General features: G+C 52.5%; 102 protein-coding genes, 1 tRNA gene and 1 pseudogene. 46 read left to right on the plus strand and 58 right to left on the minus strand.

Going from position 1 to position 115,343, the window contains the following annotated elements; translation table 11 throughout:
* The 3 genes from QJQ48_RS10275 to QJQ48_RS10285 form a co-directional block, all read left to right on the plus strand.
* Window positions 1–515 (plus strand): hypothetical protein (locus QJQ48_RS10275; protein ID WP_346291140.1); only part of this gene is annotated, 515 nt, incomplete at its 5' end.
* Window positions 516–678: 163 nt separating this feature from the next.
* Entirely contained in the window at window positions 679–1,068 is a 390-nt protein-coding gene (locus QJQ48_RS10280) for a VOC family protein (RefSeq protein ID WP_346291141.1), read from the plus strand.
* A 247-nt stretch (window positions 1,069–1,315) separates the two neighbouring features.
* Window positions 1,316–1,906, plus strand: a complete 591-nt coding sequence (locus QJQ48_RS10285) for a sulfite oxidase-like oxidoreductase (RefSeq protein ID WP_346291142.1) — start codon at window positions 1,316–1,318, stop codon at window positions 1,904–1,906.
* A 17-nt stretch (window positions 1,907–1,923) separates the two neighbouring features.
* Here the strand turns inward: QJQ48_RS10285 and QJQ48_RS10290 are convergent, their stop codons facing one another.
* The 4 genes from QJQ48_RS10290 to QJQ48_RS10305 form a co-directional block, all read right to left on the minus strand.
* Window positions 1,924–3,201, minus strand: a complete 1,278-nt coding sequence (locus tag QJQ48_RS10290; protein ID WP_346291143.1) for a phospholipase D-like domain-containing protein — start codon at window positions 3,199–3,201, stop codon at window positions 1,924–1,926.
* A gap of 120 nt (window positions 3,202–3,321) precedes the next feature.
* Window positions 3,322–4,104, minus strand: coding sequence for a DUF4058 family protein (locus QJQ48_RS10295; RefSeq protein WP_346291144.1), 783 nt, complete (start codon window positions 4,102–4,104; stop codon window positions 3,322–3,324).
* A 21-nt stretch (window positions 4,105–4,125) separates the two neighbouring features.
* Entirely contained in the window at window positions 4,126–4,608 is a 483-nt protein-coding gene (locus QJQ48_RS10300; RefSeq protein ID WP_346291145.1) for a hypothetical protein, read from the minus strand.
* Window positions 4,609–4,789: 181 nt separating this feature from the next.
* The gene (locus QJQ48_RS10305) at window positions 4,790–5,245 is read right to left on the minus strand and encodes a pentapeptide repeat-containing protein (RefSeq protein WP_346291146.1); all 456 of its coding nucleotides are present in this window, start codon (window positions 5,243–5,245) and stop codon (window positions 4,790–4,792) included.
* A 123-nt stretch (window positions 5,246–5,368) separates the two neighbouring features.
* On the opposite strand from QJQ48_RS10305, the gene QJQ48_RS10310 reads away from it, so the two are divergent.
* From QJQ48_RS10310 to ureC, 6 genes are all read left to right on the plus strand, one after another.
* Entirely contained in the window at window positions 5,369–6,079 is a 711-nt protein-coding gene (locus tag QJQ48_RS10310; RefSeq protein ID WP_346291147.1) for an endonuclease III domain-containing protein, read from the plus strand.
* Between the two features lie 105 nt (window positions 6,080–6,184).
* A complete protein-coding gene (locus QJQ48_RS10315; RefSeq protein ID WP_346291148.1) occupies window positions 6,185–7,117 on the plus strand; it encodes a hypothetical protein in 933 nt (310 codons plus the stop codon).
* Window positions 7,118–7,632: 515 nt separating this feature from the next.
* Window positions 7,633–8,193: a YHS domain-containing (seleno)protein gene (locus tag QJQ48_RS10320; protein ID WP_346291149.1), complete on the plus strand. Its 561-nt coding sequence runs from the start codon at window positions 7,633–7,635 to the stop codon at window positions 8,191–8,193.
* 86 nt (window positions 8,194–8,279) lie between these two features.
* Complete coding sequence (locus QJQ48_RS10325; RefSeq protein WP_346291150.1) at window positions 8,280–10,853, plus strand: ATP-binding protein; 2,574 nt, start codon at window positions 8,280–8,282, stop codon at window positions 10,851–10,853.
* A 14-nt stretch (window positions 10,854–10,867) separates the two neighbouring features.
* Window positions 10,868–12,433: a hybrid sensor histidine kinase/response regulator gene (locus QJQ48_RS10330; RefSeq protein WP_346291151.1), complete on the plus strand. Its 1,566-nt coding sequence runs from the start codon at window positions 10,868–10,870 to the stop codon at window positions 12,431–12,433.
* 114 nt (window positions 12,434–12,547) lie between these two features.
* Window positions 12,548–14,257: an urease subunit alpha gene (gene ureC, locus QJQ48_RS10335; protein ID WP_346291152.1), complete on the plus strand. Its 1,710-nt coding sequence runs from the start codon at window positions 12,548–12,550 to the stop codon at window positions 14,255–14,257.
* A 103-nt stretch (window positions 14,258–14,360) separates the two neighbouring features.
* Here the strand turns inward: ureC and QJQ48_RS10340 are convergent, their stop codons facing one another.
* The gene (locus tag QJQ48_RS10340; RefSeq protein ID WP_346291153.1) at window positions 14,361–14,663 is read right to left on the minus strand and encodes a hypothetical protein; all 303 of its coding nucleotides are present in this window, start codon (window positions 14,661–14,663) and stop codon (window positions 14,361–14,363) included.
* A 308-nt stretch (window positions 14,664–14,971) separates the two neighbouring features.
* Between QJQ48_RS10340 and trpS the strand changes: the two genes are divergently transcribed.
* Both trpS and glgA read left to right on the plus strand, forming a co-directional pair.
* A complete protein-coding gene (gene trpS, locus QJQ48_RS10345; protein ID WP_346291154.1) occupies window positions 14,972–15,982 on the plus strand; it encodes a tryptophan--tRNA ligase in 1,011 nt (336 codons plus the stop codon).
* A gap of 135 nt (window positions 15,983–16,117) precedes the next feature.
* A complete protein-coding gene (gene glgA / locus QJQ48_RS10350; protein WP_346291155.1) occupies window positions 16,118–17,587 on the plus strand; it encodes a glycogen synthase GlgA in 1,470 nt (489 codons plus the stop codon).
* Here glgA and QJQ48_RS10355 read toward each other — a convergent pair.
* Window positions 17,584–18,531 (minus strand): metal ABC transporter solute-binding protein, Zn/Mn family, encoded by a 948-nt coding sequence (locus tag QJQ48_RS10355; protein WP_346291156.1) that lies wholly within the window; start codon window positions 18,529–18,531, stop codon window positions 17,584–17,586. The genes glgA and QJQ48_RS10355 overlap by 4 nt on opposite strands.
* A gap of 135 nt (window positions 18,532–18,666) precedes the next feature.
* Here QJQ48_RS10355 and QJQ48_RS10360 point away from each other — a divergent pair, with 135 nt between their 5' ends.
* The 3 genes from QJQ48_RS10360 (at window position 18,667) to QJQ48_RS10370 (ending at window position 22,673) form a co-directional block, all read left to right on the plus strand.
* Complete coding sequence (locus QJQ48_RS10360) at window positions 18,667–19,407, plus strand: metal ABC transporter ATP-binding protein (protein ID WP_346291349.1); 741 nt, start codon at window positions 18,667–18,669, stop codon at window positions 19,405–19,407.
* Window positions 19,408–19,558: 151 nt separating this feature from the next.
* A complete protein-coding gene (locus tag QJQ48_RS10365; protein ID WP_346291157.1) occupies window positions 19,559–20,452 on the plus strand; it encodes a metal ABC transporter permease in 894 nt (297 codons plus the stop codon).
* A 205-nt stretch (window positions 20,453–20,657) separates the two neighbouring features.
* Window positions 20,658–22,673 (plus strand): putative bifunctional diguanylate cyclase/phosphodiesterase, encoded by a 2,016-nt coding sequence (locus QJQ48_RS10370; protein ID WP_346291158.1) that lies wholly within the window; start codon window positions 20,658–20,660, stop codon window positions 22,671–22,673.
* 288 nt (window positions 22,674–22,961) lie between these two features.
* On the opposite strand, the gene QJQ48_RS10375 is transcribed toward QJQ48_RS10370, so the two are convergent.
* On the minus strand, window positions 22,962–23,141 hold the full coding sequence (locus QJQ48_RS10375; RefSeq protein WP_346291159.1) for a hypothetical protein: 180 nt from the start codon (window positions 23,139–23,141) through the stop codon (window positions 22,962–22,964).
* A gap of 203 nt (window positions 23,142–23,344) precedes the next feature.
* Here QJQ48_RS10375 and QJQ48_RS10380 point away from each other — a divergent pair, with 203 nt between their 5' ends.
* The gene (locus tag QJQ48_RS10380) at window positions 23,345–23,578 is read left to right on the plus strand and encodes a helix-turn-helix domain-containing protein (protein WP_346291160.1); all 234 of its coding nucleotides are present in this window, start codon (window positions 23,345–23,347) and stop codon (window positions 23,576–23,578) included.
* Window positions 23,579–23,799: 221 nt separating this feature from the next.
* Here the strand turns inward: QJQ48_RS10380 and QJQ48_RS10385 are convergent, their stop codons facing one another.
* The 3 genes from QJQ48_RS10385 to QJQ48_RS10395 form a co-directional block, all read right to left on the minus strand.
* Complete coding sequence (locus QJQ48_RS10385; protein ID WP_346291161.1) at window positions 23,800–24,036, minus strand: type II toxin-antitoxin system Phd/YefM family antitoxin; 237 nt, start codon at window positions 24,034–24,036, stop codon at window positions 23,800–23,802.
* A 92-nt stretch (window positions 24,037–24,128) separates the two neighbouring features.
* The gene (locus QJQ48_RS10390) at window positions 24,129–25,691 is read right to left on the minus strand and encodes a tetratricopeptide repeat protein (RefSeq protein ID WP_346291162.1); all 1,563 of its coding nucleotides are present in this window, start codon (window positions 25,689–25,691) and stop codon (window positions 24,129–24,131) included.
* Window positions 25,692–25,693: 2 nt separating this feature from the next.
* The gene (locus QJQ48_RS10395) at window positions 25,694–26,350 is read right to left on the minus strand and encodes a hypothetical protein (protein ID WP_346291163.1); all 657 of its coding nucleotides are present in this window, start codon (window positions 26,348–26,350) and stop codon (window positions 25,694–25,696) included.
* A gap of 268 nt (window positions 26,351–26,618) precedes the next feature.
* Here QJQ48_RS10395 and QJQ48_RS10400 point away from each other — a divergent pair, with 268 nt between their 5' ends.
* Complete coding sequence (locus QJQ48_RS10400; RefSeq protein WP_346291164.1) at window positions 26,619–27,074, plus strand: Fur family transcriptional regulator; 456 nt, start codon at window positions 26,619–26,621, stop codon at window positions 27,072–27,074.
* Between the two features lie 13 nt (window positions 27,075–27,087).
* Here QJQ48_RS10400 and QJQ48_RS10405 read toward each other — a convergent pair whose 3' ends face one another.
* Window positions 27,088–28,152: a Fe(3+) ABC transporter substrate-binding protein gene (locus QJQ48_RS10405; RefSeq protein ID WP_346291165.1), complete on the minus strand. Its 1,065-nt coding sequence runs from the start codon at window positions 28,150–28,152 to the stop codon at window positions 27,088–27,090.
* 174 nt (window positions 28,153–28,326) lie between these two features.
* Between QJQ48_RS10405 and QJQ48_RS10410 the strand changes: the two genes are divergently transcribed.
* Window positions 28,327–30,798: an alpha/beta hydrolase family protein gene (locus QJQ48_RS10410; RefSeq protein ID WP_346291166.1), complete on the plus strand. Its 2,472-nt coding sequence runs from the start codon at window positions 28,327–28,329 to the stop codon at window positions 30,796–30,798.
* A gap of 16 nt (window positions 30,799–30,814) precedes the next feature.
* On the opposite strand, the pseudogene QJQ48_RS10415 reads toward QJQ48_RS10410, so the two are convergent.
* From QJQ48_RS10415 to QJQ48_RS10465, 11 genes and pseudogenes are all read right to left on the minus strand, one after another.
* Window positions 30,815–31,237 (minus strand): annotated as a pseudogene (locus tag QJQ48_RS10415) (aspartyl/asparaginyl beta-hydroxylase domain-containing protein); the annotation flags it as partial.
* Between the two features lie 147 nt (window positions 31,238–31,384).
* Window positions 31,385–31,606, minus strand: coding sequence for a hypothetical protein (locus QJQ48_RS10420; RefSeq protein ID WP_346291167.1), 222 nt, complete (start codon window positions 31,604–31,606; stop codon window positions 31,385–31,387).
* Window positions 31,607–31,666: 60 nt separating this feature from the next.
* Window positions 31,667–32,275: a DUF3318 domain-containing protein gene (locus QJQ48_RS10425; protein WP_346291168.1), complete on the minus strand. Its 609-nt coding sequence runs from the start codon at window positions 32,273–32,275 to the stop codon at window positions 31,667–31,669.
* A gap of 51 nt (window positions 32,276–32,326) precedes the next feature.
* On the minus strand, window positions 32,327–32,917 hold the full coding sequence (locus QJQ48_RS10430; RefSeq protein WP_346291169.1) for a hypothetical protein: 591 nt from the start codon (window positions 32,915–32,917) through the stop codon (window positions 32,327–32,329).
* Window positions 32,918–33,015: 98 nt separating this feature from the next.
* Entirely contained in the window at window positions 33,016–34,230 is a 1,215-nt protein-coding gene (locus QJQ48_RS10435; protein WP_346291170.1) for a M20 metallopeptidase family protein, read from the minus strand.
* Between the two features lie 327 nt (window positions 34,231–34,557).
* Complete coding sequence (gene bioD / locus QJQ48_RS10440; protein ID WP_346291171.1) at window positions 34,558–35,244, minus strand: dethiobiotin synthase; 687 nt, start codon at window positions 35,242–35,244, stop codon at window positions 34,558–34,560.
* Between the two features lie 64 nt (window positions 35,245–35,308).
* On the minus strand, window positions 35,309–37,204 hold the full coding sequence (locus QJQ48_RS10445; RefSeq protein WP_346291172.1) for a protein kinase domain-containing protein: 1,896 nt from the start codon (window positions 37,202–37,204) through the stop codon (window positions 35,309–35,311).
* Window positions 37,205–37,275: 71 nt separating this feature from the next.
* Window positions 37,276–37,443, minus strand: a complete 168-nt coding sequence (locus tag QJQ48_RS10450; protein ID WP_346291173.1) for a hypothetical protein — start codon at window positions 37,441–37,443, stop codon at window positions 37,276–37,278.
* Complete coding sequence (locus QJQ48_RS10455) at window positions 37,421–39,970, minus strand: EAL domain-containing protein (RefSeq protein ID WP_346291174.1); 2,550 nt, start codon at window positions 39,968–39,970, stop codon at window positions 37,421–37,423. Before QJQ48_RS10455 ends, QJQ48_RS10450 begins: the two co-directional genes overlap by 23 nt.
* A gap of 187 nt (window positions 39,971–40,157) precedes the next feature.
* A complete protein-coding gene (locus QJQ48_RS10460; protein WP_346291175.1) occupies window positions 40,158–40,340 on the minus strand; it encodes a hypothetical protein in 183 nt (60 codons plus the stop codon).
* A gap of 366 nt (window positions 40,341–40,706) precedes the next feature.
* Window positions 40,707–42,017 carry an aminopeptidase P family protein gene (locus tag QJQ48_RS10465; RefSeq protein ID WP_346291176.1) on the minus strand — a complete coding sequence of 437 codons (1,311 nt, stop codon included), beginning with the start codon at window positions 42,015–42,017 and terminating at the stop codon, window positions 40,707–40,709.
* Window positions 42,018–42,725: 708 nt separating this feature from the next.
* Here QJQ48_RS10465 and QJQ48_RS10470 point away from each other — a divergent pair.
* Together QJQ48_RS10470 and QJQ48_RS10475 are read left to right on the plus strand one after the other, a co-directional pair.
* Entirely contained in the window at window positions 42,726–42,890 is a 165-nt protein-coding gene (locus QJQ48_RS10470) for a hypothetical protein (protein ID WP_346291177.1), read from the plus strand.
* Between the two features lie 575 nt (window positions 42,891–43,465).
* Window positions 43,466–43,930: a cupin domain-containing protein gene (locus tag QJQ48_RS10475; protein ID WP_346291350.1), complete on the plus strand. Its 465-nt coding sequence runs from the start codon at window positions 43,466–43,468 to the stop codon at window positions 43,928–43,930.
* Window positions 43,931–44,016: 86 nt separating this feature from the next.
* Here QJQ48_RS10475 and QJQ48_RS10480 read toward each other — a convergent pair whose 3' ends face one another.
* The 4 genes from QJQ48_RS10480 to QJQ48_RS10495 all read right to left on the minus strand — a co-directional run bounded on the left by QJQ48_RS10480 (window position 44,017) and on the right by QJQ48_RS10495 (window position 48,913).
* Window positions 44,017–44,166: a hypothetical protein gene (locus QJQ48_RS10480; protein WP_346291178.1), complete on the minus strand. Its 150-nt coding sequence runs from the start codon at window positions 44,164–44,166 to the stop codon at window positions 44,017–44,019.
* A gap of 139 nt (window positions 44,167–44,305) precedes the next feature.
* The gene (locus QJQ48_RS10485) at window positions 44,306–46,771 is read right to left on the minus strand and encodes a branched-chain amino acid ABC transporter ATP-binding protein/permease (RefSeq protein ID WP_346291179.1); all 2,466 of its coding nucleotides are present in this window, start codon (window positions 46,769–46,771) and stop codon (window positions 44,306–44,308) included.
* 2 nt (window positions 46,772–46,773) lie between these two features.
* Entirely contained in the window at window positions 46,774–47,643 is an 870-nt protein-coding gene (locus tag QJQ48_RS10490) for a branched-chain amino acid ABC transporter permease (protein ID WP_346291180.1), read from the minus strand.
* A gap of 16 nt (window positions 47,644–47,659) precedes the next feature.
* Window positions 47,660–48,913, minus strand: coding sequence for an ABC transporter substrate-binding protein (locus QJQ48_RS10495; RefSeq protein WP_346291181.1), 1,254 nt, complete (start codon window positions 48,911–48,913; stop codon window positions 47,660–47,662).
* Window positions 48,914–49,163: 250 nt separating this feature from the next.
* Here QJQ48_RS10495 and QJQ48_RS10500 point away from each other — a divergent pair, with 250 nt between their 5' ends.
* The 4 genes from QJQ48_RS10500 to QJQ48_RS10515 all read left to right on the plus strand — a co-directional run bounded on the left by QJQ48_RS10500 (window position 49,164) and on the right by QJQ48_RS10515 (window position 51,996).
* Window positions 49,164–49,559, plus strand: coding sequence for a resolvase (locus tag QJQ48_RS10500; protein WP_346291182.1), 396 nt, complete (start codon window positions 49,164–49,166; stop codon window positions 49,557–49,559).
* Between the two features lie 286 nt (window positions 49,560–49,845).
* On the plus strand, window positions 49,846–50,031 hold the full coding sequence (locus QJQ48_RS10505; protein WP_346291183.1) for a TLTLP motif-containing protein: 186 nt from the start codon (window positions 49,846–49,848) through the stop codon (window positions 50,029–50,031).
* Between the two features lie 191 nt (window positions 50,032–50,222).
* Window positions 50,223–50,741, plus strand: a complete 519-nt coding sequence (locus tag QJQ48_RS10510; RefSeq protein ID WP_346291184.1) for an inorganic diphosphatase — start codon at window positions 50,223–50,225, stop codon at window positions 50,739–50,741.
* A gap of 334 nt (window positions 50,742–51,075) precedes the next feature.
* The gene (locus QJQ48_RS10515) at window positions 51,076–51,996 is read left to right on the plus strand and encodes an MBL fold metallo-hydrolase (protein ID WP_346291185.1); all 921 of its coding nucleotides are present in this window, start codon (window positions 51,076–51,078) and stop codon (window positions 51,994–51,996) included.
* A gap of 46 nt (window positions 51,997–52,042) precedes the next feature.
* Here the strand turns inward: QJQ48_RS10515 and QJQ48_RS10520 are convergent, their stop codons facing one another.
* The 5 genes from QJQ48_RS10520 to QJQ48_RS10540 all read right to left on the minus strand — a co-directional run bounded on the left by QJQ48_RS10520 (window position 52,043) and on the right by QJQ48_RS10540 (window position 58,761).
* Window positions 52,043–53,326: a glycosyltransferase family 4 protein gene (locus QJQ48_RS10520; RefSeq protein WP_346291186.1), complete on the minus strand. Its 1,284-nt coding sequence runs from the start codon at window positions 53,324–53,326 to the stop codon at window positions 52,043–52,045.
* A gap of 458 nt (window positions 53,327–53,784) precedes the next feature.
* Window positions 53,785–55,503 (minus strand): dynamin family protein, encoded by a 1,719-nt coding sequence (locus QJQ48_RS10525; protein ID WP_346291187.1) that lies wholly within the window; start codon window positions 55,501–55,503, stop codon window positions 53,785–53,787.
* Between the two features lie 97 nt (window positions 55,504–55,600).
* Window positions 55,601–56,896, minus strand: a complete 1,296-nt coding sequence (locus tag QJQ48_RS10530) for a Glu/Leu/Phe/Val family dehydrogenase (protein ID WP_346291188.1) — start codon at window positions 56,894–56,896, stop codon at window positions 55,601–55,603.
* Window positions 56,897–57,019: 123 nt separating this feature from the next.
* Entirely contained in the window at window positions 57,020–58,060 is a 1,041-nt protein-coding gene (locus tag QJQ48_RS10535) for a S66 peptidase family protein (protein WP_428843043.1), read from the minus strand.
* Entirely contained in the window at window positions 58,060–58,761 is a 702-nt protein-coding gene (locus tag QJQ48_RS10540; protein WP_346291190.1) for an N-acetylmannosamine-6-phosphate 2-epimerase, read from the minus strand. Before QJQ48_RS10540 ends, QJQ48_RS10535 begins: the two co-directional genes overlap by 1 nt.
* A gap of 75 nt (window positions 58,762–58,836) precedes the next feature.
* On the opposite strand from QJQ48_RS10540, the gene QJQ48_RS10545 reads away from it, so the two are divergent.
* The 4 genes from QJQ48_RS10545 (at window position 58,837) to ltaE (ending at window position 62,113) form a co-directional block, all read left to right on the plus strand.
* Window positions 58,837–59,346 (plus strand): DUF4112 domain-containing protein, encoded by a 510-nt coding sequence (locus QJQ48_RS10545; protein WP_346291191.1) that lies wholly within the window; start codon window positions 58,837–58,839, stop codon window positions 59,344–59,346.
* A gap of 111 nt (window positions 59,347–59,457) precedes the next feature.
* Entirely contained in the window at window positions 59,458–60,021 is a 564-nt protein-coding gene (locus QJQ48_RS10550; RefSeq protein WP_346291192.1) for a Uma2 family endonuclease, read from the plus strand.
* Window positions 60,022–60,209: 188 nt separating this feature from the next.
* Complete coding sequence (locus QJQ48_RS10555; protein ID WP_346291193.1) at window positions 60,210–60,947, plus strand: SDR family oxidoreductase; 738 nt, start codon at window positions 60,210–60,212, stop codon at window positions 60,945–60,947.
* A 119-nt stretch (window positions 60,948–61,066) separates the two neighbouring features.
* Window positions 61,067–62,113, plus strand: a complete 1,047-nt coding sequence (ltaE, locus tag QJQ48_RS10560; RefSeq protein ID WP_346291194.1) for a low-specificity L-threonine aldolase — start codon at window positions 61,067–61,069, stop codon at window positions 62,111–62,113.
* On the opposite strand, the gene QJQ48_RS10565 is transcribed toward ltaE, so the two are convergent.
* A complete protein-coding gene (locus QJQ48_RS10565; RefSeq protein WP_346291195.1) occupies window positions 62,110–62,679 on the minus strand; it encodes a hypothetical protein in 570 nt (189 codons plus the stop codon). The genes ltaE and QJQ48_RS10565 overlap by 4 nt on opposite strands.
* Window positions 62,680–63,137: 458 nt before the next feature.
* Here QJQ48_RS10565 and QJQ48_RS10570 point away from each other — a divergent pair, with 458 nt between their 5' ends.
* Entirely contained in the window at window positions 63,138–63,620 is a 483-nt protein-coding gene (locus QJQ48_RS10570) for a pentapeptide repeat-containing protein (RefSeq protein ID WP_346291196.1), read from the plus strand.
* 60 nt (window positions 63,621–63,680) lie between these two features.
* Here the strand turns inward: QJQ48_RS10570 and QJQ48_RS10575 are convergent, their stop codons facing one another.
* From QJQ48_RS10575 to QJQ48_RS10595, 5 genes are all read right to left on the minus strand, one after another.
* Window positions 63,681–64,310 carry a precorrin-8X methylmutase gene (locus QJQ48_RS10575; protein WP_346291197.1) on the minus strand — a complete coding sequence of 210 codons (630 nt, stop codon included), beginning with the start codon at window positions 64,308–64,310 and terminating at the stop codon, window positions 63,681–63,683.
* 253 nt (window positions 64,311–64,563) lie between these two features.
* Window positions 64,564–65,379, minus strand: a complete 816-nt coding sequence (locus QJQ48_RS10580; RefSeq protein WP_346291198.1) for a TPM domain-containing protein — start codon at window positions 65,377–65,379, stop codon at window positions 64,564–64,566.
* 132 nt (window positions 65,380–65,511) lie between these two features.
* The gene (locus QJQ48_RS10585; protein ID WP_346291199.1) at window positions 65,512–66,099 is read right to left on the minus strand and encodes a DUF948 domain-containing protein; all 588 of its coding nucleotides are present in this window, start codon (window positions 66,097–66,099) and stop codon (window positions 65,512–65,514) included.
* A gap of 12 nt (window positions 66,100–66,111) precedes the next feature.
* A complete protein-coding gene (locus tag QJQ48_RS10590) occupies window positions 66,112–66,444 on the minus strand; it encodes a YtxH domain-containing protein (protein WP_346291200.1) in 333 nt (110 codons plus the stop codon).
* Between the two features lie 103 nt (window positions 66,445–66,547).
* On the minus strand, window positions 66,548–66,868 hold the full coding sequence (locus QJQ48_RS10595; protein ID WP_346291201.1) for a hypothetical protein: 321 nt from the start codon (window positions 66,866–66,868) through the stop codon (window positions 66,548–66,550).
* 178 nt (window positions 66,869–67,046) lie between these two features.
* Between QJQ48_RS10595 and QJQ48_RS10600 the strand changes: the two genes are divergently transcribed.
* Both QJQ48_RS10600 and QJQ48_RS10605 read left to right on the plus strand, forming a co-directional pair.
* Complete coding sequence (locus QJQ48_RS10600) at window positions 67,047–69,200, plus strand: S-layer homology domain-containing protein (RefSeq protein ID WP_346291202.1); 2,154 nt, start codon at window positions 67,047–67,049, stop codon at window positions 69,198–69,200.
* A gap of 47 nt (window positions 69,201–69,247) precedes the next feature.
* Entirely contained in the window at window positions 69,248–69,982 is a 735-nt protein-coding gene (locus QJQ48_RS10605; RefSeq protein ID WP_346291203.1) for a hypothetical protein, read from the plus strand.
* Window positions 69,983–69,999: 17 nt separating this feature from the next.
* Here the strand turns inward: QJQ48_RS10605 and fghA are convergent, their stop codons facing one another.
* Window positions 70,000–70,851, minus strand: coding sequence for an S-formylglutathione hydrolase (gene fghA / locus QJQ48_RS10610; RefSeq protein ID WP_346291204.1), 852 nt, complete (start codon window positions 70,849–70,851; stop codon window positions 70,000–70,002).
* A 138-nt stretch (window positions 70,852–70,989) separates the two neighbouring features.
* Here fghA and QJQ48_RS10615 point away from each other — a divergent pair, with 138 nt between their 5' ends.
* Window positions 70,990–72,111, plus strand: coding sequence for an ATP-grasp domain-containing protein (locus tag QJQ48_RS10615; RefSeq protein ID WP_346291205.1), 1,122 nt, complete (start codon window positions 70,990–70,992; stop codon window positions 72,109–72,111).
* A 75-nt stretch (window positions 72,112–72,186) separates the two neighbouring features.
* Here QJQ48_RS10615 and QJQ48_RS10620 read toward each other — a convergent pair whose 3' ends face one another.
* Together QJQ48_RS10620 and QJQ48_RS10625 are read right to left on the minus strand one after the other, a co-directional pair.
* Entirely contained in the window at window positions 72,187–74,457 is a 2,271-nt protein-coding gene (locus QJQ48_RS10620; RefSeq protein ID WP_346291206.1) for a GumC family protein, read from the minus strand.
* A gap of 170 nt (window positions 74,458–74,627) precedes the next feature.
* Complete coding sequence (locus tag QJQ48_RS10625; RefSeq protein ID WP_346291207.1) at window positions 74,628–76,073, minus strand: SLBB domain-containing protein; 1,446 nt, start codon at window positions 76,071–76,073, stop codon at window positions 74,628–74,630.
* A gap of 304 nt (window positions 76,074–76,377) precedes the next feature.
* Here QJQ48_RS10625 and QJQ48_RS10630 point away from each other — a divergent pair, with 304 nt between their 5' ends.
* Window positions 76,378–78,138 carry a serine/threonine protein kinase gene (locus tag QJQ48_RS10630; RefSeq protein WP_346291208.1) on the plus strand — a complete coding sequence of 587 codons (1,761 nt, stop codon included), beginning with the start codon at window positions 76,378–76,380 and terminating at the stop codon, window positions 78,136–78,138.
* Between the two features lie 80 nt (window positions 78,139–78,218).
* On the opposite strand, the gene QJQ48_RS10635 is transcribed toward QJQ48_RS10630, so the two are convergent.
* The 11 genes from QJQ48_RS10635 to QJQ48_RS10685 all read right to left on the minus strand — a co-directional run bounded on the left by QJQ48_RS10635 (window position 78,219) and on the right by QJQ48_RS10685 (window position 90,665).
* The gene (locus tag QJQ48_RS10635; RefSeq protein WP_346291209.1) at window positions 78,219–79,001 is read right to left on the minus strand and encodes a WecB/TagA/CpsF family glycosyltransferase; all 783 of its coding nucleotides are present in this window, start codon (window positions 78,999–79,001) and stop codon (window positions 78,219–78,221) included.
* Between the two features lie 477 nt (window positions 79,002–79,478).
* The gene (locus QJQ48_RS10640; RefSeq protein ID WP_346291210.1) at window positions 79,479–80,735 is read right to left on the minus strand and encodes a glycosyltransferase family 4 protein; all 1,257 of its coding nucleotides are present in this window, start codon (window positions 80,733–80,735) and stop codon (window positions 79,479–79,481) included.
* A gap of 54 nt (window positions 80,736–80,789) precedes the next feature.
* Complete coding sequence (locus QJQ48_RS10645) at window positions 80,790–81,959, minus strand: acyltransferase family protein (RefSeq protein WP_346291211.1); 1,170 nt, start codon at window positions 81,957–81,959, stop codon at window positions 80,790–80,792.
* A 360-nt stretch (window positions 81,960–82,319) separates the two neighbouring features.
* Complete coding sequence (locus QJQ48_RS10650; protein ID WP_346291212.1) at window positions 82,320–83,375, minus strand: NAD-dependent epimerase/dehydratase family protein; 1,056 nt, start codon at window positions 83,373–83,375, stop codon at window positions 82,320–82,322.
* 50 nt (window positions 83,376–83,425) lie between these two features.
* Window positions 83,426–84,682 carry a glycosyltransferase gene (locus QJQ48_RS10655; protein WP_346291213.1) on the minus strand — a complete coding sequence of 419 codons (1,257 nt, stop codon included), beginning with the start codon at window positions 84,680–84,682 and terminating at the stop codon, window positions 83,426–83,428.
* A 30-nt stretch (window positions 84,683–84,712) separates the two neighbouring features.
* Window positions 84,713–86,104 carry a CDP-glycerol glycerophosphotransferase family protein gene (locus QJQ48_RS10660; protein WP_346291214.1) on the minus strand — a complete coding sequence of 464 codons (1,392 nt, stop codon included), beginning with the start codon at window positions 86,102–86,104 and terminating at the stop codon, window positions 84,713–84,715.
* 15 nt (window positions 86,105–86,119) lie between these two features.
* Window positions 86,120–86,647 (minus strand): KdsC family phosphatase, encoded by a 528-nt coding sequence (locus tag QJQ48_RS10665; RefSeq protein ID WP_346291215.1) that lies wholly within the window; start codon window positions 86,645–86,647, stop codon window positions 86,120–86,122.
* Between the two features lie 38 nt (window positions 86,648–86,685).
* Window positions 86,686–87,528, minus strand: a complete 843-nt coding sequence (gene kdsA / locus QJQ48_RS10670; RefSeq protein WP_346291216.1) for a 3-deoxy-8-phosphooctulonate synthase — start codon at window positions 87,526–87,528, stop codon at window positions 86,686–86,688.
* The gene (kdsB, locus tag QJQ48_RS10675) at window positions 87,525–88,262 is read right to left on the minus strand and encodes a 3-deoxy-manno-octulosonate cytidylyltransferase (RefSeq protein WP_346291217.1); all 738 of its coding nucleotides are present in this window, start codon (window positions 88,260–88,262) and stop codon (window positions 87,525–87,527) included. Before kdsB ends, kdsA begins: the two co-directional genes overlap by 4 nt.
* Entirely contained in the window at window positions 88,259–89,263 is a 1,005-nt protein-coding gene (locus QJQ48_RS10680) for a KpsF/GutQ family sugar-phosphate isomerase (RefSeq protein WP_346291218.1), read from the minus strand. The genes kdsB and QJQ48_RS10680 overlap by 4 nt, the downstream gene beginning before the upstream one ends.
* A 715-nt stretch (window positions 89,264–89,978) precedes the next feature.
* Window positions 89,979–90,665, minus strand: a complete 687-nt coding sequence (locus tag QJQ48_RS10685; RefSeq protein ID WP_346291219.1) for a GDSL-type esterase/lipase family protein — start codon at window positions 90,663–90,665, stop codon at window positions 89,979–89,981.
* A 172-nt stretch (window positions 90,666–90,837) separates the two neighbouring features.
* Between QJQ48_RS10685 and QJQ48_RS10690 the strand changes: the two genes are divergently transcribed.
* The 6 genes from QJQ48_RS10690 (at window position 90,838) to QJQ48_RS10715 (ending at window position 93,838) form a co-directional block, all read left to right on the plus strand.
* Window positions 90,838–91,068: a DNA-directed RNA polymerase subunit omega gene (locus QJQ48_RS10690; protein ID WP_346291220.1), complete on the plus strand. Its 231-nt coding sequence runs from the start codon at window positions 90,838–90,840 to the stop codon at window positions 91,066–91,068.
* Window positions 91,069–91,075: 7 nt separating this feature from the next.
* Window positions 91,076–91,648, plus strand: a complete 573-nt coding sequence (locus QJQ48_RS10695; protein WP_346291221.1) for a hypothetical protein — start codon at window positions 91,076–91,078, stop codon at window positions 91,646–91,648.
* Between the two features lie 7 nt (window positions 91,649–91,655).
* Window positions 91,656–92,018: a DUF1818 family protein gene (locus QJQ48_RS10700; RefSeq protein ID WP_346291222.1), complete on the plus strand. Its 363-nt coding sequence runs from the start codon at window positions 91,656–91,658 to the stop codon at window positions 92,016–92,018.
* A 105-nt stretch (window positions 92,019–92,123) separates the two neighbouring features.
* The gene (locus QJQ48_RS10705) at window positions 92,124–93,305 is read left to right on the plus strand and encodes a D-Ala-D-Ala carboxypeptidase family metallohydrolase (protein ID WP_346291223.1); all 1,182 of its coding nucleotides are present in this window, start codon (window positions 92,124–92,126) and stop codon (window positions 93,303–93,305) included.
* A gap of 84 nt (window positions 93,306–93,389) precedes the next feature.
* A complete protein-coding gene (locus QJQ48_RS10710) occupies window positions 93,390–93,686 on the plus strand; it encodes a hypothetical protein (protein WP_346291224.1) in 297 nt (98 codons plus the stop codon).
* Window positions 93,687–93,764: 78 nt separating this feature from the next.
* Window positions 93,765–93,838 (plus strand) — tRNA-Pro (locus QJQ48_RS10715).
* A 63-nt stretch (window positions 93,839–93,901) separates the two neighbouring features.
* On the opposite strand, the gene QJQ48_RS10720 is transcribed toward QJQ48_RS10715, so the two are convergent.
* The 3 genes from QJQ48_RS10720 to hetZ form a co-directional block, all read right to left on the minus strand.
* Entirely contained in the window at window positions 93,902–96,199 is a 2,298-nt protein-coding gene (locus tag QJQ48_RS10720) for a transglutaminase TgpA family protein (RefSeq protein ID WP_346291225.1), read from the minus strand.
* 140 nt (window positions 96,200–96,339) lie between these two features.
* Window positions 96,340–97,230 (minus strand): PatU, encoded by an 891-nt coding sequence (locus QJQ48_RS10725; RefSeq protein ID WP_346291226.1) that lies wholly within the window; start codon window positions 97,228–97,230, stop codon window positions 96,340–96,342.
* 187 nt (window positions 97,231–97,417) lie between these two features.
* Entirely contained in the window at window positions 97,418–98,581 is a 1,164-nt protein-coding gene (hetZ, locus tag QJQ48_RS10730) for a heterocyst differentiation protein HetZ (RefSeq protein ID WP_428843041.1), read from the minus strand.
* A 323-nt stretch (window positions 98,582–98,904) separates the two neighbouring features.
* Between hetZ and QJQ48_RS10735 the strand changes: the two genes are divergently transcribed.
* From QJQ48_RS10735 to QJQ48_RS10755, 5 genes are all read left to right on the plus strand, one after another.
* On the plus strand, window positions 98,905–99,387 hold the full coding sequence (locus tag QJQ48_RS10735; protein ID WP_346291228.1) for a hypothetical protein: 483 nt from the start codon (window positions 98,905–98,907) through the stop codon (window positions 99,385–99,387).
* Window positions 99,388–99,436: 49 nt separating this feature from the next.
* The gene (locus QJQ48_RS10740; protein ID WP_346291351.1) at window positions 99,437–100,042 is read left to right on the plus strand and encodes a DJ-1/PfpI family protein; all 606 of its coding nucleotides are present in this window, start codon (window positions 99,437–99,439) and stop codon (window positions 100,040–100,042) included.
* A 209-nt stretch (window positions 100,043–100,251) separates the two neighbouring features.
* Window positions 100,252–101,199, plus strand: coding sequence for a hypothetical protein (locus tag QJQ48_RS10745; protein ID WP_346291229.1), 948 nt, complete (start codon window positions 100,252–100,254; stop codon window positions 101,197–101,199).
* A gap of 182 nt (window positions 101,200–101,381) precedes the next feature.
* Entirely contained in the window at window positions 101,382–103,790 is a 2,409-nt protein-coding gene (locus tag QJQ48_RS10750; RefSeq protein WP_346291230.1) for a CPBP family glutamic-type intramembrane protease, read from the plus strand.
* A 166-nt stretch (window positions 103,791–103,956) separates the two neighbouring features.
* Window positions 103,957–106,128, plus strand: a complete 2,172-nt coding sequence (locus QJQ48_RS10755) for an ATP-binding protein (protein ID WP_346291231.1) — start codon at window positions 103,957–103,959, stop codon at window positions 106,126–106,128.
* 50 nt (window positions 106,129–106,178) lie between these two features.
* Here QJQ48_RS10755 and QJQ48_RS10760 read toward each other — a convergent pair whose 3' ends face one another.
* Both QJQ48_RS10760 and QJQ48_RS10765 read right to left on the minus strand, forming a co-directional pair.
* On the minus strand, window positions 106,179–106,613 hold the full coding sequence (locus QJQ48_RS10760) for a GNAT family N-acetyltransferase (RefSeq protein ID WP_346291232.1): 435 nt from the start codon (window positions 106,611–106,613) through the stop codon (window positions 106,179–106,181).
* 35 nt (window positions 106,614–106,648) lie between these two features.
* Window positions 106,649–107,311 carry a pyridoxamine 5'-phosphate oxidase family protein gene (locus tag QJQ48_RS10765; RefSeq protein ID WP_346291233.1) on the minus strand — a complete coding sequence of 221 codons (663 nt, stop codon included), beginning with the start codon at window positions 107,309–107,311 and terminating at the stop codon, window positions 106,649–106,651.
* Between the two features lie 393 nt (window positions 107,312–107,704).
* On the opposite strand from QJQ48_RS10765, the gene QJQ48_RS10770 reads away from it, so the two are divergent.
* Window positions 107,705–109,225, plus strand: a complete 1,521-nt coding sequence (locus QJQ48_RS10770; RefSeq protein WP_346291234.1) for a sensor histidine kinase — start codon at window positions 107,705–107,707, stop codon at window positions 109,223–109,225.
* A 98-nt stretch (window positions 109,226–109,323) separates the two neighbouring features.
* Here QJQ48_RS10770 and QJQ48_RS10775 read toward each other — a convergent pair whose 3' ends face one another.
* Both QJQ48_RS10775 and QJQ48_RS10780 read right to left on the minus strand, forming a co-directional pair.
* A complete protein-coding gene (locus QJQ48_RS10775; protein ID WP_346291235.1) occupies window positions 109,324–110,919 on the minus strand; it encodes a sodium/glutamate symporter in 1,596 nt (531 codons plus the stop codon).
* A 224-nt stretch (window positions 110,920–111,143) separates the two neighbouring features.
* Entirely contained in the window at window positions 111,144–111,293 is a 150-nt protein-coding gene (locus QJQ48_RS10780; protein ID WP_346291236.1) for a hypothetical protein, read from the minus strand.
* A 14-nt stretch (window positions 111,294–111,307) separates the two neighbouring features.
* On the opposite strand from QJQ48_RS10780, the gene gcvH reads away from it, so the two are divergent.
* Entirely contained in the window at window positions 111,308–111,700 is a 393-nt protein-coding gene (gene gcvH, locus QJQ48_RS10785) for a glycine cleavage system protein GcvH (protein WP_346291237.1), read from the plus strand.
* Window positions 111,701–111,842: 142 nt separating this feature from the next.
* The gene (gene gcvP / locus QJQ48_RS10790; RefSeq protein ID WP_428843044.1) at window positions 111,843–114,824 is read left to right on the plus strand and encodes an aminomethyl-transferring glycine dehydrogenase; all 2,982 of its coding nucleotides are present in this window, start codon (window positions 111,843–111,845) and stop codon (window positions 114,822–114,824) included.
* Window positions 114,825–115,343: the final 519 nt, after the last annotated feature.

A 115,343-nucleotide genomic window follows, 5' to 3' on the forward strand; every position in this document is an offset into this window, starting at 1 on the left:
CCCTTGACCGTGCCCGTGCTCTTGCCCGTGCCCTTGACCTTGACCTTGCCCTTGCCCTTGCCCGTGACCTTGCCCTTGCCCGTGACCTTGACCGTGACCGTGCCCTTGCCCGTGACCTTGACCTTGCCCTTGACCTTGCCCGTGACCTTGTCCTTGCCCGTGCCCTTGACCTTGCCCTTGACCTTGCCCGTGACCTTGCCCGTGACCTTGCCCTTGCCCGTGACCGCGATTTAACAACTAGTAAGGACTTTGAAAAAATTAGAGCCTATTCTGTTCTAACATCCATAATTTGGGATTTGTTACTGTCAATCAACCAACGCGCTCTCAGCAACAAAAGATTCTTGAAGAGATTTAGTATATCGCAGACTGATGTTTCTAAAAGAGTACGTGAGTGTGAGAAAAACAGTAATTCGGCCCTTAAACTGTATGTGTTCTTTGTACTTCTCGATGAAAGACGAAAAGGAAATATGCCTGCTTGGGAAGGAATTCGGATTGTGAGAGAGCGAGTCAACTAAACAAGTGAGCCTCAAAAAATACGGTAGGGTGCTGTCAGCGCAGCGTGACGCACCCTCTAAAGCTTGTCTACGGTTGTAACAGCCTATAAAGATTGCTCAGAGTTAATTCTTTCTTAGTACATGCGAACTAAGATGAGCCTGTTCATTCTTTGAGGACTGGGTTATGAGCGATCGCTTCAAGCAACACGGTGCCCTGAGCTGGTATGAGCTGACAACCTCAGATGTGACTGCCGCCCAGCAGTTTTATCAGACGCTATTTGGCTGGGAGATGAAACAGGGACCCGTCAACGGTGTTGACTACACAGTGCTTTCCCTTGACGGGCAGGACATTGGCGGCATGATGCAGACGCCGCCAGACGCCCCCGCAGATATGCCACCTCACTGGGGACTGTACATCACGGTTGATGATGTCGATGCCTCAGCTCAAAAAGCGCTAGATTTGGGTGGCAAAGTTTGTATTGAGCCGATGGACATTCCTGAGGTTGGCCGCTTCGCCCTGATTCAAGATCCCCAGGGGGCCACGCTTTCAGTGATTAGCTATAAAACCGTTTAGGCTATCCGTCTGAGCGTCCAATCAGCTAAACAGCAGCGGCCTGAAAGATTTCATCTACAGTCAGCCCCAGATCTGGAAAAATAGCCGATTCAAGCCGCTGCTCCGAAACCAACCGTCTTCGGGCACCCAGGTAATAAACTCTTCAAAGCTGAGAAAACGGCGGTTGGCTGCTTATACCATACCCTCAACCTGCTGGAAAGTGCAGTAGAGTTCTAATATAGCTGGCTGTTGCTTTTCTCTCTGCCCTATGAAATTTTTTACCAAGCCTGGGCCGGAACTGGCCGATCGCGTCCCCCCCGGACAGCACCTCACTAATGGCTTTCCGGTGCTGACCTATGGCGATACCCCCAAAGTTGATACGACTGACTGGTCGTTTGAGGTGAGCGGTTTGGCAGCGCCCCAAACCTTCACCTGGGACGACTTTATGGCAATGCCCCAAAGTGAGTTTACGGCTGACTTTCACTGCGTTACCACCTGGTCAAAACTTGATGTCCAATGGCGCGGCGTCAAGGTGACCGACTTTATGCAGCAGATTGAGGTTGATCCTAAGGCTGTGCACGTGATGGAGCACTGCTACGGCGGCTACACCACCAATCTGACCCTAGAAGATTTTGTTCGACCAGAAAACTTCTTTGCTCATACCCTATTTGATCAGCTGCTACCCGCTGAACACGGTGGCCCTATGCGCCTAGTGGTGCCCCATCTCTACGCCTGGAAAAGCGCCAAGTGGATTAATGGCCTGGAGTTTTTGGCAGAACAGCCCCTCGGCTTCTGGGAGCGCAATGGCTATCACCGCCGGGGTGAACCCTGGGCCGAAGAGCGCTACAGCGATCGCTAAGCCTTGCCCTCGAAAGGCTAAAGCTGCCAGTAGATCAGCAGGCTGCAGCGGCCATAGAGCTTTTTCCAGAAAGAGCGCGATCGCCAGGTAGATAGCTCAATTAGCTGGCTTTTAGTAAATGCCTGGAGAAAAAGCTGCTCTAGCTGCTGGATGACCAGCGGCTGGGCGGTGGAGAAGTTTAACTCATCGTTATGGAAAAAACTGCGCGGGTCGAGGTTGGCGCTGCCCAGGCTCACCCAGTCCTGATCAATTAAAATCAGCTTGCCGTGCATCATGCTGGGCTGATATTCATAGATTTTGATGCCGTTTTGCAGCAGCTCGCCGTATAGCTCTCTAGACGCGTAGTAAACATAGGGCTTATCGCTAAGAGATCCCATCGTCAAAATACGCACGTCAGTTCCCTGCCGCGCCGCTTTGATCAAAATTTGGCGGGTGTTTTTGTCAGGTAGCAGGTAGGGACTGGCAATCCACAACCGCTGCCGGGCGGAGAGCGCATAGAGCTGAATCAGGGCGCGAATAGAGGAGCCGCGATAGCTGGGGTCTTCCCCTGCGGTGATCAGCAGCGTTTTACCCTCGGCTGCCGTCTCTGCTGGCCAGTCCTCCATCGCTAAATCTGCGTTCTCGCCAGAATCTAGCCAGTGCTGTAAAAAAATACCCCGTAGTCGGGTAAGCACCGGGCCTACAATGCTGACCTCTGTGTCCAGCCAGGGTTCGCTTTCGCCATTTTCGACGCCATCCCACATATCTGAAATGCCTGCCCCGCCGACCAGAGCCTTCGTCTGGTCAATCAGCAGCAGCTTGCGGTGGTTGCGAGCCAAAAAATCGGTGGGCGATCGCCAGCTAAACGAGTTGAAAAAGCGGACGGCAATTCCGGCTGACCGCAGCTTCTGCCAGTAGCGCTGGGGTAGCGATCGGGCGCCGAAGCTATCAATCACGAGCTGAATCCTTACCCCTTTTTGAGCCTGATCAATCAGGGCGGCGGCAAAGTCATCAGCCCGCTTGCCGGGGGTCATGATGTAGGTTTCAAACTGAATGGAATGGCGGGCACTGCGAATAGCCTTGAGCCGCTCGGCCTGAACTGTGGCAATGTCAGACCAAAAATGAGTGATTTGCCCCGGTAGCTCAATCGAGTCAGATAGGCTGGCGATCGCAGCCATGAAGTGCTGATCTTGAGGGCTAGGAACGTGCTGCAATGTATAGCTCGGCTGCCGCCGGAAGGCGCCGCGAAAATAGAGCACCAGCAGGACGGCCAAAGCTAAAGCGCCAACAATCCCGATCAACCATCCTAAAATCACTTCGGCTTCCTCTGGCCTACAGGTCTTTATAATCTCCTACTTGGCTTTTAAATGGAGGCTCATAGCCAACGCGATCGCCAAGCAATGCCTGCACCTTACTGAATCACAGCGGATTATGTGCTAGCCAAAAGAAATATTTTGCTTCAGGTCGTTTACCCATGCCTCGTCTCCGGCAGACACAGCAGGCTGAATTGCTTGGCTGTAGTCAATCCGCAAATCAAATCCGGCCCGTTCATAAACGCCGTTGAGACAGTCATTGAGATTTAGCAATGGTTCTGAGTCCCCTGACTTCAGCGGCAGCGGAAAAATAGGAATTGACTCACGTAGGCTAGACGCATAGAGATCTGCCTGCGGGCGATCGTCGCTGCGGCTAATTAAAATCCGAAAATCACTAGCGGATGGACTGCCCTGAATGGGCATGGGTTTACCTGCTCGCAACAGGTCAATTTCGACTAAATGAGTCAAGCTGGCTAAGATTTGGTGACGTTTGCTCAAATAGGCATCACGTCCTGCGCCAGGTCGTTTGTTTTTGGGTGACAGCAGCTCCAGCACCGTGATCACGGCCCCAGTTTTAACCTCCCGGATTTCTAGGTAGCGCTCTTGGATCTCGGCAGCGGCTGGCAAAGTCACGGTCAGCGGGGATGCTGCTGGCAGCGTGGCTGTCGGGGTAGTCTCTGCTGGGCGGCTGTCCGGTTTAGAGAATACCGATACGTCTGGAATCCCTACTAGAACACTGTCATCTGCTTCTGCTGTGTAAGTACGCTTTTCTACAGCGACGTAGTAGTGCGGCCGCAGCGGCAAGGCGATCGCGTCTGCGATCGCCACAATCAGGCGGCTGTGAACTTCAGACCAAAAGTCAGGATGTTCTAGATAGGGATTCATCCCTGGGAAAGGAGATGGCATATGGGGGCTGGCCCAGGTGTTTTACTGATACACAATCAGGTCTTGTTCAGGGTTGACGGCGCGATATTGGCGGTAGTCAGCAAAAGAACCGTTGAACTCTAAATCAATATCGACTGCGCTGCCGATGCCATTTTCGATCCGCACGACGCTCACGACCGAGTAATCGCCGCTCGCAACTTCGAGCGGACTGCCGCCGCGAAACACAAAGCGAAAAGTTTCTGGGCCAAGCTGTTGACAGGGAAAGCTATCGACAATGACTGAGCCGTGCATGGCCGGTTCAGCCCGGTAGTTTTGTAAACCGCCATTGGCTCGCTCAGCGGCGCGGCGCGCCAAATTCTTAGCGCCAATCAAGGCCCGCTGCTGCTGCACCGCGTTGGGGCTAGCGGGATCGATCTGACAGCTATTGAGGGCGGTCTCAGGCGTTTCCGTTTGGGCTAAGGCCCATCCTGGTAGACCGACCAGACCCAAAGTGGCGATTGTCAGGAAAATGAGCTTTTTCATCATAGGAGCTAAGTTACGATCTGAATCGGCTTAAACAGTGTAAAAGACAGGTTACTGAGCAGGGATCTGCCTGTAGCGAGGTGGCTGATAGCACCTGGGGTAAACACGGCCTATATCTTGATCACAGCTCAATCCGCTCTTTTTGCTGGTGACCCGTAACGATTCTTAGAATCTGCTGTTTCCCCTAGCAGCCCAGAGAATCCCGCGTGGTGACGCCCGTTTGAGGATTGGTGCCGCTGGCGATCGCGCACAGCTCTTTAACCTGTACCCCGTCTAAAATAGCGTCGCTAAAGTCAGCCCCCGCAATTGTCATCTGGTCAAATGAAGACTGGAGCCACAGCGTTTCTACTAAAACTGCGTCGGTGAAGTCGGCGCGGGTAAAAGCGGCAAAATCGAGCATGGCATTGGTTAAGTCTGCTCCCTTAAAGTTGGTGTCAGTGGCGGTAGAGCCGCTAAAAATCGCCCCGCGAATGTCGGCATTGCTGAAGTCGGTAAATTCTAAGTTGGCATTAGAAAACTCGGCAGTGCGGAGCTGCTGCCCAGAAAAGTCTTGTCCCTGCAGCAGGGCATTGCTGTAGGACGGCGGCGGCGGATAGTCGGATGAGGCAAGGGCGAGGGGAGCGGCTATTAGCCATAACATCGCAACTAAGATAGTCAATAGAGATTTCAGCATAGTCAGGTCAACGTTTATTCTTCATGCTAACGCCGTTCTTTTCCTTGTTTTCGTTAGGCTATAAGCAGGTTTACCGCGCAGAACTGACCCTTGCAGCTTGACTTATTAGCCAATCAGCAGCAGACCGCTAAGCTGGTGCAGGTGCATCAGCGACTCTGTGCGGTTTATGGCTGTCCCATTGCCTATTTTCACAATTTAGATCCACTGAGCGAACTGATATCGGCGCTGCTCTCTCACCGCACCCGTAACGCCCAGTCTGGTCAAGCCTACCGGCAGCTACGACAGGCACTCCCCACTTGGGAAGCTGTACGCGATGCCCCCACTGAGCAAGTTCAACAGGCGATCGCCCCCTGTACCTGGCCGGAGCAAAAAGCGCCTCGCCTTCAGGCTGTACTCCAGCGCATTACCCAAGAGCGGGGCGAACCGCTGTCGTTAGACTTTTTAGCTGATTTACCCGTGCCAACCGCGCGGCAGTGGTTGGAATCTATACCGGGCGTTGGGCCTAAGACCAGTGCGGCAGTGCTGGCCTTCAGCACGCTGCGGCGGCGATCGCTGCCCGTAGATAGCCATCACCATCGGGTGGCTTTGCGGCTAGGTCTGATTCCTGAACAGCTGGCGGTGGGGCCGTCCCATCAGGTTTTAGAAGCGCAGCTGCCCGATCACTGGTCAGCCCAGCAGGTTTACGACAATCATGAGGTGCTGATGCTCCATGGCCAGCAGTGCTGTCACTACCGCCGCCCCCAATGCGATCGCTGTCCCCTGTTGGATTTGTGCCAATATGGGCAAACTCTGGAAATATAAAGGCTTTACAAAAATCACTGAATACTCCCGATTTACTATGAATAAAAGTGTTAGGTGATACATACACAACCAAACGTCTTTTTACTTTTTAAGGCTTGCCGTTCCATGTTTTTGCAATTAGACCGTTGGGAAGAAGCCCTCAGACAGCTTGGAAGCCTGACGCTATCGGTAACGCTGGCTGCTGGCTCACTCATACCGATTAGCGCTGCAGGTGTAGCAGCGCCAGCAGGGGGCTGTCAGGCGGCTAAGGCTGAACCAACTTCTGCCTGCGCGATCGCCCAGGCAGCTTCTTTACCGCCGGCGGTGCCACCCCTACCCGATGCTCTGCCCAATGTTTTTCGGCCAGAATCGTCCGGGATTGTGGGGCTTCATCCAGAACCGGAGCAGGATATAGGCGTTGGTCACCTGCGTCCCCGCAATTTAGAGTTTTTTGAAACCAGCGAGTGGATTGAAAGTCCGCTGCGGGGGGCGGGCTGGCTGAGTGAAGTGGCCATTCCGCTCTACGAATCTCCCGAAGGCCGGCACTGGGGCTGGATTGTCAATGGCTGGCTGGTGCCTAACGGCTATGAGCCGATTGCCATTGGTCGAGATGCTTCTTTTACCATGCTGCAAACCTTCTACGACCTCTTTTCTTTTCCGGTGGTCGAGATGCGCCCTGACGGCTGGTTCCGCTTTCAGTACAGCAGCGCGGGCACCGTGTGGGCCCACAGCTCTCATCTCAGTCTGGGGGATATTGAGCTGACGGTGGAGCTATGGGAAGATCGATTTTTAGAGGTGGGCTGGGTCTATTTCCGCAATCAGGGGGCTGCCTATGCGCTGCGATCGCAGCCCGACACCAGCCAGCCGCTCGTGAGTTCCGTGGGTAATGATAGCTTCATCGTTCCTTTACTGTTTGAAGGCGACTGGATGCAAGTGCGCGTGACGCAGCCCGTCAACGGCTGCGACTTTCTGCCGGGGGCGCGGACGCAGGAGGGCTGGATGCGATGGCGCCTGCCCGATCAGGGACCTCGCGTTTGGTATCCGCCTAAGGGCTGTTAGGATGTTGCCTGATAGCTGGCGATAGGCATGAAAAATTCACCGAACCGATTAGCTAGGTAAATCTTCTATATAGCCCTGTCCGAGAAAGGAAATCTCAGGCAAGACTCTTCTAAGATGGTGGGCAAACGTATTCCTGATAGATGACCATTGGCATTGTGAGCTGATGAAGCGGTTGCTAGAAACTGGCAGAATTACGCACTTGACGAGGTTTTAACGGCTCGTCAGATCCCCCCGGCTGTCGCCACCCCCTGATCCAGGGCGGGCAGGAGAGATCTTATCCCTCCTACTGCTGTTTTGAACTCTGAACTGCGTAATTTTTAACTGGCTTATTAAGCTCAGGTAATTGTGCTTGGCCGCTATTAGCTATGCTGTCGATGCCCCACCCATTTGGCCGCTTCTACCGGATCAGTGCCAGTTTCGGATAGTTTTAAGTAAGTATTTCAGTCTACCAGTTGAAATATTCAGGTCAGTTTGAACTTAAGTTTTTGTCGCTTTCATTTCAGTAGAAAAGCAAAATGAAACTGCGTTTTTTCCCAGCCCTCACAGTAGGCGCTTTAATCATTATGGCTGCAAGCTGCACCCGCCAGTCAGCTGTGAATTCTACATCGCCAGCCATACCCTCAGAAACTAAAGCTAACTTAGCCGCAACGCTGACTCAAACCGCCCCCTTGCCTCACCTCAATCTCGACGAACAGGGACGGGCTTTGCGAGGCTATGATCCGGTGGCCTACTTCGTTGAAAATACGGCAGTGATGGGATCAGCCGAATTCACCTTTGAGTGGGAAGGTGCTGTCTGGCAGTTTACCAGCGCCGAAAATCGTAATTTATTTGCCAGCGCCCCCGCCGATTATGCCCCTGCTAACGGTGGCTACTGCACCTTTGGCGTGGTACTCGCTAAAAAGTTTGACGGCGATCCTAATACCTGGCTGCTTCACGACGGGCAGCTCTATGTCTTTCTAAATCCGGAGGTTAAAGACAAGTTTTTACAAGATGAAAGTGGTAATCTCGCAAAGGTAAACAGCAACTGGCCCCGTATCCGAGATAAAACTCCTGCAGAACTAGAGCAGCTTGGCTAAACAGTGATAGTTTTTCCAGACTGCACACCGTTAGCGCTTAAGCAGCCGTTTTCTGTTGTCTGGACTATGTGGAGGCGATCGCGCCAATGAGGCGAAAAAGACTTAAACTCGCCCGCCAGTTCTCTCTACTGGCTGTTGTCGCCCTCAGCCTGACAGCGGCGCTGGCGCTCTTGGATTTTCGCGGTAAAGCCAGAACCAACAAAATTTTAGCCCAGCAGGCTGAGCTACTCGATGTTCAACAGCAATTTTCGCGGCTAGAGCGTGAGCTGCTGACGGCGCGTCTAGAAGAAGAGTCCGGCATTGTCCGGCAGCACCAGCTTGCTGCATTTGATTCCTTTCAGCAGCGCTTACAGCTAGTTCGATTCCTAGCCCGGCACCTGATTGAAACCAGTGAAGATACGGCTCTTGTAGACAACACGACAGTGCTGCTAAAAAACCTGCAGCAATACGAAAACGCCGTCATGCTGACGCTGACAATCCTACAGCGTATGGGATTAGGCGATGAAGCCGGACTGCTCAACGAACTGGCCGCTTTGCAACAGCAGATCCAGGCGGATCTGACTGCTGTGGCCGATCAGCAGCTCATGCTGAAGTTCACCCAGCTGCAGCTCTACACTCAAGACTTTAGCGCCAGCCTCAACATGAAGCTGGCTGAGCAGCTTTTAGCTCAGGCTGCCAGTCTGCAAACAGCGATCCGAGAGAAGCCGCTGCCGCCAGAAACTCAGCAAAGTCTGCTAGCAAATACGGCTCGCTACTATGACCTGCTAGAACGGCTCATCAGCGATACGGTTGAGCTAGAGCTGACAATCTCAGATAGCGCCCTGCAGTTTGATCAAATCCTGCCCAGTCTGGTGCAAAATCAGCAGGTTGTAAACTATCTCCTTGAAGAAACGGCTAATCACCTAATTCGGCAACAGCAGGTTTCCAAGCTGCAGGCAATTACGGTTTTTAGCCTAGCTTTTTCAGTTTTGCTGGGGTTCGTTGTCTATCAGGTGCAAAGCGCTCATCAGCTCATTAGTCGGCTGCAGCAGCTAGCAGAGGGTATGCGCGAGGTCGCCGCCGGTCATGCGGTGAAGCAATCTAAACTGCCCCAGGGAGATGATGAAATTGGCCGACTGGGCACTACCTTTCTGTCAATGGCGTCGCAGATTCAGGTGCAGATTGAAACCACTAAGCAGGCGCAAATCAAGGCTGAAGTGGCTAACCAGTCAAAGTCGCAGTTTCTCGCTCATATGAGCCATGAACTACGTACACCCCTAAATGCAATTTTGGGATTTACCCAGCTCATGGGCCAGGATCTGTCGCTGACAGCTGAACAGCGATCGCAGCTTGATATTATCAATGCTAGCGGTAGCCATCTGCTAGATCTAATCAACGATGTGCTAGATATGGCCAAGATTGAGGCTGGCAAGGCCAATATCACTGTGGCCCACTTTGACCTGCTCAATTTGCTAGAAACGCTCGAAAAAATGCTGCAGCTCAAAGCAGAAGCCGCAGGACTCAGGCTGGTTTTAGAGCAATCACCCAGTCTGCCCCGCCGGATTAGCACTGACCAGCGTAAGCTGCGCCAAATCTTGCTAAATCTGCTCAGCAATGCCGTCAAGTTTACGGAACAGGGACAAATTACGCTACGGGCCTGGGCCGAAGCGCCGGATCTTCAGACTACTCCCCAGCAGCAAAAGCTTTGGTTTGAAGTGAGTGATACAGGGGTAGGCATTGCATCCCCGGACATTCCTCATCTGTTTGACGCCTTCAAGCAGGGTCAATGTGGTCGGCAGGCTACAGAAGGAACAGGTTTGGGCCTGACTATCTGCAAATACTTTGTTGAGCTGCTGGCTGGAGAAATTTACGTCCGCAGTCGATTGGGCGAAGGCACAACCTTTTGTTTCTACATTCAAGCGGAGTCAGCCATGTCCCAGTCAACGTCTGCGCCTGCTATGCCGTCTCAGCCAGTTGCAGTGAAGCTTGCCCCCAATCAGCAGCCCTACCGCATTCTAGTGGTGGAAGACGATCGCCTGAGCCGACTCCTGCTGACTCAGTTGCTCAAAAATGTGGGCCTACAGCCGCGCGAAGTCGGCAATGGTGAGGAGGCGGTTGCCGTTTGGCAGAGCTGGCGACCTCACCTAATTTGGATGGACATGCGGATGCCCGTGATGGACGGCTATGAAGCGACTCGGCGGATCCGGCAGCTAGAGGGAGCAGCGGAGGCGGCCTCGACGAAGATTATTGCGCTGACGGCCAGTGCCTTTGCGGGAAGCCAAGCAGAAATTTTGCAAGCAGGGTGTGATGACGTTTTGCATAAGCCGTTTAAGCGTCAGGTGATTCTAGAAAAGATGAGTGAGTATCTGAATATCCGCTATCTCTACCAAACGCTACCTCAGACAGATGCCCTGGCAATGTCGCCGGATGCTATCCCTGAACTAGTTCCCAAGCGGTTGCGACAGATGCCGATGGCATGGATAGAGAAACTGCATCAGGCTGCAGGGCTAGCAGATAGCAACGCGATCGCAGAGCTGATTGGTCAAATTCCGGTGGCTGAGAAGGCCCTGATTTCAGCGCTCAAGGCACTAGATGAGCGTTTTGCTTACGAGGCTATTCTAGAAGCAACGAGAGTTCTAATTGCCCCGGTTTCTAGCTATTCGATGGATAAGCTAATTTAAAATCTTCCCTCCTTATGGAAACGCCAACCTCTCTCATGCCACTCGATGATTCAGGGACTGCAGCCAATATTCTGGTTGTAGATGACAAGTCCAACAACGTCAAGCTGCTGTCTAAAGCTCTCAAGGCTCATGGGTACTCCGTCAGAGGCGTCCTCTCTGGCAAAATGGCGCTGCGAGCCATTGATGTGCTGCCCGATCTAATTTTGCTAGACATCATGATGCCGGAGATGGATGGCTTTGAGGTCTGTCAGCAAATCAAGTCGATGCCCAGGACGCGCCACATTCCGGTCATCTTTCTCAGCGCGCTGAGTGATACCGAAAACAAGCTTAAAGCCTTTGAGATTGGCGGGGCTGACTACATCACCAAACCGTTTCACATCGAAGAGGTCTTAGCGCGGGTAAACCATCAGGTACAGCTCCAACAGCTTCAGCAGCAGCTCTTGGACAAGTCTGCGCGGCTGAAAGAGCAAAACCAGCAGCTCCAGCAGGAGATTCAGGAACGGCTGGCAGTAGAAGCGGCTCTGCGCCAATCAGAAGCGCGGGAGCGGGAGCGCTCTAATGAGCTGCAGCAAACGCTGAAGCAGCTACAGCTAACGCAGACCCACCTAATTCAGCAGGAGAAAATGTCAAGTTTAGGGCAGCTAGTAGCGGGGATTGCCCATGAAATCAACAACCCGGTCAGCTTTATCTATGGCAACTTGAAACATGCTCGCTCCCACGCGGCTGACCTGATAGCGCTGATCGAACGCTATCAGCAAGTGCTGCCGACGCCGCCTGCAGATTTACAGGCTGCCATTGAGGACATTAATTTAGACTTCATTGCGGAAGACTTTCCGAAGCTAATTACTTCGATGGACGTGGGGGCTGGCCGGATCTGCGAAATTGTCCGATCGCTGAAAACTTTCTCTCACCACAGCGAAGCCGAACTTAAGTGGGTCAACATTCATGAGGGGCTAGACAGCACGCTAATGATTTTGCAAAATCGCTTCAAAGCCAATGGTTCTCAGCGAGCGGTTGAAGTGATTAAAGAATATGGAGATCTGCCTCTAGTCGAGTGCTATCCCAGTCAGCTCAACCAGGTATTTATGAATCTGGTTTCCAACGCTATTGATGCGCTAGAAGAAATTCGGCTTACAGCGGCGACTGCCCTGGAATTGGCAAAACAGCCAACGATTCGGATTCGGACTCAGCTGACGGGCGATCGCCGCGTGGCTGTCTATATCGCCGATAACGGGCCGGGCGTGCCGCTTGCAGCCCAGCAAAAGCTATTTGATCCGTTTTTCACGACGAAGGAAATTGGCAAAGGCACCGGATTGGGGCTTTCAATTAGCTATCAGATTGCCGTCGATCAGCATGGGGGTGAGCTGCGCTGTGTTTCCGCGCCGGGTCAAGGGGCCATGTTTGTGATTGAGGTGCCGCTGGAGCAGGGGAAGCTGGAGCAAGAGGACATCCGGGGACGCGGAGAGGCGGTGACAACACGGGGAGGTGATGGGGCCAGAGGTGTTGAGCGAGAGGAGGAGTTGCTGACGGGATCGGGTGCCCAACAGGGCGTTTTGGGTCTTAAGAAGCTGCACGATTAGCCGAGAGGTAGGCAATTGGGCGTAGAATGGGGCGGAATGTACGCCGTGTGACTATGAGCGGCAAAAGCTTGCTCTAGAGTAGTGGCGGCTAGCTTATCCTCGAAGGAGTGCTGCATGAGTTATCGCATGGATCGCCGCGCCTATGCGGAGACGTTTGGGCCAACTGTAGGCGATCGCATTCGCTTAGCCGATACCGAGCTAATTATTGAAGTTGAGCAGGACTATACCCCTTACGGTGATGAGGTTAAGTTTGGCGGCGGCAAGGTGATCCGGGACGGGATGGGCCAGTCGCCGATTACCCGGGCGGACGGCGCGGTAGATATGGTGATTACCAATGCGCTGATTCTGGACTGGTGGGGCATTGTCAAAGCCGATATTGGCATCAAAGACGGCAAAATTGAGCAGATTGGTAAGGCCGGCAACCCTTACATTCAAGACAACGTTGACATCATTATTGGGCCAGCAACTGAGGTGGTCGCTGGCGAGGGCATGATTGTGACGGCGGGGGGCATTGATTCCCACATTCACCTGATTTGCCCGCAGCAAATCGAGACGGCGATCGCCTCTGGCGTCACCACCATGCTGGGCGGCGGCACCGGGCCAGCCACGGGCACGAACGCCACCACCTGCACCCCCGGCGCTTGGAATATTTGGCGGATGCTGCAGGCGGCGGATGCTTTTCCGATGAATTTAGGCTTTTTGGGCAAGGGCAACAGCGCCAAGCCAGAAGGGCTAGCCGAGCAGGTACGGGCCGGGGCGATGGGCCTCAAGCTGCATGAAGACTGGGGCACTACGCCAGCGGCGATCGATACCTGTCTCAGCGTAGCGGATGAGTTTGACGTGCAGGTAGCCATTCACACGGACACCCTAAACGAAGCAGGCTTTGTAGAAAACACCATCGCCGCTTTCAAAAACCGGGTGATTCACACCTATCACACCGAGGGCGCAGGCGGTGGTCACGCCCCGGACATTATTAAGGTTTGCGGCGAAGCCAACGTGCTGCCCTCCTCGACCAATCCCACCCGGCCCTATACCCGCAACACCCTAGATGAACACCTGGATATGCTGATGGTCTGCCACCATCTCAGCCCCAGCATTCCAGAAGATGTTGCCTTTGCTGAATCTCGCATCCGCCGCGAAACCATCGCCGCTGAAGATATCCTGCACGATCTGGGTGCCTTCAGCATGATTGCCTCCGACTCGCAGGCCATGGGCCGAGTCGGAGAAGTGATCATTCGCACCTGGCAGACGGCTCACAAAATGAAGGTGCAGCGGGGGCCACTGGCGGCAGACAGCGATCGCAATGACAACCACCGGGCCAAGCGCTACATCGCTAAGTACACGATTAACCCGGCGATTACCCACGGCATTGCTGATTATGTTGGCTCTCTGGAAGCCGGCAAGCTAGCGGATATCTGCCTGTGGAAACCTGCCTTTTTTGGCGTTAAGCCAGAAATTGTGATTAAAGGCGGCGTGATCGCTTGGGCCCAGATGGGCGACCCGAATGCCAGTATCCCTACCCCCCAGCCAGTCCACATGCGACCTATGTTTGGCAGCTATGGCGGCGCGATCGCGGCGACTTCTCTCAGCTTTGTGTCCCAGGCGGCGGCTGAGGCAGGGGTCGCGGCAGACATTGGCCTTTCTAAGCCAGCGGTAGCGGTGTCAAACTGTCGCAATCTCAGCAAGGCCGACATGAAGCTCAATGCAGCACTGCCCCACATGGAAGTTGATCCAGAAACCTATGAGGTGCGGGCAGATGGCGAGCTGCTGACCTGCGAACCGGCTGAAGTGCTGCCAATGGCGCAGCGGTACTTTCTATTTTGACGGGCGATCGCTCGTTCTGTATGCCCCGCTGAGGGACGCTGCTGACAAGCTATAGCCCAGACAGCCTCAACTGCCTGGGCTAACTTCGGCATGAGGCTAGAGACTACTGCTCTCGAATCAGACGCAGGTAGTTTTGCTTAAGCTGAATGTGATTTTCGCTAATGCGCTCGGACAGGTGCTTTTCTACCTGGCACATTTCCTGCCAGAAAGTAGCCGATCGCTGGGTTGAAACATATTCTTTCCACATCATCTGCATTAGCTCGGCAGCTTCCGGCTGGCTAGCGGCTAGCTGCTCATAGGCCACCTGAAACTGGGCCTGGGCCTGCTGGCCATTAGCGGGATCTTTCGCAAGCGCGATCGCTTCTCTCAGGGCATCGGCGGGGGCTTGAACAGTGGCGTGATTCATAATTTCGTATCCTAAACGCGTAACAACAAAAAAATCAGATTTTTAAGTGGAGGCAAATTCTTATAGAATCTTCACAGAGTTTATACAGCGATTTCAGCGATCGCGCAAAGCCATATTTGAACAAAATTAGTGGTGATATTACCCATACAGGGCTTAAAGTGCTTGCCGATTAAGGCTTTCAGCATACGGTAATTTACCCAATCATATTTTCTAATCACTGGCTCGACGCTGACGCAACTGCCTAAAACAGCTGAGCAGGTTTACAAAACTCTAAAATAACATGCAGACTCAAGGGCTACTGGACTGTTATGGGTAAACAGCGCATCCTCTCCGGCATTCAACCGACAGGGCAGCTTCATCTCGGCAACTATCTCGGCGCAATTCGTAACTGGGTGGAGCTGCAGCAGACCTATGACAGCTTTCTGTTCATGGCCGATCTGCACGCCATCACCGTCCCCCACGACCCGCAAAAGCTGGCCGAAAATACCTACCAGGTGGCTGCCACCTACATTGCCTGCGGCATTGACCCGCAGCAGGCCACAATCTTTGTCCAGTCCCACATCTCTGCCCACAGCGAGCTGGCCTGGCTGTTCAACTGCATCACGCCGCTCAACTGGCTAGAGCGGATGATTCAGTTTAAGGAAAAAGCGGTCAAGCAGGGAGAAAACGTCAGCATTGGCCTACTAGACTACCCGGTGCTTCAGGCCGCAGATATTTTGCTCTACGAGCCGGACTTAGTGCCCGTGGGTGAAGATCAAAAGCAGCACTTAGAGTTGACCCGCGACATTGCCGCTCGCCTCAACTACCAGTTTGGCCGCGAAGAGGCTCCGATTCTCAAGATTCCAGAGCCCAAGATTCGAGCTGAGGGGGCTAGGGTCATGAGCCTGACCGACGGCACTAAGAAAATGTCTAAGTCAGATCCATCGGAGATGAGCCGCATTGACCTACTGGATCCGCCAGCGCTCATAACTAAAAAAATTAAGCGGGCTAAGACCGATCCCAGTCGCGGCCTAGAGTTTGACAACCCGGAGCGGCCTGAGTGCCACAACCTGCTAGGGCTGTACACGCTGCTATCAAATCAGACTAAGGCGGCAGTCGCCGCCGAATGCGCCGACATGGGCTGGGGCCAGTTCAAGCCGCTGCTGGCCGAGACGGCAGTGGAGGCGCTGAAGCCAATCCAGGACAGGTACCACGAGCTGATGAGCGATCGCGCTTATCTAGAAACAACGCTGCGTCAGGGTAAAGAAAAAGCCGAGGCGATCGCCCAGGAAACCTTAACTAAAGTCAAAGCGGCACTGGGCTTTTCTCAAGCGCTCTAGTCAGGCGGGATCGGTATTGCGATCGCGTCATAAGTTTTTCTAACCGCGATCGCAATACCCTGCTCTTGTCAGATGTCCAGTCCTCTATTTGAATGTAGACATAATAAGTGAACTTATATTAAGCAGGGAGAAGCCATGTACATTGTGCAGATTGCCTCCGAATGTGCCCCGGTGATTAAAGCCGGGGGGTTAGGCGATGTGGTTTACGGCCTTAGCCGCGAGCTAGACAGTCAGGGCCACTGCGTCGAGCTGATTCTGCCGATGTACGACAACATGCGCTACGACCATGTTTGGGGCATGCATGACGCTTACCGCGATCTATCGGTGCCCTGGTATGGCGGCGCGATTCACTGCTCGGTCTTCTGCGGCTGGGTACATGGGCGGCTGTGCTTCTTTATTCAGCCCCATTCTGGCGACAATTTCTTCGACCGAGGCATTTACTACGGCGCACCAGATGACCCGATGCGCTTTGCCTTCTTCAGCAAGGCCGCGCTGGAGTTTTTGCTGCGCTCTAACAAGCGCCCGGATATTATTCACTGCCACGACTGGCAGACGGGCCTCGTTCCGGTGATGCTGTTTGAGATGTACGGCTGGCACGGCATGGGCGACCAGCGGGTGTGCTATACCATTCACAACTTTAAGCATCAGGGCGTTTGCGGGCCGGAGGTGCTGCGGGCAACAGGACTTAACCGCGACGACTATTACTACCGCTTAGACAAGCTGCGGGACAACAATCACGATGCCATCAACTTCATGAAAGGAGGCATTGTCTACTCCAATCACGTCAACACCGTCTCGCCGCATCACGCCTGGGAAGCTCGCTTTAGCCCTATTGGCTGCGGCTTACAGCCCACGCTTGATGCCCATCACTACAAGTTTGGCGGCATTCTCAACGGCATTGACGATACGATTTGGAACCCCGACAGCGATCGCTATACCCCCTTCCACTACGATCAAGACAGCTTTGAAGACAAAATTCTCAATAAGAAGGCATTGCGGGAACAGTTGCTGATGAAAGAGGCTGACAAGCCCCTAATTGCCTTTATCGGTCGGTTAGATCAGCAAAAAGGGGTGCACTTAGTCCATCACGCCCTGTACTACGCTCTGAAACGAGAAGCGCAGTTTGTGCTGCTGGGATCGGCTACAGAACCGGGCATCAACGATTGGTTCTGGCACGAAAAGAACTTCCTCAACGAAAATCCAGACTGCCACTTGGAGCTAAGCTTCAACGAAGAACTGGCCCACCTAATCTACGCAGCAGCTGACATCATTGTGGTGCCCAGCAACTACGAGCCTTGCGGTCTGACCCAGATGATTGGTCTGCAGTACGGCACAGTGCCTGTTGTACGGGGTGTGGGAGGTCTGATCAATACCGTCTTTGACTGGGACTACGACCAAAATCACGCCCAGGCAGAACGCAACGGCTTTGTGTTCTATGAGTCTGACTACACGGCGCTAGAGTCAGGCTTAGGCCGCTCCCTAGATCTCTACGACCAAAACCCCGAGCTTTTCCGCCAGCTAGCGCTGCAGGGCATGGCGTATGACTATACCTGGCATAACCCTGCCAAGCAGTATGTAGGCGTTTACGAGCATATCCGCGCCTAGGGTGAGGTGGCTGAAAACGGGCTGTAAGTCCCACCCAGATTTTCCACGATCGCCCGCGTGTTAGACACCATCATTTTGATGTAGGTGTCACCGTCGCTGCCGGGAGCGCCAATGGAGTCGGAATAGAGTTCGGTGGGGGCTAGTTTGACCCCGGCTTCGGCGGCGACCGTAGTGATGAGCTGAGGGTTGATAGTAGTTTCAGCAAAGATGGCAGGCACGCCCTGCTGCCTAATAGACTCTGCGAGCTGCTGCACGGTGCGGGCGCTGGGCTGTTCTTCGGTGCTGATGCCAATTAGGGTGCCTGCTACTTCTAGGCCGTAGGCATCGGTGTAATACTGAAAGGCATCGTGGGTCGTAATGAGCTGGCGCTGAGCGGCGGGAATGGTTTGGATCTGAGCCGTGATCCACTGGTCGAGCTGCTGCAGTTCGGCAATCAGAGCGGCAGCATTTTCAGTAAAGATGGCTTCGTCTGCCGGGGAAAGCTGAATCAGCTCGTCTCGAATAATCTCCACCATTTGAACTACATTAGCGGCGCTGCCCCAAACATGCGGATCGGGGACAGTGCGGCCCTGGTAGTCAAAATCTAGCGGTGTGACCACTTCACCTACTGCAACCTTTCTAGCCCCAATGCCGGCGGCATTCATAATCTTGATCAAGTTTGGCTCTAGGTTGTAGCCGTTATAGAGAATCAGCTCCGCCTCTTCAAAGGCGATGCTGTCTGCTGGCACAGGCTCGTAGATATGGGGATCGGCCCCCGGCTCCAAAATGCCGACTAAATCAATTTCATCAGCGCCAATCCGGGCCGTCCAGTCGGTAATCATGGTGCTGGTGGAGACGACGTCGGGCCGATCATCGGCTGACTCTTCCCCTGATGACTGGCAGCCGCCTAGACCAATGAGGCTGGCTATTAAACCAGCCGCGACCCAATGAGTGAATGCTCGCATGAACTGTAACTCGCTTTCATAATCTTTTCATTTTTTTAGAGTACAATACTTTTCATGATCGTTTCATAATTGCGATCGCTATTTAATGGTGCCGTCTATGGCATCCCTGTTGAGAGCATTCTGGAGATTTACCTCATGGCCGATAGCGCCGCGATCGCTGTTGATCACCTCAGCGTTAACTACCGCAGTTTGCAAGCCCTGCGCAATATTAATTTTTCAGTGCAGCCCGGTCAGCTGGTTGGCATTTTTGGGCCGAATGGAGCGGGGAAAAGTACGCTGGTGAAGGCCATGCTGGGTCTGATTCCGGTGGTAATGGGGACGGTGCATTATGGCGATCGCCTGCTAGTGGATCAGCTAGCGCAAACGGCCTATGTGCCTCAGCGATCGCAGATTGACTGGACCTTTCCGGCAACGGTGTGGGATGTGGTGCTGATGGGCCGGGTGAAGCAGTCCGGCTGGTTCAATCGCTTTTCGGTGCCAAGTCGCCGGATTGCGACTGAAGCCTTAGAGCGGGTGGGAATGAGTGAATTCCGCAATCGCCGGATTGGCGCTTTGTCTGGCGGTCAGCAGCAGCGGGTGTTCCTAGCCCGCGCTTTGGCCCAGCAGGCCGATCTGTTTTTCTTTGATGAACCGTTTGTGGGTGTGGATCAGAAGACCGAAACTATTTTGTTCCGCATCTTTGGTGAATTAGCTAGCGAAGGCAAGATCGTGATGGTGGTCAATCACGATCTAGGCGAATCCATTACCCATTTCGACCAGCTTTTACTACTCAACCGAGAGCTAATTGCCTACGGTCCGCGCCAGCAGGTATTCACGACTGAAAATATGATGAAAGCCTATGGCGGACAGGTGCAGTTCTTCTCGCAGGCCGCGTAGATTTGCCGTAGTGGCGCGGCACAGCTAAATTTGGAGCTTTTGTAGGTTGGTCGTTGAGCCTAGCAAAACCCAACCTCGGCAAGGGCCGGTCGCGTCAGTAGGGTAGGCATTGCCTACCAAGAGCCAAGAGTTGAGACAGTAAGCGAAGCCTATGGATTGGATTGCGCCTTTGACTGAGCCATTGCAGTACGCCTTCATGCAGCGATCGCTCGTGGTTGCAGTGCTGGTGGGGATAATTTGCTCAGTGGTGGGCAGCTATCTGATGGTGCAGCGGCTAGCGCTGCTGGGAGATGCCATTAGCCATTCGCTGCTGCCAGGATTGGCGATCGCCTTTATGCTAGGCACTAACATTTACGTCGGGGCGTTTGTGGCCGGGGTAATCAGTACCGTTGTGATTTCGCTAATTCATACGCGATCGCCCGTTAAAGAAGATGCGGCAATGGGCATTGTGTTTTCGGCCTTTTTTGCCAGCGGCATTATCCTAATCACCCTGATTCAGAAAGACAACAAGATTGACCTCAATCACTTCCTGTTTGGCAATATTCTGGGGGTGACGCTAGGAGATGTGCGGGATACGGCCCTGATTGTGGCGCTGGTGCTGCTGTGCGTCTTTTTGTTTTACAAAGAGCTGCTGTTTTACAGTTTTGATCGGCTGGGGGCGCAGGCGGCAGGGCTACCTGTGAGCTTGCTCAACTCTGGGCTGATGGTGCTGATTGCCCTGACAATTGTAGCGAGTTTGAAATCAGTGGGGGTGGTGCTGGTGCTGTCGCTGCTGATTACGCCTAGCGCAGCGGCCTATCTGCTGGTGCCGAGACTGCATCAGGTCATGTTTTTAGGCTCAGCGATTGGGGTCGTCTCTAGCGTCAGCGGTCTATACCTGAGCTATTACGTCAATTTACCTTCGGGGCCAGCGATCGTGATCGTGGCCTCTAGCCTGTTTTTCTTGGCGCTGCTGCTTAGCCCTAGCTATGGCCTGCTGACCCAGCCTCAGAGCCGCTCGGTGCAGCTTCCCCTCTGGCGGGATATTAAGTCGCTATTTCGGTAGGGAATAATTCTTGATTGAATTCAGGCTAATCTCTAAACTCAGCTGCCTCATGCAGACTAGATGAAATGACGGGGCGCGATCGCATGTCTGTCCGCTAAATGTCGCAGAGCCTCTACGGCAAATGGCTGATACTGTTGAAAGACTTCGGAAAAAAGCTCGTTTTTGGGAAGATTCTAACAAAAACCTAGATTAGCCCCCTGAATCTATGACTTTCGCCCTTATGCCTCACGGCTCCTGCTACTTCTGGGATCCGTGGCTAACGTCATTGCATGTCAGCACCGACCTTGCTATCGCTCTTTCCTACTTCGCTATCACAGCTCAACTCACAGTCTTTCTAAGAAAATATCCTCAGCCTTGGTTAGGCAAGTATCGTCTCATTACATACGGCTTCATCCTCTTTTGTGGTCTGGGCCATGCCTTAAGCGCCTGGAATGTCTGGCATTCTAACTATTGGAGTGAAGGCACTCTCAAGCTGGCTATTGCTATTGTCTCCTGGGGAGCTGTTTGGGCAGTGCAAGTGGCTCAGTTGCGAGCTGAAGATGTCATTGCAGAACTCGATCAGGCAGAATCACAACGCCAACTATTGCAAACTGTCCTTGAAACTGACTTAGATGGCCTCATGGTTTTTGAAGCCATTCGTGATACTGACAATCAGATTGTCGATTTTCGCTACACGCTGCTCAATTCTGCTGCCGTTGCGTTAGTGGGACGGGATGATTTAGTCGGAGAGCGCTTGCTAGAGATAGTCCCGTCTCATCGAGATAACGGCTTGTTCGAGGCGTATTGTCGGGTGACTGAGACAGGTATCCCCATCGAAGATGAGTTTGAGTATGCAGGCGCAGAATATCAAAATCGTTGGTTTCGCAACCGTGCCTCTAAGCTCAACGATGGCTTTGTCGTTTCCTTTACCGAAATCTCCGACTACAAGCGACTTGAAGCCCAGTTGCGACAGCAGGCTAACCTTGACCCTTTGACTGGGGCTTTGAACCGTAGTGCTCTAGACGACATCGAAACAGATAGCTGTGATGCCGTTTTATTCATTGATCTTGACAAGTTCAAAGCCATCAATGACAGAGCAGGCCACAAAGTTGGCGATGCTGTCTTAGTTGAGGTGACTCAGCGCATACAGGCAACTGTGCGGCCTGAAGACCAGGTCATCAGATGGGGCGGTGATGAGTTTGTCATTTTGCTGAACCGTATCTTGGATGATGGTACTTCAGTTGCCAACGCAACTGCTCAACGTATCGTTTCTGCCATCGAACAGCCCCTTCAAATTGGCATCAAAGAATATCTGCTCGGAGCTTCTGTGGGCGTTTATGCACCTGTTGAGAAGTGTGCTTCAGCTGAAAGGGCTGTTCGATGCGCAGATGCGGCTATGTACGAAGCGAAGCAAGCGCGTAAGCAGAATCTCGCTATGCCTGCGGTGATGCAGTTTGATGAGGCTATTCTCTCTCGGATACGCGAGCGGGATTACTGGGAGCAGGCGCTGAGACAAGCTATCGATGAGGAGCAACTTGTACTCTACTATCAGCCGATTGTAGATTTGCAGCAAGCCAACATGCCCATTGTCGGCTTTGAGGCCCTGCTGCGCTGGCATCATCCTGAACATGGCTGTCTATACCCCGATTTCTTTATTCCCCTAGCTGAGCGCTCTGGCTTGATCCATGTCATTTCTCGTTATGTTCTGCGCAAGGCTTATGCCCAGGCAGCCAAATGGAGTTCTTTAGAGCGTCCAATCAAGATGGGAATCAATCTGTGCACCGATGACTTAGGACACTCTGCCTTCCTTTCAGCTCTCAAAGAGGTGCTCCAGCAGGATTGTGTTAGTTCTGGCTTCATCTTCTTTGAGATTACAGAAACCTCGATGGCTGACATCGCTATCGGCGAGATTCGAGCAGCTGCCAGTCAAATTAAAGAATTAGGTGGCCGCTTGTCCTTAGACGACTTTGGTACAGGTCGCAATACGCTGTGTTGTTTGCAGTGGCGGGTCTTTGACGCCATCAAAATTGACCGCTCTTTTATCTCAGGTGCTGAGGCCATGCCAGAAATTTGTCAGCTGGTTGCGGCCCTCGCCCATGCCCTCAATTTAGAGGTAGTAGCTGAAGGAGTTGAGACTGCTGAGCAGATGGAGATGCTCAGAAGCTTCGGCATTGAGTATGCGCAGGGATATTACTTCAGCAAGCCACAGCCGCCAGCTGAAGTTGAGCAGGCATGGCTTTAATTTCTATCAATAAGCTCAACAGGATTAAAGAAAACAGGCGTTGCTGAAAAGAGAGATGAACGAATTGATGGAACGCAGGAGCGCTAGGCCCTTGAAAATCTGATTCATTCTAGAAATCAGCAACGCCCTTAAACTCAACTGCCTCACACAGATTAGATGAAATGACAAGGCGCGATCGCTCAGCCCAAACGATAGTACGTAGGATGGGCAAAGGGGTACGCCCCGTGCCCATCAAGGGAAGCTGCGGAACAGACAACGGAAGTTCTTCGTGCCTGTCAAAGATTAGCGCTAAACCACCTTTGCTAAATCAAAGACGAGTTCAAAGCGCACGTGGGGAATGCGCTGGCGCAGCAGCTTCAGGTGGCCGTCAGCATCGGAGCGGGTGCGGAAGCGGCCAACGATGATCCAGCGAACGGGGGGCACGAGGCGGACGATGATCCAGTGATGCAGGCGGGTTTGATAGATCATAATTGATGGGTCTCCTTATGAAATAGGGAGCTAAGGCCAGCACACCGAGCCTCGAAAACTGTGGGTGCTGGCTTTTAGTATTCGGCAACGCCGCTATTTTGATCGACAGCAGTGTTGCCGATTAGTCTACAATTTAACCCTGTCACGACGTAGACTAATCGGTGTCATTTACGCGGTTATGAGCCTCTGACAGAATCAGGGGCATGGGACGTGCAGGGAAAGCGCTGAAGCAGGTTTTAGAAGACTACGGTATCAGCCAGAATCAGGTGGCTGTGAAGATGGGAATTGGCAGGGCGAATGTCTATCGCTGGGTGAATGAGATTCGCGATCCGGGTGCGGAGATGGTGATTCAACTGCGAGATGCGCTGCACCAAATTGAGCCAGGTGCGGCAAAGGCATTTGTTGAACTTTATCTAGGACAGCCTGAAGATCCCTAGCTGACGTAGGGTGTGTCACGCGCAGCGGTGACGCACCGGATTGTGGTGTGGCGGGGTGTTTGGCGATCGCCTATTTATTCTCACGTTTCAGGGCTGTTGACTGGGAGGATTTGGCATTGCCAAACCCCTACGGATTGTCTGAATCTGATTGGGGTGAATTTATGCCATTGGTCTGTAGAATTTTCCAAGCTAGGTATGGTTTGGAAAATCCTACATAATCCTCATCGTCCCTCGAATGCACTGAGAAGATCCTCTGGCAGGGGAGCGTCAAAATCATCCGGAACGGTAAACTCGCCTGCACATAACCCAAATGGTCGTAATGGCTTATGGCTGACGATCGGCCTCAGTTCGGCAATTGGCCGATTGGATCGAACGATGACAATCGTTTCACCGGCTTCTACTTGGCGCAGGTATTTCAGTAGATCTTGCTGGATCTCATCAACAGTTACGTTCATCATAAAAACACCTCGCATGACAAATTTGGGCAACTACCTGCTTATTCTCACGTTTCAGGGCTATTAGCTGTGAGGATTTGGCATTGTCAACCCCCTCACTGATTGTCTGAATCTGGTTGGGGTAACTCTACGCCGTTGGCTTGCAAAACTTGAAGAGCAGCGGCAGCGTAACGCTGCACCATATGAACATGCTGAAAATCTTGAAAAATGTTGAGAACCTCTACAGCTAACGAAACAGATCTTTCTTTGTCAGGCTTAGCCTGTAAATAAAAAATGCTCAAGTTGATCAGCGTCATCGCGACGTCGGGCAAGTAGGTGCGCGGGTTCTCCTCGGCTAAGGCGCGACGAATCTGTAGCGCTTCCTGGAAGTTTTCCTCGGCGCGAGCCAATTCATTTTGGGCCTTTTGCAAAACCGCCAAATTATTCAGCGTCATCGCGACGTCAGGTAAGTAGGTGCGCGGGTTCTCCTCGGCTAAGGCGCGACGAATCTGTAGCGCTTCCTGGAAGTTTTCCTCGGCGCGAGCCAATTCATTTTGGGCCTTTGTAAAAACCGCCAAATTATTCAGCGTCATCGCGACGTCAGGTAAGTAGGTGCGCGGGTTCTCCTCGGCTAAGGCGCGACGAATCTGTAGCGCTTCCTGGAAGTTTTCCTCGGCGCGAGCCAATTCATTTTGGGCCTGTTGCAAAACCGCCAAATTATTCAGCGTCGTGGCCACATAGGGCAAGTAGGTGCGCGGGTTCTCCTCGGCTAAGGCGCGATACGTCTTCAGCGCTTGCTGGAAGTTTTCCTCGGCGCGAGCCAACTCATTTTGGGCCTGTTGCAAAACCGCCAAATTATTCAGCGTCATCGCGACGTCAGGTAAGTAGGTGCGCGGGTTCTCCTCGGCTAAGGCGCGACGAATCTGTAGCGCTTCCTGGTAGTTTTCCTCGGCGCGAGCCAATTCATTTTGGGCCTTTTGCAAAACCGCCAAGTTATTCAGCGTCATCGCGACGTCGGGCAAGTAGGTGCGCGGGTTCTCCTCGGCTAAGGCGCGATACGTCTTCAGCGCTTCTTGATAGAGCGGCTTTGCCTGATCAAAAGCGTTATGCTCTTGCAGGAACAGAGCGAACTCAAAAACGGCTTCAGTAGTTCTGGCTGCCCTCAGCGCCGCTTCAAAATATTCACAAACCTGCTCATAGCGATTGGGCTGCTCGTAAAAAGTTGCCCACAGCCGCGCTTTAATCAAAAACTCATTAGCGATCTGCGTTCGGTTCTGGGCGATCTCCGCCTTTTCCTGATTAAGCTGAGTGTCGCGTTCAATCAGGCGATCCAGATCTTGCCCCATCTCCTCCGCGTTCAAGATCGCATCAGCTTCGCGAAACTCGCCTTGCTCAAAGTGGGCCTTCGCCTGGGCTAGCCGCTCGGTATTGATCTCAATCTTGGTAAACGTCTCGTATAAGCGAAAAACGTTTTCTTTGAACTGCTCTAGCTGCTGCTCCAGGTCTTCTAGTTCCGCCCCAGCCTTTAGCGCCTTTTCCGTTTTTCCAGTTGATTGCAGATACTCGACATATTCTCGCTTCTCCGCAATCCGCTTGGTCAGGGTTTGATAATCCGCCGACTGGGTGAAAAACTGAGCGTTTTCAATATTGCCAATCTTGTAAGTCTTGATATCGCCCATACTCACTCAAACCGAGCGCTGTCGATTTTATCAATGTTGTAGGTCTTAGAGCTGTCTGTAATCGTGCTGCCTTCGACGTTCTGATAGGTTTTATTTCCTGTTCCAGATACCGCCGCCCGCGCACCTGCCCTATCCCTACTTTCTTCCACCGTCGACGGCCCCCCATCAGGACTGAGCTGAATAAACCCATTCGCCGCCAGCTTGTCCAACTGATTGCCGAAATGCTCCCGTAGCCCCTCAATCGAGTAATATTCCGTTTTGTAATGCTTTAGCTCGCTTAGCTTGTCCTCAAACGCCCAGAGGCTCTGCAAGTCTTCGCGGTTCGTCGTCGTGTGTGGCGTTTTGAAATAGGTGAAAATAAACGGCTTTTGCGTCTGGGAAAACTGGCCGAACGCCTTACCAAACTCCTCCGCCGTATACTTGCCCACCTTGTTAAACGCCAGCAGCACAAAGATGTCGCAGCCCTGGATTGCCTTGTTGTATTCACTCTGCAACCCCCCCGCCGACATCGCATCCAGAAAATCCTCCCAAATATCCAAATGCAGAAAAATGCCCCGCTCAAACCAGCTCTTGCACTTGCGGTAGATAAAAATCTCAAACTGCTCGCGATCGCCCTTGAGTTCTGAAGAGGAGGCCAAAAAGAGCTTGATCTTTTGCATGAGCGCTGGTGGGGAAAGCTTTGCCTCAGTTATAGCCCGTTGTGAAACGCCTCTGCCACACACCGCTGGTTTTTAACTATATTTCACCCCATCTTCCCCAACTCCCCCATCTTTGCTCACCCACCTCTTACCAGACTCCCTACCTCCTCACTTCCAGCCTTCTTAACTATTATTCTCAATAAGCGCGATTTGTTGCAAATAAGCTGAACATTCGCTATTATTCTCAATAAGGGTTTTTATTGACATTTGTTAAGAAGGGGACAAGGCGATGGCTGCCTACTCTGCGACCGCACTCAAGGCCGAGCTGAATGAACGCGGCTGGCGCATGACTCCCCAGCGAGAAACCATCCTAACCACGTTTCAAAATTTAGCAAAGGGCAATCATCTCAGCGCCGAGGAGCTGTGCGATTTGCTCAAGGAAGAAGGGGAAGCCATTAGCCTCTCCACGATTTATCGAAACTTGAAGCTAATGGCTCGTATGGGAATCTTGCGGGAGCTAGAGCTAGCTGAGGGGCAAAAACGCTACGAAATCAATCAGCCTGCACCGCATCACCATCACCATCTGATCTGCGTGCGTTGCAACAAGACAATTGAGTTTAAGAACGATTCTGTGCTGAAGGCCGGCGCTAAAACCGCTGAAAAGTCTGGCTATCATCTGCTAGACTGCCAGCTTCTGATTCATGCGGTCTGTCCGGCCTGTCAGCGATCGGTCGTGCCTCTGTAACTTTTACAGGGCCCTACTTCCAACCAGCGCGATCGACGATTTTAATCACTTCTGGGTTGTTGCGACCATAGGCAGAGACGTTGACCTCGTCAACCTTAAACTCGCCCAGTTCAGCCACGATTGGATCAATATCTACCCCTGTGACCACCGGATACTCGTTGTTGCCTTGGGCAAAAACGGCTTGGGCTTCAGGGCTGACCAGAAATTCTAGGAAGGTTACTGCGTTTTCAGGGTGGGGCGCAGTTGCTACAACCCCAGCCCCGCTGATATTGACGTGAGTGCCTCGGCCTTCCTGGTTAGGAAAGAAAATCGCCGTGTTTTCTATAATTTCCTGATCTTCAGCGCTATCAGACTTGGCCATTCTGGCCCAGTAGTAGTGATTGACAATTGCCACATCGCACTGGCCTGCGGCAACGGCCTTAATCTGGTCGGTATCACCCCCTTCAGGTTCGCGGGCAAAGTTATTGACTAGCCCCTTGGCCCATTCCTCAGCAGCGGCTTCGCCGTCAGTTTCAATAATCGAGCCGACCAGGGACTGGTTGTAGATATTGCTGGAGCTGCGGACACAGACCCGGTCTTCCCATTCAGGCTCAGCTAGGGCTTCATAGGTCGAGAGTTCAGCCGGATCTACGTTATCGGTGTTGTAGACCAGCACGCGGGCGCGCTTGGTGAGGCCAAACCAGAGATTGTCAGGATGCTGTAGATTAGTCGGAATCTCTTCTTCTAAGACAGAAGACTCTGCGGGCTGGAAAATTCCCGCTTCCTCGGCTCGCCAAAGCCGTCCGGCGTCTACAGTAATGAACACATCGGCAGGGCTATTCTCACCTTCGTTCTGAATCCGCTCTAGCAGTTCGTCGGAATCGCCCTCAATGACGTTTACTTCAATGCCGGTTTGCTCGGTAAAGCTGTCGTATAGTTCATCATCGATATCGTAGTGACGGGCGGAATAGACATTGACGACCTCTTCTTCTGCCCCACTACCGTCCTGAGCTTGTTGAGACTCGTTGCTACAACCGATCGCGGTAAACAGGGTGACACTAGCGGCGATCGCGATGAGACTACGTCGTTTAATCCTCATTTTGCTTAAGCATGACTAAATTGATGTCAGTATTTTAATGCAAATCATTCGTATTAAGTCAGAGATTTGTGAACTAAATCAGTTCAGTTACTTTGCTATAAGAGAATTATCTTTGCTTAGTCGCCCCTATCCTCGGCCAAAATGAGAACGCCCCGTCCCATTAGACTTGGCTCGTTGTCTACCCTACTCGGAATTGCCTTGACCTTATCCAGCATGACCGCTTCAGCGATCGCCCAAACCGTTTGGCAAGATGCCCCGGAACCGATCAATACGCTGCTAGAGACAACCTGGATTCCCGCCACCCAAATTTCGCCTGATCAGCAGTGGCTGGTGAAGCTGGCCCGACCGCCGCTGCCCGCGATCGCCGAATTGGCTCAGCCACGGGTGCAGGTAGCGGGTTTACAGCTTGATCCGGCTACGCACGGCCCAGCCCAGGACTACACTTTTCGCGGAATTGAAATTCAGGCGATCGCTACTGGAGAGACTCGCCAGGTGGAACTGCCTGACGGTATTCAAATCAATAATTTTCGCTGGTCGCCCCAGGGGCAATATCTAGCTTTCACCGAGTTGCAGCCAACTGGCTTGGCTCTGTGGGTCCTTAACTTGGCAACGGCTGAAGCGCGGCAGCTTACACCGCCGGTGCTCAACGGCACCTACGGCAATCCCTGTAAGTGGCTGTCAGAGAGTGAGGGGCTGCTGTGCAAAACGGTGCCCTCTCAGCAGCCAGCGCCGCCTGCCGCGCCTTTGATTCCGGCTGGCCCTAGAGTCGAAGAAAACTTAGGTCGGGAAGCGCCGAATCGCACCTATACCAATCTGCTGCGCAATGCCCATGATGAAGCGCTTTACGAATACTACCTGACTTCAGTGCTAGAGCATATCAGCCTGACGGGCGATCGCCAGCCCCTTACCCCACCGCTGCTGATTGATTCGGCGACCCCCTCCCCTGATAGCCAGTGGATTTTGTTGAGGGTGACCCAGCGGCCTTTTTCCTATCAGGTGCCTGCTAGCCTTTTTCCTAAGCGAGTGGTCGTGCTCAACCGGGCGGGAGAAGCAGTTTTTACCGTCGCCGACCTGCCCCTAGCCGATGATATTCCGATTACGTTTAATTCTGTCAGGCAGGGGCGGCGATCGATTCGCTGGCGACCCGATCGGCCAGCGACGCTGTACTGGGTAGAGGCCCTAGACGGGGGAGATGCTAGCAAACCTGTGCCCTGGCGTGATGCGGTTTCCCAACTGGATGCGCCCTTCACGGCTGAGCCGCAGCTGGTTTGGCAAACCGAGCTGCGCTATAACCGAATTGTTTGGGGCAATGAGGCGATCGCCCTGGGCTACGAGTACTGGTACGACACCCGGCGGCTGCGCACTTGGCAGCTCAATCCAGCTAATCCTGATGAGGCCAGGCTGCTGAGCGATCGCGACTATCAAGACCGCTACAGTGCTCCTGGTCAGCCAGTAACGGCACCGGGGCCGTATCAGCGGCAGGTATTACTGCTGACTCCCGATCGGGAAAGTCTCTATCTCAGCGGGCGCGGGGCTTCTGCGGCAGGGGTTTATCCTTTTCTAGATCGCTGGCATTTACCCAGCGGCGAAAAAACGCGGCTCTGGCAGGCTGAGAACCCCCACTACGAACAGGTGGTGCGGCTGTTAGACAATCAGGCTGAGCAGATTATTACTCGTCAGCAGTCACCGCTGCAGGCTCCCAACTATCTGTTGCGAAATGTAGTCACTGATGAAGTGGTGTCCCTGACCGACTTTACCGACCCCATGCCCTGGTTTGCCGGCATTACCCGCGAGGTGGTGCGCTATCAGCGGGCCGATGGCGTCACCCTGTCAGCGACGCTTTACTTGCCTCCGGGCTATGACCCCAATCAAGACGGCCCCCTGCCAACGCTGCTGTGGGTGTACCCCCAGGAATATAAAAGCCGAGAAGCCGCCGCTCAGGTAACCACGGCTGAGAATGCCTTTAGCCGCCCCTGGGGCCATTCGCCGCTCTTCTTGCTGACCCAGGGCTACGCCATTTTGATGGGGCCGACGCTGCCGATTATTGGCGAAGGCGAGGCGGAACCTAACGACACCTATCTGGAACAGCTGAAGCTGGGCGCTCAAGCAGCGGTAGACTACCTAGTCGAACGAGGGGTTAGCCGCGCCAATCAGGTAGCAATTGGCGGGCATTCCTATGGCGCTTTTACCGCTGCTAATTTGTTAGCCCATACGGACCTGTTTCAGGCTGGTATCGCCAACAGCGGTGCCTATAACCGCAGCCTCACTCCCTTCGGCTTTCAGGGCGAACAGCGAAATTTCTGGCAGGCCCCCGAAATTTACAGCCAGCTTTCTCCTTTTACCTATGCCCATCAAATTAACGAGCCGCTGCTGCTGATTCACGGCGCGGAAGACCCCAACGTAGGCACCTATCCCTTGCAAAGTGAGCGACTCTACGAAGCATTACAAGGGCTTGGGGGTACTGTTCGCTGGGTAGAGCTGCCGTTTGAGGGACACGGCTACGAGTCCCGTGAGGCGGTCAGCCATGTGTTGTGGGAGATGACACAGTGGCTGGATCGGTATGTGAAGGGAAATAATAGTCCTCCGGTTTCTGCCCCGCCGGCACGCGAAAGTCGAGCAGCATCACATCCCGGTGGCGATCGCTAAGATTCCAGGCTTCGTGTTCTGAGGTGTCATCAAAAACCAGGCATTTACCTTCCTGCCAGGGCTTGATCTCAGAGCCGACGCGCAGGCCACATTTTTCTGGCACGTCTAGTCCCAGATGACAGCGCAAAACGCCGACGGGCTTGCCTGCATGGGGAATGATGTGGGCGCCAGCAGCCAAGCGAGAAAAGCCAGCAGTGATGATGCCGGGGATAGCCTGCACCAGCTTGGCGGTTTCAGGGCACTGTTCACAGTTGAGATCGATGCGGACGCCTAAGAAGTGAATGCCATAGATATCCCAACCCGTTTTTTTGTCTAGCAGATATTTCTCAGGATAGGTGAGAAAATCGCTGCTGCTGAGCTGCGACAGCTCTTGCCTGATTTTTAGCCAGTTGGCTTCCAAGGTTTGAACGAAGTCAAACTGATAGGGGTCGCAATACATTGTTCTTTCTATAAGGCTGATGAGGTTATTTGTCTGAGGCCTGTAGCGGCCTGGCAGATAAGCGGTTAGAGAAGGACTTTAAGGCAAATAGCAATTATGTAAATAGATGTCTGTTACCCCTACTCTGACCCTAGGGTATGGTGAAGTTTATTCGTCTCTGGGCAAAATCGGCTTCCAGAGAATCAGTCCGATCACAAACCGGATGCGATTTTTAGGGCTGCGGATGCGACTCGACATTTTCCAGACAAACTTGACGAACTCCCCTGCCTGGGCCAAATTCTCTTGCCAGGTTGTTTTAGCAGATTGGGTACGGGGCGGCGGCCCGGCAACAGCGGGATCGTAGGCCGTATTAGACGGTGTTTCTGGCATAGTTCATAAGCTGACTCAATGCCTTTATTGTCTGACAAGAGCGGTTTTTTGCCTATGTGCCTACTGTCTGACCGAGTTTGGTACTCCTGTTGCCGAAAGTCCTGCGATCGCTCTGAGATTTTGACAGCGCAGCAGCTCGTTAAAGCTAAGACTAGGACGGCCTTCAATTTGAGCCACTGTTTCAATTGCGGTCGCTAGATAGCGAGCGGCATCTACCTGGCTATAGCCCCGGCGTTGGGCTACGGCGATCGCCGCCTCGTCTGCTTCAATTTCGGCTTTCGGCCCCCGGCTACTGCGCCAAATCTGGCTACCGGCAAAGGCAGTGAGGCTGCCACCAATTGCTAAGCCAATCATGTCTAACTGGACGGCCTCAAACACGGTGCCCAGCAGCCCGGCAGCGGCCAAGCCCTGATACAGATCAAACTTGAGCAGGCGCACCCGCGTCAGCCAGCAAACCTGGTGCAGCAGCAGCATATCTTGCTGAGGCGTTGAAAGCTGACTCCAAAGATCAAAATTGAGCGTGACGATATGAACTCGCTTCCAGGGACGGGGAAAATCAGCCTCAATCGCGTGGGTTTGAGCCGGATTTTCCTTCAGGCGTACCTTCATCCGGCCTGAAGCAGGCATCAGCTCCAGCAGGCGGGAAATTTCACGATTAGGGTTAATCACGATTTCATACGGATTAAAGCGGATACCCCTTAGCCTAGCAGCCAGCCTGGGCTAAAGCACTGCTAAACTGTCGGCAATGACGGGGAGAATTGACTGTGGATCGGTGTCGTCTACAGCGGCGATCGCTAGCAGATATACCTCAGCCTCATTTTGACGAGCCAGGACAACGCCCTGAACCGGCTGGGTGTCCGTCCCCAGCGTGAGCCGCCCTACCCAGGGGATCTGGACACCGCCTGATTCTAAAGCCTGAAAGCCGGTGGGCTGAAAACCTTCTCCACTGGCAAAGGTATTTCTAACGATTTGGGCCAGCGCAGCGTTAGTCAGTGTAGGGACTTCTCCAGCAGTCCCCGCTGGCACCACGGTCACTGAATAGGCCAAGCTACCATCTGGCGCCTCCAGCAGTACCGAACCGGCAATAGGACTGACGCTAAAGCCAGACAAGATACCAATTTGAAAGCGACCTTGCGGCTCTTCATAGCTGCCGCTGAAAGTGGAGGTCGCCGGTTCAGTCTGTTCTTGGGCGACGGCTGCTTCTGAGCTGAAGAAGACTTGAGGTGAAGTGGCCCAGTCGCCGCTGACAAAAAAAACTCCCACCAGCGCACACAATACCAGTCCTGCTAGCCAGAGAATTCTCTGCCTCATGTTTATTGCTCCTCCGCTTTCTCATCCAAAGCTTACAGCCAGAGGTCAGCTAGCGACTCAACCTTAAGAATTTTTTGCAGCTTCGCCCTGAGAAGACGTTAGCGGGCGGTGCAAAATTTCTCTACGCAGCGGACAAACATTTCGACCCCCATACCCAAGGCGGTTTCGTCGAAATCAAAGCGGGGATGATGGTGCGGATAGGCCAAATCTTTAGCCGGATTAGCTGCGCCTAAGAAGAAATAACAGCCCGGCACCTCCCTCAGGAAGAAAGCCATATCTTCACCGCCCATCGTGCGGCACTCTGGCACGACACCGGTAGGCGTTTCTACTACTGAGAGAGCCACGGTGCGTACCAAATCAGCAATATCGGCGTCATTGATCACAGGCGGATAGAGTGGGCGATAGTCAAAGGTGTAGCGAGCCCCGTAGCTTTGACACACCCCGGCGATGATTTGCTCTAGCCGTTGGGCAAAGAAATGAGTGTAAGACTCGTCAAAGTAGCGCACCGTACCGCTCATACGGGCTTCGTCAGCGATGACGTTGAGGGCTGTCCCGGCATGAAATTTGCCAATGGTAACGACAGCCGCTTTCAGCGGGTCAACGTTGCGGGACACGATTGTCTGCACAGCGTTGACCACCTGGGAGCCGACCACGACTGAATCAACCGTCTGATGGGGAATTGCGCCGTGTCCCCCCTTGCCATGAATCGTGCAGTGAAATAGCTCTGTGGCGGCCATCAGCGGGCCATTACGGACGCCGACAGTGCCCACCGGCAGATTGTTCCACAGGTGCAGCCCGATAATGGCATCTACCTTGGGCTGTTGCAGCACTCCGGCCTCGATCATCGGTTTGGCCCCACCCGGCCCTTCTTCTGCTGGTTGAAAGATGATTTTGACGGTGCCTGCGAAACAATCACGGTTTTGCGCTAAGTAAAAAGCGGTTCCCAGGGCGATCGCCACGTGTCCATCATGGCCGCAGGCGTGCATCCGCCCGTCATTTTGAGAGCAGTAGGGCACCTCGTTCAGCTCTTGAATGGGCAGCGCATCCATATCGGCACGAATAGCTAGGACTGGGCCGGGGCGATCGCTGGTGATCGTAGCGACGATGCCGGTTTCCGCTACGCCAGTTTGATGTTCAATGCCCCATTCTGTCAGCTTTTTGGTAATTAGTTGAGCCGTTTGATGCTCTTGAAATCCCAGTTCAGGATATTGGTGTAGCCGTCTTCGCCAAGCCACTAGCTGGGGCTGGAGGGAGCGAATTTGTAAACGAATGCTAGCTAAGTCGGCGCTGGTAGACGGGATTGTGGAAATCATTGGGTTAACAAATCAAGTCTATGAATGAGAAATTTGCTAAATAGTGCTCAAGCTTAAAGCTAAGCAGCGATCGTCAGCATGTCCTAGCAGGCAAAACGCTCCTAAGCACTAGCTTCTTATTTACAAGACAAGGGAAACAGAACCTAAGGGATGAAACTTTAGCTGGCTTCGGGAGTTCGTCAGCCTGTCGCCATTTGAGGACATTTCAGTATTTTCAATGACTCTACTGAAAATCCGGACCCTTTCATTACATTATGGCGATAAGTTTTTTGATCGGTTGTGATCTCAGCCCTTTTGCCGCAAAAGATTACACAAGTATGACTAGCGTTAAGCTATCGCTGGCAGCAAGCCGTCTAGTATGAGCTGAGAGGCGGCTTTAGATAAGCTGGGGAGATCAGTCGTCTCGGCAAGATGGGGTATAACCCCTAGTATCGGCGTTTGAGTCAGCGATTCAATCAGGGTTTGTGGTGCCCAGTCAGCAATTTCTGCGGGCGATCGCGGTTGGGCGCAGTTGAGAATGATGCCCTTGAGCGCGACCTGATGCTGCCGGGCCAAAGCCACGTTAGCAACCGCCTGGGCGATCGCCCCCAAGCGTACGGGCACGACCAACACCGTCGGCAGCCGCCACTGAGCTGCTAGATCTGCGACTATTAGCTCCTCGGTGACGGGGGAGCCTAGCCCGCCCAAGGCTTCTACCAGAACCCAGTCGCGCGATCGCTCTAACTCCCTTAGGGTCTGCCAAACTGGCTTGAGGTCAACCCGACTGCCTTCGCGTTCAGCCGCCAGCGGGGGGGCCAGGGGAGCAGAGAAATAGGCTGGATTAATTTGCTCTAGGGTCTGATCTAGCTGAAAAAGCTGCTGATAGAGCTCGCGATCGCCTTGACCTGACTGGACAGGTTTGAGTAAACCGAGGGAACGAGAACCATAATACTGTTGCCAGTAAGCTGCTAAGGCCGTCGTGACAACAGTTTTACCCGCATCGGTATCGGTTCCAGCAATAAGCAAGGCATTCAACATCTCAATCTAGCGGTGCAAATTATTGGTAAGAGCAAAGACTGGCGCTATGGCACCGTTAAATTTAGTTAGTCACCTGTAGATCTAAGGTAAACTCAGCCGGGGCCGCCGATACCACATCAACAAAGTAATCGCCGCCAACAGGCAATTCTTCGCTCCAGGACAGCAAACCAGACCCATTCTCAATGATGTCGCCGCTGGGCAGGCGAATGTTCAACGTTGCCGGGCCGCTGGCGTTGACCAACTTGGCCGATAGTACCTGCCCCTGCTGGGCATTGACAATGTAGCGACGAACGCGGCCCTGACCAACATCATTGGCGACCCGGACGCCCGTTTCTCCAGTCGGAAACTGAACGCGCTGCTGCAGAATCTCCGGCTGGGTTGCTGGCTCCTCTGGTTCCGGCTCCGGTTCCGGTTCCGGCTCTGGTTCCGGTTCTGGCTCTGGTTCATCCACTGCCAGGCTCACCGCTAGCCGATAGTCGCTTTCATCAAGTCCCTGTATCGTACGCAACTGAATCGTATATTCACCGTTGAACTGCAATTCTCCCTGCCAGCTCAAGGTTCGTCTCGCAGCCGCCTCTACGGGCTGCTGATTGGGCGCTAAGACACTGAGTAATACCCCTTCCCCCTCTAAAGTGGCAGTCAAGGACTGGCCCCGTTCTGCCTGAAAGCGATAGTTAACCGTTTCACCAGCGCGCAGACTCCCTTCAACCGTTTGGCTCTCACCGGCAGACAGACTGAACGCTTGACTATACTCCACGGGGCGATTGGGTGCTGGTTCCGTGGGTTCAGTTGGAGTCGGATTAAGCGTAATATCTGGGCTTTCTACAGCAGGCGGGGCCGCCGTATCATCGCTGTTGATAGCCTGAACGACAGCCCAGCCGCCCAGCGCTGCTGCCAAGGCTAAACCTAAGCCGATGGCGCTGACAGCCCAAGGATTTTCCCACAGTGAGTCTGATTCTGATGTTGATGGGGCCGACTGGGTAGTGGGGCGGGCGGGCGAGGTACGGGCAGCAGTGTGAGCCTGGGTTGCCTGGTAGCGTGGACTGACGGCAACCGTTTTCATCCGGGAAACTTCAGGGGCAGAGGGTGGCGGCGGGCTAGCCGGACGGGTTGCCGTCGTAACCGATTCTCCCAGCGCCTGTGCCATCTCGTTGACAGACTGATAGCGATCGCCCGGACGATAGCTGAGGGCGCGATTGAGTACCTGCGCCAGTCCTGGGCTGACTGTGACATACTGAGGCCAAACCCAGGTTAAGTTCACATCGTCAAACAGCATTTGGGGTTCTTTGCCAGTCAGCAGCACAATTGCTGTGACCGCCAGCGAGTAAAGGTCGCTGCTGGGATAGGCGCGCCCGGTTTGCATCTGCTCGCTGGGGGCATAGCCTCGCTTACCCACCGTCGTGGCCTGACTCACGACTTCCGGCACCTGGATCCGAGTCACGACTTCTTTAACGACGCCAAAGTCAATCAGGACAGGCAGGCGATCGCTGTTGCGCAGAATAATATTGTCAGGGCTGATATCCCGGTGAATAATGCCCTGGGCATGAATATGAGCCAGCACTGGCAGCATCTGATGCAAGAACTGCCGCACCTCAGCCTCTGAAAAGGACTGCTGCTGTAGCCGTCGCTGGTCTAGGAGTTCGCGGTAGGTCATTCCTTCCACATAGTCCTGTACCAGAAATAAGCGCTGATCCTGCTCAAAAATGGCGCGAAACTGGGGAATTTGAGGATGCTGAATCTTGTAGAGAATTTGAGCTTCCCGCTGAAAGAGCTGGGTTGCTTTTTCAGAAAAATGATCTTCTCCCTGCAGCGGCATAAACTCTTTTAAGACGCATCGCTCATTAAAGCGTCCCTGATCTTCAGCTAGATAAGTGCGACCAAAGCCACCTTGCCCCAGCATGTGGGCAACTCGGTAACGGTTTTGCAGAACAGTGGCGGCAGGGATAGGAGATTGCATAGTGAGATAGGGTCTAGCCTCAAAACCAGCCGCACGTCTAGCATGGCCGCTGAGGTGATAGCTTTCTCAGTTTACTGCAAGTTTTCAAAGATGATGGAGGCGCCGTACTCGCTGCAGCCTAGAGACAGAAAGGTACCCTCAGCAGCCTTTGGGTTGTTGGCTGAGCGAGAAACCGCTGCGAGCATGGACAGTTCCCAAGGCGGGCGATCGCCCGCCTCAGCGCTGTAAATTGTCGGCATTGGCCAGGGTAGCCTGGACCTGCTGCGTTAAAAGCTGGGTGGCGGCGGTGCTCGCTAGGGGAGGAGAAAACAAGTAGCCCTGACCATACTGACAGCCCGCTTGCGCTAAGACGCCGTGCTGATATTCCGTTTCAATCCCTTCCGCCACAATTTCCATGTTTAGCTTATGGCCTAGAGCAATGATGGTATGCGTAATTTCCTGTTTTTGAGCGCTTTGCTCTATTTGCTCAACAAAGGACTTATCAATTTTGAGAATATCTGCCGGAAATCTATAGAGCTGGCTTAAGGATGAGTATCCTGTGCCAAAGTCATCGATGCTGAGCTGTAGACCGAGACTTTTGAGCTGCGACATTAACGTAGTTGCCGTTTGATCATCTGCCATCATCATGCTTTCAGTAATTTCCAGCCGCAGCCGCTGTCCAGCCACACCGGCTGCCTGTAAGCTAGCGCAAATTTGACTGGCCAAGTCTGGCTGACGCAGTTGCCGTCTGGAGAGATTGACGCTGAGCTTCAAGGCCAAGTTGGGAAATTGCTGCTGCCAGTCCCGTAGCTGATAGCAGGCAGCCTGAAAAATCCACTGGCCCAAAGGCACAATCAGGTCGGTTTCTTCAGCAATGGGAATAAAATCGCTGGGCATGACAAAGCTGCCATCGGCTCGCTGCCATCGGACTAGGGCCTCAAATCCAACAATTTTTCTAGTCTTGAGACAGACAATGGGCTGATAGTAGACCAGGAATTCCTCAGCCCCTAGCGCTTGGCGTAAATCACTTTCTAGCTGCAGGCGGCTCAGGGCTGCAGTTGACATGCCTGTGGCAAAAACCTGGCAGTGAAAAGTGTTCAGCGCTTTGGCCTGATACATGGCTGTGTGGGCATCGCGTAGCAAATCTTCAGGGCTATGCCGGTTATCTTTCTGAGCGATCGCTAGCCCCACGCTGGCACTGAGAAAGAGAGATTGCTGCTGCAGGCAAAAGGGATCTGAGAGATGCTGCTGGAGCTGATTGAGAATGGCTTCAACCGTTTTGAGCGAGCTATTTTGAAACAAAATGGCAAACTCATCGCCGCCAATACGAGCGAGCTGCGTATCAACGGGTAAGACCTGTTGCAGTCGCTGAACTAGTTTGAGCAATACCTGATCACCCACACGATAACCCAGACTCTGATTGATAAATTTAAAGCGGTTGATGTTCAAAAAAGCAATCATCAATGTAGGCGTGGATGAGCCTACGCGCTTGGCCTGCAAGGCATTTTGCACCTGATGAATGAACACGTCTCTGCCAGGAAGCTGTGTCAGTCGATCGTGGGTACTGCGATAGAGCTTTTTTTGAATCACCACTAGGCTGCCAGCGGCGATCGCGGCTAGAGTAGGCTCTGCCATTGGCAGCCAGATCTGATATGACAGGCTCAGCCAGCCAATGCCCCATAGGCTAATGAACAAGCCGCCAAAGGTTAGCCCTGCCAGCCAAGGACGTTCAGCTAGCCAGCCAATAATGCCTGCCAGCAAGGCCCATCCCCCCAGCCATAGACTCTCGCTCCAGGTAGGCAAGAAACGGTACAGAGCTGTTTCTTGTAGCAGTACATCCAGCAGCTGGCTGACAATCTGAGCGTGAATAACAACCCCTGATAGCTTGAGTTTAGAACTTTGCTGGGTGCCGTAGGGTGTCCAGAACTGATCCTTGAGGCTAGGAGCAGTTGAGCCAATTAAAACCGCTTTGTGGCGAATCCAGTTGGGCGGTACGCGATCGCTGAGGATTTGTTCAATACTGACCTGTCGGGCGGGCGCTGTTTTTGAGCGATAGCGCAGTAAAATCTGATAGCCACGAGCATCTACTGTTTGATAGCCGCCGGATTCTCTAGATAAAGCAGGCAGCATGACGCGATTAATGAGCAGCCCAGATTCATAAGTTTGCAGAACTGGCTGGGGAGAAACATACTGCATCGCAACCCGCAGGCCGAAAGCATAGTATGGGTTTTGGGGATGGCTGACATACAGTAAGCTGCGACGCACGATGCCGTCTGGGTCTAAAACTAGATCGTTAAATCCCACCTGCTGCCAGGGCATAGTCTCAGGCGGTGGAATGCTTTCCGAGGCCGTACCCACATTGGTAATTGCAACCAGATTGGGAGCGGCTAGCTGCTTCAGTAAGTCTTGACGTCCCGGTGGATGCGGCGTACTGCGATAGAGATCTAGGCCAATAACCTGGGGCTGATGCTGCTGTAGCTTTTGCAGTAGTTCAGCTACAAGGCGATCGGAAAGCGGCCAGCCATAGCGGCGAATATCTTTTTCCGTCAGGGCGACAATCAGGATGCGATCATCAGGCTTGGCTTCGGGCTGTAATCGAATTATCTGATCATAAGCAAACAGTTCTAGTCCCTGAAATAGACCAATTTGCTTAGTGACAATCAGCAGGGTTGTCGTTAATAAGCTGGCGACAATCACTGCCTTGCCGCCGGTCAACCAAGGCTGAAAGCGCCTAGTGACTGCTTGGTTTAGCCTGTTGAGATTCTGATTAATCAGCCGGTATGTCATACACCTTGATCCCAGAAAAAACAAAGCCCTTGCAAATTTGGAAAATTTGCTAAGGGTTTGCTGAAATCTACATCGAGAAGATAATTACCTTTTACCTGCGATCGTAGAACAATCCGGATGATAGCGCTTCTCTCTAGAAGCAGTAGACTATTAAAATACGCGCTTTAGCGGATAGCCTTCTGGGGTTCTACTGGGGTTCTACCAGGTGAGTGCCACCACCCTGGCGATTTCCAGGAAACTCATCGCGCTCTTCGGCTCCGACTTTTTCAGCCTGAAACAGAGTTAGAGCCGTCAGACTCAAAAGGCAAACCACAGTGACTGCTGCTAATCCTCGGGGCAGAATCAAAGATTTCACTAATAAGCTTTTCATAGGAAGTCTAGTGGTGATGACGATTAATACCTGAGCGATGAAGCCTGCCGTGAGCTATCTGTTCACTTCTGCAAGCGCCTGCTGATTGTATTCTTGACAGGTTGCTGGGTGATTATGTCGTCTAAACATAGACATTTATGTGAGCTTTAAATCTAAGTGAATCCTTTTTAGGTTTCCGTAGATAGCCGCAAATGCGCTACTTCCCCAAAAGTACTTATTCTGACAATATTTCGAGATACGCTGGCCCAATTCAGGCTAAAACCTGGTCAGATATCTGTAGACTCACGTATCCTAGCCTTTCAGAAATGGTGGTTCTGATTGGTTTGGGATGGTGAAATTGACCAATAATTTTCGCGACTCTCAACTCTATTTAGATACCCAATGCTCGATTACTGCGGGCTGGGTGGGTAAATCAGCCGTTAGTACCTCGCAGCCGTTAGCCGTAATCAAAATGTCGTCTTCAATCCGAATCCCGCGCACATCCTCAAACTGGGCTAAGCGCTCCCAGTTGATTACAGACTGATATTTCGCCCGCCGCTGAGGACTGTTTAGAATGTCGGGTACCTGATAGAAGCCCGGCTCAATAGTGACAGCCATGCCTGCTTGCAAAGGCCGATCGAGTCGCAGGAAACAAAGACCAAAGCGATCGCTGCGCTGTCGTCCCGGCGCATAGCCCGCTAAATCGCCCAAGTCTTCCATATCATGAACGTCAAGGCCGATGAGATGGCCGACTCCATGCGGAAAAAACAGCGCATGGGCATCCTGCTCTACCAGCGACTCTGGCTGTCCCCGCAGAATGCCTAGATCGACGAGTCCTTCAGCAATGCGGTAGCAGGCGATCAGGTGCAGATGGCGATATTCTACACCTGGCTGAGCTTGGGCAATACAGGCATCGTGAGCGGCTAGGACAATGTCATAGATGTCGCGCTGTGTGGCAGAAAACTTACCCGATACAGGCCAGGTGCGGGTAATATCTGAGGCCCAGCCAGAGGCAGCTTCAGCGCCTACATCTGCCAGCAACAAATCACCTGCCTCTAAAACGTGGTGGTATTGTTCATTGTGCAAAACTTGGCCGTGAGTGGTGACAATGCTGTTGTAGGCACAGGTCATTTGATGAGCCATAATAACCTGCTCTATCGCTGCCCTAACTTCTGCTTCCGTCTTAGCAGTAGGGGTAGCTGCCATCCCGGCCTGGTGAGCCTTGACGCTGACGGCTGCTGCTTGGCGCATCTCTGCGATCGCCCAGTGATCGTGAATCAGCCGCAACTGCACAATGGCGGCGGCCAGTTCAGGATTTTCGGTGGGGGCAGCTAACTGATTGGCTGATCCTGTCCGCTGGGTCAGTTCGCTGAGGGGATAGGCCGCATCAGCCCCGATTTCCTGGGCGATCGCCTCGCGCGTCGGCGTCGGACCATGCCACAGGGCTGACTCAGGCGAGGCTTCGTCAATAAATAAAGTCAGCTTGCCGTTTTCTAAGCAGATGGCGGCGTGCGGCAGAGGCAGTCCGGCAAAATACAGGAAGTGGCTACTGGCCCGGAAAGGATAGGTATTGGCCGGAAAGTTGCGGGCTTGAGGCTGGCCTGAGTGTATCAGTACTGGAGCAGAAATTTGCTGGGCGAGCCGCTGCCATCGCTGGCGCAGAGCGGTGGCTAGGGAGGAAACCGTTGAAGTTTGCATGGCTGAAACTGGTGAGGCTACGGATGTTTTTATCCTAAAGCGTTTCCCTATGCCAGACAGGCGGCTCAAGTCTTTTTAGCAAAAAGAGTCTTATCTATCTTGCAGTTGGACTCAAGCAAAAATCTGTAAGTCTCGCGTTGAGACAAACTTTTGATAGAAGGTACAGTCACGACACAGCTCAAGTAAGGCATCAAATAGGATGCTGTATAGCCCGAAGCATAAAAGAAAAGCGCTAGCGTAACGTGCCGGACATCCGAGTTTCAGCCCTTTAAGAATTGGCACTGTTTTAGACGTGTCAGTTCAGTACCAAGCACAAAACCGTACTCAGGTGCCTATGCCTCGTACTTGAACTGACGAAGAATAGATTATCGCTATGAGCGTTTGTAGCCCTACAGGTTTGGAGCCAGCCAGAGTCAGCCCAGCCCAAATCATTTTTAATGAGCTGACACAGTAGCTAAGCTTTATTTCTCTTTTTGAGACTCATCAGCTTATTTTGAGTCTACTAAAAATACAGCTGAATCTCAGATTGGGCAAAGATTTTGTAATCTTAACCGAACGGATAGCTGCATAAAGAGTGGGGCAATACTGTCAATTTTTTAGCGAAAACGCTGAGGGAAGTGTCGTATCTTGTCAAAGCTGGGAAGTCTATCCAAAGATAGATTGCGATTTTGTTTGGTTGTCTAACTGTCCATTATCTGTAGCAAGTCTATGAAATCATTGTTCCAAGCCCCTCTAGCCGCTCTGGTCGTCAGCTTGTTCTTGGGTTACACAGCGACGCTTTTAGAAAATAATTTGCGGCTTCTGCCAGGAGATGAAAGCTCCAGCTTGCCTACCGAAAAAATACAGGTTTTAGATCGCAACCTGCCTGGATGATCCACTCGCTTCCCTGATTGACTATGCAGCCTTCCAGCCTTGAGCTGGGGGTTTTTTTGTTTGCTTCGTCTCAATCTAAGACTTATTTGCCTTGAAATTGGTCTTATGACAAAAGTGCAAGACTTGAATTAAGACGTTGGCTCTAAGCTTGCGGTGGCGCAGAAGAAAGAGAAAAATCGAGCGATCGCCGTCGAGAAACAGTGGTTATACTAAGCTCGAAGACTAAAAGTTGCCTGCCAGCCAAGCTAAAAACCGGGTGAAAATTTAGTCCATTTTTAGGCCATTAGATTTTAAATAGCCGCTGAAGTTGCTGAAATATAAGAGTTGCGGCAGCTTGATTATTTGCGGACCCCTCAACTAGTCAAGGCGTAAATTTCGAGTCCGCTTTGCCTGAGCGACGCTAGGTGAAGGCTGTCCCAGGATAGATGACAGCCGCCTAGCTGAACGGACAAACTGCTATTTAACGAAACAGATGACTTTCAGCCGGTCTTCAGTTGGACAACATTGAAATTTCTAGGCGATCGCTGTTAAGTCTGCCTTTAGCGGCGATCGCGCTCAACACGTTAGGAAACGCAATGACAGAGGAGTCGTCTCAGGAGAAGCCAGCTTTAAGCTATTGGCATGTTTGGACAGATGCAGCAGGGGTTAGTCATCAAACCTGCTGTGAGCTGACAAATTTTGAGTCAGAAAGTATGGGTGGTGACGCCGCGCCCCAGTGGAATAACCGGCTGATGCAGGCAGCCACTCAAATTATGTTTGCTGAACTGCCTGTCGGCTGGGTAGGTGAATGGCATGAAAATCCCCAACCCCAGTGGATTATTCCCCTATCTGGTCGCTGGTTCGTTGAGACGATGGACGGGGTACGGGTTGAAATGGGGCCAGGAGATATATCCTTTGGGGCTGACCAAAATACCAAAGCCAATGAAGCGGGGCAGAAGGGACATCTTTCAGGTACGCTTGGTGAGCAGCCCGCCATGCTGATGATTGTGCAAATTGAGGATGAGCAATGGATAGCTGCTAAACCAGATAGTTTTGAATGAAGCTTCTCGTCTCAATATCACTGGCGCTGCGTAAGGCTTAAAGGGTCGATAGCTGTTTGGCCTAGCTATCTTGGCCTTGCTTAAGGTTAGAAGCTGCAAGGGCTAGAACTGCGCTTCTGCAAAATTGCCTGTAGACGCACTAGCAGTGCTTCCTTTTTCTCCTTGGGCAAGCTGTGAATCAAAATGCCGCCTTGGGCAAAAATCTGTTCAACTGTGCGAGACGACTGCACATTCATAAAGCTTTCCCTAAACTTCTCTATATATTTTAATGTTTTCTTTAGATTTGCCAAGCTGTGTAGGATACAGTTGAAAATTTTTCCCAAAGAATTTTAGGCTCAAGGTACGCGCCCTGAGAATACTGTAGATGTATAAAAACTAATGTCCCAAATAGACTTGGGCCACCGTAGGATCCCTGCGCATGGCTTCAGCGGATCCAGCGCGTTTGATTGTGCCTGTTTCTAACAAATAGGCCCGATCGGCCACAGCTAGGGCCGTAGCGGCCATCTGATCTACCAGCAGCAGCGTCATGCCTTCATCTCGCAGATCTGCCAGTATTTGATATAGTTCATCCACGAGTTTAGGCGCTAGGCCCAGGGAAGGCTCATCTAAGAGCAGGAGCTGCGGCCGCGCCATCAGACCGCGAGCGATCGCCAGCATTTGCTGTTCTCCCCCAGAGAGCAAGCCCGCTCGCTGATACCGTCGCTGTTGCAGGCGGGGAAATCGCTTCAGCAAACTTTCGATATCAGCTTTAACCTGATCGTCTCGGCGGCTAAAAGCACCCAGTTGCAAATTGTCGTAGACCGTCAGTTCCGCAAACACCTGTCGCCCTTCTGGTACCAGCACAATGCCTAGACGGCTCATTTCATGGCTGGGATGCTGCAGAGGGACACCAGCAAATTCAACTTTGCCCGATTGAGCGGCAATCAGATTGACCAGGGTTTTGAGCAACGTGGTTTTACCGGCGCCATTAGCGCCAATAACGGCAACCAGTTCTCCCTGATTAACTGTCAGGGAAATGTCTTTGAGCACCGCCAGCTCGCCGTAGCCAGACGCCAAGCCCGTCACTTCCAGTAGCCGATGCGCTGGCGGTTGTCCACTGCGGGCTGTAACGGTGCCCTCATGACCTAAATAGGCTTCTAAAACCAGCGGATCGCGCTGAACATCTGCTGGCAAACCCGCCGCAATCAGCTCACCGCTGTCGAGCACAATGACCGTATCAGAAATTCCCATCACCACGTCCATGTCGTGCTCAATTAAAATCACCTTCAGCCCGCCGCTGGCAATTCGGCGCAGCAGCGCCGCTAGGCGCTCTTTGTCGCCTTTACTCAGTCCGGCAGCAGGCTCATCTAGCAGCAGCACCTGCGGTTCTGTCACCAGCGCTCTGGCAATCTCCACCAGCCGCCGATCGACGAAGGGCAGGTTGGCTGCTTGGGTATGCACGTTACCGCCATAACCGACAAAAGACAGCAGTTCTAAAAAATCTTTTTCTCCTAACCGCGATCGTCCACTAGCTGCCTGCCCCATTGGGATAAGCTGACTGCCCTGATGCGCAATGCACAAATTCTCCAACACCGAGAGAGAATTGAACAACCGCGTAGCCTGAAACGTGCGGCTAACCCCGGCACTGGCAATCTTGGCGCTAGAGAGCTGGGTCAGGTCGCGATCGCCGAGCTTAACCTGTCCTGACTGAGGCTGATAGAAACCGCTAATCAGATTCAGCAGCGTCGTTTTTCCTGCCCCGTTGGGGCCGATGACTGCCGTAATCGTGCCGGGTTCGGCCCGCAGGCTGACTTTTTCAACAGCCCGCACCCCGCCAAACTGAATGCTCACTTGCTCAACCTGCAGGCTTTCATGGGTTTGCTGCTGGGCAATAAAGGCGGGCATTTCTGGGGGCGCTTCTAGGGGAAAGCTGAGCTTTGGCGATCGCCCGAAGCGCTGTAAAAAACTCATGATGCCGCTCGGTACTAGCCACAGCGTCAGCAGCAGTAGAGCACCGAAAAATAGAAGCTGATATTCCGCGAAGTCACTTAGCAGCTCTGGCAGCAGCACGAGGACAACAGCCCCAATCAAAGGCCCCTCAGCGGCCCCTAATCCCCCCAGAATCACCGCCAGTAAAAACAAAATTGAGCGATGGAAAGTAAAGCTATCTGGGCTGACAAACCCTACCACTGGCCCAAAAAAACCGCCCGCCAGCCCTGTCAGCGCCGCCGATAGGGCAAAGGCAACCACGCGAATTCTAACGGGATCTAGCCCCAGCGCCGCCGCTGCCACCTCGTCATCGCGCACCGCTTGAAAAGCCTGTCCCCAAGGATGGCGTTTCAAGCAGCGAAAGCCCGCGATCGCCAAAATAGCCACCACAGCCGCTATCATCACCGTACTGCGCAGCGTTGGAGCTAGTCCCGGCAGCCCGGGTTTAGGGATGCCGCTCAGTCCGCCAAAGCCGCCTGTTAGCGGCACCCACTCAATCAGCACCTGCTCGACAATAATGCCGAAAGCGATGGTGATCATCGCCAGATAGGGGCCTTTAACCCGCTGGGTAGGGGCTGACAGCAGAGTACCCGCGATCGCCGCTGCCAGCGTGGCTGCCCCCAAAGCGGGCCAGAAATTCCAGTCGGCCCGCAGCATTAGCAGGCTGCTGGTATAAGCGCCAATTGCTAAAAATCCAGCATGACCGATAGAGATCTGGCCGGACAAACCCACCAGAATATTGAGTCCCACCCCCACCAGGGTCATCACCGCAATCATGCCTAGATTGAACAGGTAATAGGTATTGGGGGCTAGGCTGACTGCCGCGATCGCCGCTATGAGCAGCGCTAAATGAATCCAGCTTCGTATGCCCATTTCTATACCTTCTTCACCTGCTGCCGCCCAAATAGACCCCCCGGCCTCAGCGCCAGCGCTCCAATCACCACCGCAAAGCCGATAATTTCTCGATAGCTGCCACCTAAAAGTCCTGCCGCGATCGCCTCCACCACGCCGTAGAGAATGCCTGCGACCATCACTCCCCAGGGATTATCCAGACCGCCGATAATAGCAGTGGCAAAGGCTTTGAGTCCCAGCAGGGTGCCCATAGTTGCTGCCACATTCGTAATCGGCGCAATCAAAATTCCCGCCAGTCCCGCCAGCAGCGTTGATGCGCCGTAGGCAAAGGCAACCATCGGCTCTACCGCAATGCCCATTAGCCGCGCGGTGTCGTGATTCTCGCTGACGGCCTGCAGCGCCTTACCCAAGAGCGATCGCGTGAACAGCAGCCGCACCGCTAAAGCAATACCTAGCCCTACCACTGGAATTAGCAGTTCCAGTGGAAAAATGCCAACGCCTAAGATGCGCAGCGGCGTCTCTGCGAGTGGTGAGGGATAGGCCCGCACCTCCTTGCCGAAAGTGAGCATCGCCAGATTTTCCACAACGATGCCCACTGCAATTGTGGTCAGCAGCCAGGAATTAGAACCCGCCTTGGCAAAGGGGCGCACCGCTAGCCGCTCCACCAGTAGGCCAAAACCAATGCAGGCGATCGCCGTCACCCCCAGGGCCACGATTAGCGGCCAGCCCCAGGCAATATTGAGGACGTAACACAGCACTGCCCCCAGCATCACTGAAGCCCCCTGAGAGAAGTTCATCGTTTTGGAAACGGCAAACGTCATCTGAAAGCCAAGGGCTACCAGGCCGTACATGCTGCCAATTGCAATGCCAGAGATAATTAGTTGTGGCCACATTAGCAATGAAATTTTCTTAGCTCTCTACCGGGACAATTTCATTCCCCTGCCACTGCACCAGAACGTAGTCGTTTTCGTCGAGCGCGTCGTGATCGTCCGGCGTGAAAGGCTGCTCATAGGTTTTGATCAAACCCTCGTATGTCGGCAAATTGAAAAAAGCCTCTCGCAGTTTGGGGCCTTCCGTCGAAGCTGCCGTATCCAAGGCTAAAGCCGTTAGGTGTAGAGCATCATAGGCGTTGGCCGTACCTACCGGAGCCAAAATTTCATCTGGTCCGCTGAGGTTATAGGTATCTTTGAGATCGCTGAGTACTGCTTCTCCTTTTTCCCCCTGCTCCCCATAGAAGCTGTAGGTTTGCACAAAAACGACTTTGTCAGCCGCTGCCTGTCCGGCCAGCTCTGGAAAGCGCCCGCCAGAAATGCCCCAGTGTGAAACCACCGGCACGTCCCAATCTAACCGCTCTAAAGACTTCATTGCCTGAGCGCCGGGAGCGGCATTGGCTACCATCAGCAGAGCTTCTGCCCCCGCCTCTCTCAGCCGTGAGAGCTGCGGCGAAATATCGGTTTCGCCGTCATTGAATTTCTCAATTCCCACGATCTCCAAATCATATTCGGGGGCCCATTCCTCGAAGCCAGACTGATTAGATTCCCCCCAGGGATTGTTAATCAGCAGCAGCCCCACCTTAGACACCTCGCTGTAGTTCTCGCTGATGTGCTTGACCAAGAAGCGATCGACGATATTGTCATTGGCCGAAACCCGAAACGCATAGTTGGGATCAAAATCGTTGCGGGTGATGCCCGTGGCGGCAGCCCAAACCCCCATGTAAGGCGTCTGTAATTCATGAATAACCGGCAGCATTGCCAGTGACACCGGCGAGTCTAGCCCGCCAAAAATAACAGCCACCTGTTCTTGCTCAATCAGTTCGCGGGCCGCCGCCACACCCTTAGCAGGTGTTGATTCATCGTCGCGGCTGACCAGTTCCAGCGGTCGCCCACCCATAACGCCGCCATTGCGATTGACCTCATCAATCGCCACCGTAAGCCCGCGAGTAATGGCCTCGCCAGAAAGGGCAGAAGAGCCTGTGAGGGCGGCTACTAAGCCCACTTTCACTGGTTCTCCGCTAGCAGCAGCCTCTGTCGGTGTGGCCGAGTCTGCTTCAGGGGACTCCGTCTCTGCCGCTGTACATCCCGTCAGCTTGGAGATCAGCAATGCTGCCCCGAAGCCAGCTGTTCCCCTCAGAACATCGCGCCGCCGTATTTGCTTACCCGTCATTGCATCACTCCTAAGGTCTAAATTCAGAAATGTTCTGTTTACCCTACCAGCTATTGAATCGTCTCAGCAGGATAGTTTAGATACCAAAATCCGCGATCGCCCCTAATTTGGCAACAGTAATCGATTAGTAAGCTTCTGGTTAAAAACAAGACCGCGATCGCTCCACCTGCCTTGCGCCTGCAAGCTGAGACCTATAAGTTTTCTTTTGAGACTTGCTATAATACTAGTAAGTCTTGCCATAAGAAAAACTATGGATGTTTCAGCAACCCCAAGTGCTAGCTCATCACAGCCCGATCGCCGCAGCGCCATCCTCAACGACTCCAAAAATCTGATGACAGTTGACGACGTGCAGCGAGCACTCAATCGTTCCCGCGCCTCCGTCTATCGCTATGCCAATACCGACGTTAGCGATCTCAACCCGCCCTATCAGAAAAACTGCCTGAATCCAGAAATCCGTACCAACAAAGATGAGCCGCTGCTGTTTCATCCCAGTGAAGTAGCGCGTTTCGCTCAGGACGTGTTGGGAATTAAGCAGGTGAAGATAGAAATTCAGGAGTCGCCTGAAACCGTCACCCATAGCCTGCTAAAGGAAATCTTGGCAGAGCTAGGGAGTATCCGGCAGCTACTGCAGTCTCAGCAGCTCTAACCAGAAACGGAGCGATAAAAATGATCCCCTCACCAAGGACAAAGATCCGTCCCTCTGCGCTGTTTATCTCAGCCCAACAGTGCTAGCTTTTAAGAAAAGCAAATCATTCAGGAAGGAGACTTACCTATTGTGTAGCTAGCCATACAGTCCGTTTAGAGAAATCTAAAGATTCTCTAAATAAATGCTCTGTCTGCTCTAATGCCTAAGTTAATGTGAGGTCACTTTACCTCAGCGTTTCCTGGTTAGACCGTTACTTCCTTTTTGAGTGTCCAATTTTTAATTCTGTATGGAATCTGCTAGTCAATCTGACAACCCTCCTGAACACCCCCATAGTCGTCTATCCAGTCTCATCGGCTTTGTCATTGCTCTAACGACTTTAGTGCTGCCCATGTTTGCGATCGCCCACTTTTCCTCCGCTAAGGTTGATGTGTTTGAGCAGCCTGCTTACCAAATTCTGCGCTCTAGGGAGTGATGATTACGCTATAAAGTCAGGCGGGCCTCCAGCAGATACTTAACATACAATTTTCTTAAAGCCTGTCTCTACTGTCCGGATTTAGCCCTCAATTCGCCTAAAATTCTAAACGAGCCGTTTGTCCGGATAAGCTTGCTTACAGAGCAGCCTATCCGACTCGGTCTGTATCGAAGTAATTTTGGAGAAGCATAGTGGAGCTATCTCGTATTCCGGCTCAGCCCAAGCCTGGGTTGATTAACGTTCTGATTGAGATTCCGGCTGGCAGTCAGAACAAATACGAATTTGATAAGGATTTAGGAGCGTTTGCACTAGACCGCGTTCTTTTTTCTGCTGTTCATTATCCCTGTGACTATGGTTTTGTCCCCAACACGCTGGCTGATGACGGCGATCCGCTAGATGGACTTGTCCTGATGGATCAGCCCACATTCCCCGGCTGTGTAATTGCGGCGCGACCAATTGGCATGTTGGAAATGATTGACGGCGGCGATCGCGACGAAAAGCTGCTCTGCGTACCGGATGCCGATCCCCGTTACGCAAATGTCAAGTCGCTCAGCGACATTGCTTCTCATCGCTTAGATGAAATTGCAGAGTTCTTCAAGACTTACAAAAATTTGGAGAAGAAAGAAACCGAAATCCTAGGCTGGAAGAATGTAGATCAAGTCAGCGCTTTGATTAAAGAATGCGTTGATAACTTTAAGCCTGAAGCCTAAGCGCTAGCTATATCAATAAGTTGAAAGTGGGTATCTTAAAAATGTGGTTCTAGGATCGGCGCTGGCCTTTCCCTGAATGCAAAATGGGATACCTACTTTCGTAACAAATTAACGGTTCTCACTGAGAGCATTTTTGTAATTCGTTGGGTTACTCAATCTTTTTGTAACTGCTGTTACGTGATAGATTTACCAGAAACTTTCCCGAAAAACACTCGACTATCGGTATATACAGAGAAAGCACTTTCCTTTTTCCATGCCGTTCCCAATAGAGTCTGCTTTTTCCTAATTTCGAGACGAGCAGCCATTTTGCTAATTAGCTGCCGCCAATTTTCCAATGCTAGATTCCGTTCCTTCCCCTCCACTTGACCCTAAAAACGCGGCTGAACCCTCAGCGGCACTCTCTCTCACCCCTGAAATGCAGCTTAGATCTTCTTTTATCATTCAGTTTTGGGGAGTTCGCGGCAGCATTCCAACGCCAGGAGCCAGTACCGTACGCTACGGCGGCAACACAGCCTGCGTAGAAGTTTTAGCGGGCAACAAGCGGCTGATTCTCGATGGCGGCACGGGGCTAAGCGTGCTGGGTAAGCACCTCCTTAAACAAGAATCTAATATTGAAGCCCATATCTTTTTTACCCATACCCAGTGGGATCGAATCCAGGGATTTCCCTTCTTTATTCCAGCTTTTACCGAAGGCAACCAGTTCCATATTTACGGGGCGACTGCTCCTAACGGCGCTTCTATTAAGCAGTGTTTGACTGATCAAATGCTGCAGCCTAACTTTCCAACGCCGCTGCAGCGGATGCGATCGCATCTCAATTTCCGCAACATATCGGCTGGCAGCGTCATTGCTCTAGACGATGTCATGATTGAAACGGTATCGCTGAATCGACTCACCAGCGCCCTCGGCTACCGGATTACCTGGCAGGGACAATCAGTGGTTTACGCTACTGACACTGAGCTAGTTCAAGACGCAGGCAATCAAAATCTACAGTACCTAGCGCAGCAGGCCGACGTCCTGATTTACGACGGCACCTATGCCGACTATGCCGCTCAAAGTGGCGAGGCGCAGTCCTCAGAAACGCCCTGGGCTGCAGGGATTAGCGTCGCCAAAGCAGCTAAAGTCCGTGAGCTGATTATGTTTCACCATAGTCCAGCCCACGATGACGATTCGCTCGACTGCATTGAAATGAAAATTAGGGGAGACTTTCCCAATGCGCGCTTAGCCAGAGAAGGCATGATTCTAGAAGTAGCTTAATCATGCCTGTCAGCGCCAGTTGGCTTAACACCTACTGGCAAACTGTTTACAGACCATGTCTGAAATCGCTGAGGGGCTTGGAAGCCGTCCTGACACTGCTGGAAGAGACAGCGCTGAGTTCTTCAAAGAGTTCTTCATAAGCCTGCAGCGCCTGATGAAATGAGTAGTAGGTTTCAGCATGGCGGCGACCCTGATAGCCAAGTTTGGTAGCTTTTTCAGGGTGCTTGAACAGGTGAAGAATAGCTTTGGCCAGTTTTGTCGGATTTTCCGGCTGAACAATCAGTCCGCCCCCGCTCCTAGATACGGCTTTAGCCGCCGCTCCATCTCCAGGAACCGAAGCAATTATGGGCCGACCGCTGGCTAGTAAAACCTGCGTTTTAGAAGGCATGTTGAAGCCTACCATGCTGCGTTTCTGCATGATTAAGCCCACATCAGAGGCCGCTAACATTTCTGGTAAGTCTTCGCGACTGACAAACGGGAGCAAAAGAACATTAGTGGCGTTGAGTTCTTGCTTGAGTTCGTCTAGCTGGGCCAGTTGGCGCTCTTCTCCAGAGATCACAAAGGCAATTTCAGGATGGACTTTGAGCAATGCCGCCGCTCGAATAATGGTGCGTATCCCCTGAGTGCGAGCAATATTCCCAGAATAGAGAACAACAAACTTTTTCTGCAGATTGTAGGCTTGGCGGAAGGCATTGTCTTTAGCCAGCGGGCGGATGAAGTTTGTATCAACCCAGTTGGGAATGCAGACCATATGGTCCCGGGAAACGCCCTTGCCTATTAGGTTTTCGGCAAATCCCTCGGTGATGACGCTGATTTTTGTAGCGCTACGATAGGCAAACTTCTCTAGAATCTCAAAAACGCGAATTGCAAATTTGTTGCTAATGAGGCCCGTCCGAACAGCCGCTTCTGGCAGGATATCCTGCAGATTCAAAACGGTGGGACAAGAATAGATCCACTTGAGCAAAGCTACGGGCAGGCAGGCGGGCAGGGAAGGGCTAGTAGATAAGATTACGTCGGGGCGCCAGCCTTTAAGTGCTTGCAGAAAGCTAAGCACAACAAAGCTGCCGTCTAGCAAGACGCGAGTGACTAGGCCGGGATTGGGGCGAATAGAGACATAGCAGCGCTGAACTACGACGCCTTTAATTTCTTCAGTATGGTAAAGCTTTCCTCGATATTCCGGATAAATCTTGCGCTCTGGGTAGTTTGGCATTGCAGTGACTACCCGCACTTGATGACCCTGCTTGACTAAACCTTCCGCCAGCTCTGTCATCAAGGGAGCAATACCAATAGGTTCAGGATGGTAGTTGTACGAGTAGATCAAAATACGCATATACGTCTAGTTGCCGTGCCTAAGAGGAGTTAGCGAAATTTCAGGTCGAGAAAACTGAGAAAAAGGGTTGTAAAAAGTCAGGCTTGAGAGTGGAGGGGGCACTTAACTAGCAAATCAAACTTATCTAGTATCACCAGCTTGATGAAAGCTAAATAAAATACCTTACAAGAATCTTTAGACTACGTGCGATATTTATTGAGATATCGAGAAGCCCCCAATTTTATTGTGCCCCGCTGATGGTCATTAGGTTACAGGGTGACTATTTTAAGCCTATCAAGGGATCTTGACCCTCTACTGACAATCGATAGGTTCTGTATCATCTTGGCAAAACTGGATTCCTCCGTAGAATCAATACTTTACAAATAGGCGAGAGGCTAGCTGATAAGGCTGCAAACTGGGTTAATCATGGCCATAAGCATTTCTATAAATCTAGATCTGACAAATCTGTTCTCACTTATTTAGGTTCTCAGGTCATTTTCTAAGCTGCTCGCCTGCTGCTGAACCTGCTCAAATTGTTGCAGTAAGGGCTTGATGCTGTTCGCTTCGGTTTCCACATAGCGATAATAGTTGGCAAAGCTGCGATCAATTTCTTCGTAGGTAATGCTGAGCTTAGCGGTTAGCTGATCGGCGATCGCGGCGGCAAACTTGGCCCGTCCTCTATCGAGTTCTTGCTCAAACTTCTGAATGATGGCTCCTCGCTTAACCAGCAGGATACCACCGGCAAACAGAACGCCAATTCCCATAAATAAGCTGCCAATAATATCTAAAATGACAATCTCGGTGACGGCGGCGATAATGCCGCCAATGACTGCCAGTAGGCCACCGCTCGCCATCCCAGTACCAACGCCATCAGCCTGTTCTGCTACCGAAACGGCAAAACAGCTATCTTCTAGCAAAGTAGACACGCGCTCTCTCACGGCTTCAATGACTTCGTAGCGCTCAATCAAAAGCGGCATTGAAACTTCGGCTGTTTTGAGCTGTTGCCGCTGCGTAGCGTCCAAGTCTTCAACCAGGCGATCGATTAGCTGCTGCACGCCTTTGAGAAAATGTTTGGCTCCCTCCTGAGAAGTTTGCTCTAGAGAGTCTTCTAGCTCTGACTGGCATTGCTGCTTGAGCTGCTGAATCCAGGCTTCTACCCGCTGTTGGCGGTTAAAAATGGAGAACAGCGATCGCTTAGCGAGCGCAAAAACGGTGAGTCCTTGCTTAAACTCATTCTTGACCTGCTGGGTAATGCGGTCATACTGAGCGACTAGCCGCTCTACCAGCGAATCGATTTCATAGCGAGACTGCTGTTGTCCCTGGCCCAGGCGCTGCCGAATGTTTTCGACTGCTTTTTGATCGACCTCAAGCTGCTGCTGTAGGGCCTGTAGATTCTGCTTCAGGTGCGTCAGGATAGTTTGAGCCGAGCTTAAGCCTGACTTCAGCTTAATGCCATAGCTATGAGTGCCCGTCACCGTCTCTTGAACAAAGTCGCGCACAGTTTCAAAGCCGCTGGTGTGAACCTCTCCGGCCTGCTCCAGCTTGGCCGAGGTTGCGAAGACTGGCGGCTGAGAAATGCCCCGCTGCTGGGCCTCTTGCTCAATGTAGCGATAGGCTGTCTCTAGCTCTAAGGGAGTTGCAACATCGGCCTGCTGGAGCACAAACGCTACGGGCTTTTGCCATTCTTGGGCGGCGTAGTCTAGTAGCTGCCAAGCCGTGTTGGTATAAGGATTTTTAGCGAAGAAAACGAACAGGACTAAATCGCTATTGGGAATAAATGTGCGGGTCGTCTCTTCGTGCTGACGAAACGGGCTGTTGGTGCCGGGAGTATCGACAATGGCTAAAGACTGCAAAATCTGCTCAGGTCGGCCAACTTCGTGTAGCTGATCAGGCTTCAGTTCAGTAGTGTAGGGATGATCGGCATAGATAATTTTGCTGACCACGGCTGTGCGCGGATCGGCTCCCACTTCGCAAATTTCTGCCCCTAGCAAGGCATTGATGAAGCTGCTTTTGCCCGCCTTAACTTCTCCAATCACAACAAACAAAAACGGCTGGCTCACATTTTCCCGCAGACTTTGCACGGTTTGCACAATTGAGCCTGACTGCATCGTCATCGCTAGCTGCTCGATCGCCTCCAGCAAGCTATCTAAGCGCTGTTTTTGCTGCTGTAGTTGCGGATCGAGAATCGAGCGGCTCATGATACAGGCACAGTTATTTCACAGAGTTCGATGTCAGCTTACTGTGTTTGCAGAGCTAGCAACACCCGCTTAAGGCTGATGCCGACAAAGCGTTAGTTTAGAAACGAGAGTCAGTGAAATATTCCCGTGTGCCTTTGGCGTTAAGAGCTTGGCCGAGGCGCTCTAGCGCGTGAACGTAGGCCGCCGTTCGCAGTGGAATGGCTAACTCTTGGGCAATCTGCCAGATAGCCGCTGCTTCAGTCATAATTCGCTGCTTGAGCTGACGGTTGATTTCATCTAATGTCCAATACAGACCGCTGCGATTTTGCACCCATTCAAAGTAGCTCACAGTCACCCCGCCGGCGTTTACTAAGATGTCGGGAAAAACATAGATGCCCTTTGCTTCCAAAATGCGATCGCCGCTAGAAGAAATTGGCCCGTTGGCAACCTCAAAAATATACTTAGCTTGCACATTCGATGCATTCACTTCAGTAATCTGATTTTCTAAAGCTGCGGGCACCAAGATATCGACATCCAGTGTTAAAAGCTCCTGGTTGGTTAAGGTCGAATAGTTATCCACTAGGTTGCAGACTGTGCCCTCACAGTAGACGGCCTTGACGCTGCGAGTTGAGGACTTGAACTGGCGAATGCTGGGGATATCCAGCCCCTTGGGGCAGTAGACGCCCCCCTGCGAGTCGCTGACGGCCACCACCCGGTAGCCTGCATCAAACAGGCATTGGGCAATGACGCTGCCAGCATTGCCAAAGCCCTGCACGGCCACGGTTGTTTCCTGGGGCGGTTTGTCGAACTTGCGCATCATCGCTTCTATCACATAAAAAGCGCCCGTTCCGGTAGCGGTGTCACGGCCTAAGCTGCCCCCCATACCAATGGGCTTGCCCGTAATGACTGCCGGGCTGCGCTGACGGCGGATGATGCTGTACTGATCCATCATCCAGCCCATAATCATGGCATTGGTGTAAACGTCGGGGGCCGGAATATCCACATCGGGGCCAATAAAATCAGCGATCGCATCGATATATCCCCGGCTCAGACGCTCTAGCTCAAACTTAGACAGCTCTTTGGGGTTGAGCGTGATGCCGCCTTTAGCACCGCCCAGTGGCAGATTCAGCGCCGCGCACTTAAATGTCATCCAAAAGGCCAAAGACTGTACCTCATCCATCGTCACCTTGGGATGGAAGCGAATGCCGCCCTTCGTAGGGCCGCGCGTATCGTCATAGCGCACCCGATAGCCCTCGAACACCCGCAGCGAGCCATCATCCATCCGTACCGGAATCGAAACTTTAAGGCTGGCTTTGGGAAAGCGCAGTCGCTCACTGGCATCGTCTGAAATATGAGCGTACTTGAGGGCGCGTTCTAGGCGACGGTTGGCATCCGACAGCAGCGTATTTGTCATAGAAACGACCTATTTGTAGCGATAACTAGGTCATTGGCGCCATTTGGTATCAATGACTACTATTTTGATTGTGACGCCTGCAATCGCCCCTGAGCCAAAAACGAAAGAGAACTTTAGAGAGCGCTACATAACAGCGGGTTCCAGCATTTCAATAGTGCCTGCTGTGGCATCGATCGCCACTTCCAGACCCAGTGGTAGAGTCAGAATTGGCTCCACATGACCAATGGCGGCTCCCATCCAGGCCGGAATCTGCAAAGGCGCGATGTGATCTTGCAAAACTTCTTCCAAAGTCAGAGAGCCGTAGTCATTTCCAGGGCCGCAGTTGGTGCACTGACCAAACACAAATCCGGCTAGCTGCTCAAAAACGCCCGCTAGCTTGAGCTGGGTCAACATCCGATCGATCCGGTAAATACTTTCTCCCACATCTTCTAGAAACAAAACCGCACCTGTCAGATCAGGCATATAGGGCGAGCCGACAATACCAGCAATGACTGAGAGATTGCCGCCAATCAGTCTGCCTGTCGCGCGTCCGGGGGTAATCGTCTGGATGCGGTTGCGCACCGGCATGAGGCGATCGCGATCTTCTGCCGCCACTGCATTTGTAAACGTCAGCGCCTGCCCCTCAAACAAAACCTGACGAAACGGCTCTACCTGGTCGGGCCGCCAAGCCGTTAATCCATGAGGCCCATGAAAGGTAATTAGTCCAGTCTGAGCATAAATGCCCAGCAACAGCGCCGTGATATCGCTAAAGCCGACAATGATCTTCGGATTTTGCCGAATCTGCTCGTAATCTAAGTAGGGCAAGACTCGGCTGCTGCCCCAGTCACCGCGAATAGGTAGCAGTGCCGCCACCGCTGGATCGGCAAAAAACTGATTGATATCCGCCGCGCGATCGCGGTCTTGCCCGGCCAGATAGCCGTAGCGAGCCAGAACATGCGGAGCCAGTTTAGGCACCAGCCCTAAGCCTCGCACAGCATCTACCACGATATCTAACTCCTCTTGGCGAAAGGTAGCACCTGCCGGGCTGATAATGCCTACGGTGCTGCCAGGGTCAAGCCGAGGCGGTTTAACGGTAGAAGGGGTAGCGGCCTGACTTTGCCAGGGCGGCAGGGCAACTGTTGCCCAGGTAGTTAAAGCTGCTAATAAAAAGTGCCGTCGCTGCATCATTGGTAGGTCAGCTCCGCGATCGCCTGACAGTATTTCTGCACCTGCAGGTCAATTCCGGTAATTGCAGTTCCGACGACAACGCAGTAAGCACCTCGCTTGAGCGCCTCAACCGTCATAGCCGGAGAGGCAATGCCGCCTTCACACAAAATTGGGACGTCAAGCTTAGCGACTAGCTCAGTCAGCAGCTCATAGCCGGGGGGGTGGCCCGGCTGGGTGGCAGTGGTGTAGCCGTAGAGAGTCGTGCCAATGAGATCGGCTCCGGCTGCTGCTGCCGCGATCGCCGCCTCTAGAGTATCCACATCTGCCATTACGGGTTTATGGAGCTCAGTATGAATTTGCTCAATCAGGCTGCTGACCGTCTCACCGTTGGGGCGATCGCGCTGGGTGGCGTCAATAGCAATAATGTCGGCTCCGGCCACCGCGATCGCTTCGGCGTGCAGAAACTGGGGCGTAATATACACTTCGTAGCCGGGCATCTGCTGCTTCCACAAGCCGATAATTGGCGCTTCTAGCCGCTGCCGGGCTGCATGAACATGCGTCGGCGTATCAATGCGGACTCCCACAGCTCCCCGGAGTATAGCCGCGTGAGCCATTGCCGCAATCACCTCAGAATTAAACAGAGGAGAATCGGGAGGCGCCTGACAAGAAACAACGAGTCCACCCTTAAGCTGTTCAATAACCGAGAAAACTGGTGTCATTGCTAGCCAATTGATAGATTCTTTTGCGCGATCGCCGTTGTATGCTTCAAAGCAGATTTTATCGGCTTTTGTGCCATGTCGTCGCCTCAATCTCGTCCGCTGCCGCCATCCCTATCTCCGGCCCGCCTAGAGCGCCTGAAGCGCGTCCGCAGCCTCAGCCGCATTCTGGATAATTCCATTACCCTTCCGGGGCTTAACTATCGCATTGGTCTCGATCCGATTATTGGTCTGCTGCCGGGCGGCGGGGACTTACTCACCGGGCTAATGTCGGTCTATATTCTGGTAGAAGCCTATCGTTTAGGCATACCCACGGCGACGTTAGGGCGCATGGCCTTTAATATCTTGCTGGAGGTCGTGGCCGGCACGATTCCCACCATTGGTGATCTATTTGATGTGGTGTGGAAAGCCAATGCCCGTAACGTCACCCTAATTGAACAGCATCTCCAGCAGCCCCAGTCCACCCGCCGTCCCAATCAGTTTTTCTTTGTGATCATTGTGGCGCTGCTGATTGCCGCCATCATCGGCGTAGCGGCTTTCGCTATTTTGGTAGTGCAGTTTGTTTGGCGAGCCTTGGTCGGAGGATAGGGCCAGCTTGCACTGTTTTAGCTGGGTCAATTCACTACACGAAATTTTGCTTCCCTCAGCTCACAACTAAGATTGAGACATTGGCCAAATATTCAGACATCGAACCTTGTGATGCAAGTCTTAAAACGTTCGTTTACGGTTGCCCAATATCACCAGATGGCTGAGGCTGGGATATTTACACCCGATGAACGGATCGAGTTAATTGAGGGAGAAGTCATCACTGTAGCTGCAATTGGTTTTCGTCACGCAGCCTGTGTCGATCGCGCTGCCCAACTTTTCTTTAGGAAGTTTGGAGACAAGGCCATTGTTCGAGTCCAAAATCCGGTCCAGCTCGGCGATCGCTCTGAACCTCAGCCGGACATTGCCCTACTGCATCCCAAGGCAGATTTCTATGCCACTCAGCATCCGACCGCAGCAGACATTTTTTTAATCGTAGAAGTGGCCGATTCTTCCCTAGAGTACGACCGGCAAGTCAGAGTACCGCTTTACGCTCAGCAAAATGTTATAGAAGTCTGGCTAATTGACATAGAGCATTCAGCCCTGAGTGTTTACCAGCAGCCTTTGTCAGGCAAGTATCAGACCGTCAAAGCTTATGGCTGCGATCAATGCGATCAGTCTTTAAGCTGCTTGGCTTTTCCAGAAATATCGATCGCGATGGCTGATTTACTCAACTAGTACCGTTAACCCAACTTTGTCCGACTGAGATCAGGATCCTTAGCGTAGAACCGAGGCAGTGTCATTACGCCTTTTGGGGGTGGGCTAGCCCGTGACATAAAGGTTATACCAGATAGCGTTCTAATTTTGAGCAAATGATAGCGGCGTAGCCCCGCTCAGCTCAATGGAAATATTTATCAGGAGCTAATATGTCTGGAATTGCTAATAAAGTTGTGATTATTACTGGCGCTAGCAGCGGTTTAGGGGAAGCCACCGCCCGTCGTTTAGCAGGTCAAGGGGCCAAGCTGATGCTAGCGGCTCGCCGTGAAGAAAGATTGAAGTCACTAGTCAATGAGTTAGAGCAAGGCGGCGGTACGGCGGCCTATCAGGTCACAGACGTAACCGATCGCGCTCAGGTGCAAGCGCTGGCTGAAGCCACGCAGAAAGCCTATGGTCGCATCGACGTGCTGGTTAATAATGCCGGATTGATGCCCCTTTCACCGCTGGAGCAAACCAAGGTAGATGAGTGGGATCAGATGGTGGATGTCAATATTAAAGGCGTTCTGTACGGCATCGCGGCGGTGATGCCTACCATGCGCGAACAAGGAGCCGGCCATATCGTGAATCTCTCCTCCGTGGCGGGTCATACGGTCTTTCCGTCAGGAGCAGTCTACTGTGCCACCAAATTTGCCGTCCGCGCCCTTTCAGAAGGTATCCGGCTCGAATCTCAGGGCGAGATCCGCTCGACCAATATTTCTCCTGGCGCTGTAGATACCGAGCTGCCTAGCACTATCAGTCATGACGAAACCGCCGACAACGTCAATCAGCTCTATTCAATGGCCATTGATGCCGACGCGATCGCCCGTGCCATTGCCTACGCCATCGAGCAGCCTGCCGAAGTAGACGTGAACGAAATGATCATTCGGCCAACCCAGCAAGAGATGTAGTTCAAGTACGCCCCAGCTTTTTAGCTGAATCAATTGCCTATGCCTGTCGTCACAGCGTTGAGTATAGGCGATTGATTAGTATGGGAAAAGCCTAAAGACATCGTCAACCTAGACCCAGCATGGATATTGTCGATTTTCGCTCCGATACCGTCACCTGGCCGACCCCAGAAATGCGCGAGGCGATGGCTAAGGCTCATGTGGGTGATGATGTCTACGGTGAAGATCCAACCGTTAATGCTTTAGAAGAATTAGCCGCAGAGAAACTAGGCAAAGCGGCAGGTTTATTCGTCAGCAGCGGCACTCAGGGAAATCTAATTGCGGCCCTGACGCATACCCAACGCGGTGATGAAATTATCATGGGCCGCGATGCTCACACCTTTTGCTGGGAGGCAGGCGGCGCGGCGGTACTCGGCGGTGTGACGCCTCTGCCCTTGCCAACAGATTCAATTGGACGCATGGATCTCGACCAGATTGAGGCTTCCGTGCGCGGCGATGATCCGCACTGGCCCCGCAGCCGTCTGATTTGCACTGAAAATAGCTCTGGCGGTAATAATGGAGCCGCTATTCCCGTTGATTATTTTGCGGCGATACGGCAGCTCAGCGATCGCCATCAGCTTAAAGTCCATTTAGACGGGGCCAGACTTTTTAATGCCACGACCGCCTTGGGCGTTGAGCCATCAGCAATGGCTCAGCCGGTAGATTCTGTCAGTATTTGCTTAAGCAAAGGGCTATGTGCTCCTGCGGGATCGGTATTAGTGGGCAATCGCGATTTTATTGCCCAGGCTCGCCGCTACCGCAAGCTGCTAGGCGGTGGGATGCGGCAGGCAGGCATTTTGGCTGCCGCAGGCATCATTGCTTTAGAAACGATGAGCCAGCGCTTGCAGGAAGATCATGCCAACGCCCAGCATCTAGCTCAGAGATTAGCCGAGGTTTCCGGGATCATTATTAGCCCCAGCGCCGTGCAAACCAACCTGGTTTTCTTTACTTTAGATGAGGCTATTCCCTTAACTGCCGAAAAGCTGGCGGCCAAAGTTTGGCAAATAGCCAAAATTAAGCTGGGCGTTTATGGCGATCGCCAACTGCGGGCTGTCACTCACTACTGGATTCAACCCACGCATGTTGAGGCGCTAATTGACGCAGTCAAAGCAGCAGTTGAATCGGCCTAAAGCGTTTGCAGCACAATTTCCTGATCGGGTTTGATCACCACGACTCGCTGAGCAGTCGTATTGCCAATAATGACTCCAGTTGCGGCTCCGCCCAGGACTTCAACCAGGTCAATATCGCCCAAAATTTCACTCAGCACTAAACCACCTGCCGCCCCAATAGCGGCGTCGGTCAGCACCGAGCCGATAGAAGTTTCACGCGGGTCTTTAACATCATGCAGAACGCCAGACTCGGCCTCTACCCGGTAGAGACGGCTGTTGGCTTCAACTCCGGTAGCCACGTACTGCAGCCCTCCTTCCACAGGCCGGAACTCACCGCGAATCGTAGCGCCTGCCGGCACACTAACACCGCCAATCACCGCCGCACTCTCTAGCTGCAGATCGTACTCGTGCACCGTATCATCTTCTAAATAAAGCGTCTCTGGCTGAGCCAGTACGGCGCTGAGCTGAGCTGAATTTCGTACTTGCGCACTTGGCAAGCTTTCAAAGCTAGGCGTTTGCGCCTGCACCCAGGCGGTGGGTGTTAGTACCAATAATGTTGATAGTCCACCCAAAAGAACTCGTTTCATGATGACCTCTGAACGGATCGATTAAAGATTGCTGAGAAGGTAAAACAGCTCCAAGATTCCAGCTAGCTTCTAGCTTTAATATGGCAAATAATCCTGAGAAAACAGTGAGAATATGCAGAATAAAATCAGGGGTTAACTAATAATGACTTACCTAAAATAATAGCGATCGCCGCCTGTTTTATAAACCGAGGATAGCGCTTGCAGGTTTTTTGTAACTGACTATCTTTAGAGACTATTGGGGATTAGACTTGTTCCCCATTCACCTGAGCTAACCGCCATTTTTTTGCAAATCTCAAAAAATAGTCATAGATTGCAATGGAACTCCACTCAAAACCCCCAGATTCAATGGGAGAATAAAGTGGGCGATCGCGCAGAGGAGCTGCATGAAACTTAAACTTCTAGCCTTTTGTTTTACACTCTTAGCAATCTTTTCGTTTGCTTTACCAAGCAGAGCTGCCATGCAGTCTGATATTGAGGTACTGCTTGACACCAAAGATTGCCCGGTTTGCATTCTGACTGAGGCAGATCTGCAGGGAGCCGATCTAAGCGAAGCCAATCTCAAAGTGTCCTCTCTTATTGGAGCCAATCTGAAAGACGCTAACCTCAGAAAAGCCGATTTGACGCTGACCTATCTAACAGATGCCAATCTCAGCGGGGCTAACATGGAGGGCGTCAATCTCAATGGAGCTGACCTCAGTAATGCTCAGCTTATCGGTACCAACCTGAGAGCAGCTATTCTGACCAAAGTTGATTTTAACGGCGCTAATTTGCAAGATGCCGATTTGACAGGTTCGGTGCTGATTGGCTCTCGCCTCGGTACGGCCAATCTCACGGGCACTAATCTCAAAGATGCCAATCTACGGGGGCTTAATCGCACGAAGGTCACTTTCTGTCAGACCACAATGCCCGACGGTGCGATTGAGAATCGAGATTGTCCCTAAACCTGCATAGCTAAGCATTTGCGTAGCTAAATTGAAGTGGGGACGCGGCCTGTCGTGTCCCTAAACTTTATGGGCGGCTTCTTGCCCGTACGCATTCCAAGCTAAATCAACTAGCCCAGTCATAATTGCCGTCGCCACCACGGCATTCCCTTTGCGACCCTGAATCCGAATGTGGGGCACAAAGCAGTCTTGCAGCCGAGTCTTGAGCACGTCAACATCTAAGAAACCTGCCGGTGCAGCTACGATCAGGGCGGGTCTAACCTCTTCCGCCTCAATGAGATCAACCAGCGTTTCTAAAGCTGTTTGCGACTCGCCTATCACAAAAATTCCTTCCGGATAGCGTTTAGCTAGAGTCTCAATGCCCCAAGCGGTTTTGGTTTTATCTTTTTGAGGCCGGGTGAGCGCATCCATGCTGCAGTAGACCGGGTTGGCAAAGGTACTCTGAATCGTTGAACTGATGCCTACCTGTACCATAGGCACATCCACAATCAGCGTAGTTCTAGCCGCCAAAGCGGCAGCGCCTGACTGCAGCGCCTGCTCTGAAAACTGTATCAAAGATTTATATTCAAAGTCGGCAGTCGCATAGATAACCCGGCGGACAATCTCATACTCTGAAGGCGAAAAGCTGTGCTCACCGATTTCGCGATCGATCACTCTCAAGCTCTGGGCATCAGTAACGTGCCATTCCATGTGAAACCTATCAACTCAAATGCATGTGCTTAAAGCGGCGATCGCTTAGATATGTCCCTACTCACTCCGCTAGCTAGACATAGTATCGGATTGTCTGAAGCAATCATAGCTTAGCGTGTGGCCAACTCGGCTCAATTCCGACGGCTCAGTGCCAGCAATCCCCCTTGCCCGCGGCTATCAGCCAAGAACAGGGGGGATAGATAATAAGCGATTAGTTAGGCTGTTGCCTAGACTTTGTCTGATGCTTACCCGTCTAAGTTTCAGATGGCGAGGACTGATTAAAGGCAGGCGTAAGATAGGCTACCAGCAACCCAATCAGGAAACCCGTGACGTTACGTACAACAGGCAGCAAGTCACTCGTTCGGGACACCACCGGGCCTAACCCAAACGCAATGAACAAAATTCCCCACAGGGGTGAGAAAATCAGCATCCACTGCCACGCAACTACCTGCCCTTTCTTGCGAGGATGGGCCGCGAAGCCGCAAATCACGCCGCCTACAATTGAAGTGACCAGGGTCAGAATCCACTGTTCGCGGGGCAACCCAGGCACCACCGCGCAGCCCCCGCGTCGCAGGCAATCTTCAATCGAAGAGAGTGCCTGAATAATGGAATTGTCTTCGCCATTGTCTCGCACAAAAAACTGGTTGCCATAGCGGGTTTGCAGCTCGATCCAGAAGGTGCGCGTCAAGAGCTGATAGACATCATCGCCAACGCTGAAGTTGAGCAGATTGCCGCCGCGCGGATCGGCCACGAGCATAACACTTTTATCATCTAGCCCCCAGAAGTCCTTGACCGCTCGGCCTGGTGTGCGATCGTACTGGGTGAGCACTCTCAGCTTCCAACCAGTTTCTGCCTCAAACTGGGAAAGGTGCTGGTTGAGGTAGTCTTCTTGAGCATCGGTCAGGGATTTGGCTAAATCGATGACGACAGTCTCTTCCTCTGGCAGCAATTCTGGGTTGTCAAAAGCTTCTGCCGCTGGAGCCACGAACCAGGTTGATAGCGAAGCTAAAACCGCCACCAGCAGCACTAAAAACCGACGATGAAAGAAGTGTCTTAAATAGTTGCCCATGAACCGATTGCAAATGTGGATAGTAGGGGGAGGAAAATAGCTAATCTTAAAGAACCCGCAGGTAATTCAATAGATTGTTAACACTTATTTACTTAATTCTAATATTAAGGAGCAAGGCGATCGCAGTCAATCTTACTCAGGAGATGGATGGGCAGCGTCTGCAGCCTCAACCTTCTCTGCAGGGGGCGAAGTTGGCTGAGTCGCTTCAGGAGAGGGGGATAGACTAGCAGCATCTACTGGCGTCAAAGACTCAGGCAAAATAGGCTTTGGCCGATTAGAGACAGCAGACGACTGACTCGCCGGGGGATGGGGCGATGGTGGGACAGCCGAACGGCGGCGCATCTGAGCAGGGCGAGCGGGACGGGCCAGCGTTTTCCAGGCAGCCTTGCAGCCAACCCAAAAGCTGCGGGTGAGCCGCTCTGCTTGCTTGGCCTGATGCTTGGCCTGATGGAGTCCCTGATCAACCTGTTTAACCACATGGCTCGCTTGATGAATGCTGCTGTTTACGCCGTCTGATAACCCAGTGATTTCAGCACCAGTCAGGCGGAGCGCTTCTAGCGTCGGCGGCAGTTCATGGTTGAGCGTGTTAAAGAGGGCTTCGGCGCTGCGGGCCGCCTTAGCCAACTCTCGCAGGGTTGGCAGCGCCATTAGCATCATGGCGATTAGACTCAGCGCCAACAGCACAATGGATAGACCCAGCCAAAGTAAAGGAGCTGCCACAGATGTTGCCTTTTAGTTCTGGGCAGTCGAGTTGTGAGCTGTGGCAGTCTCCTGCTGCAGCTCTTCTAGTTCTTGGCGACTAGCGGCTTGACCAGCGGCGATCGCCTCTCTTAAACGGACAAAGGTGCCTTCCCAGTTGCGCAGAGCCGTTTCAGACAGGCGATCGGCTTGAAGCTGAATACTGGTAGACAAATCTTCTGCTAGTTCTGGCAGCGCATCCGCCGATTTCTTCAGCAGTTGACGGGTTTCTCTGCCTGGACGGGGAGCTGCCAAAATACCGGCCACTGCCCCAATAGCAGTACCAATAATGACTCCTCCCAAAAACGTGCCTGTTTTATTTGACATGGGTGACTCTCCTATCCGACTGCGGCAGTGGTCGTGGGTTGGCTTAGTTTCACAACCATACCTTCATTGTGGCGCTTTCTAGCTGTTTCTAAGCAGGAACAGTTTACCGGACATACTGATCAGTACGACGCTGGCGGTAGCGCCACCAAAGCTGATAGAGCCAGCTACTATAGCGTAAAATTTGCTGCACCTGATAGAGCCGCGATCGCACCTGCCGATACTTCAGCCGTAGCCGCAGCAGATCGAGGCGACCTTGGTGCAAGGCTAAGGGAGATTGGCGCAGCGCTCGCTCAGCTTCTTGAGTCCAGATTTGCAGCTGATAGCTTAGCTCCACACATCCCTGCCGTAGCTGCCACAGCCGCCAGGTAATCAACAGACAAATCAGCGCTGTCACCAAATTAAAGCCAATTACAAAGGCGAGCATATCTGTCTCCCGTCAAGCCTGCCTCCACCTTAACTGGCTAGGTCAGATTCTCCAAGCCAGTAGTCTGATTAAAGAATTTTGGGCAAAAACTCCCCCCATACTCTAGATTATGGCTTGATAGTAGCCACTGTCCCAATCAAGCTCTGTCGATAGAACCTCTGCCAGGGAGAAAAATTGGATGAGTGCGACCATTATCTATGTCAGCTCGACTCAGGGCAGCGATCGCGCCACGGGCAGCTTCAGTCAGCCCCTCAAGTCCATCACCCAGGCGCTGCGGCAGGTGAGTGCTGGCGATGTGATTAAGCTCCTGCCAGGGCGCTACAGCGTAGAAACGGGCGAACAGTTTCCTCTGGTCATTCCTCAGCAGGTGACGCTGCTAGGAGATGAAGCCAACCAGGGCGCTCAAACAGTGATCAGCGGCGGCGGTTATTACAACAGCCCCACCTTTCGGCAGCAAAACACGACGCTGCAGCTAGCCGAAAACGTTCAGATTCGCGGTCTTAGCATCACTAATCCGTCTGAGCGAGGTACAGGATTGTGGATCGAGTCTACCGGGCCACTAGTGGCCCGCTGTCAGCTCATTCGCTGTCGGCGCGACGGCATTTTGATCACGGGCAATGGCAAACCGCTGATCTTAGATAATCTGCTGGTTGAAAATGGCGCTAGCGGCATTTCTGTGCTGCGCAACAGCAAAGGAGAGATTCGGCGCAATCTTTTCCGCAATACGGGCTATGCGTTGGCTATCAGTGACGAAGCCGCTCCCTTAGTGGCAGAGAACCGCTTTCTAGACAATCGCAGCGGCATTGTCGTGTCTCGCACAGCTAGGCCCGTACTGCGCCGCAACCAGATTGATAATAGTCAAGAAGATGGCATTGCCGTGCTCGATCAGGCCCAGCCTGATTTGGGCCAGCCGCAGGATGAGGGCGCTAATGTAGTGCGGCTAAGTCGGCAAGCTGATTTGCGCTACGAGGGGCGATCGCCTTTAGTCTCCGTTGGCAACCAGTTCAGTCTCAGCCGTGTTCAGGGCCGGGTGGCGCTGGCAGCCAGTCAGATTCCCGCTGCGATCGCGGTGCCAGCAGTCTTGCTGGGTCAGGTCGAGCCAGTTGCAGAACCGATCAAGCTAGAAGAGCCGCCTGAGTCACCCCGCCCGGTAGGCTCCAGCCGCTTTGCCGATTTGCTGGGACACTGGGCCGGAGAATTTGTCGATCAGCTAGCCGCGCGATCGCTGATTCGCGGCTTTCCCGATGGTACCTTCCGGCCCAACCAGCAGGTGACGCGAGCCGAGTTTGCCGCCCTAGTAACTGCTAGCTTCAATACTGGCTCTAGTGGTACTCAAACCCGCTTTAGCGATGTCTCCACTCGCTTTTGGGCCAGACAGGCGATCTATCAGGCTCAAGCCCAAGGATTTATCAGTGGCTTTCCCGATGGCACCTTTCGGCCCAATCAGCCCCTGACCCGGATCCAGGCAATCGTGGCCCTGGCAAACGGCCTCAAGCTAGGACAGGCCAATGCTAATCAGCTGATTATTTACCGCGATCGCGCCCAAATTCCCAGCTATGCGGTTGATGCTCTGGCCGCCGCGACCCAGCACCGACTCGTGGTCAACTACCCTGAGCCGTTGGAGCTACAGCCCCTAACTGCTATCAGCCGGGCCGAGATAGCTGCGCTGGTTCATCAGGGCTTAGTCATCCAGGGACGACTGCCAGCGCTCGAATCAGCCTATATTGTCCGGCCCAATACGGAACTTCCCCTCTTCAGCGACACCGAAAGTCACTGGGCTGCCAATTTTATCCGGGCTTTAGCCAATCAGGATCTAATTAACGGTTTTGCTGACGGCAGTTTTCAGCCCAATCGCCCCATGACCCGAGCGCAATATGCCGCTCTTTTAGCCAAATCTTTTGAGCTAACCCCCCGTCGCCCTGCTACCCAGTTTAGAGATGTTGCCCCCAATAGCTGGGCGGCGATCGCTATTCAGCAAGCCTATCGCGGCGGCTTCCTCTCCGGCTTTCCCGATCAAACTTTTGGCCCCAGTCAAAACATTCTGCGGCTGCAGCTTTGGTTGTCCTTAATCAGCGGCCTGAATCTGTTAGATCAAGGAGCCGTCAACCTGAGCCGCCTCGATTTCTATCAGGATGAAGCGGCTATTCCGGCCTATGCCCGTCCGGCTGTGGCTAAAGCAACGGAACTGCAGCTGGTAGTCAACTATCCCAACCTCAGAGCGCTAAATCCCAATAGCGTGGCGACGCGAGCGGAGGTTTGCGCCACGGTTTACCAAACGTTAGTCGCCCTACAGCGGCTGACTCCGCTGACCTCTGCCTACGTTGTCACCTGACAAAGCATCGTAAATTTGTATGGTGGCTGATTATCTAGCCAATTCTCATGTTTTTACAATGGCCTTATTGCGGCATGAAGCAGCATCAGGGAATGCCTAGACTACGTCTAAAAAGGCTGTTGGCGTTTTTCTCAGTCGTTTTTATAGCCCTAAGCAGTGCGACCAAAACTTTTTTAACTGCCCCAGCCCTGGCGCAAGCCTGCCCCTATGCCCAACTGCGCCTAGAGGTTACTCAGACTATCGATCGCGCGGCTGTTTGCGCAGCGGCCCGCCCCTGGTTTCGCGCGGGCATCCAGGTCCTCATCTATGTCACTGCAACGCCTGTCTCTGGTCAGCAGGCTTGGCATCAGCAACTCGATCGCGTCGAGGCAGAGGCAGGGCTGCGCCAAATATCACAAAGCACTTTCGCCCCTAACGCAATTGTGTTTGCCGTCAATCTCGCGGCTGAACCTACTCACAGCATTGCCATTACCTACGGCAGCCAGCTCAGCCAAACTCCCATTGGCAACAGCGCCCGCCTGAAACCCGTTAAACAAGCTGTACGCCAGCAGTTGCCTGACAATCTTACTGCAGCTCTGTTGGTGGCGCTGACCCAGACCTACCAGCTATTTGCTGATGTCCCCCCCACAGCCATAGAAAATCTCCCCCAGCAGCAGATGCCCCGCCCCGCCTTAGCAGCAGCCCAAAAGCGCCTCGTTTGGCTGGGCCTCACTGTTGGCGCTGTCTGCGGAGCCGTCTTTATCGGGTGGCGATCGCGCCGCTACAGATCAAGAGACTTTTAGGCAAACAGCGATTACAGCTAATCGCACAGCGCCTGGGCATGATGCCGGATATGATCGCCGATAAAGGTAGCAATAAAGTAGTAGCTGTGGTCGTAGCCCGGTTGCAGGCGCAAGATCAAAGGCTGTCCGGCTTGCTCGCAGGCCGCCTGAAATACCTCAGGCAGTAGCTGCCCCTGCTGATAGAACTGATCCCCAGTGCCCTGATCAATTAGAATCGAGCGCTCTGGATCGGCCATCTGTAGCACTAGTTCGCTGGCATCGTAGGACTGCCAGACTGCCTGATTTTCACCTAAGTAATGGCTAAACGCCTTTTGGCCCCAAGGACAGCGAGACGGAGCCGCAATGGGGGCAAAAGCTGAAATAGAGCGAAATTTGTCTGAATTTTTCAGGCCGCAGATTAAAGCCCCGTGCCCCCCCATCGAGTGACCGCAAATTCCAGCGCGATCGCCCCTTACCGGAAAGTTTGCGGCAATCAGCGTTGGCAGCTCCTCAGTCACGTAGCGGTACATCTGATAGTTGGCGCTCCAAGGGGCTTGGGTGGCATCCACATAAAAGCCTGCTCCCTGGCCTAAATCCCAGTCTGCCTCATCGGCAACGTCCTCTCCACGAGGACTGGTATCAGGAGCGACTAGCATGAGGCCAGCTTCAGCCGCGTAGCGCTGCGCTCCGGCCTTGGTGGTGAAATTTTCTGCCGTACAAGTCAGCCCCGATAGGTAATAGAGAACTGGAACGGGGCGCTCTTGCGCCTGGGGTGGAATAAAGACGGCAAAGCGCATCTCACAAGCGCAGGCAGCGGCAGCATGGCGGTAAAACCCTACTGTGCCCTCAAAGCAGGTTTGTTCGCTGATAAGTTCAAAAGCCTGAGACATAAAAGATTGAAGCAGATGGAGGTCAGGAAGGGAGCGATCGCGATTCTAAAAGTGATCTTAAAAAGTATCTATCAATACAGTTGAACCCATGAATTCAGCAAAACTTAGAACAGAATGTACACTGTATTGCTTTAAAAAGTGTCTCAAAAAACTATTTACAATCACAGCATTATGACCTGCACCCATGACAAGGTGACAGGCAATTATCTTTATTGCGGTCGAGTGTTAGGCATGACCGCTCCTGAAGATATTATTCAGCTACATCCAGATTTAGCTGCAGAGTGGCCATTTATCTTAGAACATTACCGCCGCATTGGCCTAGAGCATACTGAAACGGTCATTTGGGACGACTCCCTAGACTATCTTGAAAAGCACGACGAGTGCGATCGCTCCGTTTTTTACTTTGGCGATACTATACAGCTACATCAAAAACGGCAGCGCTGGTTCGAGCAGTTAGATCCAGCCTGGGCCAAAGCGGTGAAGTTCATGAACTGCAAAAATAATTTTATTCAACTCGCCCATGAACTCGGCGTGAAGGTTCCTCAAACGCTGTGTTTCGCTAGTAAAGCTGAGCTGCAGCCTGAAGCGCAATTTACCTATCCCTGCTACCTGAAACCAGCTATTTCAGTAGATGGAGTTGGGATTGTTCGCTGTGAAAAGCAGTCAGATTTGCTGGCGGGTTTAGAGGCGATCGCCGACGAAATGCCGATACAGATCCAGGCAGAAGTGGTTGCGCCCACCTTTTTAAACCTCCAGTATCAGGCAACGCCAGACGGCGCCGAGCGTTTAGCGGCAACAGAGCAGATTCTAGATGGTTTTACCCATCAGGGCAATCGCCATCCGGCAAGCTATGCCCCCTGGGAAACCGTTGATCCAATGGCGGCATGGGTGGTGCAAAACGGGATTAAAGGCATTTTTGCCTTTGACGTGGCTGTTGTTCCCGAAGCGGACGAGGACGACAGCGCAAACACCGTGAAGTTTCTCGCCATTGAATGCAATCCTCGCTTCAACGGGGCCTCCTATCCCACCGGGATTGCCCGCAAACTCGGGATCACTCACTGGATGCACAAAAACTTCAAAACCCGCTATCGTTCGCTCAAAGACATCAATTTAGGAGAGCTGGAATTTAATCCACAAACCCATGTAGGCGCTATTCTAGTCAATTGGGGTCCGATTCTAGTTGGCCAAATCTCAGTGCTGTTGGCAGGTTCACCCCAGCAGCAAGAGCAGTTAAGTGCCGCCTTAGCAGAGCATCTCTAAAGCGCCGTTCGCTGACCCAGTTGAGTAGGCGAGCATAAACAAGCGATCCGTAGAACGCTGTTAGGCATAGCCTTTCTATCGCTTAGTCAGGGACTTCATAATTGAAAGATCTTTGATTGAATCAATCAGCCCACCCTTGGCATCTGCACTCGGCAGATGACCGTTAGTTTTCACCTGGCCGTTTTGGTTGTAGTACTGGTAGTAGCTGTAGGTGGTAATTGAGTTCTCCTGAGCACCATTGGCAACCATGCCCAGAACTGGAATGCCTGAGACTTTTAGTTCTTCAATGGCCTGCTCAATGACAAAGCGCTTCACCTTGCCAAGGCCAACAATCATCAAGAAGCCGCCCGTATGAGCGCCTACCAGGTAAGCATCGGCAAAGCCCAGCAGCGGCGGCATATCGTAGATAACAAAGTCAAACTTTTCTTCGGCCTCCCGCATAAATCGCTGCATTCTTTGAGAAGACAGTACCTTAGTCGGATCGGGCGGCAGCGTACCTGCCGTAATCACGTGTAGATTTTCATCTAGGGGCACTTGCTGAATGACATCTTCAATTTCAAGCTCAGCGGTTGAAATTAGGTCGGTGAGTCCCTTGTTATTTCTTAAACCGATCTGCTTGTGTATGCTCGGACGGCGCAGATCGGCATCGACGATCAGCACGCGCTGTCCCATTGCCGCTGCGGCCTGGCCTAAGTGAATACTCACGGTGGTTTTTCCAGCGTTAGGAATCGCTGAGCTGGTGGTCACCGAGCGCAGCGGGCGGTCTGGATTTAGTAAGCGCAGGCTGGCATAGAGCGATCGAAACGCTTCTACAAAAGGCGTTGAGGCCTGAGTCTGTAGCTCATCTTCATTATCAGTAATGTCGAAAATATAGCCTGCCTGACGTAGACGAGTCGCGACGCTGGCGGCAGGACCATATTTTTCTAAATACTCGTTGAAGGGAATGACGCCCAACAGCGGGAGCTTACCAATAGACTTGAGATCTTTGAGGGTGTAGACAATGCTGCTGAGGCGATCGACGATTAGAGCCGCGCCAATTCCCAGCAGTAAACCTAAGACAGTTCCCAGCATTAAATTGCGCTTGACGCTGGCGGCTGAGGCCTTTGGCCTGCCCGGTTGGGTGAGCAGCTCCCAAGGCGTTTGACGCTGAGCGGCATCGATGCGCAGTGCTTCCCGCTTAGACAAAAACTGGTTGAGGTTGTCAGTTGCAATCTGCAGTTCGCGTTGAATATCGCTGTAGCGGCGGGCGACCGAAGAAAGCTGTTTGATGCGCTCATTAAGCTGCGCGATCGCCTGTCCGAGAGCCTGATCGCGGCTTTGCAGCTCTCGAATATTGCCAGCCACCTGCCGCTCAACTCGGTTGCCTTCTTGCTGTAGCAGCGGCAGCAGGTTTTGTCGCTGTTCCTGTAAGTACTGAATTTCTGGGCTGCCGTCTAAGAAAAGAATAGACTCTTCTGCTAGCTGGGTGTCTATGGCAAGTAGCTGATCAAGCAGGCTTTGGTAGCGCGTCTCTTGCTTGAGGAGCGATGAGGCAGCGGTTTCTCCCTGCTGGTTGAGTTCTTGCTGTAGGTTGGCATAGAGCAGCTTTGCTTCCTCTAGCTGAACACGAATGTTGAGCTGTTCTTGGGTAAAACCGCTGACCTGTTGGGAAAGCTGTTGTCCCTGTAGTTCAGGATCGATTAGGTTATAGGCCTGACGCAGACTTTCTAGCTCAGCCTGGAGACTATCCACGCGCGATCGCAACTGCGGTAACTGTTCATCGACAAAAGCAATTCCTCGTAAAATATCGCTTTGTCGCTCCTCTAAACTAAAGTCCAAATAGGCCTGAGCCACCGTAGTCAGCACAATATTAACGACTTCGCGATCGGGGTGCTGATAGACCACCTGTAAAATGTCAGGAGAGGTTGGCTTGACGCTTAGCCCACCCACAATCTCGTCGTAGCTGATCTCTTCTGAAAAACTGTCTTGAATTTCTGTAACGACTGAATCAATTACCCGAGGACTCATCAGAATCTTCAGCTTTGCCTCGTCAACAGAGACGGCCACAATTTCTTCCTGGTTGCTCAGCGTATTCGGGTTGGCAGCAGAAATAATTTGCGTTTCTAAAGTGACAGGTTTAGTTAAAAGTTCAAAGTCTGCTTCGTAGACCGGCGTATCCGTCAGTGCCTTGAGCACGGCAGCGGAGGCGACAACTGTGGTAACACCAGCCACCAGTAGGAGCTTACGGCGAATAGCGCCAACGACCTGAGTTAGGTCTAAGCCTCCCTCATCCCCGCTGACGTTTGGACTGATCGCAGGAAGCGTTGGTGGAATTGAAGCGGGCTGGAGGGAGTGATCAGCGTTCATGAAAATGTCTACCTTGGCTAAACCCTACAGGAAAAATCAAAACTTGAGGTAGTTTTCAGTTCATATTGACCAGGGCCAGAAAGTTATAACTGATTGATACCAAAACTTGTAACAACGTGTAATTGAACCGGGCAGTAGCTAATTATGCCATGTGCGAGATTTGGATCTTTTTAGAACAGCCGTAGCAGTGTGAAAGGCAAGGTTAAAAGTGATAAAGCACTGCTAATGGGCCGCGCAATATTGTCGAGCGTATCGCCAATACTGGCTGCTGTTGAGCGACTCACAATGATGACGTCGTTGTTGCGTAAAGTTGGATTGCTGTCTGAGTCTGCACCTTCGGCAAAATTGACATCAACCGTGCGACGCTCTACCGTGCCATTGGGATTCAGCCTGACTAAATCAACTTCCCCCTGACTGGCTCGGTTGTTGAAGCCGCCAGCCGCTAGCAGTCCTTGATTGAGAGGCGTATTAGGCGGAACGCGAATAATACCGGGACTGGTCACTTCACCCACGACATTGACCTGTACCGTGTCGGGCGAGAAGCTAGCCGAGGCAAGCTGAGCTGCTTCTTCGGAATTAATACCGTCAGCAGTCGGCACCACGACCGTATCACCTTCTTGTAGCACGATATCCTGCGTGAGATCTCCCTGCTGCAGTAGCTGCCAGAGATCCACGGCAATCGTTTGCTGAGTCCCGGTTCGGGTTTGACGCTGCACCTGAATCTCGCGCACGTCAGCCAAAGGCTTAATCCCGCCAGCGACCTGAATAGCTCGCGTAACAGTTGGCGGGATTGAGGTACCGCCCCCACCGCCGGGAACGCCAGCCGCGCCGGTGCGAGCTGTGCCAGTGACTGTATAAGGACCTGGACGAAAGACCTCACCGACAACAGCAATATTGAGCGGGCGACTTTCATCCGCCGCAAAGCTAGCTGATGAAAGCTGTAGCGCCTCAGTCAGATTGAGGGCAGTTGCAGTCGGCACAAAGACGCTGTCGCCATCGCGCAGCGTGACGTCATACTGCAGGTCACCTGTCTGAACTAGCTGCCAAAGATCGACCGTAATGAACTCATTGCCGCCTGTAGGTCGAGGCCGGTAAATCTGCACCTGCCGCAGGTCTGCAAGCTGAGTCACGCCGCCAGCCTTCTCTAATAGGCTGGTAATTGTCGGAAACTGGGCCCCTGTCCGCTCAACCGTATAGGAACCGGGTGTTGCGACTTCTCCAGCGATCCCAATCCGCAATGGCCGAGGCGCTAGCAAAACCACTGTAATCCTGGGCTGTCTCAAAATGTTGCTGTAAGCGGCTCTGACGGCAGCAGCAGCCTGATCGGGCGTTAGTCCCAATAGGTTGACTCTGCCAGCAACGGGTAAAGTGACTGAACCGTCGATTAAAATTTCGTGTTCACCGCTGTATTGAGGAACCCGAAAGATATCGATGCGAATGCGATCGCCAGCGCCCAGTGAATAACCAGCTTCAGGAATCTGAGCCAAGCGGCTAGTGTCTACTCCCTGAGCAGGCACAGAATTAGCGGCTAGCGCCGAAACTGTGGGTGAGACGAGCAAGGTTAAGCCAGTCAGGGATGAAACTAAAGATCGTGAAAGGAAGCTAGACGCAGTCATGGGTAAAAACTCGCAGGAGCTTCATAGATTTTGAGGAGAGTTGCTGAGAAGAATATTGAAACCTCTCTCAAATCCTACCGAGCTGTAAGGTAGCCCTACGGCCAGGTATCAGGAGTTTTGCGAAAACTTCTTACAACATCAGGCTGTATAAATCCTAAGTGAAATACCGGGCTAATTTTGAACTTTGATCATCAAGGCTTTGTAAAGTTACTGCGTGAAAACTAAGAGCAAGTTATGCTGCTTCTAGCTTTATGTGAAGCACAGGCTGATCGGTGATACATTTCCCAACTTTACTCGAAAATCTATGACTGACTGTCCGGACTTCAGCAATCATGGTTATCAGGTTGAGCAAGAGCTTGGCTGCAATCGAGCCGGGGGGCGCGTCACCTATTTAGCCAAGCGTAATTGTACCCAAACTAAAGTTGTCATTAAACAGTTTCAGTTTGCCAAAACACAGGCCACTTGGTCTGATTACGATACCTATCAGCGTGAGATTGAAGTGCTGCGATCGCTCAATCACGTAGGTATTCCTCGGTATTTAGATGGGTTTCAAACGGACGCTGGCTTTTGCATGGTGCAGGAGTACAAGCAGGCACTTTCTTTAACCGCGAATCGTAGTTTTAGCCCTGCTGAAGTCCAGACAATTGCGATCGCCGTTCTTAAAATTCTGGTCTACTTGCAGTCGCGTCTACCGCCTGTGATCCACCGCGACATCAAGCCAGACAACATCCTGGTGGATGAACAGCTCAATGTTTACCTAGTGGACTTTGGCTTTGCTCGCATTGGCGATGGCGAAGTGGGCGTCAGCAGCGTTGTGAAAGGGACCCTGGGCTTTATGCCGCCTGAGCAGCTCTTTAACCGGACGCTGACCGAAGCCTCCGATCTTTACGGTTTGGGTATGACACTGGTTTGCTTACTGACTAGAACCAAGCCGGACGGTATTGGCGATCTTGTTGACATTAGCTACCGGGTCAAGTTCAAGCATTTGGTGCCTAAAATTAACCCCCATTGGACTAGCTGGCTCGAACGGATGGTTGAGCCTCGTCTGAAAGACCGCTACGCCAATGCTGTAGAAGCTTTGCAGGCCGTTCCAGCTTGCCCTATCTATGCGCCCAAGGTGCGGCTGAGTGCTGCCAAAATCCAGCTTGCCGCCACCGGATCGGCTCAGATCCTCACGCACACGCTTGAAATCGATAATCCTATTCCGGAAACGACCCTAGAGGGGCAGTGGGAAGTTGTATCGCATCCCCACGATCCAGCTCTAGCGGGTGAACATTCCTGGATTACGCTTCATCCAAGCTCGTTTCGCGGTAATCACACCTGTTGTCAGGTCACTGTTGATGTTAGACGCTTAATGAGCGATCGCCTTTATGAGCGAACTCTGCGACTGACCACCAATGCGCTACCTGAAAGCTATTCTATTGACTTGCAGGTGAAGACGGCTCCTATTTTGGGGCGTCAAAAGCAGGCTTACTGGCAGTCCTTGAGTTTACTATTTCTCTTTTGCCTCTTTCTGTATCGGGGACTTTACTGGTTTGTCCTCAATAATGTCGCCCTCGAAGGTGATTTAGCGCTAGCAACTTTTGGTACGGCGGCGGGCACGGCGGCGGGTTTGGAGGTAGCGGGCTGGACCCTAGCCGCTACGGGTTCAGCGGTCAGCGCCAATGCTGGGGTTTTAGCGGGCGGCCTAGTGGGTGCTGCAACTTTCTTGTCAGCCTGGTTCATGGCTGGCGAGATCGGCGGCAGCCTCTCTGAAATTTTGCTCGGCTGCGGGGCCGGTCTAGTCAGCGGCTGGATTACCGGACTGGTTCTAGGCATGACCGTTGAAGCGCTGGTGCAAAGACAGTTTAATAACGGCTTTGCGATCAGGGTAGCAATCTTGACAACTTTACTGGGCTGTAGTCTGAGTTTGGGGCTGACAGTGGGACTGTCTCAGCCTGGGATTTTAGCTTTAGTGGCTCTGACTGGATTGGGCTTAGCGGCTCATTTAGTGCAGCAGCCGTTACGTCGAGCTAGAGTTTTGGCTAACCAACAGCGATCGCAGCAACATCTGATTCGTCCTTAGCGTACCTAGAGAGTACAAGAGCGTTGCAGCCATCACCACGCTGCCACTGTTAACGACTAACAAATACAAACTATGGCGGTTTAGCTTGGTAGCTCTTGGGACTGAGAGCAACGATGAGACCAAAGCTGCTTCATGGCTAACCAGACAAAGGGAGGAATGGTTGAACCATAGCGACGCCAGAGTCGCTTAGGCTCCTGCACCAGACGGTAAAACCACTCTAGACCCAGCTCTCTGATAAAACGGGGAGCGCGCTTTTGCAGTCCTGCATAAACTGGGAACGCTCCACCCAAGCCAATCATGACGGCTGAGATTTTGCCCTGGTGTTGGGCCATCCAGTACTCTTGCTTGGGACAGCCAAGGGAGACAAAAACGACGCCCGCCCCGCTGCCGTTAATCTGTTTGATAAGTGCTTCGTCTTCTAGAGGGGTTAAGGGCCGAAACGGCAGCGGTTGCATACCCGCGATTTTTAGATCGGGAAATTCTCGTAGCAGACGCTGCCGCATACGATTGAGGACGGGCTGCTCAGAACCGACGAAGAACAAACTGACATCGCTTCTAGCACAAGTCTCTGCAGTGGAGAACAAAATATCTAATCCAGCTACGCGATCTTGTGTTGTAGCACCTAAAAGCCGCATCATCCAAACCAGAGGCATACCGTCTGGCGTAACAATATCAGCCTGACGCAGCACATTCCCTAGATCTTCTCGCCAGTAGGCTTCCATAAGCATGTGCACGTTTGCCACACAGACAAACTTGCTCTTGCGCTCTTTAGCCCAAATCACGATCTGGTTGATTTGCTGACCAAAGGGCAGCGCCGTCACGGGTGAACTAATAACGTCAATTGCAGGGAGACATTTAGCCATACCTTTCCTAAGAGGTCGTTATAAATTTGTACTCTTATCGATGCAAATAGAGGGGAGTAGGATGGCTTCAAAGAAACCTTCTCCTATGTGAGTATTCTATTCAGTGGATACCCTTGACACTGAAAAGTTCCGATGAAGAATGACCCGAATAGTATTTAGGCAGTGTGGAATTTCACCGCGATCGCTCCGGGATCAAAAAGCCAGGCTCGAAATATTTCTATGTCCGTTTAGATGAGCTAGCCTCAATACTTAGACCAGCAGGCTCTTGAGCCACCATTAAACAATCTAATTCCGCAGGCTAAGCTGACAGCCTGAAGCAAGAGCGGATTGGCTAGTAGCAAACCTGCGGCTCTAGGCTCGTTGCCTTTTCGGTAGCAATCCATACTCAAATCATGACGGTGTAAGTATTTTTGCTACCACAGCAGGCTTTAAGCAGCTCAGGAGACAGTATTAGTACTGATTAACGATTAAGACTTTTCAGGCGCGACTCGCTTTGGGGGAACCGGGCTGGAGTAGTTCTGTAAAGAGTTGAAGATATTGTTTGGCCTGTATGTCTAGAGCAAAAGCTTGCTCAGCTTTCTCCCTCGCCCGTATTTTTAGCTGGGTTAACCGACCGGGATCTGCCAAAATCCAGGCAATTCCCTGGGTCAAGTCTTCGACTTCATAGGGCTTAACAAGATAGCCATTCAGTTGGTGATCCACAATATCCTTCGGTCCGGTTGCGTCAAAGGCCACGACGGGAGTTCCGCAAGCTAATGCTTCTGAAGTCGTTTGGCCGAAAGATTCCTGCAGCGAGGGCACAATCATGACATCAGCAGCCGAGTAAACCATTGCTAAGCTCAAATCATCCTGAAACGAACCTAGATAGTTGGCCTTAAAACCTAAATCGATTGGTTTTTCCGGTTCAGAGGAACCAAAAACCGCTAGCTCGACCCGGTCTTGCCACCCCTTCTGTCCTAGAGCCTGTAGGGCGGGCACCAGTAGGTGAAATCCTTTGCGCTGATCAATAGTAGCTGCCAGCGCCCCAAACAGAATGATTTGCTTGTCTTGTGGCAGTCCCAGGGCGTTACGGGCAAATTTTTGATCAAAGGGTCGGTAGGTTTGGGTATCTAAACAAAACGGGATCACCTCAACTCGGCGATCGCCGAGCAAAGAACTAGCCCGAACACAGTCAGCCATCCACTGGCTTGGCGTCACAATAGTTAAATCAACAGCTTGCCAAGCTTTTTGTTTACGCCGCCAAATAGATCGGGTCAAGTCCTGCTCGCGATCGCTGCCTAGCTGAGGACAACTGCCACAGGCTTTTTGATAGCGATCGCAGTCTTCACTATAGTGACAGCCACCCGTCATCGGCCACATGTCCTGTAAAGTCCAGACTAGAGGTCGCTTCAGCCGAGCTAGCGTCTCAATTTTGACAAAACCGTTGCAAACCCAGTGAAGGTTGACAATGTCGGGATTAATTTGCTCAACGCGCTTAGCGATCGCATCGGGAAACCACTGAGCCGAAATCATCCGATTGCGTTGAGGATATTTCCGCACCGCTCTGCCGTTCATCTGAGGTCCCAGCTTCGTCAGCAATGACTTTTCCGCAATTACTGAGCGATCGCGGCTCAGCTTAGCGCGAACCAGCATTTGGGACGGCGCTCCCACTGACCGCAATCCCTGATGCAGGCGATAGGCAGCTCTGGCAGCACCCCCTTCAATATCAGAGGTACTGAGAATGAGAGATTTCATAAGTGGTGACTCCTGAGCTGCTAAAAGTTGGAAAAGGAAATCCAGCCAGAAAAACTATTTGTAGGCCAGAGAGGCTGAAGGCGGTCTAAGTAGCCGTAACCGCAGGGTAGGTTTTTCAATTGTGATATAAGTAACCGTGGCCACTGCCACCGTCACAATTGCGATCGCCGCCACCTTGGCAAAGCTAGGCAGCGTTAAATGAGCGTCAAGGTAGCCCAAAACCGCGATGTGCCAGAGATAGATACCAAAGCTGACTACGCCGATGTAGCGAAGCGGCTTCCAACTGAGGACATGACTGATCCAGCCACGACCGTGTAAATGACAGACTAGCAAGATAGCCCAAAGCAGGCCGTGTAGCTGATAGAGCCAGTGATTATCTGCAACCATAGGCATTTCACTTCCGAACAACCACAACCAAGCGAGATGAACCGGCTGTGTCTGCAGACTGATGGCAATGCCTAATACCGCTAGAATCGATAAGACTTCCATCGCAGTTTTAACGCGACCCGGCTGCTCAGCCTGATTAAGCAGTTGGCTATGGATCAGTGCGGCTAGAGAGCCGATGAGGAAGATCGATAGGTGAGGCAAAACCGAAAGCCGAGCCGATGTCCAAATAGTAGCTTCTATCAGCTCGCTAATCAGCATCAAACTAAACATCGTCAGAACTGCCAGCGACAAGCTGCGCTGTGTCAGCTTACTGATTAACCAGGCAATTCCCGGCAGAATAAAGTAGTACTTGACTTCCACTGGAATTGTCCAAAAATGATTTCCGGCTGCCTGTAGTGCCAAATGGGCAGCCAGATCATGAAAGCTGTATTTGAAGCTTGGAAATACGACGTAGACTAGGAGAACAAACAGATAAAGCGGATAAATGCGAATAAATCGCTTGAATCCGTAGTTTATCCACAAAGAGAAACTGCGAAATTTGACACTCGGTCGTAGCAACTGGCTGGTTAACAAAAAGCTGCTTAATACGAAGAATAAATAGACGCCAGAGCGTCCCATGCCTGCATGACCAAAGTTAAAAAAAGTAGTCAAAGTCCGATCACTTGAGCTACTTTCTAACACGTTTCCAGTGACATGCTCTAAGAACACAAGTATAACCGCGATCGCTCGTAATCCATCTAGAGAGGGCAGCCAGGTTTTAGAAGCAGGCCGATCGGGAACTAAATCAAAAACTTTAAGGCACTTTTGTAAGCGCTGACCGTCTATCTTGCTTAACATAGTTCACAGTTATAGAGAGATTTTCGCCGGATCAAACTGCTGAAAAGCAGGGTTAGATCAAAAACGTGTCTCAAAACTCTACAGGTGGCTCGCCAGCACCGTGTCGGATTAAACCCGCTCACGTGAAGGATACTGCCTAAACACAGATACAAACTGATGCACCACATCTTGATCTGCTTTAGCGTCGGATCTAAAGGGCTACAGCGGATCAGTTCAAGCTGGGTAAGCTATTAAACCTGAGAAATCATGGGGCTGAGTCAACTATTCAACTTAAATTGAAGACCTCAGCCCTGACCTGTGAACTGCTCTAAGATATTGAGTTCTCAACTCTATATCAGCTAGAGGCTTGTGCCAACGGCTTTAAACAACCGCCATGCGGGATTGCTCAGCTTCTACCATTTCTTGGAAAATGTCATCTAGGCTGCGGGTAATATCCCAATCAGGAAAATGAGACTTGAGCTTGCTCAGGTCTGAGATATAGCAAATGTGATCGCCAATACGATTGCGCTCAACATATTCCCACTGAACTTTGCGCCCGGTAATTGCTTCTACCCGATCGAAAGCTTCCATCATAGAAACGCTGTTGCCGCGCCCACCGCCGAGGTTATAGACCTCACCCGGTCTGGGGTTACGGCGAAAGGCTTCAAAAGCTTGAATCACATCGTAGCTGTGAATATTGTCTCGGACCTGCTTACCTTGGTAGCCGAAGACTTTGTAGGTGCGACCGCTGACGGCCACCTTGACTAAGTAAGATAAAAAGCCGTGTAGTTCTACTCCTGAGTGGGAAGGGCCTGTGAGACAGCCGCCTCTGAAAATACCCACGTTCATATCAAAGTAGCGACCATACTCTTGAGCTACGATATCTGCCGCCGCTTTGGAAGCGCCAAATAGAGAATGCAGGCAGCGGTCTATGCGGCACGCTTCAGAAACACCGTTGTAGTCTTCAGGGTTGGCGTAATCATAACGCTTCTCCAATTCAACCCGGGGAATTTCGTTGGGGGCATCTCCATACACCTTATTGGTGCTCATGTGAATAAAAACAGCCTCCGGACAAAATTGACGAGTGGCTTCTAAAAGATTGACGGTTCCTAGAGCGTTGACCTCAAAATCGAGCAAAGGAATTTGACAGGCTTTGTCATGGGAAGGCTGAGCGGCGCAGTGAATGATTAAGTCAAATTTTTCGGCTTCAAAGAGCTTGAAAATGCGATCGCGATCGCGAATATCAATGCTCTGATGTGAAAACTGCTGGGTGGACTCTTTTAGTCGTCCCAAATTCCAAAGCGTATCCCCCTGCTTGCCAAAAAATTCGGCCCGCATATTGTTGTCAACGCCCACGACCTGATGGCCTTCGCGATCGTAGTATTCAACCGCTTCGGAGCCAATTAGACCGCTTGAACCTGTTACCAATACCTTCATCAGAAAAACTCCTAATCAATAATCAAACTTAGAGGTGAGAGGTGAGAAATCTATGCGGCAGCAACCGGCGAATCCAGCTTGCTTAAGATCTCCTGAAAAACTTTGCGAATCTGAGCAACTGAATGCAGGCTATGATAGCCTGCAAAATCTGAGTTCAATGTCTGCAAAGTCTGTTCCGGATTATCACAAAGATAGTGCAAAGCCTCAATACATTTATCGACATCTCCTTCAGGAATCGTTACGCCAAATCCAAACTTCTCAACTCGAGCCGCCATGCAGTAGCCTTCACTGACAATTACCGGCTTTTTGAAGACAGCAGCTTTTGTCAGCAAATTGCTGCTGTAGGGAAAATTTTCATAGGCTGCAAACAGTACATCACAAACATCGATAACGCTATTGAAAGCACGGCCATCCGGAATAGATTCAAAGTGAAAATAGCAGTTAGACGGCGGCGCTTCCTTCATGCGCTTTATTTGCTTGAATTCTTCCGGAAAATGCTGATCAAATTCCTGATTAAACATAGATTCGTCTAGCTGACCCGCAAAGACGAAAAACCAGTTCTCCGGCAGCGATTGTCGAGCTACTTCAAGCAGGGTTAAAATGCCTTTACGCTTGCTTAGGGCACCAATAAGCCCAATGATCTTGCGATCGCCTGCTTGCTGCCGAATTTTTTGGGCTAGCTCATTATCAGGTTGAGGCGGCGCTTCATCAGTAATATCGGGAAAAGCAATGACTGGCTTTTCTAAGTCTTTTTGTAAATCGTCTACTAGCTCCTCATTCAGCATGGTTAGCGCCTTGCAGCGAGAAGAGCGAGCGACTGCATAGTGAGACAAAGGTTCGCCGAGCTTAGCCAAAGACCGCTGGCCAAATCTAAGAACGCCTGGTCGGAAATAAATGCCTGACCAGTTATAGGGGAAGATATAGTCAATAATGTGGTGGGTTAAATAGTGGCTGAGATAGTTATCTATCCAGTTTAGAAAGACTAAATCGGGGGAAAATCCAATCTCTTTCGAGGCATCACCCACAGATTTAGCCACATGTTGCCACCTTTCAATGACGGCAACCGGCTCTGGTACAGCCCCTAAAATGGGCAGCCGCCGCCGTTGATGCTTATGCAGGGTAAAAGTCCATAGGCGATCGCGGTGCTCTGGGCAATTTGCCTCAACCCAATCAATTAATTCCGCTGGCTCAGGATAAAAAGCCATCACCTGACATTGCTGCTCCAGCAGAATCTTGGTGAACAGGCGTAAATAGGTCAGGTGATGACCGTTGCCGTAATTTGTCTCAATTAAAGCAATTGTTTTCATAGCTATAAAGAATATTGGCTGGTTCTAAAACTAAGCTGGGGTAGAAGCTTCGGCTTTGTACGGGTTGGCCATCTGGGCTGTTGCCAAAGGCTCTGGCTGCGGCCATCCCAGTTCTATCAGCAGAGCGTCTGCAGCTCTAGCTGTAGATTGTCCATCCAGGCGATAGGTCAGCTCTGCAGTCGTGTCTAAACTTTGACGACTGACCTGTGGCTTTTCAAACACCGCTGCGATCGCCTCTTTTAGCTGGTTTGCGGGTTGCCGGTAAACGGTCATAAAGCTGCCATATTCTTCTAAGTGCTTATAGCCCTTGGCAGGGCCTTCTGGTTTCAGGTCAAAAGCAATAACGCTGCGCTGCATGATTAGAGCTTCTTCAGCTACCGTTGAAGCCCGCGTGATTAGTAAGTCTGCCACTGACAGCAGCGAATAGACATCCAGTTCGATTTGGCTAGGTTCGACCACGACAACTGAGTCTGTCACCGCCGCCGGAATCAGCTCTCGGTAGAGGTTGGGATCTAGGCTGTCTAGCGGGTGCATTTTGACGACCAGGACGTACTGAGAGAAGTCGATGCTGTTGTAGAGGTGGCTGACATATTCCCGGTAGAGAGCCTGCTCATTGGGCTGATCGGCGTATTCTGCCTGAACAGTCGTCGCCAGCAGAATTAGACGCTTATGGCATAGCTGCGATCGCAGGTGAGGATAAGTCCGGAGCAGCGTTTCTTTCACCTGAGTGGGTTCCAGTTGGGCCAAGCGATCGTGGAGCGGATTTCCCACCAGCCGCAGCCGCTGCTTATCTACTCCATAACGCTCGATGAGTTCTCGGTAAACCCGCTGGCCCCAAACTAAGACTCTATTGGAAGCTGCAGTAGCCAGATCTTGGACACTGTCTTGACGTGTGCCCCCGTGCTGAATCGACAGAGTCTTAACCCCACACTGCCGCAGCTTATCAGCCGTTTCAGTGCCGCATCGATGAAACTCGCGCCTAGCCCGGTGGTCTAAACACATCACTACCAGCTTATTTTCAGGCTGGGCGCAGGCTCGAATCAGACTAAAGTAGTCACTCTCAATCGAACAGTTTGCCGCTGCGATCGCCTCCGTATAGGTCGGAGACAGCCGCAGCCGATGAATATTGCCTAGGACAACGAGGGTCAAACGCACCTGCGTTTTTACCTCAGAGCGCTGTAGTAAATTCAACAGCAGCGGCATCAGCATCCGCTCGCAGGCTTTGGAATATAGGAAAAAAATGATTTCTGGCTGCTCTGCCTCTGGCTGAGGTGTTAGCCGATAGCTGAAAGACTTTTGCAATAGCCCCAGCTTATCGCTGTAGCTAAGGTACTGCTGTAGTGAAAAATAGTGATCAGATAAGAGGCTGGCCTCGATCGGATCTGTCACTTTCCGAACCAAGTTGCTAAGCTTCAGGGCCATAGAAAACTCACAAAACTATAACGGCTTGACAGCGGCTAGCAGCAGCTCACAAATCTCTCTCACGGCCGCCTGACCGCCTCCTCTCTGGGTGACATAAATAGCAGCGGTTTGATTGGCTGGCATCGCATCAGCTACCGTCATCGGGCAGCCGACCACTTCCATAACCGGCAGGTCTTTGACGTCATCTCCGGCATAGGCGACCTGATCTAGGGTTATGGCTAGTTTTCGACAAAGTTCTTGCAGCACAGGCAGCTTAGGGCTAACGCCAATATAGACATGGCTAATTCCCAGCTTTTTAGCTCGGTGCAAGGTAGCGGTTGAGGCGCTAGCGCTAATAATAGCGACCTCCAACCCTGCCTGTCTGATTAGCTGCAAGCCCTGCCCGTCTTTGACATTGAACTTCTTAAGTTCTTCTCCTGAGTCGGTGTAGTAGAGGCCGCCATCGGTGAGGACGCCATCGACATCAAGAACCAAAAGACGAACACGAGATAGGCGATCGCGCAAATCAGCCTCTGTCAGTCGGTTAGTGCCGGCAACTTGCATATCGACTACACCTTTCAACAAATAAGGGACTCGCTCAACTAGGCTACACCGGCCAAAGACTTAGGTGCTGCGGCTTCCCGCACCCGTAGCAGCTGCTGTAGTAAATCTTCGAGCTGGGCTAGCGGCACCATGTTGGGGCCGTCGCTGGGTGCCCGGTCAGGATCTTCATGCACTTCCATGAACAGCGCATCTACGCCAATTGCCATTGCGGCTCGGGCTAGCGGGGGGACAAACTGGCGCTGTCCGCCAGATTTGTTGCCCTGACCGCCCGGCATCTGGACGCTGTGGGTCGCATCAAAAACCACCGGATAGCCAAAATCGCGCATCTGGGGCAGGCCGCGAAAATCCACAACCAGAGTGTTGTAGCCGAAGCTCGTGCCGCGCTCTGTCAGCAAAATATTTTTGGCGCCGCCCGTTTCTAGCTTCTTCACCACGTTCTTCATATCCCAGGGCGCTAAAAACTGGCCCTTTTTGACGTTGATGGCTTTACCTGTGGCCGCTGCGGCTAGGAGCAGATCGGTCTGGCGGCAAAGAAAAGCCGGAATCTGAAGAATATCAGCTACTTCAGCAACGGGAGCGGCCTGATGACTTTCGTGGATATCGGTAACAACCGGAACGCCAACTTCATCTTTGACCCGCTGCAAAATTTTTAAGCCTTCTTCCAGGGACTGACCTCGGAAGGAGCTAATTGAGGTGCGGTTGGCTTTATCAAAGGAAGACTTGAAGATGAATGAAATGCCCAGGCGATCGCAAACCTGACGGATTTCCGTTGCCATCTTCAGCGTGAAGTCAGCCGACTCGATCACGCAAGGGCCGCCCAACAGAGCTAGAGGACAATTGTCACCAATGGCTAAGTTTTCGGTGATTTGAGAGCGAATCATGAAGCTACCTTCTGAGTGATAAAAGACTGGGCGTAAATCAGGTCGTCGGGAGTATTAATTTCGGGAACGGCTGTTTCGGTTTGGCTGACAGCAATGGTATAGCCATGCTCTAGCACCCGTAGCTGCTCTAAACCTTCACAGGCTTCTAAAGGCGTGGGCACCAGGTCTGCATACTGGGCTAGAAAGTCGCGCCGAAAAGCGTAAAGTCCTAAATGGTGATAGACCGGCGCTGGGCCAGGATTGCGGAAATAGGGAATAGGAGAGCGAGAAAAATAGAGGGCGTGCTGCTGCTGATTGCAGATGACCTTAACTGAGTTTGAGTCGCTATAGGCGGTTTCGTAGTCCAGAGGACAGGCTAGCGTCGTCATATGAGGCCGCTGGCCATCAAGATAGGGCTGCACTAGCTGGGTCAGCATCTTAGAGTTGACGAAGGGCTGATCCCCTTGCACATTAACGACTACCTCATAGTCAGGGTAGCGAGTTGCCACTTCAGCAACGCGATCGGTGCCTGTCTGATGATCAGAGCGGGTCATCTCAACCGCGCCGCCAAACTGGCGTACCCGGTGAGCAATCCGGTCGTCATCGGTGGCGACAACCACTCGGTCAAAGACCGCACAAGCCTGGGCAGCCTCATAGACCCACTGCACCATTGGGCGATCGCCCAGCAGGGTCAGCGGCTTTCCAGGAAAGCGCTGGGAAGCATAGCGAGAAGGAATAACAGCCAAAATTTTCACAGTAAACCACTCCGTGCAAGATCGTGTAGTCTCAGCATGCCGATGCACTGCTCCTGATCGTCAACCACCGGTAGCACCGCGATTTGAGAGGGGCGATTCTCCATGACCTTCAGGGCGTCATAGGCAAGCTGCTGGGGCTGGGCCGTTGTCGGATTTGCCGTCATCACGGCAGCAGCGGTGAGTAAAGACAGCTCAGTCGGATCCACCCGCTCAATTGAGCGGCGCAGGTCGCCATCGGTGACTACGCCTAAAAGAATGCCCTTCTCATTGACCACGCTGACCGCTCCCAGCCCACCTTCGCTAATAGCGCTGACCATTTCTAGCCAGCTAGCCTGAGGCAGGATTTTGGGATTTTCTAGGCCACCGTGCATTAGGTCTTGTACACGCAGCGTCAGCCGCTTACCTAACCGCCCAGCCGGATGATTAAAGGCAAATTGCTCTGGCGTCAGCCCCTTGATTTGCACAATCGTCATCGCGAGGGCATCACCGATTGCTAGGGCAACCGTCGTACTGGTTGTCGGTGCTAGGTTGAGCGGACAGGCCTCGCGCTCGACGGTAGCGGCCAGCGCTACGTGTGACTGCTGTGCTAGGGTCGAGCGCAGGTTGCCGACGATAGCGATTAGAGGCACCTGCCGCTGCTGCAGACTGGGCATCATCGCTAACAGCTCGTCTGTTTCGCCGCTGTTGCTGAGCAAAATCACCACGTCAACCGCAGAAACAACGCCTAGATCCCCATGTAGCGCATCGACTGGATGCAAATAGAGAGCGCTGGTACCAACGCTGGTGAGAGTTGCGGCAATTTTTCTGGCAACGATTCCAGACTTGCCGACACCTGTCAAAATTACCTTGCCCTGACACTGCAGCAGCAGATCAACGGCTTGATTGACCTGTTCGGCGTTTAAATATTGAGCAGCGGCAGCGATCGCATCGGCTTCTAGCTGCAGCAAATCCTTAACTTGCTGAAAATAGGCTGGCTGCGTTTGGGAAACAGTAGTCTGCATGGCTGGCTGGCAATTAAGAAAGTTATAGGATGGCTAAACGGATAGCGACACAAACCTGAATATTCCAAAGTTGAAAATCACATCGTTTTAAATCATTTTTTCTGGCAAAAATCTATCGGTATAACTGAACAACTAATCAATCTTATGTAGCTTCATCTACTAGCAGCTAGCGGTTTAACAAAACCGCTTATAAGCGCTGCATTAGTAACTTTAATGGCAGCTTGTGAACCTTTTACTAGCTAGACCAGCAGATTATCTGACAGCCGTTTTTATCTATGGCAAGCCTACGAAATTATCCTGAAACCTGTATAGACTCGGATCAGTGACTTTATCGAAAAAATACACTCCCCTGGGGTATATATGGAGTCTCTTAAAAGTCTGAAATTTGCCCGTTCTAAATTTGAGCGGGTCGGCTGCAAGCTAGGATTAGAATCTGAGGTAGAGTTCTTTCATAACGTCTCTGAAGGGCAGCGCACTTTTCTCTTCAGAGTCACGCCATCATTCAAGCAGCCGCAAGTCAGACGTATGCTCTCGCAACAGGAATGCCACCATTGCCTCAATCTCCAGCCTGCTCCGAGCCTCCTCAACCGCTTCATCAAGGCCAGATTTTGCCTCAATTCTCGTTGCCGCGAGGGTGCCTTTTGGTTTTAGTCGCGTGTTTGCTAGCCTGCCTGTGGGTTTTGCTGTGGGCTGAACCTGCTGGTGGCAAATGGGGTTAGAGAGCGATCGCCGCCTGGAAACTAGGCCAGTTCAAGACAGTGTCTAGCAGAGTTTGGTGTCCCAGCGTGTTGGGATGTAGGCCATCTGCGCTTAAGCGCGATCGCCACCAGCTCTCTCCCAGAGCCATCCACTGCTCAAAGATGTCCAAGTAGGGGATGTTTCTTTCTGCGCAGGCAACTTGAGTTGCTTGCTTGTAGCGATACTGCTGGCTATGTGAGTAATAGAGAATTTCTGCAAACGGCATCTTGGCCTCTTCTACCGGGGGCATACCAATAAAGAAGACAGGACAAAGCCGTTGCGCCTGATCAAGCAGGGCCGCAAGCTGTTGCCGAAAAGCCTGAAATTCGGTGAGATTACGCCCGCCCGGTTTGCCTACCTGGGCCGAATCATTTAGACCTACCGCCAACACGATCAGATCTGGTACCCGATTGCGCAGTTCACCTCGATAGCGAAATTCTCCTTCCAGGCGACGGGCCACCTGCTGCACCCCATCTCCGCGCACGCCCAAATTGTAGATGACCGGTCCTGGACTCTCCGGCGACATGCCGCGTCTTCTCAACCTTTCTACCCAGCCGCCACCTTCAGGATCGCCAAAGCCATAAACCAGGCTATCTCCGATTGCCACGACCTTTTTGGGTAAAACAGTAACCTGTTTAGCTACTGGCAAAGCAACCATAGTCATGTTGAAAAGAGATCCTGGTTTACGTAACTGCACCAAACGAAAGCTGAGAAGGCAAGTCTTGCTACTTGATAGGAAACCCTAACATTAAGTGACCACACTTTTCAATTCTTTACAAAAGAAAGGGTTGATTGAGTTTGGTAAACTGGTGAGATACCTACGACTGGGAAAATTCATGCTCAAAAAGCGCTCTCCTTTTGATACCAATCAGCTCATGCGTCGAACTGAAGAGCTGATCGGGGCGGCCTCCAACCGCTATCGCATCACTGTTCAGGTTGCCAACAGAGCGCAACGTCGCCGTTTTGAAGAATTTGACGCCCTGGATGATCCCAAGATGAAGCCCGTTCTCAGAGCGATTATTGAAATGTCCGATGAGCTCACTCAGCCCGAAATCATTGGAGAGTAGGGACGTAATGCAGCAGCTAGGCGGACGCATGGCTTTAGTGCTATTGGTTGGCATTTCAGTAAGCTTCTTGATGGGCAGTCTATCGCCTGCTGCCGCTCAGTCTCCGGCTAGGCGACTGCAGCAAGGGCAAATTGCCGAGCAGGTTTATCAAGAAATCAGTGACTTGCCCAGAGAAGACAACTACATAGATGCTGAGGCCAATGCGGCAGCCGCTACCAATACCCTGGTCAATCGGCTGGCTCGCTATCATTATTACGTGAAGGGCCGCTCAACCCAGTCTCGCTTAGATTGGAAGCTGACTTTGGCGGATTACCTAGGTGCCAACGAGCGGATAGATCCCAGCGAGTATCCCTTTGCCTCTCGCTTTGATCGCAATCCTCTCTCGGGCGACAGGGCCGCGATCGCTGGCCTCAGTCGTCAAACGCGAGACCGATTAGTTTGGGCCTTAATTGCCGCTTTTCACCCTGAACTGGTACCGATGATTCAGGTGGAGTCAGAAGCTACAGAAATGGCCGCACCGACCGTTCCCGTACAGGCCCCCATCATTACGGCTCCGGGTGCGGCTGATTTGCTGCGCTAGTCTCAGGATGCGGCAGATCAAATCGGGGACCGGCTGGCGCTTGGGGTGGGATCCCACGGCTGTCAAATTTCAAGGTCTGCTGGCAGGCGATCGCTGGTCTTTGGAGCTGAGCGAAGCTGAACTCAACGACTTTTGCCGCCTGACCCTCCAGCTAGCAGAGACTGTGCAGCAGGTAGCGGCTGAACTCATGGATGAGGAGCGAATTACCTGTGAAGCTGAAAGCGAGCTGATTTGGATTGAGATTGAAGGCTATCCCCAAAGCTTCAGCCTGCACTTTATCTTACTGACGGATCGGGGGGCCGAAGGTACTTGGCCTCCGGCAGCGGCGGCTGAGGTCATTCAGGCTATTCCAAGGCTACGACTGTTCTAGTCAGCCGCTTGTAACTCTTTTGTAATGTCAGCTTGGCGATCGCAGTGGCAGAGGCTAGGCTGAGCACGATAGGGGTGTAGCATCCGTGATGGGGAACGTTTGGTCATGAAAATTCGAGCAATCAGCGATACCTTATTTAAGCGCAGTCCAAAGCTGTCGAGTGAGCTACCTGAGTCTGATAAGGTTTTTGTTAAAAACGGCACTGAGTTTGAAATTGAATTTTACATAGAAGCGGGCGGAGATCATCTCAAAGTTGCCTTAGCCAATCAGACGTTAGGGGCAGACGAAGCGACGCAATGGTATGTCTACAAGCCTGACATCAAGCTAGAAGAATCGCCGGTGAAGTTACAGGTCATTGGCGATACCCTCTTCAAGCTGCGGCCAGTGTTGTCAAGTCAGCTCTCCGATCGTGAAAAAGTCTTTGTCAAAAACGGGACTCAGTTTGATCTCAAGTCCTATCTGCCAGCCGAAGGAAATCACCTCAAAGTTGCGATCGCCAACGCTTTTCTCGGTCCAGAAAACCGCAATACCTGGTATGCCTTTAATCCTGACGTGAAAGTGCAGGGTTCTAGCATTGCCCTCAAAGTCATCAGCGATACTCTATTCAAGCTGGAACCTAAGCTCTCCAGTGAACTGTCTGACGCCGAAAAGATTTTCATCAAAAACGGCACGGTCTTTGAAATTAACTCCCACGCACCGGCTGAAAATAGCCATGTCAAGTTAGCGCTCAGCAGCGCTTTTCTCGGCCCGGAAAATCGCAATACCTGGTATGCCTACATGCCGGATGTACAGATTGAAGGCAATGAGCCAGATAACAAGCCTCAAGATACCGCTGACACAGCGCCCCCCAATCGCGGCGCGAGTATTCGGCTACCGGGCTTTCAAGGCGTTTACTATTTGGCCAATCCGATTTTGCCCAACGGCAACTTCACCTGGGCCGAAGCGACTCATAACGGCAGCCGCATCCCCGCGAATGCGGGCGTAGTCTACGGCATTATCCGCATTGCCAAGGCAATGGAAGAAGTGCGCAAGCGTTTGGGCAACCGACCCATTCGGATCAACTCCTGGTACCGCGATCCGGCTACCAATCGGCGCGTCGGTGGGGCTTCTAGATCCCGACATCTCAACGGAGATGCTGTGGATTTTGTGGTTTCGGGTATCCATCCCTATGACGTCTACGATCGCCTCAATGGCTGGTGGGGATCTAAAGGGGGATTAGCCAGTGCCACCGTCTTCACTCATTTAGACACGCGCGGCTATAACGCCCGCTGGTCATACGGATTCTAGCGGCACAAAAGACTCTCAGTGGAGTAATATCTGGCTAAGCAAAGCGATCGCCTTGCTTAGCCAGATAGCCAGAGGAACAGAATCATGAATGCAGCTAGCGGCGCTACCCAAATCACCTTTTACTACCGAGATGGACAGGTTGAGTCATTCTCAATTCCGCAGCCCGTGGGTGAGCAGGCTACTACAACCTCTCAGTTCCAAATGAATACGCGGCACCTGTTAGAGTCGCACTGGTGGATCTTGCATTTGCCAGAACGCACGGTGTTCATCAACACCAACAATGTTCTCAAGGTTGAAGCCACACCTCCCATTCCCAACCTGCATGGCCGAGATGTGCTGCCTTTAGCCGAGCAGGTAGCGCCGATGAACTCTACTTTCTAACCCTAAAAATTGGCCTTTGGCCAAAACTTGCTCTGATTGCCCTGACCTCCTATGCTATGCTTGATAAGCATAAAGTTCCGGGGCGTAGCGCAGCTTGGTAGCGCACCACTTTGGGGTAGTGGGGGTCGTGGGTTCAAATCCCGCCGCTCCGATTGAATAAAACCCGCTCGCTGAGCGGGTTTTTGGCATTTTAGCAAGGCTTATTTGCGGTGAATCTATGGCAGCGATCGCCGCCGAGGCTGTCGTAGTCGCTGCAGGCGTTGCTGTAAATATGGATTGTTTTGAGCCTGTTGACCATACCGCCAGCGCACATAGGCTTGAGTAATTTCAGCAATGATTTCGGCACGCTGCGGATCGGGGCGATCGCCGCAGCGCCGGGCATACTCTACGGGGGTTTCAGCTACAGACTTAGGATATCCCTGCTGGGCTAGCCATTCCACCATCTGCTGATACAAACTTTCAGTAGGCGGCAGCTTTTGCAGCCAGCGTTGACGCCGCCAATTCAGCCAGCCGCGCCAGCTTAGCCAGCCCAAAAAGCCCAGGCCCAACAGGGTGGCGATCGCCGTCAGGATGCCCAACCAGCCCTGCCGGAACAGGCCAGAGAACCAGCCGAGGCTGCGGGCGATCGCCGTTCCGACGAATGCAAAAACGCCATTGAGCCAGCCCGCCACCGGGGACGGCAGCCAGCCCGCCACCCAGTTCCAGAAACGCCGCAGCGTACTGAAAACCTGGGAATCTTCGATTGAGGGCGGAATCAGCGGGTGCCCGGGGATGGGGTCAAAAGCAAACCAGCCATAGCGGGGAAAATAGACCTCGGTCATAGCATGGGCGTCCGTGTTTTGCACCACGTAGAAGCCAGTAAACGGATTGAATTCGCCGGGACTAAAGCCAACCACCAGCCGCGCCGGAATGCTGATGGAGCGCAGCATTACCGTCAGCACCGTTGAGAAATGATCCGGATAGCCCCCCTCATACTGAAACAGAAATGCTTCAACTAGATCCTCATTTGCTTCAAAAAATGGTAGCTCGGGCTGAATCGTATAGTTTTGCTTCAGGGCTTGGGCTAAGAACAGTGCCTGTTCATAGGGATTGGTGAGGGGCTGCGGCGATCGCGCTAGTAGCGCCTCTGTTTGCTGACGGACGCGATCGCGGATGGCAGGGGGCACCTGTAGATAATGCTGCTGCACCGCAGCGTCATATTCTGTTGCGGCCTCTCGCAAAATACTGCGATCGCGGTAAGGGACTTCGGAAATGACGGTGTAGGTCATGCCTTCTTCCAGGCTGACGGGCGATCGCAGACTGCCTTCCGGATCAATTGCGACTTCTTCGGTGGGGAAGTAAAGCTGTTCGGGCTGATAGAGCGCTGGGATTAGATTGGGCAGGGTTGAGGTGATGGTATAGGTTTGGATAATTTCGCGATCGCGGGCCAGAGACGGCATTCTAGGCACATAGGTCTGATAGGCAAATCCGGATCGTCTCAGGGTTTCTGCCTCGTCATCGCGGCTAATTTCCCAACCCTGCCCGGTGTAGCGATCAAAAGCCAGCACCCGCCAAAATCCTTCCGCCTGCGATCGCACCCGCATGACAACCTGCGGCGTCAGACTCCCCCGCAGGTTTTGATTCATGTTTTGGTTAAAGCCGTAATAGAAAGTATCGTCTAGCTCTCCGGGGCCAGTCGCCGTTTGGGGTGAGCCAAAATCTCCTCCGGCGCTACCACCCGCACCATCTGAGCCTGCTCCCTGGTTGACATAGCCAGGATTCACAATCAAATTACCGTCAAACTCACCGTCGAAATCGACAGTTGAACTGATCGGAAAGCTGCGGATCTGATAGCCTGGCAAGCGAGGCAAAAAAGCAAAAATAACCAGTCCCAGCGTCAAGACGACGGCAGCAAGTCCTAGGAGTTGTTTAAGGGAAGCCCCCCCGGCCTTGAGGCTTTGCCAGCCCTGGCGCAGCAGCCCCAACTGCGACTGATAGTCCAGTATTAAAACTGGCAAAGCCACGAGGCAAAATAACAGCAGCAACGGGCCAAAAGCGAGGGTTTGGCTAACCGTACCCGCTACCCCAATCAAAATGAGGCCAATCATCATCGAGTAGCCCAAGTCTTTGCGGCGAGGCAAATCGAAGCTGTGGAGTACCTGTAGATGAATCAGCAGCTCTGCCAGAATAATCCGGGTATCACCGGGATTATCCAGCAGCCGCGAAAAGAAAAATGCCAGCGCCAACAACATGCCGATAGCAATGCAGAACTTTGCCGCTATGTTTTTTTGGCGGCGCCGCCGCCAGCTCCAGTAAGCACCACTAGCGCTGAGAGGGATAGCTAGTAGGTTCAGGGCTGATGTCTGAGTCACTCCAGCCGCCGCTACCGCCACTGAAATAATGCCTAGGGTTACTAGAACCTGAATCAAAACCCTCAGCAAAATAGAATCCTCAGCTTGGGACTGAGGCAGCGCCAACAGCCGCTGTCTTAGCTGCTGCAGAAAAGAGCCTTGCGACGATGAAGAAAAACCCATGAAAGTAGACAAAAATGAGGGCCAGGAATCTAGGCAAGATTGCTCATTGGTGTAGGGGTTTGGCAGTGCCAAACCCCTACGGCCAACTCCCATCTATAACTGATAGACGTTGGCGCGATCGCCAGTTCCTCGTCCCTATCCTAGCCTGAGATTTCGTCTACCACCTGCAGGCTAAACACCAGCGGTTCTGCCACATCGACCAGCGCCACAGAGAGCTGATACGGCTGAGCTATCTGCAGCTCAGATACAGATAAATTCAGGGATCCGGCCTGCGATCGCTGAGCTGACTGATTGACAGTCTCGCCCGCAAGCCGTAGTTCACCGCCACAGGGCAGCTCCGCCTGAACTGAAACCTGATTGGCAGACTCATAGGTTGCCGTTATCCGTAGCTCGCCTTGATCGGTTAGCCACTGCCGCGATCGCTGCGGATTCTGCGACGAAACGGTCAGACTTAGCCGCTCAAAAATTGCCTGAGCCGCCAGCATAGATAGGGCAATTTTTTGCTGTGGATTGGCAGCTTCGTATCCTTCTGTGAGCTGGACTAGGCGCGGCGCGGCTGCCGTAGAGCGCATGGCGCCTCCATTGGCTAACACCATCCCAGCAATTTTATCGAGGGTTTGTGGCTGTTCAGGATAGAGCTGTTCAACCGCTCGCACTAACTTGATACCCTGCTTGAGGGAAGACTGGGCGATCGCCTGACACTGCCGCAGCAGCGCCGTCAGAATCTCTTCCGGTAAAGCCGCAGGCAGCTCTAAGCTTTGTAGCTGCTTGAGCCAAACTGAGGTTTCTCCCAGTGAACTTAGCATTTCAGCAGGATATTCCTGAATCTCAGTCTCCCAGGGAAACAGCGGTGGGCGACTTTCTATCTCAACTTGAAGACGGCGTTTCAACAACGCCTGAAAATGATCTTGCACGGTGGGTATATCTCCCATTTCAGCTATATCCGATAAACGCAGTGGAGAAATATCAGAGCTTGCTAGCTCAGCCGGTGACGAGCTAGCAGATTCGGCGTTGAGAGAATTCCAGGCCAACTGGGAAGCATCAGTTTGCGATTCATTAATATTCGACGCCCTTGAATCTGCCGGTACTTGAGAATCGATCCCTGATGGTGAGGAGGTTGTCAGGCTCGGCTCGGCTATGAGCCACAAGAGCAAGCTCCGTATTATTTCTGAGTCACTCTTCATAGACAGATACCCCCAGTCCGGATAGTTTCAAGATTCAAGGATTACGCATTTCCCAGGCTTTTTCTAGTAGCTTAGTCCACTGCTTTTGCATCTGCGTAGACGTTAACCCCAGCGTACGGGCAATTTCGGCGTCGGCTATGCCTTCCTTTTTGAGGTGCAACAGCTTAATTTGCTTTTGATTAATGCTGTCTTGCAGAGACTGCCACTGCTGCGGCGTCAACCCCAAATTACGTTCTAGGTCAGCTTCGAGCCAGTCGTGAACCAGCTCCCAATGATGGCTGAGGGCAAACCGCAGCAGGTGATACTTAAACCGCTGCTGCAGATAGTCGCGCTGACGCGGCGTCAAATTAAGCAGGGCTTCAATTTCCTGAGTGGGCAAATCCAGTAGGCGCAGTGTAAAGTAGTCGGCGCAGTCTTCTTGTTCGCGCTCTTTCAGGTAGGCCAACAGCGCTTCAATTACGCGGCTACGCAGCGAGTCTTCCGGTTCTTCCTCATTGCTTTGAGCCACCATCTGCTCTCTCAGACGCTGAGTCGGCGCATTCCCCCAAGCTTGATCATCGTCATGCCCGCCGCCTTCAGTGGCCTGCTCAATATCGACTAGGGTTTCAGGCGGCTGCTGTTTAGAAAAGGTCTGAGCCCGCAGAATGACGAGCTGCTGGCTGCGGCGACCCGGCAGAGGAATTCTTCGTTTGGCATAGCGCTCCGTAAACGCCATATACTCCGAAAGCTGCAGCCGCGTCTTCGGCTGATAGTCAGCCGGGAGCTGATTCTCGCGCCGAAAGGCATTAATTGCCTCTACATAAAAGCCCTGCAAAAAGTCTTCTATCAGCCCCAATCTGGCTTGATAGCTCGACTGCACCTGCGGCGGCGAGATATAGCGGTAGATGATGGCGCTGAGGGTACTGTGCAGCTCGACTCTGCCTTGCCGCGATCCCAGTCGATAATACTTGAGGCACTGATTTAAGCGATGGCGAGCTAGCGTTAGCGCCCAATTTTCCACCTCGCCAGAATTTTGAATACGCGTGCTCTCGCGGCAAATACGCAAAATCTCTTCGCTGAGACGCTCGGCCACGATGCGACAGGACTGCTCAGAAGTCTGGGTAGCTTGCTGAAGCTCCGTAAGCAAAAACTGAAAGAGTGAGTCCACTCCGTTAAAATCCCTACCCCGATGGTTATGCAATCGTTCAAACCTTAGCATACCCACTATTCCCTCAGGGAAATCGCGGACTACACTAAGAGGGCTAGCGTTAAATGACTTAACTTATGTAGCCCCAATTATGAAGTTGGCATCTACACCCAGGCCAATTTGCAGCGCAAATCGAGTAGCCTCTACTACAATAGCCGGAAAATTTAGGTCTGCGCTCCTGAATTTCAGCGAAGTAGCTGTCTTATTGCTACATTCATTTAGCCGTATAAACCCTGATAAATTGATTAGCTAATTTATAAATCAGCCTCTTTTGTTAGGCTGCTTGTTAGTCCGCTAATCAAATTAAATTTTTAGATAAATTCAGTACGCTCGCTATGACCCTTGATCTTGACCAGCAAATTCAGACCCTTATTCAAGAAGCGCCTAAAGATGGTTCAACGGGGACAGCCGTAGAGGCGATCGCCCCGGCTTTAAAGTCCCTAGCTGCTCAGCTTAAACATTTGCAATACTATATTTTGCAAACCCTAGATCAGGGCTGGGTGATGACCACGGTAGCGAATCGGAACCAGGCCGAGGTGCGCAAAAACGTTATCTATGCCTATCCCACTCTGCAGGATGTGGCTTTAGGCCCCCAGTCAGTGAAAGATCCCCAGGTGATGGGGCTGCCTGTGCCCGTGACTCACATCTTGTTTCGCATGTTGTCCCTGCGATCGGTAGACAGCGTCATCTTCTTTGAAAATCCGGGTAGCCTGCGACGGGCGGTTGAGGTGCGACGACAGGACATTCAAACAATTTTGCAAACCCAGCTGCAGCAGGCTGTTCAAAAGGCAAATAGCGTACCGCCTGATATTGCCTGAGCCAAAAGCTCTATCCCTTGCGATCGCTAATTTGGGGCATTTATCTATGATCAAAGCGCAAATTCTGATTTTTGACGGCTTCGATGAGTTAGATGCGATCGCGCCGTTTGAGGTCTTGCAAACCGCAGCCGCAGTTGGTGCGGATATTCAGGCTGAGCTGGTCACGCTGGCGGAAGTGCCAGAAGTTGCCACAGCCCACGGTATGCGCGTACTGCCTCACGGACAGCTTGACCCTCATCAACCCCCAGATCTGCTTATTGTGCCAGGAGGCGGCTGGAGCAATCGTTCACAGCAAGGAGCCTGGGCTGAGGCCCAGCGCGGTCAGATTCCGGCTATCATCGCTCAGATGCATCAAACCGGCGTGCTGATCGCCTCAGTGTGCACGGGAGCTATGCTAGTTGCCGCGGCAGGATTGCTCAATCAGCGTCACGCTGTTACCCATCACGCCGCTATTGATGACTTAGCAGCCAGTGGAGCGCAAGTTGTCAAAGCCCGTGTTGTCGACGAGGGAGACATTGTGACGGCAGGTGGGGTAACTTCTGGATTAGATTTAGCAATTTGGCTACTAGAGCGCTATTTTGGTTCCACAGTTGTCCAAGAGGTGGAGCAAGAACTGGAATATCAGCGACGCGAACCGCTATGGCAGGCCGTTTAAAGCGGCAATTCTGCCTGGCCGATATTTTATAGAGACTGGGTAGGGTTAAACTGCTGCTGGAAACGTAAAAATGTCTTGCTAATTTTTTCTGCTAAGAGTGAAAACACCCTGAGTTTGGAGGCCCCCTGAGGTTATCAAAAACAGTTAAGCGATCGCTCGCAGACATGCCAAATATGCCAGAATTTAGCCATTTCTAAGCAGTTATTACAATGGCTACTGATTATCTGCTGTTTGTACATGGGGTCAACGTCCGCGAATCGGCCCGCAACGAGCAGCTCAAAAACTATACCTACGCTGATCATCTCTTCACTCTGATCAGCCAGCAGGTTCAGTCTGAAGAAGCTACCCGACGCCTCAAAAAAGTGCCGCTTTACTGGGGAGACGTGAATCGTGATTCTCTCAACGAGCTGAGAAGCTATCTCAAGGCTTCAGATATTTGGTCAAAGCTCTGGTTCAAAGACTTTCGCGGTGAACAGCTTATTCCCTTTGCTGGCGATGCTGCGCTCTACATCAGTCGCCATGTGGGTTCGCTGGCAGTCGAGCAGCTCGCCCAGCAGGCGATCGCCGGACTCAAAGACTATCAGCCCAGCGATCGCCTGCATTTAATTACGCATAGCTGGGGCACCGTGATTTTATTCGACGTCCTGTTTGCCAATCGCTGGCTGCAGGCCGAGGTGCCTGCAGCTGCCCGACAAAGCGTAGAGCTAATTCGGCAGTCGATTTTTGGCATTCCGCCCGATCAGGCAGCCGGCATCTGTTTGGGCAGCATCCATACTATGGGATCGCCCATTTCTCTGTTTAGCCTAATTACGATTACCGGGCAAAACCATGAAGAAGGCAGCTCCCACGATCTCAGCTCTGGCTTTGACGGTCTTTTATCCCACCTCGATCGAAAACTGCCTTGGTGTAACTTCATTCATCCGGGCGATCCGGTCGCTTGGCCGTTAGAGAAGATTGTTCGACGTCTAGTTGATCGAGAATCAAGCTCAGTCGCAATTCAAGACGTACTGATACCAGGATCTGGGTTTCTCAACGTGATTGGACGGCTGTTCCAGCGTTCAATTGTTTCTATTATCAATGGCGGCAACGCCCATAGCAGCTACTGGAAAAGCGAAAAAGTTGCCGATCGCATTAGTCAGATTATTCTAAAAACTTGAGTATGTTCCTCAGTCAGGAGTAGGGCACTATTTTAGGCAATCGGCAGCAGTGGAGGCACCTGAGACGGCAATTAGCTGCTCGACGTAGGCGTCTGGTAGTCGGGAGTTGGCGTGTTAAACCGCTCTTAGCGGCATGGCAGCCCTGCCTTGGTGTAGGGCTAGCAGTTTGTCTAATTGCAGGCGTGTTGCTGTCAAGCTGTTCCAGCGCAGAATCACCGCGCCAAGTGCGATCGCGCTATGGAGTCGCTTTGCAGTCTGACTTCAACCGTCCTGAGTATCTGCCTGCAGTGCAGCCAGCCCAGCCTGCAGGCTATCAGCCTGTGGCCGACTGGGTAGGCCGCCTGATTTTGCCCACGGCGGCAGAGCGTCAGGCTCGCGATACGGACTGGGTCTGGCTAGAAATCTATCAGGCACCAGTGGCAGCACGAGTCACTACCGGCCAAAAGCTGCGCCTCACCTGGCAGGATACGCCAGTGCTGCAGACCTATGTGCAGCAGGTAACGCGGCAGGTGGCATTCACGGCAGAAGCGATCGCCCACCAGCAAGCTGGCAACGTCCACCCGACGCGGCTCGATGGCTGGCAGCAAGTGGGGCCGCTGCAGTCTCTGGCCGGAGCCCGCCCCTTGAATGACGTAATTGTGGCCCTGTCGCAGGTGCAGACAGTTGGCGAGGAGCTGCGCATTGGCGCACCGCCGGTGCAGGTAGCCGAGCGCTTTTACGGACTAGTGCAAATTTTAGCGCCTGAGCTAGCTGCGGAAAGTTCTGTCTCGGCGGACTGCCCTGGTAGCACTGACTGCGATAGCGACCTGTTTCGCGTCCGGCACTATAACCCTGATACCCAGCAGTTTGACGGCCTAGAGGAGACGGTGCGGATCCCCCAAGTTTTACCCGCTGCCGATGGCCTATACCAGTCTACTGTTCAAGCACTGGCCCAATCGCCAGCCGGGGCTGCAGGCTGGTATCTCTACGGCGCACAGAATGCGGCAGGACGGTTCGTAGTCAAAGCGATCGCCCCTCGCTCTCTGTTTCAACTGCAGCCAGATACTGTCCTCACTAACCCAGAGGCTGCTCTCAACTACATTAACTTTGGCAACTGGCGCCATACCCCAGCGCGTAAAGGCACCCTCCAGTCAGTGCGGCTTGTTCCGTTTAGTGAACAAACTGAGACGAGCTGGCAGGTGGGCGATCGCGCTTTGGTGGTTCACCTCTTTGGCGGTATCGGTGGCGAGCAAGGAGAAACGCCGCCGATTGTGGGAACTGTGACGGGGCACTTTGCCTATGGCACAGCCGAAGTCGTGCGCGATGCCTTTACGGGCGAACCACGCTTTGAAATTGTCTACCAGCAGGTTTATTCCCACAATCCCAACGGCATTATTTCCGGTGATATTCACTGGTCGGAATATATGGGCAACCTGCAGCGGGGCTGGCTGGGGACACGCCCGGTATCAGATGCGATTGTTCGATTCGCGCCGCTGCTGCAGGACTACCAGTTTGGGCAAGTGCGTTTGTCCCCCTTTGAAATTTTGCAGCGCCAGCTTCAGATTATGATGGCTCGCTACCGGGTAGGAGATGGTACTGGAGCAGCAATCGTCACGCCAGCCCAGTCCTGTATTCAAGATTCTAGTCAGGCGGTCTATCAAACCATTCAGCTTGTCAAGCAGCAGGTACAGGCAACACCAGCGATCGCCGCCTGGCTAGCCGAACACCCCGGTCATGAACAAACCCAGCGGTTCGAGCAGCTTGTGGCCCTGGGTCGCCAGATTGAAAAAACGCTGATTCCGTTAGGCATTGTCCGTCCAGACTGGCAGCAAACAACCCAGGCGCTGGCAGGCATTGGCAGCCAGTCCCCCACCACTACTCGCAATACTCTCATCACCCAGCTTTTGAGCTGGCGAACGCTGATTCCCCGCCTTGCCTACGACCAGGTGATTACTCTGTTCTGGCAGCGGCAGGCCGGACTGTGGTTTTTGCGCACCAATCAGGTCGGCGGCTGGAATCCCACGATTGAGCCACTGGCCCCAACCGTCCTGTTTGGCCGCTATGTAGCCGTGCCGACGCTGTTCTCCCGCCTGATTGAGAGTCTGCGCTGGCCAAGCCTGCCAGACTGGCTGGTGACGCTGGGGCTTTTGGGCCTTTACGGAGCGATCGCGGTGCCCTTGGGTTTACGTCTGGGCCTGCTGAGCAACCAGGCTGAAGATCAACCTTCTTTGTCCGGCTATGACCAGTTCAAGCTGTGTTTGGCCTTTTTGGTCTTGCCTGCTCTAGTGGAAGAACTCATTTTTCGCGTCTTGCTCTTGCCTCACCCGACTGAAGGGGTCTGGCCGATTACGTTTTTGCTCTGGAGCCTGCTAAGTCTAGCCCTATTCGTGGTTTACCATCCGCTCAATGCCCTGACGGGCTTTCGGGCGGGGCGATCGCTGTTTTTTAATCCGGTGTTTCTCTGGGTGGCGGGACTGCTAGGACTGGTCTGTACCCTCACCTATGCCTACACAGGCTCCCTCTGGACAATCACGCTGCTGCACTGGGTTGTCGTGGTTGTCTGGCAGCTCAGGCTAGGCGGTTACGAGCGGCTGCATTCTGCCAAAAGCTGACAAAACGAATAGCTGAAACGCGCTTTCAGCCGCAGTTTAAGCCCAACGCCCTCTACTGAGGAAACGGCCAAGAGGGGTTCTAGCCCAAACTGGGGAACACATTTTACGAAATTCTATTCTCACAGCGGGTAGAGGCTAGCATAGTGCCTCTCAAGAGCATTTGGGTATGTCATCACAACAGCGTTATCGGGCGTTAGCAATTGGTTTGGGCTGGGCGGGCTTTACGGTCGTGCAGGCGATGCCTCTAGCAGGGGCGATCGCTCAAACACCGCCTAGCGAGGTTACGACTGTCTGCTCAGATCTGCCGGTTCAAACCTTAGAGCGTTTAACACGAGACCTGGTTTATCGCAGCCAAACCTATGCCAATTCCGGCCAGTTGGATTTAGCGCTGCGATCGCTAGATCGCGCCCTCAACTTGGTCATCACTGTAGAAGATCCTTTTGCCAAGACCGAGCTGATTAGCCACATTGCCGGGGAAACAGGCGGTCAGCCCAGCGCCATTGAACAGATTATTGACCAGGCGATCGCCACCCAAGAGTCAGAAGCCGTCTTAGAACTCTTATCCCAAACAGCCGTTACAGCGCAAACTCTAACGGGAGAATACGGCATTCTCAATAGCAAGCGAGCTATCCTGATTCAGCTAGCCCACTACTATCAAAAGCTAGGACAGCCCGAAGCGGCCCGCCCGCTGCTCGATCGAGCGCGATCGCTGCTCAATTCCCTGCAGGGTGACGGCTTTGGGCTGATTGTGGCTCCCCTTGCGGTTGAATATAGCCAGCTTGGAGATACCGAAATTGCCATCGACCTGTTAAACCAGGCGCTATCCGCTACTGTGGCGATGCAAACTACTGATGCTGAGTACCGTTCAGCCATCTTTAGCGCGATCGCTGGGGCCTATGCTCAGGCGGGAGCTGAGGGACAGGCGCTGCAGGTGGCCGCTCAGATAACCGCTGTCCCCGTTAAGGTGAATACCCTGAGCGATATTGGCCGTTTCCTGGCAGAGTCTGGTCAAATAGCCGCCGCCGAGAGCGCTTTAAACCAAGCCTGGACTCTAGCCCAACTCGACTCTTCTGGCGCTGGATTCCCCCGGCTGGCCCTAAGCCATGAGGCCGTTGGTCAGCCAGCTCGGGCCTTAGAAATTGCCAAAGCGATCGCCTCACCTGAAGTCAAAGTGCAGACGCTAGCGGCTTTGGCAGCCCAGGAAAGTTCACCTGAACCAGCGGCAGCCATAATATCTGATCTCGTAGCAGCCGCCCGGACAATCACGCCTTTCTACACCGGCGACGATCTGCTCCGCTCCGTCGCAGCAGATTACCTAGCCACAGAACGGTATGCCCTGGCACTACAGCTTAGCCAATCGCTAGATGCCACCCTGCAGAGCGAGCTATTACTAAAGCTGATTCAGCAGGCCAGCGCCGCTGGCGAAATGGCGATCGCAGCCCAGGCGACTGAAATCTTGCCTCCCGGTTGGGAAAACCAAACCCGCTTTCTAGCTCAGCGCTATCAGGCTGAAGGCTATGGACAGACCGGACAGTATGACCAGGCTTTACAACTGCTGCCCCAGATTGGCAATACTGCCGACTATCCTAATCAGGCGCTGGCACGAACGGCGATCGCCCGGTCCTATCGCCTAGACGGGCAAGAGGAGCAGGCAATTGAACAGCTCGATTTGGCCCTGCGATCGCTAGAAATACTTGAGGAGTCTGCCGCTCAGCTAGAAGCATTAGGTTTCATCGCGGTTGAGCTAGTTCAGCTAGGACAGCCAGAGCGAGCGCTGGCGATCCAAACAGCAGCTCTGACGCCAGCCGAGCATACTGGCTCAGAGTCATACGCCATTGAGCAGTGGATCAGACAGTACCTAACCGTCGCTGCCTACGAGCCAGCCCTGCAGCTAGTAACAACCCTCCAGAATCCCTATGAGCATGACAGACTGCTACAAGTCGTACTCAATCAGCTGCTTGAGGCCGGAGATTTAGAGACAGCCCGCCAAGCCGCTGGGCAAATCGGGGACGCCAATCAAAAGGTTGCCTTTTTAGTAAAAACAGCCGACTACTACCGGGGACTTGAGCAGCTTGACACGGCAACTCTGGTTTTAGAGCAGGCATTCACCCTGGCTCAAGCCCTCAGCGGCCCTGATGAAAATTTGCATACAGCAGCGGCTCAGATTGATCCCTCAGTGCCGCTGGTTGATGAGTTCGATCGGGGCAGTTTATTAGAAGCGATTGCAATTCGCTATGCCGAGTCCGGCCAGCTCAATCAAGCGCTTGAGACAGCTCAGGCCCTGCGATCGCCCGCCGATCGCGATCGCCTCCAGCAGCGCCTCGCCTGCTATCGCTGAGCAATGACGCCAATTAATCTGCAGAATGACCCATTCCCCCTACTGACGCATCACTCATCCACGGGGCGGCGGGCATAGTGCGATCGCTGCATCAGTTTTTGCTCTGTCTCGTCACTGAAGCCCCATTTTTGATAGAAAGGCACCACGTCCGGCAGGCAGGATAGGCCAATGGATTCGACTGCTGCTAGATCACGATGGTTGACCGTCGCTTCCAATAAGGCCCGGCCCACTCCTTGCCCCTGGCAGCCTGGAGCCACAATCACGTCAAAAATAATGGCCCGAAACAGGTAATCGGTCAGCACGCGGCTGAAGCCTACTAGCGTCGCCGACTCTGGTTCGCACAGGCCGATAACGATATCGCTGTTTTGCACAAGCTGGCGGGTGTCTGCCAGCGATCGCCCTTTGGCCCACCAGACCGTTTGATAGAGGGCGTGCAAATCTTGTAGCTGAGCTTCACTGAGGTGATCAATAACGGCGTAGTCCATAGCCTAAAGCAGATGCGAAAGAGCTGCCTAACAGACTAACCCCTCTGATAGGTTTTCACATAGCCTGGAACAGCGCGATCGCTGGGAAGCTGCGGATCAGGTACTGGCGGCTGAGCGACAGCCCGTAGCGGCACTTCTCCGGCCCAAACAGATAGTTCATAATCCGCTGCATCGTCAACTGGCGGCCCAGTTCTCACCTTGGCTGAGGCTTCCTCTAGCGGCAGAGCCAGCACTAGCGTGCCTTTTAGTTCAGCCTCAGTGGGCGATCGCACCTCATCCCAGCGTCCGGGCACCACATGCTCAGTAAAGGCTTTCAGCGCAGCCTCTTTCTCAGCTAGCGACTCCACCACCGTTGCCGTTCCAAACACGACCACCGAGCGATAGTTCATCGAATGGTGAAACGCCGATCGTGCCAGCACTAAACCATCTAGCAGCGTTACGCTGACACAGACCTCAATTCCGGCCTGAAGCGATCGCAACATGCGGCTAGCCGGAGAGCCATGTAGATACAGGCGATCACCAATCCGTCCGTAGGCCGTAGGAATTACGTAAGGCTGCCCCTTTACGGCAAAGCCCACCTGACAGATCAGCGCCTCATCTAAAATTTGATAAATTTGCCCTACTTCGTACTCCCCGCGCTGAGGCACTCGCTTAAGACGAGTTCGAGCGGTCGGCTGCAAATGCGAAGGCTGCGGCATGGGTTCAGGACCTAGTACAACATGTCCATGACTTTAGCGATCGGCCCAGCCGATATCTATCGATTTTTTCGATAAGCGTCATGAGTCCTGCCTATACGGCCAAGCATAAGGTATTAATTAAGACTCAGTATTTTGACTTTGGCAAAGTTTGGATTCATAGTCAAATTTCAATGAGAATATGAGACAAAGTTCAATCAATGCGATCCGCCTCTAGATTCTTTACTTAGGTCAAAGTAGCTGTCGCCGCAGCTTTGTAAATACAGATTGCGAAACGTTGAATTGCCTTGCGAAAAACATCAATTTTGTCTTGAATTGGGTACTTTCTAAAGAAAGCATTAAATACTTTTCGGTTGCAAATTTTATTGGCGGCCAACCTGCGTATTGGCTCAAAGTATGATTTTTAACTCTCGTTCTGATACTCAAAGAAATTACTCTCAGAGTATTGAAGCGCAGGCAGCTCTGCTTAATGTCATCACTAAAGTGCGTCAGTCCTTAGACTTAAACACGATTTTGATGACCACTGCGGTTGAAGTTCGCCAGCTCTTGCAGGCTGACCGGGTGGGTATTCTGAGACTCGATCCAGTCAGCGGCTGGGGAGACGGAGAGTTTATCGCTGAAGCTGTGGCCCCAGAATTTGATGCAGCTCTGGCCCAGCGTGTCCGCGATCGCTGTTTTGGGGACCATCATGCTCATCAGTATGAAAAGGGGCGGATTCAAGCGCTGAATGACATCTATGCCGCGGGACTCAGCGACTGCCATTTGCAGATTTTAGAGCGATTTCAGGTACGGGCCAATCTGCTGATTCCGCTGCTAGAAGGAGAGCGTCTTTGGGGACTGCTCTGTGTGCATCAGTGCTCAGGGCCGCGCCGATGGCAGCAAGCCGAGATTGGGTTTGCTGCTGATATTGCCACCCATCTCAGCGTTGCCATTCAGCAAGCCGAACTTTTAACCAAAACCCAGCAGCAATCGGCTGAGCTGAGTGCGCTACTGCATGAGCTACAGCTAGCCCACGTCCAGCTCGCTCAGCAGGAAAAGCTTTCTAGCATCGGGCAGCTAGCCGCCGGTATTGCCCACGAAATCAACAATCCGGCCAGCTTTATCGTAGGCAACTTGGTTCACTTCGCTCATTTCAGCCGGGATTTGCTGAAGCTCTTAGACTGTTACCGCCGGCACTATCCCCAGCCAGTGCCGGAAATCCAGGCCTTAGAAGCTTCAATCGATCTAGATTTTTGGGCGCAAGATATTACTAATCTTTTGCGCTCGATGAAACAGGGGGCAAAACGAATTCAAAAAACAGTTCTGTCTCTACGTAATTTTGTGCGCCTCGGTGAATCTAAGCTTAAAACCGTTGATATTCACGAAGGTATTGATAACGCCTTGCTGATCCTGCAGCATCGCCTCCAAGGTCATCCTGAAGCACCTCAAATAGCAATCATCAAAGACTATGGGACACTGCCACCGGTTGAATGCTATCCCGGCAAGCTCAATCAGGCCATCATGAGCTTACTCATCAATGCGGTCGAAGCTTTGGAAGAAGAAATGATGAGCTGTCATCTACCGTCTTTCTCCCCAAAAGAGGGGGGCGCTACCGAGTCGTTTAGTGTTTCTACACCACCCCCGCCTAAAACTGCTCAGATTAGTATTCGCACCGCTCAAATTGATGAGCAGTGGATCGAGATTGTGATTGCCGATACCGGCCCAGGCATTACCGATCAGGCCCGCGATCGCCTTTATGATCCTTTTTTCACGACCAAGCCGATTGGTCAGGGTACCGGATTGGGGCTAGCTATCAGCCAGCAGACGATTGTGGTTGAACATGGCGGCAGGCTGGAGTATCGTACGCAGCCCCACATGGGCACTGAATTTCAAATTCAAATCCCCATTCGCCAAAACCCGGCCTGCCTGAGACTGTAACGAGCCTACATAGGCTCTCTTAGAGCCTATGTTTTATCAAATCAAAAGGGCGGCGATGTCATCGGGCATCGCCGCCTGGATGCTCCTGCAAAGCCAAACTACTCAGCGGCCACCGGCTCAATCTCTCTCTGTCTGGCTATGGACTGGCTAATTTTCTTGTAGTTCCAGAAGCCAAAGATGAGCCAGAAAGCCAGTAATCCGCTCGTCAGCAGCAATATCGGAAAAGCGCCAAAGCGATTGATCAGCAGAGGTGCAGCCCCGGTAAACAAGCCGCCGCCCACAATCGGCTCAAAAAATAGCTGCTTATAGCCAAAACTTTCAAGAGCGCCTGAGCGATCGCTTGGATCAACCATGCGCATCAGCAAAATTCCCGTAGCCGTCACGCCCATTGACTGCCCCATATCACCTAGCCCCCGCTCAAACCAGTAAGTTGGAATAATTCGAGGGGCAAAGTAGACGAAAAACAAAACGTTCCAGGCAATACCCGCGATCGCTAGGACCGCAAAAGCGCCAAAATTGCGAGCAATAATCGCCAAGCTAATCGAGGCTAAGGCCGCAACAATCGTAGCGTCTAAAGCCACGCCGCCAATGCGAACCATGAGCTGACGGTTAACGAGATACTGATAGTTGAATCGCTTCAATAAGAGCTGCACAATGATGCCGCCAACTAAAGCCATCGGGAATAGAGGAATCGCTCCCATAATCTCTAATCCTTCGCCGCCCCGGTTCCAGGTGAGCGCTTCGATTAGAGCTAATAGCTGCAAGATTAGCCAGCCAATGGCGATCGCCACGCCGACAAAGCCAAACTGGAGAGAGAGGGGATCAACTAACAAACTATTGAGATGACGTCGCCGCCGCTCCCTCATTTCAGGACTTTCGTGTTCAACCGGCACCCGTTCTTGAGCGTCCGCTGCGATATTAAGATCTCGACCATGAGGAATATAGCCCCGCTGTCGCCCCCAGTTAGCCAGCAGTACCCCGGCCAAAATGCCGCTGACGATGCCGATTGTTGCCATCCCGATTGCCAGATCAGGGCCAGCCTCAAAGCCAATTTCCCCAAAGACCTCTGCCATCCCGGCTGCCGTACCGTGACCCCCTTCAAAACCAATTTCAATTAAAGTTCCAGCCACAGGGGGCAGGCCAAAAATCGGCCCCAAAACCAAGATGGCCAGCAACAAACCCACCACATATTGCCCCCAAGCCAAAGATTGACCAAAGGCTACCTGCGGCGAGGCCCTTCGCCAAATTTCTGCTGGGGGTGGAATAAACTCTCCTAAAAAGATGGTGGCAAAAACGATGTTGATAAAAACGCCCGGAATTTCGGACCACACCGCTAAAATAGGCTGGGGGAAAAGCCCATTTGCCAAAAAGCCTGTTTCCCCAAAAGCCATAGCCGCGATCGCCCCCAAAACCCCTGGGCCTAACAGCAAGGCAACGACCCCTGCCACAATTGAGCTGGGTAAAAATAAAGCCTGTAGCAGGCCAACGCGCTGACGAATCCAGCGCCCGACCAAAATCAAGAATCCTAGAACAATAAAGGCAAAGAACACGTCCTGAAAATTGTAGCCAGGACTTTCGCTTTCGGCCTGCGCCCGCGCTACCAAGGCGGCGGGTCCTAGCACTAGCACAACTGCCCAGAGAACAACAGTGCTCAAAAGCCTAACTGGCGATCGCTCCCAATTCCGGTTTGACATCTTTCCTCCAATCGGTAATCAGTGCCCGCCTAGACAAGTCTCTCCAGAGAGCAGCGATTCACAGGCACTCATAAATATGACCGAGCAGCTTAAGGCTAAAGAGCAGCCTCGATCGCTGCAGCTAAACCAAGTGCAATATATCTAAGACGATCAACCGTCCGTCCTCAACCTGTTTCAACAGATCAGGTTCACTTCAACCTAGAGAGATATTAGGGGCTAGTCAATTAACCAGCCGTATCAGAACTGACACTCTCTTTCTCAGCGATCGCCGCTTCAGTGGCATAAAAAGGCTTTTGGGGCTTACGCAGCAGACAGCTTTGCCGATATAGTTGCTCTGATGAGTGTTCTACCTTGGTAAATCTAGCCAGCAGCACGGAGAGGAAAGGGTATGGCTTTTGAATATCCAGCAGACTTAAAATATGCAGATACCCACGAATATGTTCGGGTCGATGAAGATGGCGTCGCCGTTATCGGCATTACGGCCTTTGCTGTCGATCAGTTAGGCGATGTGGTGTTTTTAGAGCTGCCTGAGGTGGGCGACACGATTGAAAAAGGAGAAAACTTTGGCACAATCGAGTCGGTCAAGGCAGTCGAGGATTTGAAGGCACCCGTGACGGGAGAAGTGCTAGAGCGTAACGATGTCTTGATAGATTCTCCGGAGCAGATTGCCGACGATCCCTACGGCGACGCCTGGATGCTGAAGGTCAAGATGGACGATTTAGAAGATTTGGAAGACGCTATGAGTGCGGAAGAGTATCAGGATCAAGTTGAGGGCATCTAACCGACTTTGGCGTGCTTCCACTAGATTTGACAGAGTTAATACAATTGAAATAAGTAAATTTTCGATCCATCGGTTTGCTAACTGATGGGTTTTGACTTTTTGCCCCATTGCGATCGCCGTTGTTTCCAGCCCTCAGAAGTACATGCAAAAATCTCGATTTGACCACAGCACAGCCGCGCTCAATCAGTCAGCTACTAGCCCTGCTACCGCTTCAGCCGCCAATTCTCTTAATGGGCAAACTGATTTCGCAGCCGGAGCAATGCTGCCGTCTCACGAGTCAGACTTTGTCAACCGCCATCTCGGCCCCCGCCCTGCCGAAATTGATCAGATGCTAGCAGCCTTGGGTTATGACTCCCTAGACGCTTTGATGACGGCAGCGATTCCGGCAGATATTCGCCTCCAACAACCGCTCCAGCTAGCACCGGGGCTGAGCGAGCAGGCAGCCCTCGCCAAGCTAAAAGCGATCGCCCAGCAAAATCAGGTCTTTCGCTCTTTTATTGGCCTGGGCTACCACAACTGCATCACCCCAGCCGTCATTCAGCGCAACGTGCTGGAAAATCCCGGCTGGTACACCCAGTACACGCCCTATCAGCCAGAAATTGCTCAGGGACGGCTAGAAGCCCTGCTCAACTTTCAAACGATGGTGGCCGATCTGACTGCACTGCCTCTGGCAAACGCCTCGTTGCTAGACGAGGGCACCGCCGCCGCCGAGGCCATGAGCATGGTTTACGGGTTACAGAAAAAGAAGAAGAGCAAAACCTTTTGGGTCGCGGCTGACTGTCATCCTCAAACGATTGAAGTCATTAAAACGCGGGCCTTGCCGCTGGGGATTGAGGTGATTGTCGGCGACCACCAGACATTTGAGTTTGATCGGCCCGTCTTCGGGGTGCTGCTGCAGTATCCGGCCAGCGATGGGGCCGTTTATGACTATACCCACTTTATTCAAAAAGCCCATGCCGCCGGAGCCTTGGCGATTGTCGCCGCTGACTTGCTCAGCCTGACGCTGCTGACGCCTCCTGGGGAACTGGGAGCCGATGTCGCTATCGGCAACAGCCAGCGATTTGGGGTGCCTCTGGGCTACGGCGGCCCCCATGCCGCCTACTTCGCTGCCCATGAAGACTATGCCCGCAAGCTGCCGGGGCGGCTGGTGGGCCTCTCAAAAGATATTTATGATCAGCCAGCTCTGCGATTGGCCCTGCAGACCCGTGAGCAGCATATCCGGCGAGATTCCGCTACTAGCAATATCTGCACGGCCCAGGTGCTGTTGGCAATTATGGCAAGTATGTACGCGGTCTATCATGGCCCCCAAGGGTTGAGGCAGATTGCCAGCCGCGTACACCGCTCTACAGTGGCGCTGGCGACGGGACTAGAAAAGCTCGGCTATGGTCTAGGCGAAGCTGCCTATTTTGATACTTTACGGATTGATGTGGGCGAGGCCCAGCCAGAAATCCTCAAACGGGCGATCGCTCGTCAGGTCAATCTCCGTATTCTCGACCGGCAAACATTAGGCATTGCTTTAGACGAAACCGTCACGCTGCCAGACCTGCAAGACCTGTTAGATATTTTCAATCTTTCAGGGATACAGCTACCGGCTGTCGCCGATCTGTATGCTCAAGCTCAACTCCAAATTCTCCAACCGCGTACCAGCAACTACCTGACTCATCCTGTCTTTAACCAGTACCATTCGGAAACAGAGATGCTGCGCTACCTGCATCGGCTGCAGGGACGCGACCTGTCTCTGACCACCGCCATGATTCCCCTCGGTTCCTGCACCATGAAGCTGAATGCCACGGCTGAAATGCTGCCGGTTAGCTGGCCGGAACTCAGTCAGATTCATCCTTTTGCCCCCATAGACCAGACCCAGGGCTATCAAATTCTGTTTCAGCAGCTCTCTGACTGGCTGGCTGAGATTACTGGCTTTGCGGGCATTTCCCTACAGCCCAATGCTGGCTCGCAGGGGGAATATGCTGGTCTGCTGGTTATCCGTCAGTATCATCAGCACCGCAATCAGGCCCATCGCCATATTTGCCTAATTCCCACCTCGGCCCACGGCACCAATCCGGCTAGCGCAGTCATGGCGGGCATGAAGGTAGTGACGGTCGCCTGTGACGAAGACGGCAACATCGACGTTGCTGATTTGCAGGCCAAAGCCGAGAAACACGCTGACCAGCTAGCGGCCCTGATGGTGACCTATCCCTCTACTCACGGCGTCTTTGAAACGGCTATCCGCGAAATTTGTCAGATTGTCCATACCCACGGCGGTCAGGTCTATATGGATGGGGCCAACATGAACGCTCAGGTTGGACTTTGTCGGCCAGCGGACTTTGGCGCGGATGTTTGCCACCTAAATCTGCATAAAACCTTTTGCATTCCCCACGGCGGCGGCGGCCCCGGTGTAGGGCCAATCGGCGTCCAGGAACATTTGCTGCCGTTTCTGCCGGGACACAGTTTGACAGCCGCTCTGGCAGGAGAACAGCGGATTGGGGCGATCGCGGCGGCTCCCTGGGGCAGCGCCAGCATCCTGCCCATTTCCTGGATGTATATTGTCATGATGGGCGCTAGTGGCCTGAAGCGAGCCACCGAAGTTGCCATTCTCAACGCTAACTACATGGCCCATCGCCTATCTGACCACTACGAAATTCTCTACAGAGGGCAGCAAGGTCGGGTAGCCCATGAATGCATTATTGACCTGCGCGGATTTCGTAAATCTGCCGGACTCGGTGTCGACGATATTGCCAAACGCCTAATCGACTATGGCTTCCATCCGCCAACCATGTCCTGGCCCGTCGCTGGAACCATTATGGTTGAACCCACCGAGAGCGAGTCAAAGGCCGAACTCGATCGCTTCTGCGATGCCATGATTGCCATCCGTCAGGAAATCCGCGCCGTTGAACTGGGCGAGGTGGATCAAGACAACAACGTCCTCAAACAGGCTCCTCACACGGTTGCCGACTTAGTAGCGCCGGAGTGGCACCGGCCTTATTCCCGTGAAGCTGCGGTCTATCCCACTGCCTGGACGCGGGCGCATAAGTTTTGGCCTGCGGTGAACCGTATTGATCAGGCTTACGGCGATCGCAATCTAGTCTGTGCCTGTCCGCCGCTAGAAGCTTACACCGACGCATAAAAACATGAGTAAATGTAAGTTGCGGTTGAGGCACGTTGGCGTAACCTTGTCTGAGGCAATAAGCCGACACCCGCCTGGGTTACGCTGTCGCTACCCTGTCCTAAAAATGATTAGGTCCGCCGACTTAGCAGCGCTAACAGGCTGTCCTCTTTTTGAATTAATTAATCAGCTAGAAATAGGCAATTATTGATTCTAGCTGATTGACTCGCAAACCCGTTAAAAGGGACTGAGCAAAACTTAAATCAATGCTATGTGAGAACTTCGCATATTTATATTTTCAAGGCTCTGTTCTTTGCCAGGCTAACCAATATTTTTGTTGGCTAGAAAACGTCTCTGGCAATATAAATAAGATAAAATCAAATCAGCTATTTTAGAAAATCTGCTACTGTTTTTTCGTTTTTTCAACTCTCAATTTTATTGGTATCGTCATTATTCAATTCTTTCCATAGGCTATTGCCTAGGTTATGCCGTAAAGCTTTTAATCAATCAAAATATTTATCTCTCTGCAGAAAAAAGAGA

This window comes from Sphaerothrix gracilis Ecp01 (assembly GCF_030405905.1).
Taxonomy (GTDB): Bacteria; Cyanobacteriota; Cyanobacteriia; order Phormidesmidales; family Phormidesmidaceae; genus Sphaerothrix; species Sphaerothrix gracilis.

What these genes read in the sequence shown, in the direction of transcription:
- QJQ48_RS10720 (WP_346291225.1), bottom strand. Translation starts at nt 96,199, where the DNA reads ATGGGTTTTTCTTCATCGTCGCAAGGCTCTTTTCTGCAGCAGCTAAGA.
- QJQ48_RS10570 (WP_346291196.1), top strand. Translation starts at nt 63,138, where the DNA reads ATGCAGTCTGATATTGAGGTACTGCTTGACACCAAAGATTGCCCGGTT.
- QJQ48_RS10535 (WP_428843043.1), bottom strand. Translation starts at nt 58,060, where the DNA reads ATGCAGCGACGGCACTTTTTATTAGCAGCTTTAACTACCTGGGCAACA.
- QJQ48_RS10365 (WP_346291157.1), top strand. Translation starts at nt 19,559, where the DNA reads ATGGATTGGATTGCGCCTTTGACTGAGCCATTGCAGTACGCCTTCATG.
- QJQ48_RS10445 (WP_346291172.1), bottom strand. Translation starts at nt 37,204, where the DNA reads ATGCAATCTCCTATCCCTGCCGCCACTGTTCTGCAAAACCGTTACCGA.
- QJQ48_RS10755 (WP_346291231.1), top strand. Translation starts at nt 103,957, where the DNA reads ATGTCATCACAACAGCGTTATCGGGCGTTAGCAATTGGTTTGGGCTGG.
- QJQ48_RS10475 (WP_346291350.1), top strand. Translation starts at nt 43,466, where the DNA reads ATGACAGAGGAGTCGTCTCAGGAGAAGCCAGCTTTAAGCTATTGGCAT.
- QJQ48_RS10520 (WP_346291186.1), bottom strand. Translation starts at nt 53,326, where the DNA reads ATGCGTATTTTGATCTACTCGTACAACTACCATCCTGAACCTATTGGT.
- QJQ48_RS10515 (WP_346291185.1), top strand. Translation starts at nt 51,076, where the DNA reads ATGCTAGATTCCGTTCCTTCCCCTCCACTTGACCCTAAAAACGCGGCT.
- QJQ48_RS10760 (WP_346291232.1), bottom strand. Translation starts at nt 106,613, where the DNA reads ATGGACTACGCCGTTATTGATCACCTCAGTGAAGCTCAGCTACAAGAT.
- QJQ48_RS10625 (WP_346291207.1), bottom strand. Translation starts at nt 76,073, where the DNA reads ATGACTGCGTCTAGCTTCCTTTCACGATCTTTAGTTTCATCCCTGACT.
- QJQ48_RS10460 (WP_346291175.1), bottom strand. Translation starts at nt 40,340, where the DNA reads ATGAAAAGCTTATTAGTGAAATCTTTGATTCTGCCCCGAGGATTAGCA.
- QJQ48_RS10745 (WP_346291229.1), top strand. Translation starts at nt 100,252, where the DNA reads ATGGCTACTGATTATCTGCTGTTTGTACATGGGGTCAACGTCCGCGAA.
- QJQ48_RS10340 (WP_346291153.1), bottom strand. Translation starts at nt 14,663, where the DNA reads ATGAATCACGCCACTGTTCAAGCCCCCGCCGATGCCCTGAGAGAAGCG.
- QJQ48_RS10470 (WP_346291177.1), top strand. Translation starts at nt 42,726, where the DNA reads ATGAAATCATTGTTCCAAGCCCCTCTAGCCGCTCTGGTCGTCAGCTTG.
- QJQ48_RS10325 (WP_346291150.1), top strand. Translation starts at nt 8,280, where the DNA reads ATGAGGCGAAAAAGACTTAAACTCGCCCGCCAGTTCTCTCTACTGGCT.
- QJQ48_RS10320 (WP_346291149.1), top strand. Translation starts at nt 7,633, where the DNA reads ATGAAACTGCGTTTTTTCCCAGCCCTCACAGTAGGCGCTTTAATCATT.
- QJQ48_RS10375 (WP_346291159.1), bottom strand. Translation starts at nt 23,141, where the DNA reads ATGATCTATCAAACCCGCCTGCATCACTGGATCATCGTCCGCCTCGTG.
- QJQ48_RS10455 (WP_346291174.1), bottom strand. Translation starts at nt 39,970, where the DNA reads ATGACATACCGGCTGATTAATCAGAATCTCAACAGGCTAAACCAAGCA.
- QJQ48_RS10525 (WP_346291187.1), bottom strand. Translation starts at nt 55,503, where the DNA reads ATGAGCCGCTCGATTCTCGATCCGCAACTACAGCAGCAAAAACAGCGC.
- QJQ48_RS10630 (WP_346291208.1), top strand. Translation starts at nt 76,378, where the DNA reads ATGACTGACTGTCCGGACTTCAGCAATCATGGTTATCAGGTTGAGCAA.
- QJQ48_RS10595 (WP_346291201.1), bottom strand. Translation starts at nt 66,868, where the DNA reads ATGCTCGCCTTTGTAATTGGCTTTAATTTGGTGACAGCGCTGATTTGT.
- QJQ48_RS10690 (WP_346291220.1), top strand. Translation starts at nt 90,838, where the DNA reads ATGCTCAAAAAGCGCTCTCCTTTTGATACCAATCAGCTCATGCGTCGA.
- QJQ48_RS10435 (WP_346291170.1), bottom strand. Translation starts at nt 34,230, where the DNA reads ATGATTTCCACAATCCCGTCTACCAGCGCCGACTTAGCTAGCATTCGT.
- QJQ48_RS10390 (WP_346291162.1), bottom strand. Translation starts at nt 25,691, where the DNA reads ATGGGCGATATCAAGACTTACAAGATTGGCAATATTGAAAACGCTCAG.
- hetZ (WP_428843041.1), bottom strand. Translation starts at nt 98,581, where the DNA reads ATGCTAAGGTTTGAACGATTGCATAACCATCGGGGTAGGGATTTTAAC.
- QJQ48_RS10300 (WP_346291145.1), bottom strand. Translation starts at nt 4,608, where the DNA reads ATGATGAAAAAGCTCATTTTCCTGACAATCGCCACTTTGGGTCTGGTC.
- ureC (WP_346291152.1), top strand. Translation starts at nt 12,548, where the DNA reads ATGAGTTATCGCATGGATCGCCGCGCCTATGCGGAGACGTTTGGGCCA.
- QJQ48_RS10315 (WP_346291148.1), top strand. Translation starts at nt 6,185, where the DNA reads ATGTTTTTGCAATTAGACCGTTGGGAAGAAGCCCTCAGACAGCTTGGA.
- QJQ48_RS10565 (WP_346291195.1), bottom strand. Translation starts at nt 62,679, where the DNA reads ATGAAACGAGTTCTTTTGGGTGGACTATCAACATTATTGGTACTAACA.
- QJQ48_RS10280 (WP_346291141.1), top strand. Translation starts at nt 679, where the DNA reads ATGAGCGATCGCTTCAAGCAACACGGTGCCCTGAGCTGGTATGAGCTG.
- QJQ48_RS10385 (WP_346291161.1), bottom strand. Translation starts at nt 24,036, where the DNA reads ATGATGAACGTAACTGTTGATGAGATCCAGCAAGATCTACTGAAATAC.
- QJQ48_RS10430 (WP_346291169.1), bottom strand. Translation starts at nt 32,917, where the DNA reads ATGAGGCAGAGAATTCTCTGGCTAGCAGGACTGGTATTGTGTGCGCTG.
- QJQ48_RS10500 (WP_346291182.1), top strand. Translation starts at nt 49,164, where the DNA reads ATGGATGTTTCAGCAACCCCAAGTGCTAGCTCATCACAGCCCGATCGC.
- QJQ48_RS10680 (WP_346291218.1), bottom strand. Translation starts at nt 89,263, where the DNA reads ATGCAGACTACTGTTTCCCAAACGCAGCCAGCCTATTTTCAGCAAGTT.
- gcvP (WP_428843044.1), top strand. Translation starts at nt 111,843, where the DNA reads ATGCAAAAATCTCGATTTGACCACAGCACAGCCGCGCTCAATCAGTCA.
- QJQ48_RS10530 (WP_346291188.1), bottom strand. Translation starts at nt 56,896, where the DNA reads ATGACAAATACGCTGCTGTCGGATGCCAACCGTCGCCTAGAACGCGCC.
- QJQ48_RS10545 (WP_346291191.1), top strand. Translation starts at nt 58,837, where the DNA reads ATGTCGTCGCCTCAATCTCGTCCGCTGCCGCCATCCCTATCTCCGGCC.
- QJQ48_RS10775 (WP_346291235.1), bottom strand. Translation starts at nt 110,919, where the DNA reads ATGTCAAACCGGAATTGGGAGCGATCGCCAGTTAGGCTTTTGAGCACT.
- QJQ48_RS10645 (WP_346291211.1), bottom strand. Translation starts at nt 81,959, where the DNA reads ATGTTAAGCAAGATAGACGGTCAGCGCTTACAAAAGTGCCTTAAAGTT.
- QJQ48_RS10330 (WP_346291151.1), top strand. Translation starts at nt 10,868, where the DNA reads ATGGAAACGCCAACCTCTCTCATGCCACTCGATGATTCAGGGACTGCA.
- QJQ48_RS10295 (WP_346291144.1), bottom strand. Translation starts at nt 4,104, where the DNA reads ATGCCATCTCCTTTCCCAGGGATGAATCCCTATCTAGAACATCCTGAC.
- QJQ48_RS10540 (WP_346291190.1), bottom strand. Translation starts at nt 58,761, where the DNA reads ATGACACCAGTTTTCTCGGTTATTGAACAGCTTAAGGGTGGACTCGTT.
- glgA (WP_346291155.1), top strand. Translation starts at nt 16,118, where the DNA reads ATGTACATTGTGCAGATTGCCTCCGAATGTGCCCCGGTGATTAAAGCC.
- QJQ48_RS10495 (WP_346291181.1), bottom strand. Translation starts at nt 48,913, where the DNA reads ATGACGGGTAAGCAAATACGGCGGCGCGATGTTCTGAGGGGAACAGCT.
- QJQ48_RS10710 (WP_346291224.1), top strand. Translation starts at nt 93,390, where the DNA reads ATGAATGCAGCTAGCGGCGCTACCCAAATCACCTTTTACTACCGAGAT.
- QJQ48_RS10685 (WP_346291219.1), bottom strand. Translation starts at nt 90,665, where the DNA reads ATGACTATGGTTGCTTTGCCAGTAGCTAAACAGGTTACTGTTTTACCC.
- QJQ48_RS10605 (WP_346291203.1), top strand. Translation starts at nt 69,248, where the DNA reads ATGTTTTTACAATGGCCTTATTGCGGCATGAAGCAGCATCAGGGAATG.
- QJQ48_RS10665 (WP_346291215.1), bottom strand. Translation starts at nt 86,647, where the DNA reads ATGCAAGTTGCCGGCACTAACCGACTGACAGAGGCTGATTTGCGCGAT.
- QJQ48_RS10575 (WP_346291197.1), bottom strand. Translation starts at nt 64,310, where the DNA reads ATGGAATGGCACGTTACTGATGCCCAGAGCTTGAGAGTGATCGATCGC.
- QJQ48_RS10650 (WP_346291212.1), bottom strand. Translation starts at nt 83,375, where the DNA reads ATGAAGGTATTGGTAACAGGTTCAAGCGGTCTAATTGGCTCCGAAGCG.
- trpS (WP_346291154.1), top strand. Translation starts at nt 14,972, where the DNA reads ATGGGTAAACAGCGCATCCTCTCCGGCATTCAACCGACAGGGCAGCTT.
- QJQ48_RS10550 (WP_346291192.1), top strand. Translation starts at nt 59,458, where the DNA reads ATGCAAGTCTTAAAACGTTCGTTTACGGTTGCCCAATATCACCAGATG.
- QJQ48_RS10600 (WP_346291202.1), top strand. Translation starts at nt 67,047, where the DNA reads ATGAGTGCGACCATTATCTATGTCAGCTCGACTCAGGGCAGCGATCGC.
- QJQ48_RS10465 (WP_346291176.1), bottom strand. Translation starts at nt 42,017, where the DNA reads ATGCAAACTTCAACGGTTTCCTCCCTAGCCACCGCTCTGCGCCAGCGA.
- QJQ48_RS10765 (WP_346291233.1), bottom strand. Translation starts at nt 107,311, where the DNA reads ATGCCGCAGCCTTCGCATTTGCAGCCGACCGCTCGAACTCGTCTTAAG.
- ltaE (WP_346291194.1), top strand. Translation starts at nt 61,067, where the DNA reads ATGGATATTGTCGATTTTCGCTCCGATACCGTCACCTGGCCGACCCCA.
- QJQ48_RS10505 (WP_346291183.1), top strand. Translation starts at nt 49,846, where the DNA reads ATGGAATCTGCTAGTCAATCTGACAACCCTCCTGAACACCCCCATAGT.
- QJQ48_RS10555 (WP_346291193.1), top strand. Translation starts at nt 60,210, where the DNA reads ATGTCTGGAATTGCTAATAAAGTTGTGATTATTACTGGCGCTAGCAGC.
- QJQ48_RS10380 (WP_346291160.1), top strand. Translation starts at nt 23,345, where the DNA reads ATGGGACGTGCAGGGAAAGCGCTGAAGCAGGTTTTAGAAGACTACGGT.
- QJQ48_RS10660 (WP_346291214.1), bottom strand. Translation starts at nt 86,104, where the DNA reads ATGGCCCTGAAGCTTAGCAACTTGGTTCGGAAAGTGACAGATCCGATC.
- QJQ48_RS10590 (WP_346291200.1), bottom strand. Translation starts at nt 66,444, where the DNA reads ATGTCAAATAAAACAGGCACGTTTTTGGGAGGAGTCATTATTGGTACT.
- QJQ48_RS10700 (WP_346291222.1), top strand. Translation starts at nt 91,656, where the DNA reads ATGCGGCAGATCAAATCGGGGACCGGCTGGCGCTTGGGGTGGGATCCC.
- QJQ48_RS10420 (WP_346291167.1), bottom strand. Translation starts at nt 31,606, where the DNA reads ATGCCAGAAACACCGTCTAATACGGCCTACGATCCCGCTGTTGCCGGG.
- QJQ48_RS10655 (WP_346291213.1), bottom strand. Translation starts at nt 84,682, where the DNA reads ATGAAAACAATTGCTTTAATTGAGACAAATTACGGCAACGGTCATCAC.
- QJQ48_RS10405 (WP_346291165.1), bottom strand. Translation starts at nt 28,152, where the DNA reads ATGAGGATTAAACGACGTAGTCTCATCGCGATCGCCGCTAGTGTCACC.
- QJQ48_RS10305 (WP_346291146.1), bottom strand. Translation starts at nt 5,245, where the DNA reads ATGTTATGGCTAATAGCCGCTCCCCTCGCCCTTGCCTCATCCGACTAT.
- QJQ48_RS10400 (WP_346291164.1), top strand. Translation starts at nt 26,619, where the DNA reads ATGGCTGCCTACTCTGCGACCGCACTCAAGGCCGAGCTGAATGAACGC.
- QJQ48_RS10695 (WP_346291221.1), top strand. Translation starts at nt 91,076, where the DNA reads ATGCAGCAGCTAGGCGGACGCATGGCTTTAGTGCTATTGGTTGGCATT.
- QJQ48_RS10635 (WP_346291209.1), bottom strand. Translation starts at nt 79,001, where the DNA reads ATGGCTAAATGTCTCCCTGCAATTGACGTTATTAGTTCACCCGTGACG.
- QJQ48_RS10770 (WP_346291234.1), top strand. Translation starts at nt 107,705, where the DNA reads ATGATTTTTAACTCTCGTTCTGATACTCAAAGAAATTACTCTCAGAGT.
- QJQ48_RS10490 (WP_346291180.1), bottom strand. Translation starts at nt 47,643, where the DNA reads ATGTGGCCACAACTAATTATCTCTGGCATTGCAATTGGCAGCATGTAC.
- fghA (WP_346291204.1), bottom strand. Translation starts at nt 70,851, where the DNA reads ATGTCTCAGGCTTTTGAACTTATCAGCGAACAAACCTGCTTTGAGGGC.
- QJQ48_RS10360 (WP_346291349.1), top strand. Translation starts at nt 18,667, where the DNA reads ATGGCCGATAGCGCCGCGATCGCTGTTGATCACCTCAGCGTTAACTAC.
- QJQ48_RS10485 (WP_346291179.1), bottom strand. Translation starts at nt 46,771, where the DNA reads ATGGGCATACGAAGCTGGATTCATTTAGCGCTGCTCATAGCGGCGATC.
- QJQ48_RS10285 (WP_346291142.1), top strand. Translation starts at nt 1,316, where the DNA reads ATGAAATTTTTTACCAAGCCTGGGCCGGAACTGGCCGATCGCGTCCCC.
- QJQ48_RS10705 (WP_346291223.1), top strand. Translation starts at nt 92,124, where the DNA reads ATGAAAATTCGAGCAATCAGCGATACCTTATTTAAGCGCAGTCCAAAG.
- gcvH (WP_346291237.1), top strand. Translation starts at nt 111,308, where the DNA reads ATGGCTTTTGAATATCCAGCAGACTTAAAATATGCAGATACCCACGAA.
- QJQ48_RS10450 (WP_346291173.1), bottom strand. Translation starts at nt 37,443, where the DNA reads ATGCCGACAATTTACAGCGCTGAGGCGGGCGATCGCCCGCCTTGGGAA.
- QJQ48_RS10355 (WP_346291156.1), bottom strand. Translation starts at nt 18,531, where the DNA reads ATGCGAGCATTCACTCATTGGGTCGCGGCTGGTTTAATAGCCAGCCTC.
- QJQ48_RS10580 (WP_346291198.1), bottom strand. Translation starts at nt 65,379, where the DNA reads ATGGGCAACTATTTAAGACACTTCTTTCATCGTCGGTTTTTAGTGCTG.
- QJQ48_RS10480 (WP_346291178.1), bottom strand. Translation starts at nt 44,166, where the DNA reads ATGAATGTGCAGTCGTCTCGCACAGTTGAACAGATTTTTGCCCAAGGC.
- kdsA (WP_346291216.1), bottom strand. Translation starts at nt 87,528, where the DNA reads ATGATTCGCTCTCAAATCACCGAAAACTTAGCCATTGGTGACAATTGT.
- QJQ48_RS10620 (WP_346291206.1), bottom strand. Translation starts at nt 74,457, where the DNA reads ATGAACGCTGATCACTCCCTCCAGCCCGCTTCAATTCCACCAACGCTT.
- QJQ48_RS10735 (WP_346291228.1), top strand. Translation starts at nt 98,905, where the DNA reads ATGACCCTTGATCTTGACCAGCAAATTCAGACCCTTATTCAAGAAGCG.
- QJQ48_RS10370 (WP_346291158.1), top strand. Translation starts at nt 20,658, where the DNA reads ATGACTTTCGCCCTTATGCCTCACGGCTCCTGCTACTTCTGGGATCCG.
- QJQ48_RS10640 (WP_346291210.1), bottom strand. Translation starts at nt 80,735, where the DNA reads ATGAAATCTCTCATTCTCAGTACCTCTGATATTGAAGGGGGTGCTGCC.
- QJQ48_RS10395 (WP_346291163.1), bottom strand. Translation starts at nt 26,350, where the DNA reads ATGCAAAAGATCAAGCTCTTTTTGGCCTCCTCTTCAGAACTCAAGGGC.